The sequence below is a fragment of the Gluconobacter sp. ESL1110 genome (assembly GCF_058107395.1).
Genome location: NZ_JBYLUK010000007.1, coordinates 56,584 through 171,926, shown reverse-complemented (window position 1 = coordinate 171,926; position 115,343 = coordinate 56,584). Strand labels below are relative to the sequence as shown.

90 protein-coding genes, 1 tRNA gene and 1 other RNA gene (2 of these 92 only partly in view) are annotated in these 115,343 nt (G+C 56.9%); 60 read left to right on the top strand and 32 right to left on the bottom strand.

Annotation, left to right across the window (positions count from 1 at the left end; all coding sequences use genetic code 11):
* The 3 genes in view from AC3B6F_RS04840 to AC3B6F_RS04830 are tightly spaced (at most 8 nt apart) and all read left to right on the top strand, a layout consistent with a single transcriptional unit that may run on beyond the window.
* Positions 1–154 carry the 3' portion of a hypothetical protein gene (locus AC3B6F_RS04840; RefSeq protein ID WP_489823558.1) on the top strand. Its footprint begins 116 nt before the window's first position, so 154 of the gene's 270 nt are visible here — the last part of the coding sequence; its start codon lies beyond the left edge, outside the window; it ends in the stop codon at positions 152–154.
* A gap of 8 nt (positions 155–162) precedes the next feature.
* The gene (locus AC3B6F_RS04835) at positions 163–459 is read left to right on the top strand and encodes a hypothetical protein (protein WP_489823557.1); all 297 of its coding nucleotides are present in this window, start codon (positions 163–165) and stop codon (positions 457–459) included.
* Complete coding sequence (locus AC3B6F_RS04830; RefSeq protein WP_489823556.1) at positions 456–1,997, top strand: PepSY-associated TM helix domain-containing protein; 1,542 nt, start codon at positions 456–458, stop codon at positions 1,995–1,997. Before AC3B6F_RS04835 ends, AC3B6F_RS04830 begins: the two co-directional genes overlap by 4 nt.
* Here AC3B6F_RS04830 and AC3B6F_RS04825 read toward each other — a convergent pair.
* Together AC3B6F_RS04825 and queF are read right to left on the bottom strand one after the other, a co-directional pair.
* A complete protein-coding gene (locus tag AC3B6F_RS04825; protein ID WP_489823555.1) occupies positions 1,987–2,802 on the bottom strand; it encodes an AAC(3) family N-acetyltransferase in 816 nt (271 codons plus the stop codon). The two genes, AC3B6F_RS04830 and AC3B6F_RS04825, sit on opposite strands and share 11 nt — an antisense overlap.
* A 3-nt stretch (positions 2,803–2,805) precedes the next feature.
* Complete coding sequence (queF, locus tag AC3B6F_RS04820; protein WP_015072627.1) at positions 2,806–3,294, bottom strand: preQ(1) synthase; 489 nt, start codon at positions 3,292–3,294, stop codon at positions 2,806–2,808.
* Between the two features lie 171 nt (positions 3,295–3,465).
* On the opposite strand from queF, the gene typA reads away from it, so the two are divergent.
* The 5 genes from typA (at position 3,466) to AC3B6F_RS04795 (ending at position 12,469) form a co-directional block, all read left to right on the top strand.
* A complete protein-coding gene (gene typA / locus AC3B6F_RS04815; protein WP_282860192.1) occupies positions 3,466–5,286 on the top strand; it encodes a translational GTPase TypA in 1,821 nt (606 codons plus the stop codon).
* A gap of 270 nt (positions 5,287–5,556) precedes the next feature.
* Positions 5,557–5,841, top strand: a complete 285-nt coding sequence (locus AC3B6F_RS04810; protein ID WP_489823554.1) for a hypothetical protein — start codon at positions 5,557–5,559, stop codon at positions 5,839–5,841.
* Between the two features lie 616 nt (positions 5,842–6,457).
* On the top strand, positions 6,458–8,908 hold the full coding sequence (locus AC3B6F_RS04805) for a TonB-dependent receptor plug domain-containing protein (RefSeq protein WP_426067372.1): 2,451 nt from the start codon (positions 6,458–6,460) through the stop codon (positions 8,906–8,908).
* A 123-nt stretch (positions 8,909–9,031) separates the two neighbouring features.
* Positions 9,032–10,201, top strand: coding sequence for an aminotransferase class I/II-fold pyridoxal phosphate-dependent enzyme (locus AC3B6F_RS04800; RefSeq protein ID WP_489823553.1), 1,170 nt, complete (start codon positions 9,032–9,034; stop codon positions 10,199–10,201).
* Positions 10,202–11,389: 1,188 nt separating this feature from the next.
* The gene (locus tag AC3B6F_RS04795; protein WP_489823012.1) at positions 11,390–12,469 is read left to right on the top strand and encodes an IS5 family transposase; all 1,080 of its coding nucleotides are present in this window, start codon (positions 11,390–11,392) and stop codon (positions 12,467–12,469) included.
* Positions 12,470–12,733: 264 nt separating this feature from the next.
* On the opposite strand, the gene AC3B6F_RS04790 is transcribed toward AC3B6F_RS04795, so the two are convergent.
* Positions 12,734–13,987 carry a D-amino acid dehydrogenase gene (locus AC3B6F_RS04790; RefSeq protein ID WP_099180839.1) on the bottom strand — a complete coding sequence of 418 codons (1,254 nt, stop codon included), beginning with the start codon at positions 13,985–13,987 and terminating at the stop codon, positions 12,734–12,736.
* A 96-nt stretch (positions 13,988–14,083) separates the two neighbouring features.
* Positions 14,084–15,106, bottom strand: a complete 1,023-nt coding sequence (locus tag AC3B6F_RS04785) for an NAD(P)/FAD-dependent oxidoreductase (RefSeq protein ID WP_489823552.1) — start codon at positions 15,104–15,106, stop codon at positions 14,084–14,086.
* Between the two features lie 46 nt (positions 15,107–15,152).
* Here AC3B6F_RS04785 and AC3B6F_RS04780 point away from each other — a divergent pair, with 46 nt between their 5' ends.
* The gene (locus AC3B6F_RS04780; RefSeq protein ID WP_489823551.1) at positions 15,153–16,229 is read left to right on the top strand and encodes a glycosyltransferase family 4 protein; all 1,077 of its coding nucleotides are present in this window, start codon (positions 15,153–15,155) and stop codon (positions 16,227–16,229) included.
* Here the strand turns inward: AC3B6F_RS04780 and AC3B6F_RS04775 are convergent.
* On the bottom strand, positions 16,226–21,451 hold the full coding sequence (locus tag AC3B6F_RS04775; protein ID WP_489823550.1) for a Hint domain-containing protein: 5,226 nt from the start codon (positions 21,449–21,451) through the stop codon (positions 16,226–16,228). The genes AC3B6F_RS04780 and AC3B6F_RS04775 overlap by 4 nt on opposite strands.
* Positions 21,452–21,692: 241 nt before the next feature.
* Here AC3B6F_RS04775 and tsaE point away from each other — a divergent pair, with 241 nt between their 5' ends.
* The 6 genes from tsaE to AC3B6F_RS04745 all read left to right on the top strand — a co-directional run bounded on the left by tsaE (position 21,693) and on the right by AC3B6F_RS04745 (position 31,208).
* Positions 21,693–22,142 carry a tRNA (adenosine(37)-N6)-threonylcarbamoyltransferase complex ATPase subunit type 1 TsaE gene (gene tsaE, locus AC3B6F_RS04770; protein ID WP_489823549.1) on the top strand — a complete coding sequence of 150 codons (450 nt, stop codon included), beginning with the start codon at positions 21,693–21,695 and terminating at the stop codon, positions 22,140–22,142.
* A complete protein-coding gene (gene addB / locus AC3B6F_RS04765; protein ID WP_489823548.1) occupies positions 22,139–25,174 on the top strand; it encodes a double-strand break repair protein AddB in 3,036 nt (1,011 codons plus the stop codon). Before tsaE ends, addB begins: the two co-directional genes overlap by 4 nt.
* Entirely contained in the window at positions 25,171–28,728 is a 3,558-nt protein-coding gene (addA, locus tag AC3B6F_RS04760; RefSeq protein WP_489823547.1) for a double-strand break repair helicase AddA, read from the top strand. The genes addB and addA overlap by 4 nt, the downstream gene beginning before the upstream one ends.
* Positions 28,729–28,811: 83 nt before the next feature.
* A complete protein-coding gene (gene trxA / locus AC3B6F_RS04755) occupies positions 28,812–29,138 on the top strand; it encodes a thioredoxin TrxA (protein ID WP_010503828.1) in 327 nt (108 codons plus the stop codon).
* 86 nt (positions 29,139–29,224) lie between these two features.
* Positions 29,225–30,430 (top strand): ribonuclease D, encoded by a 1,206-nt coding sequence (gene rnd / locus AC3B6F_RS04750; RefSeq protein WP_415515006.1) that lies wholly within the window; start codon positions 29,225–29,227, stop codon positions 30,428–30,430.
* Positions 30,431–30,563: 133 nt separating this feature from the next.
* On the top strand, positions 30,564–31,208 hold the full coding sequence (locus AC3B6F_RS04745; RefSeq protein WP_489823546.1) for a GcrA family cell cycle regulator: 645 nt from the start codon (positions 30,564–30,566) through the stop codon (positions 31,206–31,208).
* Positions 31,209–31,245: 37 nt separating this feature from the next.
* Here AC3B6F_RS04745 and AC3B6F_RS04740 read toward each other — a convergent pair whose 3' ends face one another.
* From AC3B6F_RS04740 to AC3B6F_RS04720, 5 genes are all read right to left on the bottom strand, one after another.
* The gene (locus AC3B6F_RS04740; protein WP_175266185.1) at positions 31,246–31,584 is read right to left on the bottom strand and encodes an energy transducer TonB; all 339 of its coding nucleotides are present in this window, start codon (positions 31,582–31,584) and stop codon (positions 31,246–31,248) included.
* A gap of 233 nt (positions 31,585–31,817) precedes the next feature.
* Positions 31,818–33,446: an efflux transporter outer membrane subunit gene (locus AC3B6F_RS04735; protein WP_489823545.1), complete on the bottom strand. Its 1,629-nt coding sequence runs from the start codon at positions 33,444–33,446 to the stop codon at positions 31,818–31,820.
* 2 nt (positions 33,447–33,448) lie between these two features.
* Positions 33,449–34,627, bottom strand: a complete 1,179-nt coding sequence (locus AC3B6F_RS04730) for an efflux RND transporter periplasmic adaptor subunit (protein ID WP_489823544.1) — start codon at positions 34,625–34,627, stop codon at positions 33,449–33,451.
* Positions 34,627–37,800 carry an efflux RND transporter permease subunit gene (locus AC3B6F_RS04725; RefSeq protein ID WP_489823543.1) on the bottom strand — a complete coding sequence of 1,058 codons (3,174 nt, stop codon included), beginning with the start codon at positions 37,798–37,800 and terminating at the stop codon, positions 34,627–34,629. The genes AC3B6F_RS04730 and AC3B6F_RS04725 overlap by 1 nt, the downstream gene beginning before the upstream one ends.
* A 298-nt stretch (positions 37,801–38,098) precedes the next feature.
* Positions 38,099–38,782, bottom strand: a complete 684-nt coding sequence (locus AC3B6F_RS04720) for a bactofilin family protein (protein WP_415573040.1) — start codon at positions 38,780–38,782, stop codon at positions 38,099–38,101.
* A gap of 293 nt (positions 38,783–39,075) precedes the next feature.
* On the opposite strand from AC3B6F_RS04720, the gene AC3B6F_RS04715 reads away from it, so the two are divergent.
* Complete coding sequence (locus AC3B6F_RS04715; protein WP_489823542.1) at positions 39,076–40,056, top strand: adenosine kinase; 981 nt, start codon at positions 39,076–39,078, stop codon at positions 40,054–40,056.
* A gap of 52 nt (positions 40,057–40,108) precedes the next feature.
* Here AC3B6F_RS04715 and AC3B6F_RS04710 read toward each other — a convergent pair whose 3' ends face one another.
* The 5 genes from AC3B6F_RS04710 to AC3B6F_RS04690 all read right to left on the bottom strand — a co-directional run bounded on the left by AC3B6F_RS04710 (position 40,109) and on the right by AC3B6F_RS04690 (position 45,290).
* Positions 40,109–40,909 carry a c-type cytochrome gene (locus tag AC3B6F_RS04710; RefSeq protein ID WP_489823541.1) on the bottom strand — a complete coding sequence of 267 codons (801 nt, stop codon included), beginning with the start codon at positions 40,907–40,909 and terminating at the stop codon, positions 40,109–40,111.
* Positions 40,910–41,021: 112 nt separating this feature from the next.
* Complete coding sequence (hpnK, locus tag AC3B6F_RS04705; protein WP_489823540.1) at positions 41,022–41,846, bottom strand: hopanoid biosynthesis-associated protein HpnK; 825 nt, start codon at positions 41,844–41,846, stop codon at positions 41,022–41,024.
* Between the two features lie 96 nt (positions 41,847–41,942).
* Positions 41,943–43,367 (bottom strand): hopanoid biosynthesis associated radical SAM protein HpnJ, encoded by a 1,425-nt coding sequence (hpnJ, locus tag AC3B6F_RS04700; RefSeq protein ID WP_489823539.1) that lies wholly within the window; start codon positions 43,365–43,367, stop codon positions 41,943–41,945.
* Positions 43,364–44,578 carry a bacteriohopanetetrol glucosamine biosynthesis glycosyltransferase HpnI gene (gene hpnI / locus AC3B6F_RS04695; RefSeq protein WP_489823538.1) on the bottom strand — a complete coding sequence of 405 codons (1,215 nt, stop codon included), beginning with the start codon at positions 44,576–44,578 and terminating at the stop codon, positions 43,364–43,366. Before hpnI ends, hpnJ begins: the two co-directional genes overlap by 4 nt.
* A 58-nt stretch (positions 44,579–44,636) precedes the next feature.
* Positions 44,637–45,290, bottom strand: coding sequence for an ABC transporter substrate-binding protein (locus AC3B6F_RS04690; RefSeq protein ID WP_062020919.1), 654 nt, complete (start codon positions 45,288–45,290; stop codon positions 44,637–44,639).
* 303 nt (positions 45,291–45,593) lie between these two features.
* Between AC3B6F_RS04690 and hpnH the strand changes: the two genes are divergently transcribed.
* Both hpnH and AC3B6F_RS04680 read left to right on the top strand, forming a co-directional pair.
* Positions 45,594–46,790: an adenosyl-hopene transferase HpnH gene (hpnH, locus tag AC3B6F_RS04685; protein WP_010503805.1), complete on the top strand. Its 1,197-nt coding sequence runs from the start codon at positions 45,594–45,596 to the stop codon at positions 46,788–46,790.
* A 143-nt stretch (positions 46,791–46,933) separates the two neighbouring features.
* The gene (locus tag AC3B6F_RS04680) at positions 46,934–48,226 is read left to right on the top strand and encodes a hemolysin family protein (RefSeq protein ID WP_023944681.1); all 1,293 of its coding nucleotides are present in this window, start codon (positions 46,934–46,936) and stop codon (positions 48,224–48,226) included.
* A 10-nt stretch (positions 48,227–48,236) separates the two neighbouring features.
* Here the strand turns inward: AC3B6F_RS04680 and AC3B6F_RS04675 are convergent, their stop codons facing one another.
* Genes AC3B6F_RS04675 through AC3B6F_RS04665 form a run of 3 tightly spaced genes read right to left on the bottom strand, consistent with a single transcriptional unit; the run spans position 48,237 to position 50,067 of the window.
* Positions 48,237–48,641 carry a hypothetical protein gene (locus AC3B6F_RS04675; protein WP_061930230.1) on the bottom strand — a complete coding sequence of 135 codons (405 nt, stop codon included), beginning with the start codon at positions 48,639–48,641 and terminating at the stop codon, positions 48,237–48,239.
* Complete coding sequence (locus tag AC3B6F_RS04670; protein ID WP_023944683.1) at positions 48,638–48,937, bottom strand: rod-binding protein; 300 nt, start codon at positions 48,935–48,937, stop codon at positions 48,638–48,640. Before AC3B6F_RS04670 ends, AC3B6F_RS04675 begins: the two co-directional genes overlap by 4 nt.
* Positions 48,937–50,067, bottom strand: coding sequence for a flagellar basal body P-ring protein FlgI (locus tag AC3B6F_RS04665; RefSeq protein WP_062020926.1), 1,131 nt, complete (start codon positions 50,065–50,067; stop codon positions 48,937–48,939). Before AC3B6F_RS04665 ends, AC3B6F_RS04670 begins: the two co-directional genes overlap by 1 nt.
* A 230-nt stretch (positions 50,068–50,297) precedes the next feature.
* Between AC3B6F_RS04665 and dksA the strand changes: the two genes are divergently transcribed.
* Complete coding sequence (gene dksA / locus AC3B6F_RS04660; RefSeq protein ID WP_026017597.1) at positions 50,298–50,711, top strand: RNA polymerase-binding protein DksA; 414 nt, start codon at positions 50,298–50,300, stop codon at positions 50,709–50,711.
* A gap of 54 nt (positions 50,712–50,765) precedes the next feature.
* Positions 50,766–50,840 (top strand) — tRNA-Thr (locus AC3B6F_RS04655).
* A 73-nt stretch (positions 50,841–50,913) separates the two neighbouring features.
* Here AC3B6F_RS04655 and AC3B6F_RS04650 read toward each other — a convergent pair.
* Entirely contained in the window at positions 50,914–51,567 is a 654-nt protein-coding gene (locus AC3B6F_RS04650) for a TetR/AcrR family transcriptional regulator (protein WP_489823537.1), read from the bottom strand.
* Positions 51,568–51,964: 397 nt separating this feature from the next.
* Between AC3B6F_RS04650 and AC3B6F_RS04645 the strand changes: the two genes are divergently transcribed.
* The 14 genes from AC3B6F_RS04645 to AC3B6F_RS04580 all read left to right on the top strand — a co-directional run bounded on the left by AC3B6F_RS04645 (position 51,965) and on the right by AC3B6F_RS04580 (position 68,735).
* Positions 51,965–53,503 (top strand): aldehyde dehydrogenase family protein, encoded by a 1,539-nt coding sequence (locus tag AC3B6F_RS04645; RefSeq protein WP_489823536.1) that lies wholly within the window; start codon positions 51,965–51,967, stop codon positions 53,501–53,503.
* Between the two features lies 1 nt (position 53,504).
* Entirely contained in the window at positions 53,505–55,097 is a 1,593-nt protein-coding gene (locus AC3B6F_RS04640; protein ID WP_489823535.1) for a GMC family oxidoreductase, read from the top strand.
* Positions 55,098–55,186: 89 nt separating this feature from the next.
* The gene (locus AC3B6F_RS04635; RefSeq protein ID WP_489823534.1) at positions 55,187–56,758 is read left to right on the top strand and encodes an acyl CoA:acetate/3-ketoacid CoA transferase; all 1,572 of its coding nucleotides are present in this window, start codon (positions 55,187–55,189) and stop codon (positions 56,756–56,758) included.
* Between the two features lie 44 nt (positions 56,759–56,802).
* Positions 56,803–58,062, top strand: a complete 1,260-nt coding sequence (locus AC3B6F_RS04630; RefSeq protein ID WP_489823533.1) for a glycerate kinase type-2 family protein — start codon at positions 56,803–56,805, stop codon at positions 58,060–58,062.
* A 160-nt stretch (positions 58,063–58,222) separates the two neighbouring features.
* Positions 58,223–59,365: an acyl-CoA dehydrogenase family protein gene (locus tag AC3B6F_RS04625; RefSeq protein WP_489823532.1), complete on the top strand. Its 1,143-nt coding sequence runs from the start codon at positions 58,223–58,225 to the stop codon at positions 59,363–59,365.
* On the top strand, positions 59,362–60,129 hold the full coding sequence (locus AC3B6F_RS04620) for a 3-ketoacyl-ACP reductase (protein ID WP_489823531.1): 768 nt from the start codon (positions 59,362–59,364) through the stop codon (positions 60,127–60,129). Before AC3B6F_RS04625 ends, AC3B6F_RS04620 begins: the two co-directional genes overlap by 4 nt.
* A 9-nt stretch (positions 60,130–60,138) precedes the next feature.
* Positions 60,139–61,287 (top strand): dihydrodipicolinate synthase family protein, encoded by a 1,149-nt coding sequence (locus AC3B6F_RS04615; RefSeq protein ID WP_489823530.1) that lies wholly within the window; start codon positions 60,139–60,141, stop codon positions 61,285–61,287.
* A 2-nt stretch (positions 61,288–61,289) separates the two neighbouring features.
* Entirely contained in the window at positions 61,290–62,147 is an 858-nt protein-coding gene (locus AC3B6F_RS04610; RefSeq protein WP_489823529.1) for a sugar phosphate isomerase/epimerase family protein, read from the top strand.
* Positions 62,148–62,163: 16 nt separating this feature from the next.
* Positions 62,164–62,925, top strand: a complete 762-nt coding sequence (locus tag AC3B6F_RS04605) for an electron transfer flavoprotein subunit beta/FixA family protein (protein ID WP_489823528.1) — start codon at positions 62,164–62,166, stop codon at positions 62,923–62,925.
* Complete coding sequence (locus tag AC3B6F_RS04600; RefSeq protein ID WP_489823527.1) at positions 62,925–63,851, top strand: electron transfer flavoprotein subunit alpha/FixB family protein; 927 nt, start codon at positions 62,925–62,927, stop codon at positions 63,849–63,851. The genes AC3B6F_RS04605 and AC3B6F_RS04600 overlap by 1 nt, the downstream gene beginning before the upstream one ends.
* A gap of 34 nt (positions 63,852–63,885) precedes the next feature.
* A complete protein-coding gene (locus AC3B6F_RS04595) occupies positions 63,886–65,538 on the top strand; it encodes an electron transfer flavoprotein-ubiquinone oxidoreductase (RefSeq protein ID WP_489823526.1) in 1,653 nt (550 codons plus the stop codon).
* Positions 65,539–65,662: 124 nt separating this feature from the next.
* Positions 65,663–67,060 carry a sugar porter family MFS transporter gene (locus AC3B6F_RS04590; protein WP_489823525.1) on the top strand — a complete coding sequence of 466 codons (1,398 nt, stop codon included), beginning with the start codon at positions 65,663–65,665 and terminating at the stop codon, positions 67,058–67,060.
* 117 nt (positions 67,061–67,177) lie between these two features.
* Positions 67,178–68,197: a type I glyceraldehyde-3-phosphate dehydrogenase gene (gap, locus tag AC3B6F_RS04585; RefSeq protein ID WP_489823524.1), complete on the top strand. Its 1,020-nt coding sequence runs from the start codon at positions 67,178–67,180 to the stop codon at positions 68,195–68,197.
* A 73-nt stretch (positions 68,198–68,270) separates the two neighbouring features.
* Positions 68,271–68,735 (top strand): DUF3465 domain-containing protein, encoded by a 465-nt coding sequence (locus AC3B6F_RS04580; RefSeq protein WP_489823523.1) that lies wholly within the window; start codon positions 68,271–68,273, stop codon positions 68,733–68,735.
* Between the two features lie 49 nt (positions 68,736–68,784).
* Here the strand turns inward: AC3B6F_RS04580 and clpA are convergent, their stop codons facing one another.
* Together clpA and clpS are read right to left on the bottom strand one after the other, a co-directional pair.
* The gene (gene clpA, locus AC3B6F_RS04575) at positions 68,785–71,094 is read right to left on the bottom strand and encodes an ATP-dependent Clp protease ATP-binding subunit ClpA (RefSeq protein ID WP_062019072.1); all 2,310 of its coding nucleotides are present in this window, start codon (positions 71,092–71,094) and stop codon (positions 68,785–68,787) included.
* A gap of 126 nt (positions 71,095–71,220) precedes the next feature.
* Positions 71,221–71,649, bottom strand: coding sequence for an ATP-dependent Clp protease adapter ClpS (gene clpS / locus AC3B6F_RS04570; protein ID WP_415573109.1), 429 nt, complete (start codon positions 71,647–71,649; stop codon positions 71,221–71,223).
* A 248-nt stretch (positions 71,650–71,897) separates the two neighbouring features.
* On the opposite strand from clpS, the gene AC3B6F_RS04565 reads away from it, so the two are divergent.
* The 8 genes from AC3B6F_RS04565 to AC3B6F_RS04530 all read left to right on the top strand — a co-directional run bounded on the left by AC3B6F_RS04565 (position 71,898) and on the right by AC3B6F_RS04530 (position 79,597).
* Positions 71,898–72,953, top strand: coding sequence for a D-alanyl-D-alanine carboxypeptidase family protein (locus AC3B6F_RS04565; protein ID WP_489823522.1), 1,056 nt, complete (start codon positions 71,898–71,900; stop codon positions 72,951–72,953).
* A gap of 86 nt (positions 72,954–73,039) precedes the next feature.
* Positions 73,040–73,843 carry a type I methionyl aminopeptidase gene (map, locus tag AC3B6F_RS04560; protein ID WP_489823521.1) on the top strand — a complete coding sequence of 268 codons (804 nt, stop codon included), beginning with the start codon at positions 73,040–73,042 and terminating at the stop codon, positions 73,841–73,843.
* Entirely contained in the window at positions 73,840–75,639 is a 1,800-nt protein-coding gene (gene ggt / locus AC3B6F_RS04555; protein WP_489823520.1) for a gamma-glutamyltransferase, read from the top strand. The genes map and ggt overlap by 4 nt, the downstream gene beginning before the upstream one ends.
* Before the next feature lie 45 nt (positions 75,640–75,684).
* An RNA gene (ffs, locus tag AC3B6F_RS04550) (signal recognition particle sRNA small type) lies at positions 75,685–75,781 on the top strand.
* Between the two features lie 100 nt (positions 75,782–75,881).
* Positions 75,882–77,915, top strand: a complete 2,034-nt coding sequence (locus tag AC3B6F_RS04545; protein ID WP_489823519.1) for a DNA polymerase III subunit gamma/tau — start codon at positions 75,882–75,884, stop codon at positions 77,913–77,915.
* Positions 77,912–78,235 carry a YbaB/EbfC family nucleoid-associated protein gene (locus AC3B6F_RS04540; RefSeq protein WP_010500689.1) on the top strand — a complete coding sequence of 108 codons (324 nt, stop codon included), beginning with the start codon at positions 77,912–77,914 and terminating at the stop codon, positions 78,233–78,235. The genes AC3B6F_RS04545 and AC3B6F_RS04540 overlap by 4 nt, the downstream gene beginning before the upstream one ends.
* Positions 78,236–78,263: 28 nt before the next feature.
* Complete coding sequence (gene recR / locus AC3B6F_RS04535) at positions 78,264–78,857, top strand: recombination mediator RecR (protein WP_489823986.1); 594 nt, start codon at positions 78,264–78,266, stop codon at positions 78,855–78,857.
* Positions 78,854–79,597 carry an SDR family oxidoreductase gene (locus AC3B6F_RS04530; protein WP_489823518.1) on the top strand — a complete coding sequence of 248 codons (744 nt, stop codon included), beginning with the start codon at positions 78,854–78,856 and terminating at the stop codon, positions 79,595–79,597. Before recR ends, AC3B6F_RS04530 begins: the two co-directional genes overlap by 4 nt.
* 2 nt (positions 79,598–79,599) lie before the next feature.
* Here the strand turns inward: AC3B6F_RS04530 and AC3B6F_RS04525 are convergent, their stop codons facing one another.
* The gene (locus AC3B6F_RS04525) at positions 79,600–80,205 is read right to left on the bottom strand and encodes a chorismate--pyruvate lyase family protein (RefSeq protein ID WP_253783309.1); all 606 of its coding nucleotides are present in this window, start codon (positions 80,203–80,205) and stop codon (positions 79,600–79,602) included.
* Positions 80,141–80,473 (bottom strand): FYDLN acid domain-containing protein, encoded by a 333-nt coding sequence (locus AC3B6F_RS04520; protein ID WP_010500698.1) that lies wholly within the window; start codon positions 80,471–80,473, stop codon positions 80,141–80,143. The genes AC3B6F_RS04525 and AC3B6F_RS04520 overlap by 65 nt, the downstream gene beginning before the upstream one ends.
* 150 nt (positions 80,474–80,623) lie before the next feature.
* On the opposite strand from AC3B6F_RS04520, the gene aroA reads away from it, so the two are divergent.
* The 3 genes from aroA to rpsA all read left to right on the top strand — a co-directional run bounded on the left by aroA (position 80,624) and on the right by rpsA (position 84,546).
* The gene (gene aroA, locus AC3B6F_RS04515) at positions 80,624–81,949 is read left to right on the top strand and encodes a 3-phosphoshikimate 1-carboxyvinyltransferase (protein ID WP_489823985.1); all 1,326 of its coding nucleotides are present in this window, start codon (positions 80,624–80,626) and stop codon (positions 81,947–81,949) included.
* Entirely contained in the window at positions 81,946–82,584 is a 639-nt protein-coding gene (gene cmk, locus AC3B6F_RS04510) for a (d)CMP kinase (protein ID WP_489823517.1), read from the top strand. Before aroA ends, cmk begins: the two co-directional genes overlap by 4 nt.
* Before the next feature lie 252 nt (positions 82,585–82,836).
* Positions 82,837–84,546, top strand: a complete 1,710-nt coding sequence (gene rpsA, locus AC3B6F_RS04505; RefSeq protein WP_282857110.1) for a 30S ribosomal protein S1 — start codon at positions 82,837–82,839, stop codon at positions 84,544–84,546.
* A 468-nt stretch (positions 84,547–85,014) separates the two neighbouring features.
* Here the strand turns inward: rpsA and AC3B6F_RS04500 are convergent, their stop codons facing one another.
* Positions 85,015–86,094: an IS5 family transposase gene (locus tag AC3B6F_RS04500; RefSeq protein WP_489823012.1), complete on the bottom strand. Its 1,080-nt coding sequence runs from the start codon at positions 86,092–86,094 to the stop codon at positions 85,015–85,017.
* Positions 86,095–86,193: 99 nt separating this feature from the next.
* Between AC3B6F_RS04500 and AC3B6F_RS04495 the strand changes: the two genes are divergently transcribed.
* The 5 genes from AC3B6F_RS04495 to AC3B6F_RS04475 all read left to right on the top strand — a co-directional run bounded on the left by AC3B6F_RS04495 (position 86,194) and on the right by AC3B6F_RS04475 (position 94,505).
* Positions 86,194–89,427 (top strand): glycosyltransferase family protein, encoded by a 3,234-nt coding sequence (locus tag AC3B6F_RS04495; protein WP_489823516.1) that lies wholly within the window; start codon positions 86,194–86,196, stop codon positions 89,425–89,427.
* A 19-nt stretch (positions 89,428–89,446) separates the two neighbouring features.
* A complete protein-coding gene (locus AC3B6F_RS04490) occupies positions 89,447–92,428 on the top strand; it encodes a glycosyltransferase (RefSeq protein ID WP_489823515.1) in 2,982 nt (993 codons plus the stop codon).
* Between the two features lie 48 nt (positions 92,429–92,476).
* Positions 92,477–93,496: a CgeB family protein gene (locus AC3B6F_RS04485; RefSeq protein WP_010500711.1), complete on the top strand. Its 1,020-nt coding sequence runs from the start codon at positions 92,477–92,479 to the stop codon at positions 93,494–93,496.
* A 76-nt stretch (positions 93,497–93,572) separates the two neighbouring features.
* Positions 93,573–93,902 carry a hypothetical protein gene (locus AC3B6F_RS04480; RefSeq protein ID WP_010500712.1) on the top strand — a complete coding sequence of 110 codons (330 nt, stop codon included), beginning with the start codon at positions 93,573–93,575 and terminating at the stop codon, positions 93,900–93,902.
* A 120-nt stretch (positions 93,903–94,022) separates the two neighbouring features.
* On the top strand, positions 94,023–94,505 hold the full coding sequence (locus tag AC3B6F_RS04475) for a hypothetical protein (protein WP_282857116.1): 483 nt from the start codon (positions 94,023–94,025) through the stop codon (positions 94,503–94,505).
* A gap of 100 nt (positions 94,506–94,605) precedes the next feature.
* Here AC3B6F_RS04475 and AC3B6F_RS04470 read toward each other — a convergent pair whose 3' ends face one another.
* A complete protein-coding gene (locus tag AC3B6F_RS04470) occupies positions 94,606–97,305 on the bottom strand; it encodes a M16 family metallopeptidase (protein ID WP_489823514.1) in 2,700 nt (899 codons plus the stop codon).
* 145 nt (positions 97,306–97,450) lie between these two features.
* On the opposite strand from AC3B6F_RS04470, the gene AC3B6F_RS04465 reads away from it, so the two are divergent.
* Positions 97,451–97,984 (top strand): hypothetical protein, encoded by a 534-nt coding sequence (locus AC3B6F_RS04465; RefSeq protein WP_023944721.1) that lies wholly within the window; start codon positions 97,451–97,453, stop codon positions 97,982–97,984.
* 12 nt (positions 97,985–97,996) lie between these two features.
* Positions 97,997–99,025, top strand: coding sequence for a glycosyltransferase (locus AC3B6F_RS04460; protein ID WP_489823513.1), 1,029 nt, complete (start codon positions 97,997–97,999; stop codon positions 99,023–99,025).
* A 6-nt stretch (positions 99,026–99,031) separates the two neighbouring features.
* On the opposite strand, the gene AC3B6F_RS04455 is transcribed toward AC3B6F_RS04460, so the two are convergent.
* Entirely contained in the window at positions 99,032–99,625 is a 594-nt protein-coding gene (locus AC3B6F_RS04455; RefSeq protein WP_023944723.1) for a DUF4339 domain-containing protein, read from the bottom strand.
* 131 nt (positions 99,626–99,756) lie between these two features.
* On the opposite strand from AC3B6F_RS04455, the gene AC3B6F_RS04450 reads away from it, so the two are divergent.
* The 3 genes from AC3B6F_RS04450 to AC3B6F_RS04440 all read left to right on the top strand — a co-directional run bounded on the left by AC3B6F_RS04450 (position 99,757) and on the right by AC3B6F_RS04440 (position 102,418).
* Positions 99,757–100,146 carry an MliC family protein gene (locus AC3B6F_RS04450; protein ID WP_489823512.1) on the top strand — a complete coding sequence of 130 codons (390 nt, stop codon included), beginning with the start codon at positions 99,757–99,759 and terminating at the stop codon, positions 100,144–100,146.
* 79 nt (positions 100,147–100,225) lie between these two features.
* Positions 100,226–101,281 (top strand): adenosine deaminase, encoded by a 1,056-nt coding sequence (add, locus tag AC3B6F_RS04445; RefSeq protein WP_489823511.1) that lies wholly within the window; start codon positions 100,226–100,228, stop codon positions 101,279–101,281.
* A gap of 210 nt (positions 101,282–101,491) precedes the next feature.
* A complete protein-coding gene (locus AC3B6F_RS04440) occupies positions 101,492–102,418 on the top strand; it encodes a lysophospholipid acyltransferase family protein (protein ID WP_489823510.1) in 927 nt (308 codons plus the stop codon).
* A 39-nt stretch (positions 102,419–102,457) separates the two neighbouring features.
* Here AC3B6F_RS04440 and AC3B6F_RS04435 read toward each other — a convergent pair whose 3' ends face one another.
* The 3 genes from AC3B6F_RS04435 to AC3B6F_RS04425 form a co-directional block, all read right to left on the bottom strand.
* Positions 102,458–103,636 carry a nucleoside hydrolase gene (locus tag AC3B6F_RS04435; protein WP_489823509.1) on the bottom strand — a complete coding sequence of 393 codons (1,179 nt, stop codon included), beginning with the start codon at positions 103,634–103,636 and terminating at the stop codon, positions 102,458–102,460.
* Positions 103,637–103,775: 139 nt separating this feature from the next.
* Positions 103,776–104,867 carry a glycosyltransferase family 61 protein gene (locus AC3B6F_RS04430; RefSeq protein ID WP_489823508.1) on the bottom strand — a complete coding sequence of 364 codons (1,092 nt, stop codon included), beginning with the start codon at positions 104,865–104,867 and terminating at the stop codon, positions 103,776–103,778.
* Positions 104,868–104,950: 83 nt separating this feature from the next.
* Positions 104,951–105,427 (bottom strand): Lrp/AsnC family transcriptional regulator, encoded by a 477-nt coding sequence (locus AC3B6F_RS04425; RefSeq protein ID WP_489823507.1) that lies wholly within the window; start codon positions 105,425–105,427, stop codon positions 104,951–104,953.
* Between the two features lie 143 nt (positions 105,428–105,570).
* On the opposite strand from AC3B6F_RS04425, the gene AC3B6F_RS04420 reads away from it, so the two are divergent.
* Complete coding sequence (locus AC3B6F_RS04420; protein ID WP_023944730.1) at positions 105,571–106,587, top strand: 1-aminocyclopropane-1-carboxylate deaminase; 1,017 nt, start codon at positions 105,571–105,573, stop codon at positions 106,585–106,587.
* A 70-nt stretch (positions 106,588–106,657) separates the two neighbouring features.
* On the opposite strand, the gene AC3B6F_RS04415 is transcribed toward AC3B6F_RS04420, so the two are convergent.
* The 3 genes from AC3B6F_RS04415 to AC3B6F_RS04405 are packed head-to-tail and all read right to left on the bottom strand — an operon-like array spanning position 106,658 to position 110,800.
* Positions 106,658–108,970, bottom strand: a complete 2,313-nt coding sequence (locus tag AC3B6F_RS04415) for a xanthine dehydrogenase family protein molybdopterin-binding subunit (RefSeq protein WP_489823506.1) — start codon at positions 108,968–108,970, stop codon at positions 106,658–106,660.
* A complete protein-coding gene (locus tag AC3B6F_RS04410; protein WP_211567729.1) occupies positions 108,963–109,439 on the bottom strand; it encodes a (2Fe-2S)-binding protein in 477 nt (158 codons plus the stop codon). Before AC3B6F_RS04410 ends, AC3B6F_RS04415 begins: the two co-directional genes overlap by 8 nt.
* A 26-nt stretch (positions 109,440–109,465) precedes the next feature.
* Positions 109,466–110,800 carry a c-type cytochrome gene (locus tag AC3B6F_RS04405; protein ID WP_489823505.1) on the bottom strand — a complete coding sequence of 445 codons (1,335 nt, stop codon included), beginning with the start codon at positions 110,798–110,800 and terminating at the stop codon, positions 109,466–109,468.
* Positions 110,801–111,227: 427 nt separating this feature from the next.
* Between AC3B6F_RS04405 and AC3B6F_RS04400 the strand changes: the two genes are divergently transcribed.
* The 4 genes from AC3B6F_RS04400 to AC3B6F_RS04385 all read left to right on the top strand — a co-directional run.
* The gene (locus AC3B6F_RS04400) at positions 111,228–112,250 is read left to right on the top strand and encodes a FecCD family ABC transporter permease (protein WP_489823504.1); all 1,023 of its coding nucleotides are present in this window, start codon (positions 111,228–111,230) and stop codon (positions 112,248–112,250) included.
* Positions 112,247–113,029: an ABC transporter ATP-binding protein gene (locus AC3B6F_RS04395; protein ID WP_489823503.1), complete on the top strand. Its 783-nt coding sequence runs from the start codon at positions 112,247–112,249 to the stop codon at positions 113,027–113,029. Before AC3B6F_RS04400 ends, AC3B6F_RS04395 begins: the two co-directional genes overlap by 4 nt.
* Positions 113,026–113,982, top strand: coding sequence for an ABC transporter substrate-binding protein (locus tag AC3B6F_RS04390; RefSeq protein WP_489823502.1), 957 nt, complete (start codon positions 113,026–113,028; stop codon positions 113,980–113,982). Before AC3B6F_RS04395 ends, AC3B6F_RS04390 begins: the two co-directional genes overlap by 4 nt.
* 84 nt (positions 113,983–114,066) lie before the next feature.
* Positions 114,067–115,343, top strand: the 5' portion of a protein-coding gene (locus tag AC3B6F_RS04385) for a beta-N-acetylhexosaminidase (protein WP_489823501.1). It continues 871 nt past the right edge of the window; 1,277 of the gene's 2,148 nt are visible here — the first part of the coding sequence; the start codon lies at positions 114,067–114,069; its stop codon lies beyond the right edge, outside the window.

The window sequence follows — 115,343 nt, the reverse complement described above, 5'->3', positions numbered from 1 at the left end:
GGGAGGAGGGTGTCTCTTTCTGGCAGCCATGGTGATGGCTCAGGAACAGCATGTTCTGTCCGCCTGCCTGACTGTGAGTGCGCTTCTGATGCTGAGTAGCGCGCTGCTGCCATTTCTGATCGCTGTTTACAGAAGTCAGGGGCGCCTCCTGTGAAGACTGGCGTGCAACAGAAGCCTCTGGACGGCACGGGCTGGTTCGGAAAAGTTATGGCAGGGCTCGTGTTGGGGGCTGCATTGACCAGTGGGTTGCTAGGGGTCCTGGGTCTGCTCTTTCACGCTGATGCCCAGTTTAAAACCGTCACATCGCAGCTTCTGCGCTGGTTTCCGGGGCCAGTCTGGGGGCTTCTGGTGGCGTTTTCATTCCTGTTCCGCTCCCCTCGGCAGGCATGGCTTGTTCTGGCTCTGCTGAACGGAAGCATGTGGGCGCTGTTCTTTCTTTTGCAGGGCCTCATGGCATGAAGATACGCGGCGATATCATCCGGCTTTACCGGAACGTCCATAGCTGGGCGGGCATCACAGCGGGGCTGTTTCTGTTCATTGCGTTCTATGCCGGTGGCATGACGATGTTTGAACTGCCGCTGGAAAACTGGGCATCCCAAACATCAAAACTTCCTGCCCCCGTTCCTGTCCAGAGCCTGTCAGAGCTGGTGCAGAAGGCGCAGGCTTCTGACCCGTCCATGGCAACTGCTTACACGCTGGTGCTGCATCCCGACGCTGCCAGCCCCTCCAGTCTCATGTGGACGACGTCTTTTGAAAAGGAGTACGGTCCGGCACGGACCATTTATGCGGGACTTGCTCCGGATGGTAGCCTTGTCACCCGGGCGCGCACGCCTTCCCAGGCTATGTATTTTCTCAATATCCTCCATCAGCGTATTGGCCTGCCCCTGAACCGGGAATATGGACGGCTCGTCATGGGCATTGTGGCGCTTCTGTATGCAGTGGCCCTGGTGTCCGGCACGATTGTTCTGCTGCCGTCTCTGGTCCGTAATCTTTTCGCCCTGCGAATGACTGAGAGCCTGCGTCGGGTCTGGCTCGATTTTCACACGCTTCTTGGGGTTTGCTCGCTCCCGTTTCATATCGTGATGGCAGCTTCCGCTGCGGGGTTCGCGTTTCAGCAGCCGATTATGGCGCTGGAAAAAACTCTGTTCCTTCCCGTCGCAGTTCATCAGTCAGCGAAAGGTCGTGTCCACTCCGATCATGGCTCACAACTCCCGCTGGAGCCGATGGCTATTGTAGAGGCTTTTAACAGGCAGGCTCCGGATCTTGAGCCTAATGCACTAGTTTATTCCAGCCGGGGAGGAAAACCTTCCCTGAGAGTTATGGTGCAGAGTAAGGCACAGATCGTGCGTCGACCGGAGGGAGGATACGCAGATATGAATCCTTACACCGGTCGTCTGATCGCAACAGATTTTCTTCCCAACCATCAGACATCGGCATTCCAGGCCCTGACGTTGATTTACGCGCTGCATTTCGGGACTTACGGAGGGTGGCTGGTCCGCTGGACTTACGCTGTTCTGGGTTTTGGAGGTGCGTTTCTGTTTTATTCTGGAAACCAGCTCTGGCTTTCAGCGCGTCGACGGCGAGAGCGTTCTGAAGGTCTGACCGCAGACAGTTTCGGAACACGGTGTCTGTCAGTGCTGACAGCGGGCTGTATGATCGGGTGTGTCAGCGGAATTTCTGCCGTACTGGCCGCTATGCCTTTCCTTCCCGAAGGTGGCCATTACCAGACTGTGGAAGCGCTGTTTTATGCAGTGCTTATGGTCTGTCTGCTGGTCGCGATGTGGTTGGGCGGTACGCGCAGTATCGGGCCGCTACTGTGTCTTGCAGGTACTCTGACACTCCTGATCCCGATCACAGACATGGCGCGTTCCCTGACGTCTGGATCAGTGCTGCATCCGGGGTTGGAGAGTGTGACGCTGCTCTATGGGATTGCCCTGATGGTTCTTGCGCTTAAAAAGCGGCCGCGTCAGATCATGGGGGCCGCCCTTACGGCGTAAGAGCGCGTTCACGCCATGACTGTACGGCGATTCTGACAGCCTGATCGATTGGAAAAAGGCGAGCAGACGCGGCCCCGACATGGCCATGGCGCAGCATTGGGTGTCCGTCCAGTTTCGCGCCCAGAGCCGGGAAGCGGTCTACATCTGTGTGTGGCATTCGGAAACGGACCCATTTGCGTTCACCCTCCACCAGAATGGCCGTTGCGTCCTCGAAAGTCGGTCCTTGTGGATCGACCAGACGTTCTGCCAGATGAAGTGCCGTACAGGTTTCCCAGCCTGTCCCGATCATCAGAACGGATGCGCCAACCTGTTTCAGGGCAGCGAGAGGGGATATGACGCCAAATGGATCTTCAAGGGGCTGGCTGGAGAGGATTTCTGCTGCAAGGGGGCCGTGAGCGCTGAAAGAAACCTGCGGATGCAGGCTCCGGCGTGTGCCCGGCCAGGTGCGGAACATTTCTGCCACGGTCCCTACGCCGCGTGTGGGCGTGAGGCGCGGATCGAACGCTGGCATGCTTGCCCGGATGGTGTCCCACCAGGTCTGAGGGACTGATGGCTCGCACCATCCGGCAGGATCACTGAGTTCCGAGGACTGGGCCGGCATGACAATCGTGCCTTCCGGCCCTACAGCCTGAAACAGGGCTTCGATCACGGTTCTGGCCCCGCCGCACACCCAGCCGATCCGGCTCATGGTGGTATGGACCAGAACAGTCATGCCGGGCTCAAGGCCCAGCCGTCTGAAATCGACCGTAAGGCGTGCCTGAGTGACAGGACCGCCCGACCGGGCAATGGCAGCCGCTTCCGTCATGCCTCAGCCGCGGCCCCGGTAGCCCGGAACATCCTGCGATGGAATCCACACGCCTGCTGGTGGCTCGCCCGTTTGCCAGAACACGTCGATCGGGATGCCGCCACGTGGATACCAGTAGGCACCAATTCGCAGCCATTCCGGATCAAGCAGCTCGACCAGACGCTCTGCGATGGCGACTGAGCAGTCTTCGTGGAACGCACCATGATTGCGGAAGCTGGTGAGGTACAGCTTGAGGGATTTGCTTTCCACGATCCATTTGCTCGGGATGTAGTCAATCACGAGATGCGCGAAATCCGGCTGGCCTGTGACCGGGCAGAGAGACGTGAATTCCGGTGCCGTGAAACGGACAACATATTTGCGGCCCTGATGCGGGGAGGGGACGCGCTCCAGAACGGCTTCTTCAGGGCAGCTCGCAGCAGGCGTATTGCGGCCAAGCTGGCTCAGGGCATCGGTTCCCGGGGCAGAAGGCCCGGTTGGTGTTGTGTCGGACATGATGGAGTCTACTCGCGAAAAGACAGTGTTTTTTGATGATTTGGACCAGCTTCCGTCCATGCTCAAGTCGTGATTTATGCGAAAAGACTGCGACAGAGTTTGCATATTCGCGGGATTCGGTGCAGAAGACGGCGCAAATTCTTATCTTCGATGCACCGTCTGGAAGACCACATGGAAATCCGTAACATCGCCATCATCGCGCACGTCGATCATGGCAAAACCACGCTGGTTGATGCGCTCCTCAAGCAGTCCGGCTCTTTCCGCGAGAACCAGCACGTTGCTGATCGCGCGATGGACAGCAATGACCTCGAACGCGAGCGTGGCATCACCATTCTCGCCAAGTGCACGTCCGTTGTCTGGAAAGAGACGCGCATCAACATCATCGACACCCCGGGCCATGCTGACTTCGGTGGCGAAGTCGAGCGTATCCTGAGCATGGTGGATGGCGCGATCATCCTCGTTGACGCCGCTGAAGGCGCTCTGCCGCAGACGAAGTTCGTTCTGGGCAAGGCTCTGGCCCGCGGTATCCGTCCGATCGTGGTCGTGAACAAGATCGACCGTAGCGATGCGCGTCCGGACGAAGTGCACGAAGAAATCTTCGATCTGTTCGCCTCCCTCGGCGCTGACGAGCATCAGCTCGACTTCCCGATGCTGTATGCTTCCGGCCGTCAGGGCTGGGCAGATCTGGAACTGGACGGACCGAAGAAGGACCTGTCCCCACTGTTCGATCTGGTTCTGCGCCACGTTCCGACGCCAAACGTCGACAAGGATGCGCCTTTCGGCATGGTTGCCACCATTCTCGAGAGCGACAACTTCCTTGGCCGTATCCTGACGGGTCGTATCGACCAGGGTCGTGCAAAGGTGAACATGCCGGTTCGCGTGCTGCGTCCGGACGGAACGATTGTTGAAAGCGGTCGTCTGACGAAGCTGCTGTCCTTCCGTGGTCTGGACCGCGTGCCGGTTGATGAAGCCGAAGCCGGTGACATCGTGGCCGTGGCTGGTCTGTCCGAAGCGACGATTCCTGACACGATCGCTGATCCGTCCATCAGCGAGCCGCTGCCGTCCCGCCCGGTTGATCCGCCGACCCTTTCCATGACCTTCCGTATTAACGATGGTCCGCTGGGTGGCCGTGAAGGCAAGAAGGTGACGTCCCGTCAGATCCGTGACCGTCTCTTCAAGGAAACCGAAGGCAACGTGGCCATTAAGGTTACGGAAAGCCCGGAAAGCGAAGCCTTTGAAGTTGCCGGCCGTGGTGAACTTCAGCTTGGCGTTCTGATTGAAACGATGCGTCGTGAAGGCTTCGAGCTGACGATCGGTCGTCCGCGCGTTCTGTTCCGTGAAAACGAAGAGACCGGCGAGCGTGAAGAGCCGTTCGAAGAAGTTCTGGTCGACGTGGACGAGCCGTATTCCGGCGTTGTCGTCGAGAAGATGTCCCTGCGTAAGGGTGTGATGCAGGACATGCGTCCGTCCGGTGGTGGCAAGGTCCGTCTGACGTTCCTGATCCCGTCCCGTGGCCTGATCGGCTATCATGGCGAGTTCCTGACCGACACGCGCGGCACGGGCCTCATGAACCGTCTGTTCGATGGTTATCACCCATATGTCGGCACGATCGAAGGTCGCCGTAACGGCTCCCTGATCTCCGCTGAAGATGGCCAGACGACGCAGTACGCCCTGTTCTCCCTGCAGGACCGTGGCACGATGTTCGTGGACGCTGGCGAGAAGATTTACACAGGCATGATCCTGGGTGAGCATTCCCGCGAGAACGATCTGGACATCAATGCCGTCCGTGAAAAGAAGCTGACCAACATGCGTGCTTCCGGCAAGGATGAAGCCCTGCTTCTGACGCCGCCGCGCCGTATGAGCCTTGAGCAGGCCATCGCCTACATCGAAGACGATGAACTGGTTGAAGTGACGCCGTCCGCCATTCGTATCCGTAAGCGTTACCTGGATCCGAACGAGCGTAAGCGCGCCTCCAAGAGCCGCGAAGCCTGATCTTTCTTTTCAGGAAAAGCATGAAGAGCGCGCATCGGGTTTCCGGTGCGCGTTTTTTTTGTTCGAGAGTCGTAGGAAAGAAGTCAGGAAGTCCTGATCGAGACTTTGGCGGAATTGAGGCGTCTTTACGAAGACAAGCCGCTATTACCCTGAAATTTCAAAAAGTTAATGCACGACGAATACGTTGTCTGGTGCTAGTTTCGAAGCATGGCCACTTCGGTTTTTCTGACACGTGGTCCGTTTTTCAGTTTTCTGGAGCTTCGTTCTCAGATGCGCCTTTTCAACCGTTCCCTTATCGCTGCCGTTTCCGCTTTGGCCCTGACGGCTGCGCCGGCTTTCGCTGATCCTGCCGCTCCGGCAGAAACCACCACGGCCCCGACGGCTGCGGCTCCTGCTGCAACGCCAGCTGCTGCTCCTGCCGCCACGGATGCTGCAACGGCTACGGACACGACGAGCAAGAAGAAGCACCACCACAAGAAGAAGCATCACAAACACCACAAGAAGGCTGCTACTGAGACGTCTGCTCCGACGGACGCTGAAGCACCATCCAACTGATTTCGGGATGCTGAACGGTCGTCGTAAGGCTACCGTTGAAGGAAATGGGGTCCGCTTTCGAGCGGGCCCTTTTTTTTGTTGAGTGCATTTTGAGGTTGTGAAACGACGGAAAAGTCTTCTCCAAAGACCATCAGAGGTATTCAGAGCGACAGTTTCTTTTCCGGTAGTTTCTCAGATTTGTAATGCTCCTTTGATTTTAAAGGTACAGCCATTGTTCTGGTAGGTCATCCCTGATGAGATAAAGAATTTTGAGAAACTGCGGGTATGACAGTCATAAAATTAGACAGTCTCCTACAACATGAAATTTCTCTGAAAATTTGGAGTTTAAATCCGTATTGCGAAGGTAATATTTTATATTATAATATATATTATTAATAAAAATCGTATTTATTTTATAAGTTTGGGTTAATTTTCAAATTATACAATATAAAATCCCGATAAGATTTTGTATTTTGTGAATGGTATTCTGTAGGATTGTTTGAATTTCATCAATTCAAATTATTTCTAAAACTTGTTATAATTCAGAAAAATTATGTCATAAATAAACGTCCCCATGAGATTTCTGGAGTGTATCATGCGGAGACATAAGTATTATTTTCCTTTTATTTTTGGTGGGTTGATCGTTTTTAACCTTCAAAATGAAGCTTTTTCGCAATCTGCTCTTGCTGATGCGCATCTGTCTCATCGACCGGACAGAACTAAAGAGAAAAAAACGAAGACTACTCATTCGACACTCATCGGGCACTTGGCTAGCGAGTCAGGTCAGCGATTAGCCAATCACCCAGTTGCGAAAACGGATGAAAATTTCATCGTGACGGGGACGCATGCCAGCAACCGGCGTGCAAGAGACAGTACATCGCCGATTGACGTTATTTCCGCAGCTACCCTTCGTCGTACGGGGCAAATCAATCTGACAGATGCACTTGCGCGTACCAATCCCGCTGTTTCGATTCAGACGATGGGCTGGGATGCTGGCGGCCTTGTGTCATCAATACGCCTGCGTGGATTAAATCCAAACGATACACTTGTTCTCGTGGATGGAAAAAGACGTCATTACACAGGCGATGTTTACGAAGATGGTGGTGCGCAGTCAGGTTCGACACCAGTTGATCTGAACATGATTCCGTCAAACATGATCGATCATATCGAAATCCTTCGGGATGGTGCTGCCGCACAATATGGTTCTGATGCGGTAGCGGGCGTCGTCAATATTATCACTAAGAAAACTGGAAAAGGCCTGAACATCACCGGTCAGACCGGCGCTAATGCCTATAACGGAGATGGTTGGCAGTATCAGCTCGGAATCGATGGCGGCTTTCATTTCGGCGATGATGGTTATGTTCACATCAGTGGACAGGAATACCACACTGATCACATGGTCACGGGCGGTGTGGATGATCGTACGGGAAAATACGATAATCCAAGTGAAAGCACGCCTGAGGAAACACGGGAAAACCTAGGCATTACGTTCGGAAAGACCTTGAGGGAAGGTATTGCCGGCTATGGACTGATCACCTATGCGCATCGTCATGCTGAAGCCTTGGAACAATATCGTCTTCCGACTGTAGCTCCGGCACTCTACCCTTGGGGCTTTACTCCTACCGAAACGATCGAAGAAAATGATTATGCTGCAACTCTGGGTCTGAAAGGTGACAATTTTTTAGGGTTTGCCTGGGATGTCAGCACTGTTTATGGCGCGGATGAAGACAATATCGGTAACAAAAATACCGCCAATACCGGTTTGCTTTCTGCATCCGGTTTCACCCCGACCAGTATTCACATCAGTAGCTACCGAATGGCTCAGTGGACCAACAATGTTGATCTAAAGCGCAATTTCAAAATTGCCAATGCCATTCCTGTCACCTTCGCTTTCGGTGGAGAACACCGGTTGGAGAGCTATCACATTGAGCAGGGTGAACCCGCATCGTACCTTTATGGCGGCTCACAGGCGATTGTTGGACTGATGCCTGAAAATGCCGGATCATGGTCGCGTGATGTCTATGCGGCTTATGCAGATGCGGACTTTCACCCTCTCCCGCACTGGGATCTCGATTTTGCGGGCCGTTTTGAGCATTATACTGATGTCGGTAATACTGAAAACGGTAAGATCGCCACCCGTTATGACATCAGCAGACGTCTTGCCCTGAGAGCTACAATCAGCAACGGCTTCCGCGCGCCCACTTTGGCAGAAGAGCATTTCAGTTCGCTCAACGTCTCTGCAACAGGAGCGAGTGGGCAACTTGCCTCCAATTCTAATGCTGCCCATCTTCTGGGAGCCTCCAACCTGAAGCCTGAACGCTCGACAAATGTCAGTGGTGGCCTGGTGACGGAGCCATTTCCTGGCTTACACGTCACTGTAGATGTGTATCAGATCAATATCCGTGACCGCATCATCAACGGTGGCAATTACAATGGTCTCGCGGCAATCAACGCCATTGAGGCGACGGGTGCGACGCTTCCCGAAATTTCAAACCTGAATGGCGTAACCGCAAACTATTATTCGAATGGTGCCAGTACGCGAACTCAGGGGCTGGATTTGAATGCGGATTATCTTCTGCATCTGCACCGCTATGGTAATCTGAATTTGTCGCTTGGACTGGACCTAAACCGGACCCGGCTTCACCATCTATCCTATGATCTGAACCATAATCCGATTCTGAACGCTCAGGGAATCAGTTACCTGACCACGGCTTCTCCCCGTAGCAAGATAATTCTGGATGCGTTTTGGACGATCGGATCCTGGGACATCAATATCCGACAGACACGATATGGCGAGACGAAAGATAATCTGAGCTATGCAGACTCTGCACCAGAGGCTCTGCGATATTCAAATAAAGTCTTTTATGAATTCAAGAACACGCCAGCTTGGCTGACAGATTTGGAAGTTGGATACCGTCTTTCATCCCGGTGGCATGTGGCTGTTGGTGCGAACAACCTTTTTAACGTGCGTCCACGCAAGGTTCCTCTTGAGAACGCGTATCTCGGAACAGACAATTATGATCTGAATTCGTCAGGAATTCCCATGACAGGAGGATACTATTATGGGCGCATAAATTTTAATCTATGATTTGCATTTTTAATTAAAAATATATCAATTTACTTATTATTTACATTAATTGGCATCAGTAATCGAAGATGTGTTTTCTGGTGCCTGTCATGTTGACATAACCTGAAATGAACTGGATTTCCTATGGGAGACACACTGACACCTGAAATACGCGCCGAGGCTCTGGCGCGGGGTTACAGTCGTCGGCAATTCGGAAGGATTGCTGGTGTTCTGAGCATGAGCAGCGCCTTTGCCCGGTTTGTTTCCGCGGCCCATGCGTCAGGTCCTTCGGAGGCCGTTAGGATTTCTGAGCCGGTTCGGATTGGCGCAAATGAATGCTGGACCGGGCCGTTTCCCGAGACACAAGAAAGCGCGCTTGCAGCTTTTGCCCATGGTAATCGATACGAGCCCTCTAACTTGCGCGCGACGCTTATCGCTACGGTAGCGGAGCAAGAACGCATCCCTGTGGAGTACGTGAGGCCCTGGCAAGGGTCCATGGACCCGTTAATGCGAGCGATTGTGACATTCTGCGCTCCGCAACGTGGATTGGTTACGGTTGATCCGACGTTCGAGGCTGCATGGCGTACCGCTCAATGGCTGGGTGTCAGGCAATCTCGTGTGCCGCTTTTGCCGCATAACGATTATGCTACAGACGTGCGTGCGCTTCTGAAGGCTGATCCGAATGCGGGGCTCTATTATGTCTGTACCCCAAACAATCCGACCGGTACGATCACTCCACTGGAAGACATTGTCTGGCTGGCTGATAATAAGCCCAAGGATGCAGTTATTCTGGTAGATGAAGCGTATATTCATTTTTCAAGAGCCGAGAGCGCTATCTCTCTTGTCACGCATCGAAAAGACATTGTTGTCCTGCGGACTTTCTCCAAACTGTTTGGTATGGCGGGCTTGCGCCTTGGGTTGAGCTTTGCTCACCCTGACCTGCATCGTCGCATGCTGCGTTATGACGGGGAAGCAGCCAGCCAGCTCATCAATGTTGTTGCTTTGGCTACAGGAAACGCAAGCCTGCGCTTGCACACTCAGATCGAACAACGCCGTTCAGAGTTGATCGCGAACCGCGAATACACGCTCGGACAATTGAAGCGCAGAAACATTTATTATCTTCCCGGAAGCGAAGCGAACATGATTATGGTGGACTGGGGAAAAAATGCTGCCAGCCTTCAAAAAGCGATCGCAGGCCAAGGGGTGGAGATTGGACGAAGTTGGCCGATCTGGCCTAACCGTTCACGTGTCACAATTGGGTCGCGGCGGGATATGGAACGGTTTATTCAAGCTATTGATGTCGTTACTGGATAGGCTGCGATTGTTCCATAAGATCAACACTTTATCTAAAATGATCGTAGTCTATTGGTGGCGACGATTTCACCGCATCATGCCCGTAAATCCTGCTTGCGTATAAACAACAAGACGCGCCCAAGGTGGAGACCTCAATTTTTTGGTTTTGAGAAATTCCACTTTTCCTGTTCTGATGAGATGATGGATCAGGAGGCGGATGAGTTGCTTCGATGTTGAGATCTCTGTCCTTTCCAAGCAGGTTGGGCGGTCAATTTAAAGCGTTTTGGTTTGATCTGAAGAAAGCTAGAGGGCGAGAAGGCCTGTTGAGTGGACATTCTTCTTCGGCTTTTCAGAGCTATAACCTGTTGGCTCAGTAGATTGCATTTTAATATATGGAGTTGATCTGCTCGAAGGTTTGTGAGGTCTTGAATGACAGAACGGCTTCATAAATGTTTGCAATGAGCATGATGCAGTCCGTCTTTCTTGATGGCAAAATGATCTGTGGCCGTGGCTGCCAAAAGAGGGAGATACAGTGGACGCCACAGGGATCGTGAGGCGCTTAGCCCCTCACGCTGTCGCTCGGTCCGGCATATGAGCTGCCGCCCACTTATGCCCTGCTTGACGACCTGTGTCGTCTGTGACCGAGGGTATGCCTTTACAAATTTCGCGTATATCTCTGGAACTTGGGATCTTCTTACCATCCGGTTGAGGACGAATGATCCAGAAGTCGCTTGTTCCAAGTGGGCTTACAGACGCCGAAATCTGATCGAAAATCTGTGGGCGGGGCTCAAGAAATGGCGAGCTGTCGCAATCCGATACGAGAAGAGAGTCGCATAACCCTTCCTGTCGTCATTCTCATCGCCGCTAAAGCAGCATATATCAAGCCTTGAATTTAGATTGATACAGAGCAGTATTTTTTAGCGTTTTTATGTAAAAAACCGGAGCGGAATGTTTCTATTATTGTTTTTAATTCGCAACAAATAACCTTATAAAAACTAACATTCATCACGCTCAAAATCGGGCAGTGACGTTTTACTCAACAGCGTTTTTGGTTGTTTCATATTTTTAAATTATGACGAAAGGCCTCAAAATTGGCATTATGGGAAACACATTGTGAGGATTGACAAAATGGAGGGTTCGAAAAACTCTCTGTTTTTGATGCTTTCTATGTGATTCCCTTTCTTTGGTTTTGGTTGAGGGAATGCCGCTATGAAACAGCTTGGTTTCTTTGATGTTGAAGAGCGGCTTGCCCGTTTGAGCGGGCTTGGCGATCAGCTCGAAGCGTTCTCCCGGACAGTGGATTTTGAAGTGTTCCGCCCTGATCTGGAGCAGGCTTTGGCCTATTCAGACGGCAGTAAAGGCGGGCGTCCGCCGTTTGATCCGGTACTGATGTTCAAGATCCTGGTGATCCAGACGCTGAACAATTTGTCTGATGAACGGACGGAATATCTGATCAACGACCGCCTCTCTTTCATGCGCTTTTTAGGTCTGAGGCTGTCGGACCGTGTGCCTGATGCCAAAACGGTCTGGCTGTTCCGTGAACGCCTGACCCAGGCGGGGGCCATTGAAAGACTGTTTGACCGGTTTGACGCGACCCTGCGGAACGCGGGCTATCTGCCGATGTCGGGCCAGATCCTGGATGCAACATTGGTAGCCGCTCCAAAGCAGCGCAATACGAACGCTGAGAAAGCCGACCTCCGGGCAGGACGTACCCCCGAAGACTGGCAGGACAAGCCGGCAAAGCTGTCGCATAAGGATCGTCATGCACGATGGACACTGAAGTTCACGAAGGCGAAGCGTCAGGATGACGGGACGATCCCCACAACGGATCTGGCCATTCCGTTCTTTGGCTACAAGTCCCATGTCTCCATCGACAGGAAGTTCCGGTTCATCCGGAAATGGAAGACGACAGATGCCGCCGCCAGTGATGGTGCGCGATTGCGAGAAGGGCTGTTGGATAACACCAATACGGCCTCAAGCGTCTGGGCAGACACGGCGTATCGCTCCAAAGCCAATGAAGACTTCATGGAAAAGCAGGGATTTGTTTCGAAGGTTCACAGAAAAAAACCGCATCTCAAACCGATGCCCCGGCATATCCAGAGATCCAATGCAGGAAAGTCTGTGATCCGATCTCGTGTCGAGCATGTCTTTGCCGATCAGAAATCGCAGACGGGACTGTTCATCCGAACTGTCGGTATCACCCGGGCCACCATGAGGATCGGACTGGCCAATATTGTCTACAACATGCGCCGCTTTCTCTTCCTCGAACGATTGAGCGCGAGCGCGTAGTCATCCAGCGGGAAACAGCACTCGATCTGCTCAAAACGCAAACAGAAAACGCCCCAAAGAACCGTCAATCAAATCGCCAAAACCCAGAAATCACGGGCCAAGCACATCAATTGATGGTTCTTCGATCCCTCCACCTGAACGGATTGACGGACGGAAAGATGGACTGCCTGTGGCCACTTTTTCCAAGAACTGTAGCCGTCATATTCCGATACCAGTTCTGGGTCTGTCCGATCAGGAGATTCTCCTGACCGGGCAGACAAAGCTTTACAGATAACGGTCCAGAGACAGATCAAGAGACGGAATAGCAGTCTGGCGGCCAGAAATTTGGTCTGCCACGATCTGACCGGAGCCTGCAGCCATCGTCCAGCCGAGCGTGCCATGCCCCGTGTTGAGCCACAGGTTGTCGTAGCGCGGTGCTGGGCCGACGATGGGTGTGCCGTCGGGGGTGCAGGGACGCAGGCCTGTCCAGTAGCGTGCAGCAGAGAGGTCGCCGCCGCCATACATTTCGTTGAAGGACAGTTCCAGCGTTTCACGACGGTCCGGGCTAAGACGCAGGCTAAAGCCCGTCAGTTCAGCCGTGCCGCCAATGCGGATACGGTCCCCGAGGCGCGTGATGGCAACCTTGTAGGTTTCGTCATTGACCGTCGAAACCGGTGCACGGCTCTCGTCCGTAATCGGCATGGTGAGGGAGTAGCCCTTCACCGGATAGATCGGCAGACGCAACTCAAGCGGCTTCATCAGGCGAGGCGAGTAGCTTCCCAGTGCGAGAACATAAGCGTCCGCCTTAAGGCGACCTGCACTCGTGCGGATGCTCAGGATGGAATCGCTGGTGGCTTCAATGGCTTCGATGTTCGTGCCAAGGCGGAACTTCACGCCTTTCTGCTCGGCCATGGCGGCGAGGCGGCGTGTGAAGAGATGGGCATCACCCGTCTGGTCACCCGGAAGACGCAGGCCGCCGCGCAGGCGATGGCGGGCATGAGCCAGACCTGGCTCATGAGCGATGATTTCATCGACGTTCAGAAGCTGATGGTCGATGCCGCTTTCGGCCAGAAGACGCATGTCTTCGGCAGCATGTTCGACCTGTGCATCCGTCCGGAAAAGCTGGATCAGACCTTTCTGGTCGCCGTCATAGGTAATGCCGGTTTCGTCGCGCAGGGCGTCGATCTTGTCGCGGGCATATTCCGCGATCCGGAGCATACGGCTTTTGTTGATATCGTAGGCTTTTTCCGAACAGTTCGCGAGCAGTTCGCCCATGAAGCGGAACATGGCGGTATCAAAGCGTGGACGGATGATGAGCGGGCTGTGCTTGCTCATCATCCACTTTGCGACCTTGAACGGCAGACCCGGCATGGCCCATGGCGTTGAGTAGCCAGGAGACACCTGACCGGCATTGGCGAAGGATGTTTCGAGCCCTACGCCTGGTTGCCGGTCAATGACTTCAACCTCATGGCCTTCCTGAGCGAGGTACCAGGCCGTTGTGACGCCGATGACACCGGCGCCCATGACGATGATTTTCATGACAGTTCTGCTGCTTTCCGATTGGTAGAAAACCGTTTTTTCGATTTGGTACCGATCAGATCAGCACCAGCGGAAACGGTTGTCTACCCCCGGTTTTCAGCCCGGAACGCCCTTGCTGGTGGAATATTCGAAGTGCAGGGCTGTATCCGGATGAACTATGGCGTGGATGGCATGAACTGCCATTGCGCCTTCCGAAAATCCCTGAAGAATTAATTTAAGCTTGCCGGGATAGGTGGCCACGTCGCCGATGGCAAAAATACCGGGCGTGCTGCTTTCCAGCGTGGCTGGCGTGACAGGTACCGTGTTGCGGTGCGTATCCAGTCCCCACAGGGCGATCGGGCCGAGATCGGTGGACAGACCATAGAATGGCAGGAGCGTATCGGCTTCCAGATGGCGGGAGTCGCCAGCGAGTGTGGTGACTTCAACGGCGGAAAGCTGTCCGTCCGTGCCGTGCAGGGCATGAAGCTGGTAGGGAACGACCTTCTCGATGCGTCCGGCGGCAATCTGCTCTTCGATGCGGGAGAGCGTTTCCGGCGCGCCGCGGAAGCGGTCACGGCGGTGCAGAAGATAGATCTTCTCGGTCACTTCGGAGAGGGACAGGGCCCAGTCGAGCGCAGAATCGCCACCACCGGCGACCACGATTGTCTTGCCCGCGAAATCAGCACGCTTCTTGACGTAATACTGAACGGCACCCGTCCGCTCGTAAGCTTCCAGTCCATCCAGCGGCGGACGGTTCGGGCCGAACGCTCCTGCACCAGCCGCGATGATGACAGCCTTGGCTTTTACCGTGTCGCCACGCGCTGTTGTCAGCGTAAAGTCTCCACGATGGCCCGTCAGGGTTTCCACGCGGGAGCCGAGCAGACGCGGAACGTCGAACGGGGCAATCTGTTTGTCCAGAGCGTCAATCAGTGCGCCCCCTTCAATGGAAGGGTGAGCCGGAATGTCGTAGATCGGCTTTTCCGGATAGAGGGCCGCACACTGGCCGCCAATGCTGTCGAGAGCGTCAATCAGAACGCAGCTCAGTTTGAGCATTCCGCATTCAAACGCTGCGAAGAGGGCGGTCGGACCGGCGCCAACAATTGCGACGTCGGTGGAGAGGGTTTGAGGTGAAATCGTCATATCTGTTTCTTAGGCGTTTTGAGTTGAATGGGGTAGACCATCCCGCATGCGGTGCGCCTTTGTCATCCAACATATTAATGCAACAGGCGGAACCGAGCGCTCTGCCTGTGCGGTGATGAACGGGCTTGTTCAGCGGGATGTGACGGTTCATCTGCTGGAACTGGTGGGAAACGGCCCGCCCGTCTTTCCGCTGGATGACAGAATTCCCGTAAAATCCCTGTTTGAAAAGCCGGTAAAAATTTTCAATTCCTGGCCACGGATTGTCGGGAGACTGGTGCGCTATCTGAGGCGTCACCGTATCGACACACTGATTGTCGTGGAAGCCACACATGCTCTCTATGGCGTTGTAGCAGCCCGTCTGGCCAGATGTCGCTGCATCGTCTGGGAGCACTTCAATTTCAACATTACGTTGGGACGTCGCAAACGGGTCTGGGGGCGGCGGATTGCGGCCAGATGGGCTGACGATGTTGTTGTTCTGACGGCTCGGGACAGGGTGCTTTGGCAGGCGGGGCGGGACGTTCGGGCTTCTTTGACCGTCATTTCCAATATGGCGCCTCCTGTCTGGCAGACACCTTATGATGAGACATCCCGAACCGTTCTGACGGTAGGCCGGCTGACGTCACAGAAGGGGTATGACCTGTTGTTGGTGGCGTGGGCGAAGGTGGAAGCGGATCCCCGCAGCGCAGACTGGTCTCTGCTGATCCGTGGAGACGGCCCGGACCGGGATCTTTTGCTTCAGGCCGTGCAGGGATTATCGCGCGTGACGCTGGCTCCGGCCACGCATCAGATTGAAGCGGAGTATCGGCAGGCTGGACTGTATGTCTGTTCCTCCCGCTATGAAGGGCTTCCGATGGTTCTGTTGGAAGCGGCGTCTGCCGGTCTGCCGGTTGTGTCATTCGACTGTGAAACCGGGCCGGCTGAAATTGTGGAAGACGGCGTGAATGGGATTTTGGTTCAGTCGGGCGACGTTCCCGCGTTAGCCGAGGCACTTCTGTCCTTGATGGAGCAGACAGAAAAACGGCGGACCATGTCTGCCATGACCCGCCGCAAAGCATTGGAGTTTCAGGAAGAGACAGTCATGGCCCGATGGATGGACCTGCTGTCTCTTCCTTGTGGTGTTTAGCCTGCCGCGCGAAGGGCAGCTTTCTGGTCCAGCGCGCTGTTCAGTGCTGCCATCACGGCCTCTTCGGAGAACATTGCCTGTGTGTAGTCCCGTCCTGCGTTTGTAACGTCTGACAGGTCTTCGGCGGTGTGCAGTGCGACGATCTGGCGAGCCAGATCGTCTGCTGTTGTCTGTACGAGCGGCTGAAGGTTCTTCGGAAGGGTCAGGCCTTCGGCTGCAACGGGTGTCATGATGCAGGGAACGCCTGCGGACAGGCTTTCCAGAACTTTACCCTTGATGCCTGCACCGAAACGCAGCGGTGCAACGCTCAGGCGTGCCTGACCGAGAACGCTGCCCAGATCCTGCACATGCCCCAGAACGCGGACACGGTCGCTGGCCAGAGCATGGATGCTGTCTGGCATCTCTGCGCCTACGAGGTTGCAGGTGATGGTCGGGTCCATGGCCCAGACGGCTGGCATGATGTCCTGAACCAGCCAGCGGGCGGCATCACCGTTCGGCGCATGGGCGTAATTGCCGACGAACAGTACGCCAGTGCGGTTTGTGGCCTCGGAAGTGGTCTGCGACACAGCCCAGGGCACGACATACACATTCGCCTGAGGCAGATCCTTGCGAAGCTGTGCGGCTTCGGTCTGGGAATGCGTCAGCACGGCATCGGCCTGAAGAGCGGCGCGATATTCTGCGATCCGAACCTGATTGGCCTTGGCCATCAGTTCGGGCCGTCCCTGAATGGCGGCCTGACGGGCCAGACGCAGGAAGTGCAGGTCCGCCACGCTATACAGCACGCGGGCCTTGGTCTGGTTGTGACGGACAAGCGCCATGTAGCGCGTGGCGACGTCTTCCCGGTGCAGATACACAACGTCGAAGCTGTCTTTCTGGCGGGAGAGTGCATCCTCGACAGATGCGAAGACCGGTGCGCCCTGAACAGTCACGGTCGGGAGGGTTTCCAGACGTGTGATCAGGGTCATCTGGTCCGCTGCAATGAAGCAGACGTCGTATCCCAGACCTTCCAGTGCAGCCATGTGAGACAGAATGGCCTGCGATCCTGCGTCCCGCTTTGCATCCGGACGCAGGCTATCGATCACCAGAGCACGTTTGCGCTGCGGTGCGCTGGCAGTTTTCATACCACGGCGACGGCGGGTGACGTTGAGCGCCTGATCCGTCAGGCCGCTGATGGCCTGCGCCCGGGACTGGCGGAGTTTCTCGACCTGACCCAGCAGGAAGGACAGAACCTGATCGCCAGCCTGCTCGTCAGCGGCTGCTTCGACGGCGCGGGCGACGGTCTGCTCCATATCTGCGTCGAACATGCCGACGGCTTCCAGAACCTGCGGCGCGCCGAGAAGGGCGCCATCGCTTTCACGACGCACTTCCAGAACATGGCGTGTCAGGGGGGAGAGGCCACCTGGCAGGATAACATCAAACCCGCAGAGCAAAGGACGGCCCGTTTTTGCGACATCCGGGCGTCGACCATTGGCCAGAACGGAGGCCAGAACCACACCGTTATCCACGATCTGAAGCGTTACGGGGTCTTCAGAAGCTGCTGGGTTCGTGACCCAGCCGGAGATGCGGTTGCGGGTGGCGATGTCGATACAGCCGTCCAGAAGTTCGACCGGAGCAGACGCTACGATGGCCAGTGGGGCTTTCTGTTCCTTCTGGTCCATCATCCACGGCGTGTTACCGAGGGCCGCACCATCCGTGACGCGGCGGACTTCGAGAACATGACGCTCCAGCGGAGACAGCCCACCCGGAATGTCGAACCGGAAGCCACAGGCTGCGCCAACATCCGGGCGAGCCTTGTCCGCCAGGATTTCGCCCAGCACCACACCGTTGTCGACAATCTGAAGACGGACAGGCTTCACGCTTCCTGTAACGTGTGCCCAGCCTTCGATACGGCTGTGCGTTGCGACGTCCACATAGCCTTCCAGATCGTTCATTGCCACGCGGGTTTCAGAAGACAGGGCGTTCAGACGGCTACGGACGGCGGCCAGAAGGGCGCCTTCCTCAACGCGCGGGGCGCAATACTGAGCCGGAACCGACTCTGCATTCGGGTAGAGCACGCTGTAGTCGGCGGCGTTGTGGAACATGCCGCGCGAGTTGTCGTCCACGAAGGTTTCAGACTCTGCGCTGTTCGCAAAGATGACGTCGTGGCTTTCCAGTTCAATGTGGAAGTACGCGACTTCATCCATGCGCTCGGCCTGCACGATGCTGGTGCCGTTCACGAGCGACAGAGCCGGGATCAGCACGCCGTCCAGATACATGGCATGGAGCGGGGAGACGGACAGGTCCTGTTCAGGAAGGTCCCTGCCGAGCGATCCCTTACGGAAGGTGACTGGCAGGATATCGCGGTTGCCATTGGCGAACGTGCCGGAATAGCTGCGGTGGCCGATCCAGTGGATGGGGCGCAGGCCGTTCGAGCGCGTCTGGATCAGGTCACCAACTTCAAGCTGTTCGACCGGAATATCACCGCGTTCCGTGCGGATCAGTGTGCCGCGGCAGTAGCAGGGTGTGCCTTCTGTCAGAAGGAGCGTGCCGCCGGTGCTGTCAGATTGAAGCGTGAAGAAGTCGGCGGCGTAATCGCTGTCGAGGGCAATCGTATAAGTGTCGGTGCCGTTGGAGATTTCCAGCGTGGAGGGATCGGTCAGGGTTGCCGTCGCGCTGTTGGACCAGGCAAGTTCCGGGAGGTCCACTTTTGCGCCGCTGGCGAGGCGGATGTTCTGGGTCGTACTGCCAGCATAAAGCGCAAGCTGGCTTCCATCTCCAACGCTGATGTTCGAAGCCGTACTGCCGCTGTGGACGGCTGCGGTCTGGCTGTTTGTCAGGGCGACGTCAGACAGGGCAGCACCATTTGTGGCGCTGTAATCCGTCATTTCCAGCAGGGTTAGGGAAGGGTCGTGGTCGGATTCTGCGTCAAGTTGTCCCGTATTGATATGGAGCGTCTGGAACTGGCCTGCATTGGCAAATCCGTCCGTGCCGATCGTGTGATCGAGGGACTGGGCGTTGCCTTCATAGATGTAGGTGTAGCGGTTACTCTCGTCTTCCTTGGTTTCCATGTCGGTCAGGCCGGCGTTGGCATAGACCTTGTTGGCGTCGCTCCACGCTACGTCGTTGAAGTCACCAAGGATACCGATCTTCGCGGTTGGGTCGCTGGAAAGCTGGTTCTGGACGTAGTTGGTGATGTACTGAGCCTGAGCGATACGGTTGTTGACCGTGCTGGTCGTGCCGCCGTGGTTCACTGGGGGCTGGGTTGCACCGTACAGCTCCGAACTTCCGGCTTGCGAGGACAGATGCACGTTGATGAGCGTGACGTCCTTGCCGTTGAACTCGAACGTGCCAACCAGTGGAAGGCGGGTGTTTTTGAACGTTCCGCTCAGTTCTTCGCTGCCGATCGTGGTGACGGGTTCCTTCAGCGTGACGCGGTCCGCATTGTAGAGGAACACGCTGCGGATGTTGCCGCCGGACACACCGCCCTGCGTGCCGTTCGCCGGATCGACCTGTGCCCAGGAATAGGTTGGACCGCCTGCGTCGGCGATGGCCTTGACCAGCGCGGCAAGGTTCTGTTCCGCGCTGACAGTGCCGTCATTCGTGATGCCGCTGTCGTCCTGGATTTCCTGAATGGCCAGAACGTCAGGATTGTCGAGATTTTGCACAATGATCTTGGCGACCTGTGCCAGACGGTCCGCGTTGGCCGGATCAAGGGCGTTGAAATTCTCGATGTTGTAGTCACTGACGAGAAGGTTCTGCTCGTCTTTGTGGAAGCTCGTGACCGGCTTTTCCGTCTCGGTATGAATGACCGTGACCTGTGTGGTCGGGATCAGTTCATAGACGCCATTGTAGTAGGTCAGGACACCCGTGATATCCTCGAGCTTGTCTCCGACTTCAGCGCTGATGGCGGAACCAGGTGTGACGCCGCTGTCATAGTAGATCTCGACGCGCTGGGTATTGATGCTGCTCTCAGTGCTCTGGAGTGCACCGGTTGGCGTCAGGAGGCCATTTCCGTTGTCTGGCACGACCCAGGTGGCGTTGGACGCTGTGGCACCGGTCGCTACAACATCATGCAGTGTGATGACCTGCCCGATGAGGCTGCGATAGAAGTCCAGAGCGTTGGTGTCAGGGTTGATGGTGGCCGTGCTCTTGTTGAGGTCGATCGCCTGTTCAAGATCGCCAAGATAGGAGGCTGCGGGAACGGTCAGACCGCCTTGGCCAATCACGGTCGGGGAAATCGCCGTGTAGGCTGCGCCTGTGTCTGTGTAGGAGACCAGATTGAGTTCCGGCAGTGTCAGGGATTTGCTCCATGACGTACCGGAATAATTCGTCACTGTGCCGGTGACGGAAACGGTCGTGCCAACAGTTGGCAATGTGGCATTCTTGCCAGCGTACACAAACAGGCCGGTACTCCCGACGCTGCTTGTGTCTTTGCTGGACTGCTGGATCCAGAACCCGATGCTGCCGTTTGTATCAACGGCCGTCACGACGCCTGTGGTTGTGACGCTGCTGCCCGCGACGGGGCTGTAATAACCGTTTCCGTTGATCTGCTGGATGGTCAGGGCTGTCGGAGTTGTGGTGCCGGTATCGGTGCCTGAACCTGAACCTGATCCCGTATCCGATCCTGACCCTGAGGAGCTGTCATCCGAGCCGGAAGAGCCGCCGCTGGTGGTTCCGTCGTTTGCGGCTCCTGGAGTAACCAGAATGGTTCCGGCAGCAGCAGTGGTACCATATCCCGAAATTCCGGCCAGAGACGGGTCATCCGCGGTCCAGTCAGATGCGCTGTCTGTGTCAGTGCCGTCGGGGATGCGGGATGCGCCAGCGATCAATTTGCCAGTCAGGACCGGAGCGTTCGCATAGGTCGGATCGCCACTGCCTCCGTCCGAGACGGCGATCGTGTCACCGATTTCAGACCATGGGGTGGACGTGAACGTGCCAGTATTGGCGGTATCGAGATCGTCTCCGACCTTGCCGGTAAAGTCCTTGACCAGAAGAACAGTCTGCGTGCCGTTCTGCAAAGCATTCTTCTGGTAAGGGGTAACCCAGTAGCCAGAGCTGTTTGTTGTCCCGAGCTGGAAAACGTTATCGATCTTGCCCGCAACGCTGCCGTCACCGTCGACAACAATGAGTGACCATTCTCTATAATCTGTGTTTGCGTCCCCTTTGACTTCAATGAATTCTTTCGGATCTCCGGAAGCACTTGGGTTGAACATGAATTCATTGATGAGAAGCGTGGATGACATTTTATGAATACCTTCTGGAAAAGGGGTATTGTTGGAGTGTTACTAAAAAGTTAAAATTTATTTCTGTCGTTTTGTAATAAAGAGTCAATAAATTTTGTTGTTGTTTTACCAATAATCATAAAACGTTCATTTTGTTTCGTTTTGTGTCTTATCTCTCTGAGTGAAGTGCGCAAATCCGCAGTGTCGAAAGTTGAATGGCTGACGCTTGCTGGATGGCAGCGGGGGAGCCAGAGTAGGCGGCATGCAGATACGCCTTCCTGACCAGACCTCGACCGAACATCTTGCCGCCCAACTTGCAGCGCTTTGCGCGCCAGGCGATTGCATTGCCCTGTCAGGCGGTCTTGGGGCTGGGAAAAGCACCTTCGCGCGGGCATTTCTGCGGGTGCTGGCCCATGACCCAAAGATGGAAGTTCCAAGCCCGAGTTTTGCGCTGGTTCAGCCTTACGACACCTTCGCCGGGCCGGTTTTCCACTATGATCTATGGCGGCTGGATGGGCCGGATGCGCTGTATGAACTGGCCTGGGATGAAGCCTGCGAAGGCATCATGCTGGTGGAATGGCCAGAGCGCGCTGAAGATCTCCTGCCTGCGAATGCCCTGCACCTGACGCTGACGTCTGGCGCGACAGAAGACGAACGTTTTGCAGAGCTGACCGGCTGGCCCGACGAACGCCTGAGCGGGATTGCGCTATGACCGTTGTTACGATTGCGGGCACCGAGCCGTTTCTGGATCGGGTCGCTCATGAATGGCTGAAGCATGACCCCGCTGCTGGAACGGACGGTCCGGGGCTGCTGCTCGTGCCGAGCCGTCGTGCCGGGCGTGCGTTGATGGAAGCGTTCCTGCGCGTGCTGGACGGACAGGCCTCTCTTTTGCCGCGCATCGTTGCGATCAATGACGTGGATGAAGAGGCGTTGGCGTCAATCGGGATTGATGTCTCGCTGCCTCCGGCGGTCGAACCGCAGAGGCGGCTTGCCGTGCTGTCCATGCTGATTCTGCAAACGCCCATTGTCAGTGTCGGGGTGGACAAGACCAAGGGTATCGATCGGGCATGGCCGCTGGCCAAGGCGCTGGCAGATCTGATGGATGAGGCCGAGCGCAGTGGGGTCGAGCTGGCGGCAAGTTTGCCAGAAGCCGTGGAAGAACGCTTTTCAGAACACTGGCAGCAGACGCTGAAATTTCTGGAAATTGTTACGAAGATCTGGCCGAAATGGCTGGAGGAAGAAGGTCTGTCGAACCCCGTTGCCCGTCAGGTCGCCCGTCTGAAAGCGCAGGCGGCGGCGTGGCAGCATGTCCCACCCCATACGCCTGTTTGGGCGGTCGGGTTCGCGGATGGGTCCGCAGCGGTTTCAGATGTGCTGGCGGCGGTAGCGACATTACCGGCCGGGCTGGTGATCCTGCCGGGTGTTGATCTGGACCTTCCTCAGGCGATGTGGGACGCGCTGCCCTCCTCGCATCCACAGGCGGGTCTCAAGGAAATTCTTACGGATCTGGGGCTGACACGCGACGATCTGACGGATTGGGACGGTGGCAGGGATCGGGCCAGAGAGCGCCTGATGCGTGGCGTCATGCTGCCGGAACAGGGGATTACGGCCTGGGGGCGGGATCTGAACCCGCGTAATATTTCAGGCCTGTCTCTGCTGCCTGCACAGGATCAGCAGCAGGAAGCGCAGTCCATCGCATTGATCCTTAGAAATGTGGTGTCGGTACCCGGGCAGACCTGTGCGCTTGTGACGCCAGATCGCAGTCTTGCTCAGCGCGTTGGGACCGAGCTTTTGCGGTTCGGGATTCATGCTGATGACAGTGCCGGTGAGCCTCTGGCGCAGACGCCAGCCGCTGTGTTCTTGCGCCTGATCGCCACGGCAGCCGAGGCGCAGCTTTCCCCGGTGGCTCTGCTTTCCGTTCTGAAGCACCCTTTGGCGTCGCTTGGACGAACACCGGGTCACTGTCACGCCTCGGCCCGTCGGCTGGAGCGTCTGTTGCTGCGTGGACCTGCTCCTGCACCCGGTATCGCAGGTCTTAAAGCGGCGCTTGAGGCCTATATTCAGAACCAGCGTGATCCGGACAATGGGGCAAGCGCGGATGCTCCTGATGAGCCGGAAAGTCCAGCCGCGTTTATCGCGCGGATTGAAGCCGCTTTCGAGCCTTTGCTTGGCCTGCCCGGAGCCGTTCCGCTTCCCGAATTGCTGGAAGCCCTGATCCGTACAGCAGAAGCTCTGGCCGCCACTGAAACAGAACTGACCGCAGAGCCCGAAGAAGGACTGCATCCGGGCGGGCGTCTCTGGATGGGGGATGATGGTGAAGCGCTATCCCGTCACTTGGCTGCTTTAATCCAACATACCGGCATCCTGCCTCCCCAAAGGCTGGCACATCTGGATTCCTTTCTGAACACGTCCATGGCCGGGCAGATGCTGACGGGTCTGCGCGCGCATCGGGGCGGTGTGGAACTGGCGCATCCGCGTGTCACCATTCTCGGTGTGCTCGAAGCGCGTCTGTTGGCGTTCGATGTAGTTGTTCTGGGTGGATTGAACGAAACGGTCTGGCCACCTGCAACTGATCCGGGGCCGTGGCTGAGCCGCCCGATGCGGACGCGTGTTGGTCTACCGTCTCCCGAACGTCAGATCGGGATCAGCGCTCATGATTTCGTTTCAACGGCTTTGGCTGCTGGGGAGGTTGTGTTCTCCAGTTCCGCCCGACGGGATGGTGCACCGGGTGTGCCCGCCCGCTGGATGGTGCGGATGGAGGCGTTTCTGGGGGGACGTGGGCAGAAACTGCCTGTGCATCCCGCGCTCGAATGGCAAAAGGCGATGGATCAGCCGCTGGATGGCGCGAAAACCGTGGCTCCTCCAGAGCCAAAGCCTCCAGTGGCACTTCGCCCACGGCGTCTGAGCATCACGGAAATCGAGACGTGGATGCAGGACCCGTATGCCATTTACGCCAAGCATGTTCTGAAGCTGAAGGCGCTCAAGCCGCTTGAGGAAGGCGCGGAACACGCGGATTTTGGCATGATCGTGCATGAAGCCATGGATCGCGTTCTCAAAGCCTACCCGGATCGCTGGCCGCAGAACGTGGCCGCATCCCTGAAGCGCGCATTCGCAGAAGAACTGGCCAAGGCCAATATGCGACCTGCGCTGGTCAGTTGGTGGAGCCCAAGGCTGGAGCGTATTGCGGACTGGGTTGCCGTACAGGAGCGGACCCGCCGGGAACAGGAACATGCCGTCGCGCGGCATATGGAAGTGTCTGCGTCGTTCAAAATCGAAGCGGCCCGCGCACCGTTCGAACTGCGCGGTCGGGCAGACCGCATTGATGTTGATGAAGACGGCAAGGCGACGATCTTCGATTACAAGACCGGTTCCCCGCCTACTGGCAAAGCCGTGGAAGGTGGCTGGTCCGTTCAGCTTGTTCTGGAAGGGGCATTGCTGGCCAAGGGCGCTTTTGAAGGTGTTCCGGCGGCTGAAACGAAACAGCTTCTGTACTGGCATCTGACTGGCGGGGATGATCCGGGGAAAGAAAGCGAAGTTCCAAGTCGGAAATCCAGCCTTGATGCGGCGGCCCTGATTGGTGAGGCCATGGAAAAACTACGCGGCCTCATTGATGAGTATGACCAGCCCGATCAACCCTATCGCTCCCAGCCCTGGGCCGGACATGTGCCACGCTACACGGATTACGCCCAGTTGGCACGGGTGGATGAATGGCGCGCGGCTTATGCGGAAGGAGACGACGCATGAGCGAGACCCGCAACCGCGCTGATGTCATTGCTGAAGCCGATCGCACCCAGCTTGCTGCGTCTGACCCGATGGCGTCCGTTTTCGTGTCCGCGTCTGCCGGATCGGGCAAGACCAAGCTGCTGATTGATCGTCTGCTTCGTCTGATGTTGCCGCTGGAAGTAGAAGCAGATGATGGGTCGATTGTGTTGGCAGAAGGGGCAAACCCGTCTCGCATCCTGTGCCTGACCTACACCAAGGCCGCCGCCGCGGAGATGGCCAATCGTCTCCAGTCCCGGCTTGGCGAATGGGTATCGCTCCCGGATGAGCGTCTGGGCGGGGAACTTGAGAAACTGCGTGTTCCCAACACGGACGAGACGCGTCGTGCAGCCCGTGCGCTGTTCCTGAAGGTTCTGGACCTGCCGGGCGGCCTGCGGATCGAAACGATCCATGCGTTCTGTCAGTCTCTGCTACGGCGTTTCCCGCTGGAAGCCTCCGTTGATCCGCATTTCACCCTGATGGAAGACACGGATACGACGCTGGCTCTGCGTGAGGCGATGGAAGACGAACTCGCCAAGGCTCCGAAAATCGTGGCGGAAGTGGCGGGAACCATCGGGATCGACCGGTTCTTCCAGCGGATACGCGCCCTGAACATGGAAGAAAGCCGGGTTCGTCCCCTGCTGGAGCGTTGGCAGATCCTGCCGGATGCTGTGTTGAGTGCCTATCGGAGCGCTCTGAAGGCAGGGCAGGAGGCCGCGTCTGATCTGGAAGGATTGATCTGTAAGCCTCGCAAGGAAGCGGAATTGCGGGCCGGACTTCAGGCGGCGCTCGGCGTTGTCACGGCCGCTGCGAAGCCAACTGTGGAGCAGATGCTTCTGTGGCTTGGGACACAGTTGGAAGACCGTTCGGCATCCGTCTGGAGCAAATGTCTGCTGACGGACAAGGGCACCGTGCGGCAGATGAACCGCATCATCAGCAAGAAAGCACAGGACGCCGTTCCTGAGATCGTGCCGCTGCTGGAAGAGGAAGGCCAGCGCCTGCTGGACCTGACCGAGAGCATCAAACGCGCCGTGCTTCTTTCTCTGAACCGCGCCCTCCTGTCTCTTGCCGCACCGATGCTGTCTAGCTTCCGCGAGGGCAAGGCCGCGCGTGGACTGGTGGATTACAACGATCTCATTCAGGAAACGCGAAACCTGCTGGAAGATCCGGGTGCGGCCTGGGTGCTCTACAAGCTGGATGGCGGTATCGACCATCTGTTGCTGGATGAGGTGCAGGATAATTCCGGGCTTCAATGGGAAATTGCCGGGGCTCTGACATCCGAGTTCTTTTCCGGTGAGGGCGCATGGGAGCAGGGACCAAGACCCCGCACCGTGTTCGCGGTCGGTGACTACAAACAGTCCATTTATGGTTTTCAGGGCGCTGATCCTGAGCAGTTCCATAGCTGGAGAGCCGAGTTTGCGCGCCGGGTTCAGAATGCGGGCCTGCCGTGGCGTGACCCGGATCTGAACGTCTCGTTCCGCTCCGTCACGCCTGTTCTGTCTTTCGTGGATGCGGTCTTTTCCCAGCCGAATGCAGCCCATGGTCTGCTGGAACGGGGGCAGGAGACACTGCTTCCTCATGTATCCGCACGTCCGGGGCAGGGTGGACGCGTTGAACTCTGGCCTCTCGTTCCGGTGCTGGAGGGCGAGGACGATGATGAAGGTCTGACGCCCTGGCAGGCACCGAAAGCCAATACCGGCCAGCGCAGTGCGCCCCAGCGTTTGGCTGAGGCCCTTGCCGGGTGGATTGATCAACAGATTGGCCGGTCACCGCAGCCGGGACAGGCGCCGTTGAAAGCCGGCGATGTTCTGATTCTCGTGCCGCGCCGGTCTTCCTTCCTGCGGTCTTTGATCCGCGCGCTGAAGTCGCGGAACGTGCCAGTGGCGACACTAGTGCGCGTTGGTCTGACGCAGCAGGTGGCCGTTCGCGATCTCATGACGCTCTGTGCGGCACTGCTTTTGCCCCAAGACGATCTGACATTGGCAGCAGTTCTGACCTCACCCCTCGGTGGACTGAGCGATGATTCCCTGATGGCGCTGGCGACAAAAGACGGTCGCGCCCACGCCCTTGGCCCGAAAGGCCAGCCGCTCTGGACTGTTCTGCGGGAACGTCATCGGGAGCGTGCGGAGTGGCAGGCGGCATGGACCATGCTGTCCGCGCTTTATGCACGCGTGGATTATGCCACACCGTATCGCTTACTGGCCGAAGCGCTTGGTCCGCATGGTGGGCGCACAAGACTGCTGCGTCGTCTTGGGCCGGAAGCGGCTGAACCGGTGGACGAATTGCTGACGGCTGCACTGCGCTACGAAGGGCTGCATCCTCCGTCGCTTCAGGGTTTTCTGCATTGGCTGGAAGCCAGCGAAATTACCAGCAAGCGTGAAGCGGAAAGCGAGACCGGGGCTGTCCGCGTCATGACTGTGCATGGATCGAAGGGCTTGCAGGCCCGTCTGGTCGTGATGCCGGATACGTTGTCCCGTGCGCCAGCCAGTGGGGACTTCCTGTGGGAAGAAGTCGCCGGGCTGGACCTTCCGATCTGGGTGCCGAAGAAAGATGCTGGCACGGATGTCACGACAGCTTTGTCTGCCCGGGATGCGGAGAAGGCGCGGGCGGAAAACAACCGTCTGCTCTACGTCGCCCTGACGCGCGCCAGTGACTGGCTGGTGATCTGCGGAGCCTCTACGAAGCGTCAGCCGGACGATACAAGCTGGTATCGTCAGTGTCAGGCCGGGTTCGAAACGCTCGCCAATGCCTCGTCCGAACCGCTGGGACTGGGTTGGGACGGAGACCGTCTGGTTCTGGAAGAAGAGCGGAGCGTGGCTCCTGCACCAGACGCCACCCCACGCGCTGCCACACCTGCGCTGGAACTCCCTGCCTGGCTCGGTCGTGCGCCCGACTGGCGAGCGGACGTTGCCCCGATGGAAGACGTCATGACGCGCCCTCTGGCCCCAAGTCGGCCGGATGGCGCGGAGTTCGGCGAAGTGCCTGCTGCGCGGTCCCCGCTGGAACTTCTGGCGGGCAGGCCAAAGCCTGTCCGGGAACAGGCCATGCGGCGTGGCACGATGATCCATCGCCTGCTTCAGCTTCTGCCGGAAACGCCTTCCGAAGAGCGGCTGGCGCTTGCAACCCGCTGGCTTTCCAGACCTGCACTTGGGCTGACAGAGAACGAGGTCGGGCGTCTGACAGATCAGGTCATGGGCGTCCTGCATCATCCAGATCTTGCACCTCTGTTTCAGGCCGGCAGCAGGGCCGAGCAGCCAATTTCTGGCATCAGTGAAGGGCGCGTGGTTCTGGGGCAGGTGGACCGCCTGTGGATCGGGGACGGAGAAATCTGGATCTGCGACTACAAAACGAACCGTACTCCGCCGAGTCGCGTCGAACGGACACCGGTGGCCTATGTGAGACAGATGGCGGCCTATCGGGCCGTTCTCCAGCAACTCCACCCTGATTTTGCCATTCACTGTTCGCTGGTCTGGACGGAGGGACCGTCCGTTATGGTTCTTCCTGATGCGCTTCTGGATCGTGTACTGGAGGAGTCTTGATTTAATGGGCAGGCTCTTGCAGACCTGACCAGAGAAGCCGATATCGGTTTACAGAAACACGTTTCATCACAAGGAACACGTCCATGAGCGCAAATACGGTTGCCGTTACGGATAGCAGCTTTGAAACAGACGTCCTGAAGTCTGACGGCCCGGTTCTGGTCGACTTCTGGGCAGAATGGTGCGGTCCGTGCAAGATGATTGCCCCGGCGCTTGAGGAAATCGGCGCGGAATATCAGGGCCGCCTGAAGGTCGCGAAGGTCAACATCGACTCCAACCCGGAAGCCCCGACGCAGTACGGCGTCCGTAGCATCCCGACGCTGATCGTCTTCAAGGACGGTAAGCCGGTTGCACAGCAGATGGGTGCGATGCCGAAGAGCCAGCTCAAGGCCTGGATCGACAAGTCCATTTGATCTGACGGCTGCCCGCTGTTCACTGTCCTTCATTCGAGGGCAGTGGGGGCGTGGTCAGAGGCGATTCCTTTGTGTAGGATTGGGCCATGCGTCCGAAAGCCTCTGATTTTCCGTCCCCCGTCATCGTAACCTCCAGCGAGGAGGTTGCACGGCTCTGCAACAAGCTGAAGCAGGAGCCGTTCGTTACCATCGATACGGAATTCGTTCGGGAAAAGACTTATTGGCCCGAGCTCTGCCTTGTGCAACTTGCTGGCGCCGAAGACGTCGCCGTCATCGATACGCTGGCGCCGGGCATTGATCTGGCTCCGCTGGGCGAACTTCTCGATGAGCCCGGATGCATCAAGGTGTTCCATGCCGCACGGCAGGATCTTGAAATCTTCCTTCATATTTTTGACCGGCTTCCGCAGTCCCTGTTTGATACGCAGGTTGCAGCGATGGTGGCCGGATTTGGCGATCAGGTCGGTTATGACAGCCTGGTGGGTGCCATCACGGGGCAGGCTATCGACAAGGCGCATCGTTTCAGTGACTGGTCAGCCCGGCCACTGACGAAGGCCCAGATCGCCTACGCAGCAGCAGACGTGACGCATCTTCGCACGGTGTATCTCGCACTTCGCAAGCAGCTTGAGGACGAAGGTCGTCTGCGCTGGGCCGATGCAGAACAGGCTGTTCTGACATCTGAAGAGACCTTCCGTCCTGATCCGCGCCGCCTGTGGGAAAAGCTCAAGGCCCGCACGAACAATCGCAGGATGCTCGGTATTTTGCGGGAAATCGTAGCATGGCGTGAGCAGGAAGCGCAGAACGCGGATATTCCCCGTCAGCGCGTTATCCGGGATGAAAGTCTGCTCGAAATTGCGGCCATTAAACCGAACAGCATCGAGGGGCTGGCCCGCGTTCGGGGCGTGACCCGCGGTTTTGCGGAAGGCAAGATGGGGCAGGGGCTTCTCGAGGCTGTCCGTATTGGTGAGAGCCTTCCGGATGCAGATCTGCCGAAGCCTCCGTCCAAATCAGATCGTATCCGTCCGTCGGCCGCGCTTGTGGCACTGCTGCGTGTTCTTCAAACGGCCAAATGTGAGCAACATAAGGTTGCTCCGCGTCTTGTGGCCTCGTCTGACGATCTGGATCGGATTGCAGTCGGTGAGACAGAGGTCGAGGCGCTCAAGGGATGGCGCCGGGAAGTTTTCGGACTGGATGCGCAGGCGCTGGTCCGTGGTGAGATTGCACTCGCCGTTGTAAAAGGCTGTGTTGAACTTCAGCGGGTTGCCCCAGAAGGTGAGCCCGTCGAAGTAGAATAAGCGCCCTTCGACGTTTGGATGACTTTCTGGTAAGGAACGTCAGCCACACTATCCCGACCCTGTGATCGGGGTTGGGCAGGGTAACAGGATAGTGGGCCAGACAGGCCCGGATGCGGGACAGAGGAACCGGTATATGGACTGGACGGACGAGACGATCGCCAGACTTCGGGAGCTGTGGAGTCAGGGACTTTCGACCGCTGAAATCGGCCGCCAGCTTTCCATCACGAAGAATGCTGTTGTTGGCAAGGCCCATCGCCTTGGGCTGCCACCGCGCCCATCTCCGATCCGTAACCGCAAGGTGAAAGACGGAGAAACACCGTCCACGGAAACGCCACGCCGCAAGCCACCGACCCGTAAGGCTCCCGCTCCAAAAGTTGAGGCTCCAGCCGATCTTTTTGTAGAGAAGGCTGAAGCCAAACCGGCTCCGGCCAAAGTGGAAGCTGCCAAGCCTGCTGCCGCTCCCAAGCCGTCTCCGGCTATGGAAAGCATCATGGCTTCTCCGCCGCCGCGTCCCGCAGCCAAGGTTGAAGCGGCTGCCCGTCCTGCTCCCGTGGCCCCTGAGTCGCGTGTTGCACCGCCTGTGCGTCCGGCTCCCCCGCCACGTTTCACAGCGAGTATTGATCGTCCGGCCCGTCGCGGACCGTCGTGCTGCTGGCCGATCGGTGATCCGGGAACACCGGGGTTTCATTTTTGTGGAGCAACGCCGCTGCCTGGGAAACCCTACTGCGCGGAACATGCCGCCATTGCTTATGTGAAGATCCGGGATCGCCGGGACTAATACAGAAAAAGCCGCCTTCAGAGGCGGCTTTTTTGTTTCATTTCACACGAAAATTGATGTGCAGCGTATAATGGTCGTCCTTCACCGGATGACCATTCTGGAGTGCCGGATTGAAAATGGCATGTTCCACGAAAACAAGGGCAGTCTGGTTGAATTCCATGTAGCGCCCATCCGTAATGTGGCATCCATGTGCATGCCCGGTCGGATCGACCTGACATGTCAGTGAAACCCGGTCCTGAATCTGTCGCAGGAGCAGGTTTTTGGGGTACTTCATTGCAGGCGTCAAAGCCCGATTGATTGAGGCCCGGCGGTTTGCGCGACTATCGTTCTGGTGATGGAAATACCAAAAGCCGCCCAGTACTTGCGTGAGGCACACGCAAGCCAGTCCGCAAACAGTCCACGAAGATCTGCTCCAGTCTCGTCGTGAAGGGCTGGCATCGTCTGGCAAAGGTTCAGGGGCGGGAAGTGGATGGTCCATCTGATCCTGCACGCTGGAGTGATCAGGAAAGTATGGGAGGCTGTTCTGGTCTCTGCAAAGGGTTTTCTGAAAAATTGGGCTGTCAGGTTATCAAAAAAGCCGGTTTTCTGATGAGAAACCGGCCTTTGTACTTAGTGCATCGAGTTTGAGAGGCTGCCCATGGGTAGGGCGGGCAGCGTGTTGCCGTGACCCAGTCCGGGGGTATCAGGAGCAGAAGCGTTCAGGTTTTCAAACTGCTCCGGGTGCTGGGACGCATTAACGTCACCAACCGGTTTGGGGTGATGCAGATTGTCGTATTGCAGAGGCTCCACGGAGAGTGTCTGATCCATCGTTGGAAGGTTGCGTGTTGACCATCCGCCACCAAGGCTGCGGATCAGGTCCACATCCGCCGTGTAAAGACGGGTCGCGATTTCAACCTGATGAATCCGGCTCTCCAGCGTGTTTTCCTGGCTGAAAATGGCTTCCAGATAGGTGCCAACACCGCCCTGATAGAGCGTCATGGTCATGTTCTGGGTGTCCAGATTGGCTTTGACAGCCCGTTCCAGCGCCTCGTTTTCTTTTGAAAGACGCTCGGTGCGGGACAGGCCATCTTCCACTTCGCGGAAGGCTGACAGAACTTTCACACGATATTCGTCCCGCGTTTCCCGATACGCGGACCAGGTGCGCTGAAGCTCGGCTCGGCGCAAACCACCATCAAAAAGCGGCATGTCCAGACTTGCGCCATAGGTCCAAAGCGAGTTGGCCAGATTGGCAAGATCGAAGCCATTAGCCGCAAATCCACCGCCCACTTTAAGAGCGATATGCGGATAGAAAGCCGCGCGGGCGATCCCGATTTCCCGATTGGCCTGGGCCATTTCCCGTTCAGCCGACGCAATATCCGGGCGACGTTGCAACAGTTCGGAAGGAACAGAGGACGGAATATGCGGCTGGATGAAGCTGAACGTCTGGACCTGCGGAATATGGAACGTGGAGGGTGACGCATTGGTCAGCACCGCGATGGCATGTTCCGTGACCTGACGGGCAGCCTGAATATCAAGCTGGGCAGCCTGTGTCGTGTAAAGCTGCGCCTGTGCACGCGCCAGATCCAGACGGGGGGCCGCCTGATTCTGAACCTGATTTTCCGTAATGGTCACAGCGCGTTTGTAGAAGGAAATGGATTGCGCGTAGATCGCATCCTGTGCGTCATAGCCGCGCAGTTCAATATAATCGCGTGCCAGTTCGGCCTGTGTGCTCAGGCGCGCCATGGCAAAGTCTGCTGCGCGTTGCTGGGCAAACTGTTTCTGCGAGCGTACGCGGTTGCGGATGGACGACCAGAAATCCGGCTCCCAGGACAACAGGCCACCGTATTCCTCTTCCGTCTGCGTCAGGGTTGCCCCATTCCGGAACAGACGATCGGCAGACTGTTTGTTGTCAGACGCACCTGCTTCCAGACTGGCATGAGGAAGAAGTTCCGAGCGCGCTGCGGCTACGAGAGCACGAGCCTGAATGAAGCGTTCGGCAGCAGCCTGAATGTCACCGTTATCCGCAGTGGCACGGTCTTCAAGCTCGTTCAGAAGCGGGTCCTGAAGCATCGTCCACCAGTTTTCCGGCAGGACAGTATCTGCCGGGGTGGCAAGCGCAAATGGCGCCTGCCCGTGCCAGGTTGCCGGAACGACAAAGTTCGGAGCTTTGTAAGCTGGTGCCAGATCACAGGCGGACAGCCCCAATAGAGACAGGGCCGAACCGCAGGCGAGTGAGAGGCGGCGAAGGATAGGAGTCATTATCAGTCCTTTCCAAAGCCGGACTGGTTGTAGCCGCGCTGACCGTCCACGACATTGACCTTGTCACCTTCCAGCACATCGGCTGGCGGGTTGGAAATGATGCGGTCCGCCGGTGAGATGCCGGTCTGGATCTCGGTCGAGGTGTCTGCCATGCGACCGACCGTCACGTTCCGGTAATGCACGCGGTTGCTCTCATCCACGACAGCAACCTGCATCCCTTTTTCCTGGAAAACGAGCGCGCTTGTCGGGATTTCGTACAGATGGGCGTCTTCGTTGTGAGACTTCAGGGCAGCAGAGGCGAAGGTGCCGGGCCACAGGACTTCGTCCTTGTTCTCAAGCGTGAACTCGGCAACGGCGGTGCGGGTGTTGGGGTCAAAGCCGCGTGACGTCGTCAGATATTTGGCTTCGAAGGTGCGGCCACGATACTGCGGGACGCTGATGGTTGCCGTCAGATCAGGTTGCAGAACATAGGAGAAGGTTTCCGGCACGGAGACGAACAGACGCAGCTTCTGCACATCCGCCACCGTGAAGAGTTCGGATGCGCCACCGGTTGAGTTCAGTCCGCCGCCACCATTGTTAACGTAATCGCCGACGTTGATGTTACGCGCGGTCACAACGCCATCGAACGGAGCCACGATGGTCTTGAACTTCTCAAGAGCTTCGAAGTGATCGACGTTGCGCTGTGCGGCATCGACTTCTGCATGGGCGGACTGTTCGTTCGCGTTGGAAACCGAGACGGACTGCCCCGAGACGGACTGGGACCGCCCCATGGCGCGCCAGCGCTCTGCCGTGACGGTAGCGAGGTGGTACTTCGCCATCACGGAATCCAGATCCGCCTTGGCCTGTGCATACTGTGCATCAAGGGCGGGGGCATTGATCTCAGCCAGAGCATCACCGGCTTTTACATGTGCGCCGTAGTCCTTGTACCACATCTTCACGTAGCCGGAGACCTGCGGATAGATCGGTGCCTGATACCAGGCGTCAATCGTGCCGGGCAGCGTCAGGGCGACCTTTTCCGGGGACTGCTTGGGAGTGATGACGGCAACGTTCGGGATCGCGCCGGCTTCGGTGTCAGCCTTCAGTTCCGTTGCCGCATGGGTTTTTTCAACAACGATGAAGCCCACGTAAAGCGCGAGAACGCAGCTTCCCGCAATGGCGAAGATTTTCGGAGAGCTGGCCATTAGACAGTTTCCTTCTGACGCGAGGAACGGTTGTGGAGGATGGCGTAAACGCAGGGGACAAAGAGGAGGGTCGAGATCGTCGCGACCAGCAGGCCGCCGATGACGGCCTTGCCAAGCGGTGCGTTCGTGGAGTTCGAAATCGCCATCGGGATCATGCCGACAATCATGGCGAGGGCCGTCATGAGCACCGGACGGATACGGCCAAAGCCGGCTTCCAGCGCGGCCTTGAGGGCATCACCATGGATTTCAAGTCGTTCACGGGCGAACGAAACTACGAGGATAGAGTTGGCGGTGGCCGTTCCCATGCACATGATGGCGCCGGTGAGGGCCGGAACCGACAGACGTGTGCCCGTCAGGAACAGAGCCCAGGCAATGCCGCCCAGAGCACCCGGCAGAGCCGTGATGATGATGAACGGGTCAAGCCAGGACTGAAAATTCACGACGATCAACAGATAGATCAGCACCACGGAGATGCAGAGGCCGAAGACAAGCTGGGAATAGGCACCATGCATGGTGGTGGCCTGTCCATGGACGTCGATTTCAGCCGAGCGCGGGACGTTATGTGCGTCGTTCGCCAGGACTTTCTTCACGCCGTCCAGAACGGAGCCCATGTCCGTGCCTTCGACGTTCACATAGATGTCCATCTCGGACATCGAGTTGTAGTGAGAAACTTCGCCCGGTGTCCCAGCGGCCACCACATCGGCAACAGCACCGAGAAGCTGTGGGTCGATGTTCTCGGGATTCCCTTCACCTTTATCCACAGGAATGGTCAGAAGATCGCTCAGATGCGTCATCTGGTCCTGTGACGTGTAGAGGTTCAGCGGGAATGTGACGTTGTCTTCCGGGTCCAGCCAGAACTGCGGGTCCACTACGGCGGAGCCTGACAGGGTGTAGAGTTCGTTCTGGGCGATGTCCTGTTCCGTCACGCCGGTCGCCTGACCGAAGGTGCGGTTGCCGTTCACCATCAGGGTTGGCGTGGACATGGTCTGCTGGATGGTCACATCCGCAGCACCCGGAACCTGACGGATCTTGCCGATGACGTGACGCGCATAGTCGTAGTTCTGCATGGCATCCGGACCGGAAATCTGAATGTCGATCGGAGCGGAAGATCCGAAGTTCAGAATTTTCTGGGTCAGATCAGCAGGCTGGAAGGTGAAGACGGTGCCAGGGAAGCGCTGTGACAGATCCTTGCGGAGCAGCTTGCGATAATCCCAGACAGGCGAGGCTTCGTTCTTCAGAGCAATCGTCAGGTCGCAGTCCTGCGTTCCGACGCTGGGTGTCGGCATGAAGGCCTGGTTGTGCGGGCCTTCTGGCAGGCCGCAATCCGAGATGATGCTTTCAACCTTGCCGGGCAGATCCTGATGGATGCGATCATCCACAAGAGCTGCAATCCGGCCCGCAACTTCGATACGCGTGCCCAGAGGTGCACGCATGTGCATCTGAAGGGTCCCGGATTTGACTTCCGGGAAGAAGTCACGGCCCGCGAAGGCATAGAGTCCTGTTGAGGCGATGGAAATCAGCAGGAAGATGCCAACGAACGCGCCACGGCGGCCGATGCAGCGTTCCAGAAGCGTGCCATAGCCATCACGGAAGCGGTTGAAGCGGGCTTCGAAACCTGCCTGGAAGCGTCCGAAGAAGCCTTTCGGTTCCGGGTGGCCGTGATCGGTTTCACCGTGCGCGCCATGATGAACCTGCCCGGCCAGAAGATACTTGGCCATGGTGGGCACAAGCGTACGGGACAGGATGAAGGACGCGATCATCGCGAAGATGATGGCTTCTGCCATCGGCATGAACAGGTAGCCCGACACGCCGTCCAGCTCGAAGAGCGGCAGCCAGACAATGCAGATGCAGGTTGTGGATACGAAGGTCGGGATGACGATCTGGTTGGCCGCATCAATGATGGCGAGTTCCAGATCTTTGCCCATTTCAAGGTGGGTATCGATGTTCTCGATCATGACGGTAGCGTCATCCACGAGAATGCCGACAGCCAGCGCGAGACCACCCAGTGTCATCACGTTGATGGACTGACCTGCCCATCCCAGCCCGATGAGCGCACACAGAATGGCCAGTGGGATGGAGGTTGCGATGATGACGGTCGAACGCCAGGAGCCGAGGAACAGCAGGACCACAATACCGGTCAGGAACGCGGCGGTGATCATTTCCTGCACGACGTCTTTGATCTGGTCTTTCACCATCACAGAGGCGTCTTCGAGGATCGAGACATGCACATCAGGCGGCAGGATTCTGCGCAGACGCGGGAGGAGCGCCTTGGTCGCGGCTACAACGTCCAGAGTGGAGGCCGTGCCACCTTTCTGGGTAATGACTTCCACGGCCTGACGGCCCTTCACCAGCACCAGGTTCGTTTGAGGGTGACCGCCACGATAGACGTCCGCCACGTCCCGCACATAGATGACTGCATTGCCAACCCGTTTGACCGGGATATTGGCGATGTCTTCCATGCTCTGCGGGGCGGCGTTGGTCTGCACCATCCAGTCGGTCGCGTCGATCTTCTGGTCACCGGCGGGCAGAACGATGTTCTGCTTGCGCAGGGCAGCCTGCACGTCCGCAGCAGCCAGATGATGAGCCCGGAGTTCCGCCTGGTTCATGGAGACCATGACAAAACTGTCCATGCCACCATTCGGGTGAGCCACGACGGCACCCGGAACAGTTGCGAGCAGTGGACGAACCGTAATTACGCCGAGTTTGAACAGATCTGAAGGTGTCTGTTTGTCAGACGTAATCTGCAGGGCAATGACGGGGACCTGAGACGGGTTCAGGGCCATGATCATTGGCGCTGGCACCATCGGCGGAAGGCCAAGAAGCACCGTTTGGGAAATTGCTGTCACTTCTGCTTCGGCGTCCCCGATGGGCGTGCCGGGCTGGAAGTAGATGTCTACAATCGAACGACCATAATAGGAGTTGGACTCCATATGCTCGATATTCTGGACTGTCGTCGTGACAGCCAGCTCGAAGTTGTAGGTAATACGGCCAGCAAATTCCTGTGGCAGAAGACCTGGATAGGTCCAGACCGCTGCGACGACCGGAATCTTGATGTTGGGGAATACGTCCGTTGGCGTCCTGAGGATCGAGAGGATGCCAAGCATCACAATCAGAATCGACAGGACGACGAACGTTAAGGGTCGTCTTAGCGCGGTGACAACAATGGCATTCATTGGTTGGCGCGTCCTGATGCGGTTTAGGTAGATGCGCCGATATACACATTATGTTGTAGAACTGGATTTAAACTCCCATTTAATACAGAGATTTAATTAAATGCAGTTTTAATATGTTGTTTTCTGTTTAGAATTCTGTGTATTTTTTAATGAATATATATTTATTAAAAACAATTTTATTGTTTTTCGGAAAGGAATGTTCTGGATTTTTACTTCTTCTTATTGGGGACATGAAAAAGCCCGCCCCTCGCAATGAGGAACGGGTTTTTCAGAACCGTCAGATAAAAGCGGAGAAGGATTAGCCTTCAGCCTTTTCCTCTGTCACTTCCGGGGCTGTCTTTGCAGGCTCCGCGATCGGGAGACGCGGTGCGGCGCCATCCGTAATCATTTCGAGCTGGCCTGTGATCTGGCCACCGTCTTCAACCTGCAGGCGACGGCACTTTGCCTTACCAATCAGACGGCCGCTGCCACGGATTGTGAGGCTGCCATTGACGGTCAGGGTGCCGTCAATCGTGCCAGCCACTTCCGCATCTTCAACTTCAATTGCGCCGCGGAAAACGCCGCCCTGTGCAACAACGACTTCAGCCGCTTGGATCATGCTGGACTCGACAGTCCCTTCAACGACCAGACGCTCGGCATCCTGAACCGAACCCTGAACGCTGATGCCGCGGCCAACGACCAGCGTGCGACGCTCTGGGCCCGTCTGGCGCGGAGCGCCCGGTACACCTGCTGCACCCGGACGAGGTGCTGCGGCCGGCGTTGCGCCCGGCAGATTGTTCGGGGATGGCGGTGCCGGGAAAGGGGTACGACCCATGGAGGCGGGGTCCTTCTGCTGATTGGGCTGGGGGCTGGCGGTTCCGGATCCGGACGCAGGAGTGGTCTGGCTGGAAGCATCCGGCCGGCTGGGAAAGATGGGCTGCCCGGCGAGCTGACTGGTCTCGGCAGGCTTTGCGTCTTCTTCCGGTTTGCGTCTTCTGAACAAGGAAACCCCGCTACGGATCTGGAAAAAACAATGACTCTGTCTCGGTCGCCCTCTGGCAGCCCTGCGAATGCAGACGCGATCAGGAGCGGCCTCTGACAAGGCTTACACGGTCACGCCCCGGACGGACAACCCGCGCTTTCAGCTAAATGTCATAATCTGACATGCACTCAACAGCAGAGGGGGCCATCCGGGGTGTTGGCGTGCCCTAAGAGGGCCCCTATGATCGTGTTGATTTCATGGCGCAGATGGCGTCCTGAACGATTTTCTGCCTTTTTGTGAACTCTGGAGCCTTGATGTCCGCCCCCAAGCACGACCTTCTCTGCATCGGTAACGCCATTGTCGATGTTCTTGCTTCCGTTGATCCGACGGTTATTGCCGATCTCGGTGCCACTCCCGGCAGCATGACCCTGATTGACGCGGCAACGGCACAGGCCATTGAAAACCGGATTGCTGTCGAGCGTGTGGCTGGTGGTGGTTCCGGCGCCAACACGGCTGTGGTTGCGGCACGCATGGGCGCAAAAGTGTCTTATCTCGGCAAGGTTGCTGAAGATCAGGCCGGAACCCATTTTGCACAGGATATCCGCGATCAGGGCCTGACTTTTCCGTCCCAGCCGCTGGCTGCGTCTGAAGACATTCCGACCGCGCGGTGTATTGTTCTCGTAACGCCCGACGGGCAGCGCACCATGTTCACCTATCTCGGGGCCTGCACGGAATTTACACCGGCAGACGTGCATGAAGACACGGTTGCGGATGCCGCCATCACCTACATGGAAGGTTATCTGTACGACAAGCCGCACGCGCAGGCTGCTTTCGAGCATGCCGCTACGCTGGCGCGAAAGGCTGGTCGTAAGGTTGCACTGACTCTGTCAGACACGTTCTGTGTCGGTCGTCATCACGCGGCTTTCCGTGGTCTTGTCGCCGGTCACGTCGATATTCTCTTTGCCAACGAAGCCGAGCTTCTGGCGTTGTACGAAACGACGGATTTTGAGGACGCTCTCCGGCAGGTTACCGCAGAAACCCAGCTCGCTGTCGTCACGCGGAGTGAAAAGGGTGCTGTCGTCATCAGCAAGGGCGAGCGTCACGATGTTCCGACGACGCCGGTCAAGGTTGTGGATACGACGGGTGCTGGTGACGCGTTTGCCGCGGGTTTCCTCGCAGGTCTGAGCAAGAAGCATGATCTTGTGACGTGTGCGAAGCTCGGCAATCAGGCGGCCGGCGCGATCATCACGCGTTTTGGCGCGCGCCCTCAGGAAGATTTTGCCCTGCGCGCCTGATTGGCCACGATCCGGGAGCGTCCTTCTCCCGGATCACTTTGTTGCTGATGTGTCAGAGATGTTTCTGGGCAAGGCCAGACTGGCCAACCTCCTGAAGATAGGCCCAGAGAGCGTCGAGCTCGGTTTCCGAAATTGTACTTTCGGGGAATGCTTCCATATGCTCGCTCGGCCATTTCCGAACCTGTTTCGGGTTGCGGACGATGGCGCGTAGTCCCTTGGGTGTAATGTACTCCGTAACCGGAACAGGGCGCCCAAGGTCCGGGCCCATCGTGCCCTCACCAACGCCCATCAATTGATGGCAGGGCAGGCAGTTTTCTGCAAAGACAACTTGCCCCTGCGCTGCTGCAGGATTGGTCGCAGGAGGTAATTCATTGCTGGATGAGGGGGAAATGGCCGCAAGCTGATCGACCCACTGTTCCTGCTTGATGATACCAACGTCTTCTCCCGTCCAGACCAGAGCAAAAGGCCCCAGATCGTGGCCATGCGGATGGCGCTTCGGCCATTCCTTGTCCTCGATGGCGATCCACGCCGTGACGTGATGCTTGCGGGCCTGCTCAAAGACGCTGCGGGGAATCTCCGCCGTAAAAAGGTCCGTGGCCTGAAAAGCCAGTGCATCCTCCTGATGAATCAGAGCAGAAAGTGGAATTGCGGGGACGTCTGGGCCGAGAGGCTGTTTGATGTGGGAAAGATCGAGTCTCTGGATTTCCGGGCGGTGCAGAAGCTCTTCGACGCTGAACTTGTGAACAGTCTCGCCATCCTTGACGCTGAGAACCGAGGTAGGGTCAGCCCAGGCGGGCGATGCTATCAGGCCTGCAAGAACCAGAAGGCGCCTGAAAAGGTGTCGTCCGTTCATGTTTGATGCCACGCGTCAAAATCTCCCGCCCATTCAGAGGTTTATTTCTCCAGTATCATAATGATATCGCAACATGGCGGGTAAACAGCAAAAAAGGTCTCAGTCCGATGTCTTAAAGGTCCGACCAGCCGATCTGGCGCACGCTCTCCCGTGTGAAAGCATCCCGAACCCCGGAATCAAGAAGGGCTGCCAGTTCTCCTTCCTGATCGTAGGTGGGCATGAAGCGGTGCATCATGGCGTTTTGGGCTGTGGCAGGGTGGAAATAGATCTCGCTGACACCGTCCGGCAATTTCGGGATTAGGGAGCGGATGCGGTCCGGCGTCATATGGCCAGACCAGCGTAGCCCGAAGCACCAGTCATTTGTCTTGAGACCCGCCTTTCGGATCTGATGACGAAGCACGCCGATCCACCGACGCAGGGCACGATCACTGAATCTGTCTTTGGCACCCACTGGCTCAGGCGGCTCAAAAGGGGAGCGAACGGCTCTGAGGCCGTGACTGAGGCCTGACTCGATCAGGAAGCGTCCTACAGTGGGGTGTAGATGCATATGCTTGTGTGCGTTCGCATGATCCAGCGGAAGGCCTGTCCGGGCAAAAACGCGGTACTGCGCTTCGATTTCACGGCGGATGGCGCTTCGGGCATGGGGACTGAAGAAATATTCGACACCCAGTCGAAGCTGATCGCTACCAAACCAGCCCTGTTCGTCCGTAATGGCCGGAAGGTCGAGTACGGATTTCCCTTCGATCGCGACAACATGCAGTCCTACCCGCAGATCGGGCATGGACTTGGCTCTACGGATCGCGTCAGCCGCGGCATCTCCGGCCACCATCAGGCTTGCCGTCGAAAGAACACCTTTGCGATGCGCAGCCTCGATGGCTTCGTTGACTTCCAGGCTCATGCCGAAATCATCGGCGGAAACAATAGCGCGACGGGTCATGATGACGTTCCGGAACAGGGGGCAAAAGTCATGAAAAAAGGGGCATGGCCGCCAAGCCATGCCCCTTCCGAGAAAACGAGGCCGTCAGGAACGGTCTCAGGCTGCGTGACGGTCCTTGAGGAACTGGAAGAATTCCACACCCTCGCGCAGACGGCGCTTCATCATCTGCGGGCTGCGGATCATCTCGTTCAGGATGGAAGCGATCTTGGAACCGCGGAAATAGAACTTCCGGTAGAACTCCTCGACGCTTTCAAAGATTTCCGTGTGCGACAGGTGCGGGTAATGCAGGGGGGCGATCTGCACGCCGTTCTCGTCGATCAGCTCCGCGGCATCAACGTTCAGCCAGCCATTTTCAGTCGCTTCCTTGTGCAGGGCCGTGCCCGGATAAGGAGCCGCCAGGGAAACCTGTAGCGTGTGTGGGTTGATTTCCTTGGCGAAGGCGATGGTTTCCTGAATGGTTTCCTTCGTTTCGCCCGGCAGACCAACAATGAACGTGCCGTGGATCTTGATGCCCAGCTTATGGCAGTTCTTCGTGAACTCCTTGGCGACTTCGACGCGCATGCCCTTCTTGATGTTGTGAAGGATCTGTTGGTTGCCGCTCTCATAGCCCACGAGAAGCAAACGCAGGCCGTTTTCCTTCATGACCTTCAGGGTCTCGTAAGGAACGTTCGCCTTGGCATTGCAGGACCAGGTGACGCCCAGCTTGCCCATCTCGCGGGCAATGGCTTCTGCGCGGGGCAGGTCGTCCGTGAAGGTATCATCATCGAACATGAATTCCTGCACTTCCGGGAAGTACTGCTTGGCGAGACGGATCTCGGCAGCAACATGTTCCGGGCTGCGCGTGCGGTAGCGATGGCCACCAACCGTCTGCGGCCACAGGCAGAACGTGCAGCGGGATTTGCAGCCACGGCCTGTGTAGATGGAAATGTACGGGTGCTTCAGGTAGCCGATGAAGTAGTCGTTGATGTTCAGGTCACGCTTGTAGACTTCCGTCACGAACGGAAGGCTGTCCATGTCCTCGATCATCGCGCGGTCCTTATTCGCGATGATCTCCCCCTCGGCATTGCGCCAGGTGATACCGTCCACTTCTGCAAGTGGTTTGCCTTCAGCGATTTCCTTGATCGTGAAGTCGAACTCGTTGCGGGCCACGAAGTCGATCGGGCCACCCTGCTTCATGCTTTCTTCCGGCTGAACGGCAACTTTGGCGCCGACCATGCCGATCATGATCTTCGGGTTGGCGTCCTTGATCATCTGCGCCACGCGCACGTCGGATGCAAAGGACGGCGTAGATGTGTGCATGATCACGAGGTCGCGGTTCTTTACGTCCTCAAGAATCGGGTCCATGCCCATTTTCGCCGGAGGAGCGTCAATCAGGCGGGAGCCGGGCACCAGAGCAGCAGGCTGCGCCAGCCATGTCGGAAACCAGAAGGACTTGATTTCACGCTTGGCCTGATAACGGGAGCCTGCACCACCATCGAAGCCGTCGAAGGAAGGAGGCTGGAGAAAAAGGGTTCTCATCATGATCGGACACTCCTGTGGGTGGTGGCGCCAGACTGGAACGCTGTGGCGCTCGCCGAAGATTTGCGTTTTCTTCGAGCGATATGGACCGTTCTGCCGCGCCATGCAACGCGTGACCCTCTGGCACTGCCCACCATGATGGCTGCGGAAAGCCAGTCACGAACAGCAAGAAAGGGAATTGCGGCAGGGAGAGGACACTCTGTCGCACGGTCGATAATCCGACTTCCAAGGGCGCGAATGGCCCATGTCAGCCCTAGCAGCAGCCAGGTCCACCATGTGTTGGGACGAAAGAGAACGGCTGTGACGGCCCAGAACAGCGGAAGCTGAATCGAGGACAGGCCATAGCCGACAGGTTCGACATTCTTGACGGTTCTACCCCAGCGCAGCTCGTGAGAGAGCAGTTCGCTCAGGGTGTGCTCGCCAACAGTCGTATGGGTGAGAGACGGAGCAATGGCGATAGTCTCGCCCCTTTGACGGACAAGCTGGCCAAGCTCGGCATCGTCTGCCACGTGATCAACCAGTGCTTCAAGTCCGCCAATTTCGGTCAGGGTTTGGCGTGTCAGAGCCATGGTAGCGCCGAGACAGTCCTGACGACCCAGCAGGCGTGACATCATTACGCCTGGCAGGAAATTATGGTTGATCTGGCAGGCCCCGAGTTGCTGAACCAGTGTTCCAGCTGCCGTGCGTCCTGCATAAAGAGTTGTCACCAGACCTGTTTCTGGCTTCTCGAGACTTTCGACAACATGCTTCAGATAGGTCGGGGCACAATGAATGTCAGAGTCTGAAATGACCAGAACGTCATGCTGCGCCTCATCGTACATATTGATGAGATTGCTGATTTTCCGGTTGGGACCGTGTTCCGCAGCATTGACGACGATGCTGACAGGGATCTGAGGGTAGACCTGACGCAGGTTTTCAACGACGGCAAGAGCTGTATCCGATGGATCATGAACACCGAACACGATCTGGAAAGCGGGATAATCCTGCTGAAAGACGCTTTCCAGCGCGTCTTTCAGTAAGGGCTCATTACCGTGTAAGGGCTTGAGAACCGTAACGGATGGCCACTGCCTGTCAGACAGGCGAACAGACTCGTCTGCCCGGCGTTCCCGGCTCCGAAAACGCGCAAGAAGCAGAGCACCTGTCAGGGCCTGTATGTTGCCAGCTATTGAAACAAGACTGCAAAGGCCAGCGGCAATGGAGAGAGGAGAAGGCACGGCGGTCTCTTATCTCCCCTGCATATCAACAGGGAAGAACGGTCCTGCCTGGTTGGCGTCAGTCATGCAGGAACTGTGTTGTTTTCTGGTCGAGCATATCTGCAAGTCCCTTGGCGCCCCCCTTTGACAGGGTGCCACCGAAGTCGGCGCGCTGGGCTGCAACCTGACTGATGTGGGCATCAAGCAGGATATCCGTGACGCGCCAGCCGGAGGCACCGCTGGTCATGATGTAATCAATGGGTGTGCCATTGTCTGCGCTGGCACCAATCGTTGTATCTACAATCTGGCCGCCTGTAGGGTTGGAGCGGGTTTGCGGCTTGATGACGAAAACCGCATTGCTGCCCGGTTTGAAAGACGATGCATATCGCGCGATTGTGAACTGACGGAAGGAACCCAGCAGGCGCGAGCGGTCATCCGGACTTAGATTGTTGTACCGAATACCCACCGAGCGACGCAGGATAGCTTCGAGGTCGAAGGCCCGATCAATGGCCGGGGCAATCATTGTCGCACGCTGCTGAGCTGTCTTTCCCGTCGTCTGGGCGGATTTCAGCGCGTCATAAAGACCCTGGATTGGGGCAATGGCGGAAGCCGTATTCGGGGCTTCTGCCGCGGCAGTCTGAGCGTGTGCTGCTGTCACAGGGGGAACTGCCAGAAGGCAGGCCGTGAGAAGGGACAGAGTCGCTGTCTGAGCAAATCGGGAATTCATGGTCATGCTTTCGTCCTCTGAGACGTTTTGTGCAAGAGGTCATGCTCCTGCTGCACGGTAACAACCGCCAGATGCATAAATCGTTCTGTGATCGAATGGCCACATCACTACATAGAATTGCAACCAACGACATTGAGGCCCACATGACAATGAGGCTATAGCCAGTCAATCAAGAGTCCGACGCGCCCTTCCGGTGCCGGTTATCCCAGACCGACATTGCCAGGGCCTTCCGGGCCTCATTCAGATGTGTAAGGCCTCCGGCGTGCTGTCATGGCGCATTTTCCCGGAAGCCAAAACCAGAGGATTATAATGGCCGTTCCTTTGATGCAGGCTGTCCGAGTCGGGCGGTACGTTGTCAAGCAGCACCTCACGGGCCGCAAGCGATATCCGCTGGTCCTGATGCTCGAACCGCTGTTCCGCTGCAACCTCGCATGCGCGGGTTGTGGTAAGATCGACTACCCGGCACAGATCCTGAACCAGCGTATGAGCCTTCAGGAATGCCTGGATGCCGATACGGAAGCAGGTGCACCAGTCATTGCCGTTGCAGGTGGCGAACCCCTTCTGCACAAGGAAATGCCGCAGATCATCAAGGGTCTGATTGCGCGCAAGAAGTACGTCTATCTCTGCACAAACGGTCTTCTCCTTGAGAAGAAGCTCGATGATTACGAGCCTTCCCACTTCTTCTCCTGGGACGTGCATCTGGACGGCGACAAGCTGATGCATGACTCGTCCGTCTGTCAGGATGGCGTGTTTGAGAAGGCAACGGCAGCAATCCGGGCCGCCAAAGCTCGCGGCTTCCGCGTCTCCATCAACTGCACAGTGTTCGATGGCGCTGTTCCTGAGCGTCTGGCTGCATTCTTTGATGAAGTCATGGCGCTTGGCGTTGACGGCATCATGACCGCTCCGGGATATGCTTACGAGCGCGCTCCGGACCAGGCACACTTCCTCAACCGTCAGAAGACAAAGCAGCTTTTCCGTGACGTTTTCCGTCTGGGTAAGGGCAAGAAGTGGCGCTTTACGCAGTCGCCACTGTTCCTGAACTTCCTGGCTGGCAACGAGAACTACCACTGCACGCCATGGGGCAAACCACTCCGCACCGTGTTTGGCTGGCAGCGTCCGTGCTATCTGTTGGGTGAAGGCTATGCCAAGACCTTCAAGGAGCTGATGGACGATACCGAGTGGGATAAGTATGGCACTGGTGCATATGAGAAATGCGCTGACTGCATGGTTCACTCCGGCTACGAATCCACAGCCGTCATGGATGCCGTCCGTCGTCCCTGGCACATCGCCAAGGTCGCCCTGTTCGGACCTGAAACCGAAAAGCCGATGGTCCCGGAAATCTCGCTCGCCAATCAGCGTCCAGCCGAATACGGCTATGAGGCTCAGGTAGCGCAGCAGATGGAAAAGATCTCGACAGGTGGAAAGCCTGCCCGTGGGCCTCGTGTACGCGTCAACGGTCGTGCAGCGGCCAATTCTGTTCCAGCGGCTGCGGATGCCGCTGACTAAATCAGTTTTTTCTGATCATGACAGACACAAAAACCGGCCTTCAGGGGCCGGTTTTTTTGTGTCCCGCTCATTAGTCGCATGAATATCATGGTGTCCGGCATCAGTCCTGACTATCATCACGGTCTCATTACTCTGGCCGGATCATGTTGACCCCCATTTTTGTTATTTGCCTGCTCATTCTCCTGAATGCTGTTTTTGCCATGGGAGAGCTGGCCCTTATTTCAGCCAAACGTCCAAGGCTGGAAGTTCTTGCAAAGCAGGGCGTACGCGGAGCCCCGGCAGCGTTAAGACTTGCGGATGATCCGCACGCTTTCCTTCCAACGGTCCAGATCGGCATGACGCTGGTCTCCATTCTGGAAGGAACATTCGGCGGCAGCCAGATCGAAGCCAATATCCGGGATTGGATTGCAACCGTCCCGACGCTTCATCCTTTTGCGGGTGAACTCTCGATCGTGTTGGTCGTCGCGACCATTACTTTTGCCATGCTGGTCTTTGGCGAACTCGTGCCCAAGCAGATTGCTCTTCAGCAACCTGAGCTGATCGCGTCCCGTCTGTCCTGGCTGCTTGTCGTGGTCGCTCGTGTGGCTCAGCCCGTTGTTTGGTTGCTGAGTGGGACGTCTTCACTTGTGCTGCGTCTTTTGCGCGTCGGTCCATTGACTCGTGCGGCTGTGACGGAAGAAGAACTACGCGCCGTACTGGCAGAAGGCGCCCGTGCAGGCGTTCTGGAAACAGATGAGCAGGCCATGATCGAGCGTCTGCTCCGATTGGCTGATCGTCCTGTTCGCGCCATCATGACGCCGCGTAACGAGCTGTTCTGGGTTGATCGTCACGCGGATCAGGAAACCCTGGTGCGTAAGCTCAGACAGTCTTCCTATGCCCGGATCGTGGTGTGCGAAGGGGATGTCGATCATCCGGTGGGCGTTATCCTTGCCAAGGACATCATGGACCGCCTGCTTCTGGGGATGTCTGTTTCCATTGAAGCCGCGTTGCGTGAACCACCGGTTATTCCAGACAGTCTGAGCGCACAGGATATGATCGAGCGCATGCGTGGTGTGAACCTCGGCATTACGTTCGTGCTGGATGAATATGGCTCGTTTGAAGGGATCGTTACGCCGTCAGACGTGTTCGAGGCAATCGTCGGCGAAGAAAAGGCGGAAGGTGGTTCTTCGGAACTTCAGGCTGCTGAAGGAAGCGATGAATACGTGTTTGACGGGTTCATGCCAGCAGATGAGTTACGGTCTCGCCTGGACCTGCCTGAGCTTCCGGGAGGAGGTAGTTATCACACGCTTGGCGGTGTGATTCTGGCCTTGCTGAGACGTGTACCGGCCAAGGGGGACAAGGTGGCTTTCGAAGGATGGTTGTTCGAAGTCATGGATATGGAGCGCCGCCGTGTCGCAAAAGTTAAGGTCAGTCGCCAGGTGCTTGCAGAAAACTGACTTTTGCGCGTTAGGCGCGGCTGACGAAAAGTGAATGACGTTTCGAGGGTTTATCGGCATAACTTCCCATGCTGCCGTAGCCCTGTGGAGATTCCGAAGGGAGAGGGTCGGTGAGCAGCTCGATCAGACGCTTCTGCGTTTTGATGGCGCGCTGAAGCAGATCCCCGTTCTGTTTGCTCAGGTTCAACATTGTTTCCAGAAGTATGCGATGTTCGGGAGAAATGGCCGTCTCGGCAAACACGCACATATCCTGAGATGAGGCAGCTTCAATAGCGTCTCCCAAAGCCGAGGCAGCACTTTTTTTGTCCGATGTCAGGAGTAGGGCTTCAGGAATACGGCCTTGGGACAGGCAGGCATTCTCCGCTTCCAGAATGGAGACGAGTTTTTCCATGGCCGAAATGATAAGCATGCTCATTTCTGTTCCTGCATAGCCAGCATCTGACGATTGATGGCATCCGTCAGGCCGATGCCGCCATTGTTTTCCATCTGTTTGGCGATCTGTTCCACCATCATGGGCCGAAACTGCTTTTCACCTGCTCCACCGCTGAACATGTTCTGACTGTCATCATCTGTCTGGAACATGGGTTGAAGCATCTGATTAATGGTCATGGATTCGAAGTCCTGAGCCGCTTTCATGGTCTTTGCAGTGTCAGGGGCGGTGTTGTGCAAGGCGTAACCCTGTGTGGACGTTGGGATAGATGAAACGGTCATCAACGCATCTCCAGTTCTGCCTGCAGGGCGCCATCAGCCTTGATGGCCTGCAGAATACTGATCATGTCACGTGGTCCTACTCCCAAGGCATTTAGCCCTGAGACCAGTTCTCGGAGTGTCGCTCCGCCCTGCATGACGGCCAGATGATTGTTCTTGCCAGTGTCGACCTTCACGTTCGTTCGAGGAACCACGGCAGTCTGCCCATTGGAAAATGGTCCAGGTTGTGAAACCTGAGGGGTTTCCGTGATCTGAACGGTCAGGTTTCCCTGTGCCACGGCGACCGTACTGATGCGCACGTCTGCGCCCATGATGATGGTCCCGCTCGCCTCATCCACAATGACTTTCGCTGGATTGTCCGGCGTTACCAAAAGGTCTCCGATACGCGAAAGGGTCGAAACGGGGTCATGTGTGCTGAGATCCAGCAGGACGGTGCGCGGATCCTGGACAACAGCAATTGGCCCTAATGCACGATTGATAACGGCAGCTATTCTGCTTGCTGTTGTCAGATCAGGATTGCGTAAACTGAGATGCAGATTCTGCCGATGACTCAGATCGAAAGGGACTTCGCGTTCCACGACCGCACCATTGGCAATATGACCACTGGTCGGCACATTGCGTGTGATGGATGCTGCGGCTCCACGAGCACTGAACGCATTGGTTGCCAGGCTACCTTGAGCAACAGCGTACACTTCTCCATCTGCTGCCATGAGAGGCGTGACAAGAAGGGTGCCGCCCGTCAGAGACGAGGAGTCGCCTGCTGCGGATACCGTGACATCAATCCGGTTTCCGCCATGGGCAAAAGCTGGAAGGTCGGCAGTGACCATGACCGCCGCCACATCATGCGTTTGAAGCTGGGTTTCCTGATCCCTGATGTTCACGCCCAGACGGTTGAGCATTGAAATCAAGGTTTCTCGTGTGAAAATTGAATTTGTAAGCCTGTCTCCGGTGCCGTTGAGGCCAACGACCAGTCCGTAGCCGATAAGCTGGTTGGTTCGTACGCCCTCCATGTCTGTGATGTCCTTGATGCGAACGGTGGCCGCTAGCGTCATGCTGGGCATAAGCAAAGCAAAGGCACACAAAAGCGCAGTCAATCGCCGGGTACAGGAGAGAAGAAGGGAGAGAAAAGGCATGAAAGTTCAGTGAAATCCTGACGGGTAGAGCTGCCTCAAACAGCCTTCGGCCCTCAGAATGGCGCGGGATCGTAAAGAAACCCCTAACATGAGCGCAGAATTCTGCGCTTGGCGCGAAAGCTGAAAAGGATCTTCGGGGTTGGCGAAACGGCCTGCGATGGCTATAAGCCGCGCGTTATCGCCTACGGCTCTCGATCGGACGTTGGCGGACTAGCAGGGATTGGATGCGCATGATTACGCTGCCGCCGGATTATACCCCTTCCGACGAAGAAGAATTCATGAACCCCCTTCAGGTGGAGTACTTCAGGCAGAAGCTTCTGCGCTGGCGTGCTGACCTGTTGAAGGAAGCTGACGGAACGCTCGCCAGCCTTTCAGAAGGTGGTATTCATGAATCCGATATTACCGACCGTGCCAGTGTTGAGACGGATCGTGCTTTTGAGCTGCGAACGCGTGACCGCGCCCGCAAGCTGATTTCCAAGATCAATATGGCCCTTCAGCGTGTTGAAGACGGGAGCTACGGGTTCTGCGAAGAAACAGGCGAGCCAATTGGTCTCAAGCGTCTGGAAGCCCGCCCGATTGCAACGCTTTCCATCGATGCCCAGGAACGTCATGAACGTATGGAAAAGGTGCATCGCGACGATTAAGGGGGTTGCACTGGGCGCGCTGAGAGGATACGAAGCGCGCCAAGGCAACGGAATGCTGCTGTAGCTCAGTGGTAGAGCACTCCCTTGGTAAGGGAGAGGTCGCGAGTTCAATCCTCGCCAGCAGCACCAGCTAAATCTCCCGATATAAATTATCTTGCCCTTAGAGTGATCTGGGCCAAGTAGTATGACCCTCGATCGTCTGTCACAGGCAGACGATGCGTAGGATCGTGTCGATATTGAAGCGGATGCGCTCTGCCTGTGCAGATTCGGACATCAGATCCCGTTCAAAAATAATAGAACCGGTATATTGGTTGGTGAAGTAGTAGTAGCTCACCGCTGCAATGGTGATGTTAAGCTGTACCGGGTCAATTCCGGAGCGAAAAATCCCTTCAGCGACGCCGCGTTTGAGAATGGTATCGACGAGTCCTACAAAACGACGACTGACGATCTTGATGGGTTCGGATGTTTTGAGATGACGGGCCTGAGCCAGATTTTCGCTGTTTACCAATGAAATGAATTCTGGATTCTGGATGTAATAATTCCAGGTAAAGCGGACGAGTCTTTCAAGCGCTTCTCGTGGATCCAGGCTGTCCAGTTCCAGTTTTTTTTCGGATTCTCGAATATCGAAATAGGCGTTTTCCAGGACTGTCTGGAAGAGCTTCTCCTTGCTTTCAAAGTAATGATAAATCATGCGTTTGTTGGCATTGGCCTCCAGTGCAATCGCATCGACACGCGCGCCTTCAAGCCCATTGCGTGCAAATTCTTTTTTAGCGGCATCAAGAATACGGCCCTTGGTTGCTTCGGCATCCCGGATACGAGGGCGGGAGGGCTGTGTGTCGGAGGGCTGTGCACTCAACGGGGTGTCTCGCTTTTTCTGGAACGGACCGGAAGTTTTCCCGCTTTATGGCGAGAAATGACCAATCGTCAAAACATCACACAAAATATCACATTAAAAAGAGATTTTAATATCACTATAACGTGATTTATGAGATTTTCTGTTTCGCGCTACCAAAGTAACCAATCGGTGCAGAGGGGCATTTTCCGTCGAGGAAACGAGAAGGAGAAGTTTCTAAGGGTAAGATTGAGGGAACATTCCAAGCTGCGCTGCTTTCTTTTGAAGAGGCGTTCCGGAATGTCATCAGTCAATAGAATGCCCCTTTTGAAGCCGTTGGTGTGAATGTGGTCTGGTCAAAATCTTTAGCGATAAAGATTCAAGTGCCGACCCGCTCTTCACGCAGGAAACTGAAACGGCGATGTGCCTGCACAGCCGCCAGAAAGACAGGGAGAAGCCGTCCATGAACAAGATGGCGCAGAAACTGGCTCCATCCGGAGTTGCTCGTGACTTTGGGTTCTTCATCGATGGTGAGTGGCGCCACGGACGTGAAATGTTCGAGCGCAAGTCTCCCAGTCATGATGTTATTGTCACACGGATTGCTCGCTGCACGGAAGATGATCTGAATGATGCGGTAGCCGCGGCGCGGTGTGCATTTGAAAACGGAACATGGGCTGGTCTGGCAAGTTCGGAACGCAGCGCGATTCTGTTGAAAACGGCCGAGCTTCTCAAGCAGCGTCGCGATGATATCGCCTTCTGGGAAGTGCTCGAGAACGGCAAGCCGATTTCTCAGGCCAAGGCCGAGATCGACAACTGTATTTCCTGTTTCGAGATGGCTGCCGGTGCCGCGCGTCTTCTGCACGGCGACAGCTTCAACAATCTGGGCGAGAGCCTGTTCGGAATGGTTCTGCGCGAGCCCGTGGGTGTCGTTGGCCTCATCACGCCCTGGAACTTCCCGTTCATGATTCTGTGTGAGCGCGTGCCGTTCATTCTGGCATCGGGCTGCACGGTCGTCGTGAAGCCAGCGGAAGTGACCAGTGCCACCACGCTGATGCTCGCCGATATTCTGACGGAAGCGGGCCTGCCAAAGGGCGTCTATAACGTCGTAACCGGCACGGGCAAAAGCGTTGGTCAGGCCCTGACGCAGCATCCGGATGTGGATATGCTGTCCTTCACTGGCTCCACGGGTGTTGGCCGGTCCTGCATTCATGCCTCTGCGGACAGCAATCTCAAGAAGCTTGGCCTGGAACTTGGTGGCAAGAACCCGATCGTCGTCTTTGCCGACAGCGATCTGGAAGATGCGGCCGATGCCGTGGCGTTCGGGATCAGCTTCAACACCGGGCAGTGCTGCGTTTCGTCCAGCCGTTTGATCGTTGAAGACTCCGTGGCCGACAAGTTTGAGAAGCTTGTGGTTGCCAAGATGGAAAAGATCCGCGTGGGCGACCCGTTCGACCCGGAAACGCAGATTGGCGCCATTACGACGGATGCTCAGAACAAGACCATTCTTGATTACATCGAGAAGGGTAAGGCCGAAGGCGCGCGTGTTCTTTGTGGCGGTAACAAGGTCGATCTGGGCCGTGGGCAGTACATCGCGCCGACGCTCTTCACGAACGTAAAGCCGGATATGTCCATTGCGACGGACGAGATCTTTGGTCCGGTGCTGTCGGTCTTCCGGTTCAGCACTCTTGAGGAAGCGATCTCCCTAGCCAATGACACGGTTTATGGGCTGGCGGCATCTGTCTGGACGAAGGATATCAGCAAGGCGCTGAAGGTGACGCGCAAGGTTCAGGCCGGGCGCTTCTGGGTCAATACGATCATGGCTGGTGGCCCCGAGATGCCGCTGGGTGGTTTCAAGCAGTCCGGTTGGGGCCGTGAAGCGGGCATGTATGGGGTGGAAGAATACACCCAGATCAAGTCCGTTCACGTCGATCTCGGTAAACGGACGCACTGGATCTCCTGATATGACTGGTTTCGATTACGTTATCGTTGGTGGCGGTTCGGCAGGATGTGTTCTTGCTGCCCGTCTCTCCCGAAACCCGGCGGTGCGCGTCTGCCTGATCGAAGCAGGTAAACGTGATACCAATCCACTCATTCACATGCCGGTTGGTTTTGCGAAAATGACGACAGGTCCCCTGACATGGGGGCTTGTCACCACGCCGCAGGAACATGCCAATAACCGCCAGATTCCGTATGTGCAGGCACGCGTTCTGGGTGGTGGGTCCTCCATCAATGCCGAGGTCTTCACGCGAGGTCATCCGTCCGATTTCGATCGGTGGGAAGAGGAAGGTGCGGACGGCTGGGGATTCAAAAACATCCAGAAGTACTTCATTCGCTCTGAAGGAAATTCCATTCTTGCCGGGTCATGGCACGGAACGGATGGTCCACTCGGCGTGTCGAACCTGGATTGCCCGAACCCCGTCAGCTGCGCCTTCGTGCAAAGCTGTCAGGAAATCGGGATTCCTTATAACCCGGACTTTAACGGTTCAGTTCAGCAGGGTGCTGGCATTTACCAGCTCACGGTTCGCAACAACCGTCGCTGCTCTACAGCCGTTGGCTATCTGCGCCCGGCTATGAAGCGGAAGAACCTGACGGTCATTACGGGCGCGATGGTCCTGAAGATTGTCTTTGAAGGCAAGCGGGCTGTTGGCGTGCAGTATGTGGCCGACAAGCAGGTTCGTATTGCGCGAGCGGATCAGGAGGTGTTGGTGACGTCCGGTGCAATCGGAACACCAAAGCTGATGATGCTGTCTGGTGTTGGTCCGGCTGCACATCTGAAAGAACACGGAATTCCCGTTGTTCATGATCTGCCGGGTGTGGGTCAGAACCTGCAGGACCACTTTGGTGTCGATATCGTCGCTGAACTGAAAGGCCATGACAGTTTTGACAAGTACAACCAGTTCAAGTGGATGATGTGGGCTGGCCTGCAGTACTCGCTGTTTAATAGTGGCCCTGTGACGTCCAACGTCGTGGAAGGCGGAGCTTTCTGGTACGGCGATCCGGCTGCAAGTTGCCCTGATCTTCAGTTCCACTTTCTGGCGGGAGCGGGTGCGGAAGCGGGTGTGGCCTCGGTGTCGAAAGGAATGTCCGGCATCACACTCAACAGCTATACGCTTCGTCCGAAAGCACGTGGGTCTGTCACGTTGCGTTCGTCTGACCCTCGGGAAGCGCCGATTGTGGACCCGAACTTCCTTGGACATCCGGATGACCTGCGGACGACGGCAGAAGGCGTTCGCCTGAGCTACGAAATGTTCGGAAGTCATTCGCTCCAGAAATACATCGGCAAGGTCTGCCTGCCAGAAGGTGGTGGCCGTACGATCAAGGCTTATGAGGACTATGCCCGTCAGCAGGGGCGTACGTCTTACCATCCCACCTGCACCTGCAAGATGGGACGGGACGAAATGGCCGTTGTTGACCCGCGGCTGCATGTGCATGGACTGGAAGGTCTTCGGATTTGTGACAGTTCGATCATGCCTTCTCTGATCGGGTCTAACACGAATGCGACAACCGTTATGATCGGCGAGCGGGCTGCGGATTTCATTCTGGGGAATGCCTGAAGCCGATGTTTTTCAGGCGTCTCCTCGCAGAACGCATATTTCAGACAACTATAAGTAACTAACAAGATGGTTATAGCGGATTGAGAGCAATGACCAAGACCAGAACCGCAGCAGAAGCCGTCAGTCTCATCAAGGACGGAGCCACCATCGCAATCAACGCTTCGTCTGGCCTGCTGTGCCCCGATGATGTTCTTAAGGCTCTCGGCGAGCGCTTTGAAAAAGAAGCCGTACCGAAAAACCTCACGACCATTCATCCGATTGCAACGGGCGACATGTTCGGAACCAAGGGCGTGGATCACATCGCGCAGCCCGGTATGATCCGGAAGATCATTGGTGGGTCTTATCCGTCTGGTCCGAGCAATGCGGAGCCGCCGCTCATCTGGCAGCGCATTCTGGCCGAGGACGTTGCCGCCTATAATCTTCCGTCTGGCGTCATTTTCGACATGCTGCGGGAGGGGGCAGCCCTGCGCCCCGGCGTGTTGACGAAAGTTGGTCTCGATACGTTTGTGGACCCGAAGCGGGAAGGTGGTGCGATGAATGACTCTGCACGCACCAACCCCATCGTGCGCCACATGGATTTCGAGGGTGAAGACTGGTTGTATTTCCCTGCGCTCAAGCCAGACGTTGCCATCATTCGCGCTTCAACAGCGGACGAAAATGGCAATCTGACGTTCGAGCAGGAAGGCGCCACGCTGGGGGCCATGGAAATGGCTCTGGCGGCTCATAACAATGGTGGACTGGTCATCGCGCAGGTTCGCCGCGTGGCAGAACAGGGCACGCTGAAGCCGCATGATGTCAAAGTCCCAGGTATTCTTGTGGATGTTGTTGTGGAAGCCCCGGATCAGTTGCAGACGACTGCTACGCCTTATGATCCAGTGATTTCCGGCGAAATTTTTCGGCCTCTGTCGTCGTTCGCCATTCCGGATTTCAATCCGGGCAAGGTGATTGCGCGACGTGTGGCGCAGGAGTTGAAGGATGGCTGGGCGGTCAATATCGGCTTCGGGATTTCCGCCAATGTCCCGCGGATTCTTTTGGAAGAAGGCCTGCATGGCAGCGTGACATGGGTCATCGAACAGGGACCGGTGGGCGGCGTTCCGCTACTGGATTTCAAGTTCGGCTGCGCCAGTAACGCCGAGGCCTTCGTCGCTTCTCCCCATCAGTTCAGCTACTTTCAGGCGGGCGGTTTTGACTGCTCCCTGCTGTCTTTCCTTGAGATCGGGGCTGATGGATCGGTCAACGTCAGCCGCCTTGCTGCCACGCCGCATCGTACGGCAGGGGCTGGCGGGTTCGTGGATATTACGGCACGGGCCAAGCGCATTATCTTCTCGGGCAATTTCAATGCTGGCGCCAAGATGCACATTGAGGATGGCCGGCTTGTGATTGATCGGGAGGGCAAGATTTCCAAGATTGTGCCGGAGGTGGATCAGGTCAGCTTCTCTGGTCGCAGAGCAACCGAAACAGGGCAGGATGTCACCTATGTGACGGAACGCTGTGTTCTCAAGCTTCTGAACGGCGAACTGACGGTCACGGAAATCGCTCCAGGCATCGATCTTCAGAAAGATGTGCTCGATCAGGCGTCTACTCCGCTGAAGGTTTCTCCTGAACTGAAGGAAATGGATGCCGTTCTGTTCAGGGATGCCGTGATGGGGCTTACGCTCTGAACACGCAGCGCCGTCTTTTCCGTGAGTGGAGTCTGAAAGAAGCCATGACAGTCGATGATCGCAGTTTTCTGACGGGTCTGTTCAACGCTGCCATTACGGCTGCTGATGCAGATCTCGTGCTGGCTGCCAACCTGCCGGAACGCCCGAAAGGCAAGACGGTCGTGGTGGGGGCGGGCAAGGGCGCAGCCCAACTCGCCGCTGCTTTCGAACGCGTGTGGGATGGTCCGTTGGAAGGTGTTGTCGTCACCCGTTATGGCTATGGCTACCCTACAGAACAGATCCGCGTTCTGGAGGCTTCCCATCCGGTTCCGGATGAAGCCGGTCTGGCTGCAACGGCGGCTCTGTTTGAGGCCGTGCGTGGATTAGGTCCGGATGATCTGGTTGTCGCTCTGATCTGTGGGGGTGGGTCAGCTTTGCTGCCGTGCCCGCCAGAAGGGTTCACGCTGGAAGACGAGGTAGAACTCAGCCGGGTTCTTCTGTCATCTGGCGCCCCCATTTCTGTCATGAACACCATCCGCAAGCAGTTTTCGGGTATCAAGGGTGGCCGTCTGGCTGCTGCGGCAGCACCTGCGAAAGTGGTGTCACTCGTGGTTTCGGATGTTCCGTTCGATGATCCGGCGCAGGTCGCGTCTGGTCCGACGGTTCCGGATACAAAAACGCGCGAAGATGCTCGCCACATGGCCAAAGCCTGGAAGCTGACTTTGCCGTCTAAGGTTCAGGCATGGCTCGATGGGGAACTCGGGTACGCACCCCGCCCGGAAGATCCGGCGTTTGACGGAAATGAAGTCCGGATCGTGGCGTCGGCTCATTTGTCTCTGGAGGCAGCTGCAGCGGCGTCGCGGAATCTTGGAATTCCAGCCGTTATCCTGTCCGATGCGATTGAGGGGGAGGCACGGGACGTTGGCAAGGTTCACGCGGCGATTGCCCGTGAGGTCAGTATCCGCAATCAGCCTTTTCAGAAGCCGGTCGTCATCCTGTCGGGTGGCGAAACAACGGTGACCCTGCGCGGGCGTGGACGCGGCGGACGCAATACGGAGTTTCTCCTGTCCTTTGCGCTCGCGGCTGAAGGCCTGCCTGTTTCCGCGCTCGCAGCGGATACGGATGGCATTGACGGGTCTGAGGATAATGCCGGGGCCTTTGCAGATGGGGAAAGCATGGGGCGGCTACGGGAACGCGGGATTAACCCGTCCGTCCTGCTGGTGGAAAACGATGCCTATACTGCTTTTGAGGCTTTGGATGATCTGTTTGTTCCAGGTCCTACGGGAACAAACGTCAATGATTTTCGCGCTATTCTGCTGAGGTAGAAAAAGATGGCGAAGTAAAAACTGTTATTGAACGAGAACGAATTCATTCTGGTTATTATGACGATCAAGTTCTTTTGATTTCATAACGCAGAATGGCCTTGAAAACAGATCAGTCAACATACTAACTAACTGGTTAGTTACAAATTAAGGGAATCGGGTTATGTTTCTCAATGAAATTCAGGAGCAGGTTCGCGAGACCACACGGGCCTTCGTGGATGAAGTCATCCGCCCTGCTGCTGAGGCCCTCGACCGTGAAGAGCGTTTTCCGGCCGAAATCTATGAAGAGATGGGCCGTCTGGGCCTGTTCGGTATTGCTGTTCCGGAAGAACTTGGCGGGCCTGGCTTCGATACCCTGACCTATGCCGTCGTGATGGAAGAACTGTCCCGTGGCTACGCCAGCGTTGCCGATCAGTGTGGCCTGGTGGAACTGATTTCCACGCTGCTGGTGCGCCACGGTACGGATGAGCAAAAGGCTCTTCTGCCCGATATTCTCTCCATGAAGCGCAAAGTCGCGTACTGCATCACCGAGCCGGAAGCTGGCACGGATGTCTCCGGTATTCGCACGACTGCAGAACGGGATGGCGACGGCTGGGTCCTGAATGGCGGCAAGATCTGGATCCATAATGCTCCAGTCGCAGATCTTGGGTTCGTTCTGGCCCGCACCGACAAGGAAGCGGGCAACCGTGGCATGTCCATCTTCATCGTGGATCTGCATGCCGAAGGTGTTGAGCGTGGACCGAAGGAACACAAGATGGGCCAGCGCGCCAGCCAGGTCGGCGCGCTTGATTTCAACAATGTGCGCCTGAGATCCAATGCCCTTCTGGGCGAGATGAACCGTGGCTTCCACATGATGATGAGCGTGCTGGACAAGGGACGCGTGGGTATCGCAGCGCTCGCCGTTGGCATTGCACAGGCTGGTCTTGAAGCCGCTGTGGACTATGCCGGAACCCGCAAGCAGTTCGGCAAGCATATCTCTGAGTTCCAGGGCGTTCAGTGGCTTCTGGCCGATATGGCCAAGGACATCGAAGCGGCTCGCCTGCTGGTCCATTCCGCTGCGGTGAAGATCGACAACGGGCAGGACGCCACACGTTCCTGTTCCATGGCGAAGTGCTTTGCTGGTGACATGGCGGTGGCTCGCACCGCCGATGCTGTGCAGGTTTTTGGTGGTTCCGGGTACATCCGTGGCTTCGAAGTTGAGCGCCTGTATCGCGATGCCAAGATCACGCAGATCTACGAAGGTACGAACCAGATTCAGCGCATGATCATCGCGCGTGAACTGCTCAAGAAGGGCGCCCGTGCATGAAACAGGTCGCTCTCGTCACCGGCTCCTCACGCGGGATTGGCCTCGCCGCCGCTGAAGCGCTCGCTAAAGAGGGATTTTCTTTAGCGGTCAATGGACCGGTTGATGATGAAGAACTGCGTGCAGCCGTTGCCCGTCTGGAAGGACTGGGCGCAAAGGTTGCGGCCGCCCCGTTCGACGTCTCCGACATCAGCGCCCATGAGGATGTTCTGGCGCAGATTGAAGACGAACTCGGCCCGTTGACGACGCTGGTGAACAATGCGGGTGTCGGCGTCCTCCAGCGGGGTGACCTGCTGGAGGTGTCCGAAGCAAGCTGGGACCGGTGCCTGACGATCAACGCGAAAGCGGTGTTCTTCCTGTCGCAGGCTTTCGCAAAGCGGCTTCTGGGCCGGGAACGGTCAGCGGATGCGTTCCATTCGATCGTCAATGTCACATCGTCGAACGCGACCGCTGTGGCGGTGCAGCGGTCTGAATACTGTGCGTCAAAGGCTGCGGCGGCCATGGTGTCCAAGGCTCTGGCCGTGCGTCTCGGGATCGAGAATATCGCGGTTTATGACGTTCAGCCCGGCCTGATCGCCACGGATATGACGGCTGCCGTAATCCAGCACTACCGCCAGCGCGCGGAAGAGGGGCTGACCCTGCTTCCCCGTGTTGGAGAGCCCTCGGACATGGGGCGCATCATTGCGGCCCTTGCCACCGGGAAACTGCCTTACACCACAGGCCAGGTCATTTCGGCGGATGCCGGAATGCTTGTGCCGCGCTTCTGAGAAACGGTTATGAAGATCATCCTGCCCGACGAAACCGGCCGGAAGATGGACTACCATCTGATCGGTACTCCTGTTCCTCGCAGTGCCCTTCCTGCCAATCCGGCCCGGATCGTCTATTCGGCGGCCCATGTCGTCGCTGATCCGTTTACGGATAATGCACCGTCTGGCCGTGCCACGATTGACTGGAAGAAGACGCTTGAGTTCCGTCGCTACCTCGTCGGCATGGGCCTCGGTATTGCGGAAGCGATGGATACGGCCCAGCGCGGCATGGGTCTGGACTGGCCCGGTGCGCTGGATCTGATCCGTCGCACCAAGGCTGAACTGCCCGATGCAATGGTCGTGAACGGCGCGGGGACAGATCATCTGGACCCGAAGGATGCACGCTCCGTCGATCATGTGCTTGCAGCTTATCTGGAACAGGTCGAGGCGATCCAGAAGGTTGGCGCACGCGTCATCCTGATGGCCAGTCGAGCCCTCGTCCGTGTGGCGTCCAGTGCCGAGGACTATAAGCGGGTTTACCGCGAGGTGCTTTCCGCCTGTGATGAGCCTGTCGTTCTGCACTGGTTGGGCAAGGATTTCGATCCGGCTCTGGCTGGCTACTGGGGCACGGATGATTTCAATGAGGCCCTGGAAACAGTCCTGAGCATCATTGAAGAAAACGTCTCGAAGGTGGACGGCATCAAGATTTCCCTTCTCGACAAGGAGAAGGAAATCATCATGCGTCGTCGGCTGCCCAAGGGCGTGCGAATGTATACGGGTGATGATTTCAATTACCCCGAACTGATCGCCGGGGATGAGCAGGACTACAGCCATGCGCTTCTCGGCATTTTTGATCCGATCGCGCCGCTGGCGGCTCGTGGTGTAAAACTGCTGGGTGAAGGCGATGTGAAAGGCTTTCACGCTGCGCTCGACCCGACCGTTCCTCTGGCCCGCGTGATCTTTCAGGCGCCCACGCAGTACTACAAGACGGGCGTGGTGTTTCTGGCCTGGCTGAACGGATTTCAGGATCACTTCATCATGCTGAATGGTGCGCAGTCCATGCGCTCCATTCAGCATTTCACGGAGATCTTCCGTCTCGCTGATGGCTGCGGCCTGCTGCGGAACCCCGATCTGGCCGTGCACCGGATGAAGTCGCTTCTGGCGATGTACGGGGCCTGATCATGCGGGACTTCCGTCACGATCATTCGGCTCTCGCCCTCAATACCGCAACGCTTGGCCATAATGTGCCGGGCGTTGGGGCAGGGTGGTCACCGGAACAGACGATCGACGCCTGTGCCGAACGCGGCATTGGCGGGATCGTGTTCTGGCGGCGGGAGATCGAAGATAGGGCTGCGGAAATCGGAGACCGGGCGCGTCAGGCTGGGGTGAAGGTTGTCGGCCTGTGCCGGACGCCCTTTCTGGTCGGTCCGCTGGGCCTTCAGACAGAAGAGGCGATCCTGTCGGATTTCCGTCGGTCCATCGACCAGACGGCCGCACTCGGGACCGATGTTCTGACCATCGTTGTCGGTGGTGTGGAAACCGGCACGAAAGGCGTGACGCGCAGTCTGGACATCGTGGCGGACCGTATGGCGAAGGCCATTCCCTATGCTGAAGCCTGTGGCGTGAAACTCGCGCTGGAACCTCTGCATCCGGCTTATGCCGGAGACCGCTCCTGCCTCACGACCACCCGTGACGCCCTGGATCTCTGCGACCTTCTGGCGTCGGAGAGCCTGGGCGTTGCGATCGATATCTACCATGTGTGGTGGGACACGGACCTGCCACGCCAGCTCGCTCGTGCGGGAAACCGCATTCTGGGTTTTCACCTATGTGACTGGCTTGTTCCCACAACCGACATCCTGCTTGACCGCGGGATGATGGGGGACGGCGTTGCAGACCTGCGGGGGATCCGCAGGGAGGTGGAAGCCGCCGGGTATTCCGGTTTCTGCGAGGTGGAAATCTTTTCCGCGAATAACTGGTGGAAGCGCCACCCGGCTGACGTGCTGGACACGATGGTCGAACGCTTCCGCACTGTCTGCTGACCCGTCGGAGGGCATCATGAAGATCCTCGTCCCTGTCAAACGTGTCGTCGATTACAACGTCCGCATCCGCGTAAAGGGTGACGGATCTGGGGTCGAGCTTGCGAACGTCAAGATGTCGGTCAATCCGTTTGACGAAATTGCCATCGAAGAAGCTGTCCGTCTCAAGGAAAAAGGCATCGCCACGGAAGTGGTTGCTGTCTCCATCGGTGTGCCGCAGGCGAAAGAAACACTGCGCACTGTGCTCGCCATGAGCGCGGACCGCGCCATTTTTGTCGAAGCCACGACGGATGTGAACGTAGATATCGAGCCTCTCGCCGTCGCCAAGCTGTTGGCGAAGGTGATTGAGGATGAGAAACCAAACCTCGTCATCGCGGGCAAGCAGGCCATCGACAACGACATGAACGCGACCGGCCAGATGCTCGCCGCCCTCCTGGGGTGGGGTCAGGCCACGTTCGCGTCGTCCGTCGAGATTGAGGGCGACAGCGCAACCGTCAGCCGTGAGGTTGATGGTGGCCTTCAGACCATCCGCGTGAAGCTGCCTGCCATCATCACGTCGGATCTGCGCCTGAACGAGCCGCGCTATGTCGCTCTGCCCAACATCATGAAGGCCAAGAAGAAGCCGCTTGAAGAACGCAAGGCGTCTGATCTTGGTGTGGATATTGCGCCGCGCCTGAAGGTCATCCGCACGGCTGAACCGCCTCAGCGTCAGGCTGGTGTGAAGGTCGGTTCCGTCGATGAGCTGGTTTCGAAACTCAAGACTGAAGCAGGAGTGATCTGATGTCTGTTCTGCTGCTTGCTGAAGTGGCCAATGGCCACCTCGTTACCGATACCGTTGCCAAGGCCCTGTCCGCCGTCAAGGCGCTGGGCGATGTGACGGTTCTCGTCGCGACCCAGAACGGAGCGGATGCTGCCGCTGAAGCTGCGAAGCTTGAGGGTGTGTCCAAAGTCCTGCTGGCGGATGATGCGTCTCTGGCTCATGAACTGGCTGAACCTGTCGCCGCTCTCATCGTGTCTCTGGCGTCCGGCTATAGCCATATCGCTGCGGGCTCGACGGCGTTCTCCAAGAACGTTCTGCCCCGCGTTGCGGCTCTGCTGGATGTCATGGTCCTGTCAGACGTAACGGCCGTGAAGGATGCTGAGACGTTCGATCGTCCGGTCTATGCCGGCAATGCGATCCAGACGGTGCAGTCCTCCGATCCGGTGAAGGTTTTCACCATTCGTACTGCGGCCTTCTCGGCTGTTGGCGAAGGTGGGTCTGCCAGTGTGGAAAATGTGTCCGTTCCGGCTGATCCGGGGCTTTCGTTCTGGGTGGAAGACAAGGCAGTTGAGTCCGAGCGTCCTGAACTGACGGCTGCCAAGACCATCGTTTCAGGTGGTCGTGGCGTCGGATCGAAAGAGAACTTCGACACCATCGCTAAGCTTGCGGACAAGCTGAACGCTGCCATCGGTGCCAGCCGGGCTGCTGTGGATGCCGGATACGCGCCGAATGACTGGCAGGTCGGTCAGACGGGCAAGATCGTGGCGCCTGATCTGTATATCGCGGTCGGTATTTCCGGGGCGATCCAGCATCTGGCGGGCATGAAGGATTCCCGGGTGATCGTTGCCATCAACAAGGATGAAGATGCCCCGATTTTCCAGGTCGCGGATTACGGGCTGGTGGGAGACCTCTTCACCATCCTTCCCGAACTGACGGCAAAACTCTGACAGGCCCCGGCGGCCTGCAGGGAGGAGAAAGACCATGACTACGATCGAACGGGAAAGCATGGACTATGACGTTGTCATCGTCGGCGCTGGCCCTGCCGGTCTCTCCGCGGCGATCCGGCTCAAACAGAACGAGCCGGACCTCTCCGTGGTCGTACTGGATAAAGGGTCTGAAGTCGGGGCGCATATCCTGTCAGGCGCGGTCATTGATCCGTGCGCGCTGGATGTGCTGCTCTCTGACTGGCGGACCATGGATGCGCCCATTACCGTCCCGGTGAGGGAAGATAATTTCTTCCTGCTGACGGAAAAGAGCCAGATCCGCCTGCCGAACAGCATGATGCCAAAACTCATGGACAACCATGGGAATTACATCGTCTCGCTCGGGAATGTCTGTCGCTGGCTGGCACAGGTCGCAGAGGGCCTGGAGGTGGAAATCTTCCCCGGCATGGCAGCGAGCGAGATCGTTTATGACGAGCAGGGCCGCGTTGCGGGTGTCGTGGCTGGTGAGTTTGGCAAGAACCCGGACGGAACACCGGGCGATGCCTATGAACCGGGCATGGAACTGCGCGGGAAATACGTGTTCTTCGCGGAAGGCGCGCGGGGTTCACTGGCCCGTCAGTTAATGGATCGGTTCGCGCTTTCCGAAGGCAAAGACCCGCAGAAATTCGGGTTGGGCCTCAAGGAAATCTGGGAAATCGATCCCGCCAAGCATCATGAAGGCACGGTCACGCACACCATGGGCTGGCCGCTGAACAGCAAAGCCGGTGGCGGGTCCTTCATCTACCATCTCGACAACAATCAGGTCTGCGTTGGGTTTGTGGTCCATCTTGGCTATGAAAACCCGTATCTGGACCCGTATCGCGAGTTTCAGGAGTTCAAGCACCACCCGATGGTGGCCGAACTGCTGAAGGGCGGAAAGCGTGTGGCCTACGGGGCCCGCGCGCTTTCAGAAGGCGGCTGGCAGTCCATCCCCAAGGTAACCTTCCCGGGTGGTGTTCTGCTGGGGTGTTCCGCCGGGCTGGTGAATGTCCCGCGCATCAAGGGCAGCCATAACGCCATTTTCTCCGGCATCGCAGCAGCGGACGCGGCACGCTCCGCTCTGGCTGCGAGCAGGGCACAGGATGAACTGACGGCCTATGAAGACGAACTCCGTAATGGCCCTGTAGGCGCAGACCTCAAGCCTGTCCGGAACGTCAAACCGCTTTGGGAGCGTTTCGGGCTGATCGGTGGCGTCGCTCTTGGTGGCCTTGATATGTGGATGACCAGCCTGGTCGGGTATTCCCCGTTCCGGACCCTGCATCATGGCAAATCCGATGCCGCAGCAACGGGTCTGGCTTCGCAGTTCAAGCGGATCGACTATCGCAAACCGGATGGCGAACTGAGCTTCGACCGCACGACCAACGTGGCGTTCTCTTTCACCAACCATGAAGAACGCCAGCCGTGCCATCTGACCCTGCGTGATCCATCCATCCCGATAGCGGTCAATCTGCCGCTCTATGACGAGCCGGCCCAGCGATATTGCCCGGCGGGTGTCTATGAAGTGCTGCGCCCGGAAAATGAACAGCCACGCTTTCAGATTAATTTCCAGAACTGCGTGCACTGTAAAACGTGTGACATCAAAGATCCGAGTCAGGATATCGTCTGGACAACACCGCAGGGCGGGGATGGCCCAAACTATCCGAACATGTAAATATCAAATAAAATAGAAAGAAAAACATTCTCTTTTATTTGATTTTACCTGAGATAATAACTCTAGAACATGAATAGTTAAAGGTTGTTCCCATAACGGGAACCTGAAGAAGAGGAACAAGGCAATGAGTGGCATCGACCTTTCGGCATCGCCGCCAGTGTCCCTGAATGGTAAAAGTGTTCTGACCGCAATCCTGGCTGCGGTCGCGGGGCTGATGTTTGGCCTCGATCTCGGTGTAATTTCAGGCGCCTTGAAATTCATCGGTCAGGAATTCAACGTGACGGATTTTGGCAAAGAATGCATCGTCTCGGCCATGATGGTCGGGGCGGCGCTGGGCGCAGTTTCCGGCGGGCGGCTCTCTTTCCTCTTCGGCCGTAAGCGACTGTTGCTGTCTTCCGCTTTCCTGTTCGTTCTGGGTTCGCTGCTCTGCGCGCTGGCCACATCCGTCACGTTTCTCATCATCGGACGGATGGTGCTTGGCGTGTCTGTTGGTATCGCCAGCTTTACCGCTCCACTTTACATCTCCGAGATCGCCCATCAGCACTACCGCGGGTCTCTGATCTCGGTTTACCAGCTCATGATCACGGTCGGGATTTTCGTAGCGTTTATCTCCGATGCGCTGCTGGCGTATTCCGGTTCCTGGCGTTGGATGCTCGGAATCGTTGCCATCCCCGGCGTCGTGTTTTTGCTGGGTGTGCTTCTGCTGCCGGACAGTCCGCGCTGGCTGGTTCTGCGCGGACGCAAGGACGAGGCCTTCACGGTCCTGCATCAGCTCCGTGGCCATGAAGGGGAAGCACGCTCGGAAATTGCAGACATTGAGGAGCAGCTTGCCCAGATTGAAGGCGGCTACGGTCTCTTCAAGGCCAATGCCAATTTCCGCCGTTCAGTGTTTCTCGGGGTTCTGCTTCAGACCATGCAGCAGTTCACCGGCATTATCGTGGTCATGTACTACGCCCCGCGCATCTTCGAAGTCGCAGGTTTCGGCGATAACGCAGCCATGTGGGGTACGGCGATTGTCGGACTGGTCAACGTGCTCTCCACGTTCATCGCCATCGGCTTCGTGGACAAATGGGGCCGCCGTCCGATGCTCATTGCCGGCTTCATTATCATGACGATCGGCATGTTTACGGTTGGCACGCTTCTCTATTTCGGAACGGGTGACAGCGAACTGGCCCGCTATGGTGCTGTCGTGATGCTGCTGGCCTTCATCGTGGGCTTTGCGTTCTCTGCCGGACCGCTGGTGTGGATCCTGTGTTCGGAAGTGCAGCCCATCAAGGGCCGTGACTTCGGTATCGCCTGCTCGACTTTTACGAACTGGATCACAAACATGATTGTTGGTCTGACGTTCCTGACGCTGTTGAACACGATCGGCAATGCTCAGACCTTCTGGATGTATGCCGCTTTCAATGCGTTCTTCATCTACCTGACCCTGAAATTCGTGCCTGAAACGCGTGGTGTCAGCCTCGAACAGATCGAGCGGAACCTCATGGCTGGCAAGCCGCTCAACCGGATCGGCCTGTGAACCTCGGCTCTGACACCCTTTCTGGCAAGACTGTCCCGGCGCTCTCACGCCTGCCGGGACAAACCGCCGTCGTGGACTCGTCCCGGGAGCGGTTTCCCCTGACGGAGACCCAAGACAATGACAGTAAAGATCGCCATTAACGGTTTCGGCCGTATTGGCAGGCTGGCCCTTCGCAGCATCGTTGAAACAGGACGGCAGGACGTTATGCCGGTCGGAATCAATGGGCCTGGATCAGTCGAAGACAAGGTGCATATGCTGATTTATGACAGCGTGCATGGCCGGATGCCGGGTGAGGTGCAGCTTGAGGGCGACATGCTCACAATCACCCATAACGGCAGAACTTACGGTCCTATCCGTGTCTCTTCCGAGCGTGACCCTTCAAAGGTTCCGTTCGAGGGCGTGGATGTGGCCCTTGAATGTTCAGGTCTTTTTACGACGAAGGAAAAGGCAGGGCTTCTTCTGGATGCCGGTGCCCGCAAGGTTCTGATTTCCGCGCCGGGAACGGATGTTGATGCCACCATTGTATATGGTGTGAATAATGACATGCTGAAGCCGGAAATGACGGTCATTTCCAACGCCTCCTGCACGACCAACTGCCTTGCTCCGCTTGTGAAAGTGCTGGACGACAATTTCGGCATCGAATGCGGCTACATGGTCACGATCCACTCCTATACCGGAGACCAGCAGATCGTGGACCGTCGCCATCGGGATCTGCGGCGGGCACGTTCCGCCGCCCTGAACATGGTTCCCACTTCGACTGGGGCCGCCAAGGCCATCGGACTGGTGCTGCCCCATCTGAAAGGTCGGCTGGACGGAACCTCTATCCGTGTTCCAACGCCGAATGTCTCGCTGGTGTCGCTCGACTTCCTGTCCCGCAATCCGCCTGAGACACCAAAGGATGTGAACCGCGTCATGCAGGAAGCGGCCAAGGGGGCTCTGAAAGGCGTGCTGGCCTATAGCGATGCGCCTCTGGTCAGCAGCGATTTCAACCACTCGCCCGCGTCGTCCAATTTCGATGCAACACAGACGGCGATCATGGAATGCGGACGGATGGTGCGCGTGTGTGCTTGGTATGACAACGAATGGGGTTTCTCGAACCGCATGATCGACACGTCCGTCCTGTTTGGGACGATGTAAGTCAGGTGGCTATTTGTTTCAGAGTATGGAACGGAGCATAAAAGCACTTTCCTGAACGGAGGGTGCTTTTTCCATGATGTCCCGTCTGAAACTTCTGGCGCTAATGGCCTGCCTTGGCGCGCCGCTTGGGGCTTCTGCCCAGAGCGTGGCCTCCATGCCCGCAACCTGCGACAACGCGAAATTCCTGAACGACCAGCAGACTTTCGAACAACGCGGCGCCACCCGGACGGACCTTCCGGAACATATCTGCGGGCGTGTCATTGCGGTGGCACAGCGGGCGCAAAGAACACGCAGCGGCTGGCATGGCTATTTCTACGTCGATGTCGGACAGGGCGTTTCCATCCGGATCGTCTCCGGGCTGGATGAGATGAGCGCCCCTCAGTGGCCGTGGGTCCAGAAGGGTGACACCGTTGAGGTGCAGGGCCGGTATTATTACGACAGCCTGCGCAAGCAGGGCATCGACTGGACGCATCATGGCACAAGTCGCAAATGGCCCTGGGCCGGGTATGTGACCGTCAACGGACATCGCTACGAATAAAAAAAGCCCCGGAGGATCATCCTCCGGGGCTTTTTCCTGACAAGACGACTTAGTTCGTCGCTTCGTCTTTTTTCTCGGCGTCTTCGTTCTTGAGCTCCGAGCCTTCGATGATCTCGAAGTCCAGCGCGTCGTTTTTCAAACCGATCTTCACAGCGCCACCCTTTGCCAGCCGGCCGAAGAGCAGTTCTTCCGCCAGAGGCTTCTTGATGTGCTCCTGAATGACACGACCCAGAGGGCGTGCACCATACAGGCGATCGTAACCCTTCTCGGCCAGCCATTCCTTGGCGGCAGAGGAGATTTCGATCGTGACGTGACGGTCGGCCAACTGGGCTTCAAGCTGGAGAATAAACTTCTCCACCACGCGGCCCACGGTCTCCGGCGTCAGATTGGCGAACGGAATGACCGCATCCAGACGGTTCCGGAACTCAGGGGTGAAGGTGCGCTTGATCGCCTCTTCATCCTCGCCCGAACGACTGGTGCGACCAAAGCCGATCGCTTCCTTGGACAGATCCGCCGCGCCGGCATTCGTGGTCATGATCAGGATCACGTTGCGGAAATCGACGGTCTTGCCGTTGTGATCCGTCAGACGACCATGATCCATGACCTGAAGCAGGACGTTGTAAAGGTCCGGATGGGCCTTTTCGATTTCGTCCAGCAGCAGGACGGCGTGGGGATGCTGGTCAATCGCATCCGTCAGCAGTCCGCCCTGATCAAACCCGACATAGCCCGGAGGTGCACCGATCAGACGGGAGATCGAATGACGCTCCATGTATTCGGACATGTCGAACCGGATCAGCTCAATGCCCAGAGACGAGGCAAGTTGCTTGGCCACTTCCGTTTTGCCGACACCCGTGGGGCCGGAGAACAGGTAGTTGCCAATCGGCTTCTCCATATCGCGCAGACCGGCGCGGGACAGCTTGATCGCTGCGGCAAGCGCATCAATCGCCTTGTCCTGACCGAACACCATGTTCCGCAGATCCCGCTCCAGATGGCGCAGGGTCTCACGGTCATCTGCCGTGACAGCCTTGGGCGGAATACGCGCAATCTTGGCGATGGCGTCTTCCACGTCTTTCAGCGTGACGGTCTTGCGGCGCTTGTTCTCAGGAACCAGCATCCGCGCCGCACCGACCTCATCAATCACGTCGATGGCCTTGTCCGGCAGCTTGCGGTCATGCACGTAACGGGCTGCCAGTTCGACGGCGCCACGCAGGGCCTCGTCGGTATAGCGAACCTTATGGTGCTTCTCGTAGCTGCCCTTCAGGCCCCGCAGGATCTTGATGGCATCCTCAATGGATGGTTCCGGCACGTCGATCTTCTGGAAGCGCCGTACCAGAGCACGGTCCTTCTCGAAGTGCTGCCGGAACTCCTTGTACGTCGTGGACCCGATGCAGCGCAGCGTGCCAGCCGCCAGAGCCGGTTTTAGAAGGTTGGACGCATCCATTGCTCCGCCCGACGTTGCACCCGCACCAATAACGGTGTGGATTTCGTCGATGAACAGGATTGCACCCGGCGTCTGGTCAAGTTCCGTCACAACGGCCTTGAGGCGTTCCTCAAAGTCACCGCGATAGCGCGTACCAGCCAGAAGCGAACCCATGTCGAGGGAGAAAATCGTGCTGTCCTGCAGGACTTCAGGTACGTCCTTCTCAACGATGCGCTTGGCCAGACCTTCTGCAATAGCCGTCTTGCCCACACCCGGATCACCCACATAAAGTGGGTTGTTCTTTGTGCGGCGGCACAGGATCTGGATCGTGCGTTCAATTTCCTGATCGCGACCAATCAGCGGATCGATCCGTCCTTCGCGGGCACGATCGTTCAGATTGACGCAATAGGTCGCCAGTGCACCGTCCTTGGCCGTTTCCTTGCGCTCTTCGCGTTCGGACGTGTCCTTGGACGCAGCAGCAGGTTTGCGGCCTGCACCCCGGTCCGGAGCTTTGGCAATTCCATGAGAAATGAAGTTCACGGCGTCGAGTCGCGTCATGTCCTGCAATTGCAGGAAGTACACGGCATGGCTTTCACGCTCGGCAAAGAGCGCAACCAGTACGTTCGCGCCCGTGACTTCGTCGCGGCCTGTGCTCTGCACATGAATGGCCGCACGCTGGATCACGCGCTGGAAAGCCGCCGTGGGTTTGGGTTCTGTCGGGCGATCTGACGCTAGCCCCGCCAGATCCTTGTCCAGGAAATCGGTCAGGTCGGAGCGCAGCTTCTCAAGGTCGATTCCGCATGCGCGGAAAACCGTCAGTGCGTCGGCATCTTCTGTCAGAGCCAGCAGCAGATGTTCGAGGGTGGCATATTCATGACGCCGATCCCCCGCGAATGTCAGGGCGCGGTGGAGCGTCTGTTCGAGCGTACGGGACAGCATAGGGTGGCGCTCCTCTCGACCTCTCGTGGAAGAGGTATCTTGTCGTGGTGCAACACGTAACGCCAGTCAGAAACGCAGGATTGAACAAGAAATTGTCCGGTGCCTGCATTCCTTAGGGCAGGAAAGTCAGTCTTTTTCGATCGTACACTGAAGCGGATGCTGGTTCTGGCGTGCCAGATCCATAACCTGAGCCACCTTGCTTTCCGCAACCTCGTAGGTAAAGACGCCGCAGACGCCGACCCCTCGCTGATGCACCTGCAACATGACGGCTGTCGCTTCTTCCCGGTTCATGGAGAAAAAGCGCTCCAGCACATGCACGACGAACTCCATTGGCGTGTAGTCGTCATTCAGCATCAGTACCTTGTACATGGACGGCTTGCGCGTCCGTGTCCGAGGACGAACGACAACGCTGAGTCCCAGATCTTCGTCATCGGGAAGGCGTGGCCCCGTGGGTTCTTTGGGGTCCGACGGTCCTGGCCCCATTACGGTCGATCCGTAAATGGATTCGGCTTGCAGACTGGCGGTAGCGGGTGAAAGAAAATCGTAAGAAGACATGACTGGTATGATATGGGACGCTTCCCCCGACTTGAGAAGGGGGTAAGAAGCAGTACATTTCGTGAATATTGCCATGTTCCTGACATGATCTGGTCGGCTTTGCGTCATGCTTACGAAAAATTAAGCAAACTCCCGCAAACCCTGTGGACGGGCGCTTTTTGTTGCGCCTAATGTAATGGGATTACAGGCTGCTTCAAAGCGGTCTGACTGTCCCCGGCGATAATGTTCTATTCAGAGGCTGCCATAGAATGCGTTCTCCTTTCCGCAAGGCCCTCCTGTTATGTGCACTGACGGCAGTAGGTATGGGGTCCGCCCGCGCGCAATATGCCGGGCATGTTTCCAGCTTCGTGATGGATGCCCGAACCGGAGCCGTCCTCTCGCAGTCCGATGCGGAGTTGCAGCGCTATCCGGCGTCTCTGACCAAGCTCATGACGCTGTATCTCACTTTCCGCGCCCTTGAAGCGCACCAGATTACGCTGGATCAGGAAGTTCCGGTCTCCATTCATGCTTCCATGCAGGCGCCTTCGAAGCTGGGGCTTGTACCGGGAACACGTCTGACGGTTGAGCAGGGCATTCTTGCTCTGGTTACGAAATCCGCCAATGACGCCGCCTGCGCTCTGGGTGAGTTTCTGGGCGGTGGTGACGAAGTGCGCTTCGCCCAGCTCATGACACAGCAAGCCCGCGCTCTGGGCATGATCAACACGACGTTCCGCAATGCGTCTGGTCTGCCAGATCCGGATCAGGTGACAACGGCGCATGATCTTGCCCTTCTGGCACAGCATCTGATCAATGATTTCCCGCAGTATTATCACTATTTCGGCGTGCCTTCCTTCTACTTCCATCGTCATCTTGTGCCGAACCATGATCCGATGCTGAAGATCTATGCAGGCGCTGACGGGATGAAGACAGGCTACACGGATGCGGCTGGCCATAATCTCGTGACGTCCGCTATTCGTGGGAATGTCCGGCTGATTGGTGTGGTGCTGGGGTCGTCGTCCAATGGGCGCCGCTCTATGGAAATGGCGTCCATTCTGGATGATGCCTTCGCTTCTGAAGGTGTGGCACCGCAGCCTCTGATGCATCCGGTCGCACCACGGACGATGATGATTGCTTCCGCCCGCCACGGTGGTCGCTTTGCGCATAGCCGCACGCTGGTTGCGTCCAATCGTCCGATGGAAGTGGCGGATGCCCCGACCGGGCCTCGCCGCTTCGGTCGTATTACCCGGCGGGGAGCATCGGTCCGTATGGTCAGTGCGCATCATGTCGCGACCCATCACAAGGCGGGTCGTCACCCGCGAGGCTGAAAAACTCGTCTCCCTGCCTTGCGGTCAAGGCAGGACAGTCGCATTTTGTCCCGACCTGTAGAAAGATTGAGGATCGGGCGGCAGACATGGGTGATAATTCGCGTGGGATTGTTCTTTACAACAGTGAAGACTTCAAACATCTGAGAAAAGTCGGGCAACTGGCCTCAGAAACGCTGGATATGATCACGGAGCATGTTCAGCCGGGTGTCACGACGGAAGAACTGAACCGGATTATTCATGAGTTCACTCTGGCTCATGGCGCGATCCCGGCTCCCCTGAACTACCATGGCTTTCCGAAAGCCTGCTGCATTTCCATCAACCATGTCGTCTGTCACGGTATTCCAGGGGACAAAAAGCTTTCCAACGGCGATATCGTCAATATCGATGTGACGTCCATTCTGGACGGCTGGTACGGCGACAACTCTCGTATGTACATCGTCGGAAAAGCCCCGAAAAAAGCCGAGAAGCTGGTTGAAGTGACCTATGAATCCCTGATGCTGGGGATTGAGCAGGTCAAACCGGGCAATACGCTTGGCGATGTCGGCCATGCAATTCAGGTTCATGCTGAAAAGAACCGCTTCTCCATCGTGCGTGATTTCTGCGGTCATGGCATCGGGCGAGACTTTCACGCTGCTCCGAACGTCCTGCATTATGGAAAACCGGGGCAGGGCGTGAAGCTGGTGCCGGGAATGGTCTTCACGATCGAACCGATGCTCAATATCGGCAAGCCCGAAGTCAAAGTACTGGATGATGGCTGGACAGCCGTTACGCGTGACCGCACACTCTCCGCTCAGTTTGAGCATATGGTTGGGGTGACGGAAGACGGTTGCGAAATCTTCACCCTCTCCCCGAAAGGTTACAACAAGCCCCCTTACGGAGCTGGCGCATGAAAAAAATCTTTGCCCTGATTGTTGCAGGTCTGACAGGGGGCACAGCGCTGGCTGCTCCCGCAACGACCACTCTGAGTTCTGCTCACGATCCGCTGGCTTTCGGCCCGGATCATATGTCTCCAGGCGTGCTGGTGTCAGGTAAGCACGGCATGGTGGTCTCAGCGCAGCATCTTGCATCGGAAGCCGGGGCGCAGATTCTTGCACAGGGCGGTAACGCCATCGATGCGGCTGTTGCCGTGGGTTATGCGCTGGCAGTTGTCTATCCGGCGGCGGGAAATATTGGTGGCGGCGGTTTCATGACCATTCGCCTGAAATCCGGTCAGACGGTTTTCGTGGATTTCCGCGAACACGCGCCGGGTGCCGCAACCGCCACCATGTATCAGGATGCTTCCGGCAAGGTTATTCCGGGTCTGTCCATGGAAGGCTGGAAAGCCGTTGCGGTTCCGGGGACGGTGGCTGGACTGGATACGATTCTGCAAAAATGGGGGCATCTGTCGCGTGAGAAGGTCATGGCGCCTGCCATTGCTCTGGCGCGCGATGGCTTCATTTTGAAGGAAGGGGACGTGCAGCTTCTGAACACGTCCACGAAGTATTTTCATCAGGACCCGTATGCGCGGCCGATTTTCCTGCGTCCGGATGGATCGTCTTTTGAACCGGGGGACCGACTGGTTCAGAAAAATCTCGCCAATTCTCTGGAACTGGTCGCCAAGAATGGGCCGAAGGCTTTCTATGACGGGCCGATTTCCGCTGAGATCGTACGCGCCAGTAAAGAAGGCGGTGGTCTTCTGGAAGCCGCTGACTTCACAAACTACCATATCCGTTTCATGGACCCGATCCGCTGCACCTATCGGGGCTACACGATCGATACGGCCCCTCCGCCCAGTGGTGGTGGTGTAGCGCTCTGCGAAATCCTGAACATTCTGTCCGGCTATGACATGCACGCGCTGGGCCTGCACACGGCGGCGTCTGCGCAGCGTGAAATCGAAGCCATGCGTCATGCCTATTCAGACCGGCGTGACCTTGGCGATCCGGCTTTCGTCAAAAATCCGATCGAACATCTGAATGATCCCGCTTACGCCGCGCAGGTGCGGGCTGGTATTCCGCTGGATCATGCGCTGCCTTCCAACACGCTGCGTGCAGGCGAAGCACTCCCGGTCAAGGCCGCAGAAGCCGCGCCGGATACGCAGGAAAAGCATGAGACGACCCAGTTCTCTGTTCTGGACAAAAGTGGTATGGCGGTTTCGGCCACTTATACCCTCAATGGCTGGTTCGGCTCGGGTGTGATGGGTGGCAACACCGGCATCTGGCTCAATGACGAAATGGATGATTTCTCGTCCAAGCCGGGTGCACCGAACATGTTCGGAATTGTTGGCTCTGAAGCCAATGCCATTGCTCCGGGCAAGACACCGCTGTCCTCCATGTCTCCGTCGATTGTCTCGAAGGACGGCAAGGTTGTTATGGTGATTGGCAGCCCCGGTGGCTCCCGTATCCCAACGATTACGCTTTCTGCCATTCTGGGCGTGCTCGATTACGGGCTGGACATCAGACAGGCTGTGGATCTGCCTCGAATCCACGAACAGTGGGAGCCTTCTGCTGTAGAACTGGAGCCGGGTGCCCTGACGGATGATGTGATGAATGCGCTAAAATCCGAAGGATATGCGCTGTCTCTGCATCGCCCATGGGGAGTAGCTGAGGGCATTCTGGCCGATCGTCCGAGCCTGTCTGCTCACGAAACTGGTCTGATCTACGGTGCTGCTGATCCGCGTCATGCGGGTGGTGAAGCCGCGGGTGAATGATAGGGGGTTGTCAGACACCCCCATCTCCGTGTTAGGAGAGCGCCGGGAGGTCGGCTTTGGACGGATACCTTGCCAACCCGGTCAGGTCCGGAAGGAAGCAGCCGCAGTGAGTTTTATCCGGGTTAAATGTCCGGCCTCCTACCAAGTGCAGCCTGTGGGCGCGACAGGTTCTCTGTTCTGCGCCCCGGCACAAGGCCGACAGAGAGCGGTCTTCACATCCCGCTCTGACGGTTTCCAGTTTCATGACTGACGATAACGACAATCTTCCCCTGCCGCCTGAAAGCGGTGGTGGCTTTTTCGGTGATGCGCCTGCGGAACCTGTTCCGGTTCCTGCGCTCCCGGAAAACAACACACCTTATCGCGTTCTTGCCCGCAAATATCGGCCTCAGACTTTTGAAGATCTGATCGGTCAGGACTCGCTGGTCCGTATCCTGCGGCGCGCGTTCGAACTAAAGCGTGTGGCGCATGCCTTCATGCTGACGGGCGTTCGCGGTGTGGGTAAGACCACGACAGCTCGTATTATTGCACGTGCCCTGAACTGCGTTGGCCCGGACGGGAAGGGCGGCCCAACGGCTGAACCCTGTGGCGTTTGCGCGAACTGCACCGCCATTCTTGCGGACCGCCATCCCGACGTGCTGGAAATGGATGCGGCCTCCCGCACTGGCGTTGATGACGTCCGTGAGATCATCGAGGCCACACGTTTCCGCCCGATGCAGGCGCGCATGAAAGTCTTCATCATTGATGAAGTGCACATGCTGTCCCGCAATGCATTCAATGCGCTTCTGAAAACGCTCGAAGAACCGCCGCCGCAGGTTACGTTCATTTTCGCGACGACAGAACTGCGGAAGGTGCCGGTCACGGTTCTGTCCCGCTGTCAGCGCTTTGACCTGCGCCGTGTGCCGCAATCTCTGTTGATCGAACATTTTGGCCGTATCGCGCAGAAGGAAGGCGCAAGCCTGTCTGACGATGCTCTGGCCCTGATTGCCCGTGCTGCTGATGGGTCCGTTCGTGACGGCCTTTCGCTGCTGGATCAGGCGATTGCCCAGGGTGCCAGCGATGCGGATGCCGTGTCAGACATGCTTGGGCTGGCGGATCGCGGACTGGTCTTTGACCTGCTTGAAGCTCTTATGGCTGGCAAAGCGGCAACGGCTCTGGATCTGACGGATCAGGCTTATGCAAGAGGCGCTGATCTGGGCGTCCTTCTGGCGGATCTGCTGGATCTTCTGCATCTCGTATCCCGCCTCAAGGCTATGCCATCCCTGCGCGAAGGCCGGGATCTGCCGGAAGCGGAGCGGACGCGGGGTGGCATGCTTGCCGATCGTTTGTCCACGAGTGTTCTGGGACGCGCGTGGCAAATCCTGCTCAAAGGCGTTGGAGAGGTTGAGGCCGCGCCTGACCGGCGACAGGCGGCGGAAATGGTACTGATCCGTCTGTGCCATGCCAGCCTGCTGCCGACGCCGGACCGTCTGATCCGCCAGTTGACGGAAGGCGGTGTCGATCTCTCGCTTCCGTCTGGTCCGTCTGGTCCGTCTGGTCCGTCTGGTCCGTCTGGTCCGTCTGGTCCGTCTGGTCCGTCTGGTCCGTCTAGTCCGTCTGGGGGATCTACGAACGTCGGATCTTCAGCTGGCAGCGTAAATATTCAGGCTCATGCCTCGCAGCAGCTTTCCGCGTCTACGGATCAAGGCGGCCCGAGAGCGCATGTTCGCCTTGTCGCCAATGGTGGCGAGATTATTGAAGCTGGCTACGCTGAAGTCGAGCCAGAGCAACCCACGGAACCCGAACCCCTGACGCCTCCGCGCACATGGCGCGAAATGGTGGCCCTGACATGGGACAAGGTTCCCCAGCTTCATGGAACGCTTCGCAATGCGGTGCATCTCGTGCGGTTCTCCCCGCCAGATGTTCAGATTCGCCTTGAAGATGCCCAGACCAAAGCCGACAGGCTTCTCCAAAGTTTTCTGGAAGAGCATTTTCCCGGTCAGTGGCGCATCAGCCTCTCAACAGCTGAGGGTGAGCCGACGCTTGACGAGCAGGGAGCCGAGGTTGTGCAGCTCAACCGGGCCGCGGTTGAAGCTCATCCACTGGTCAAAGCTATTCTTGACGCTTTTCCCGGTGCGAAAATTGGCGATGTGCAGGATCATTCCCTTGATGAATACGGTCTACCACCCGAAATAACCGCACCATTGACGGAGGATTCTCCTCCCGACCTGGAATTCGCGCCCCTCGATGCCGATTTCCTTGATGAAGACGATCTACTGAAAGACCAGGAGCCGTTATGAAGAACCTTGCCGGACTGATGAAGCAGGCCAGCCAGATGCAGTCCAAGATGGAAGAAGCCCAGAAAAATCTGGCCAATCTGACGGTGGATGGCTCGGCGGGTGCAGGTCTCGTGACGCTTCAGCTCACGGGTAAGGGCGAAATGCGCAGCCTGAAGATCGATCCGAAGCTGGCTGATCCGAACGAAATGGAAATGCTTCAGGATCTGATCGTTGCTGCTTATACGGACGCCAAGAACAAGGCAGAAGCAGCCAGTTCTGCGGCCATGCGCGATGTGACAGGTGGTCTGGACCTGCCCCCTGGCCTGAAGCTGCCGTTCTGATCCTTTTTCCTGCGGACGTGACGCCATGATGATCAGCAATGACATCGAACAGCTGATTTCCATGCTGTCCCGTCTGCCGGGACTTGGTCCTCGGTCGGCGAGACGGGCTGCTCTCAGCCTGCTGCGCCAGCCAGAGGCGCGGATGTTGCCTCTGGCGCATCTTATGGAACGCGCCGCGACCAGTGTGAGAACCTGCACTCTGTGCGGGAATCTGGATACAGTCGATCCCTGCCATATCTGCACGGATGCTCACCGTGATCGCGGTCTGGTCTGCGTTGTCGAGACTGTTGGCGATCTCTGGGCCCTTGAGCGGGCGGGGGTGCATCGAGGTGTCTATCAGGTGCTCGGTGGCACACTTTCTGCGCTTGCAGGACTTGGTCCGGATGACCTGAATGTCGCGTCTTTGCTGGATCGTATTGCCGAAGGTGGTGTCAGGGAGGTCATTCTGGCCCTTGGCGCGACTGTTGAGGGTGCAACGACCGCGCACTGGTTGCAGGAAAAGCTGGCTCTCACAGGTGTGACGGTCAGCCGTGTCGGGCATGGTGTTCCAATGGGGGGAGCGCTGGATGTGCTGGATGATGGCACGCTCGCAGCGGCCCTGATCGCACGGCGCGCTTTATGATTTCTCCGCGTGTTCCTCGTACGGCGCTTGTGACGGGGGGAGCCAGACGCATTGGCCGTGCATTGGTCGAAATGCTGGTGGAGCAGGGCTTTAGGGTTGCCATCCACTACCGTGAGAGCGAGGCAGATGCTCAGGAGCTTCTCGATCAGCTTGGCGGTTGCGGTTGTCTTCTGAAAGCGGATCTGGCCTGCGAAAAAGATGTTGATGCCCTTTTTACCAAAGCCACGGAAAAGCTGGGGCCAATTGGTGTTCTCATCAACAATGCTTCGGCTTTCACGCGAGATGAGATCGGGACGACGACCCGGGAAAGCTGGGATCAGCACATTGAACCCAATCTAAGAGCGCCATTTGTGCTGTCTCAGGCTATGGCACAGTCTCTGCCGGAAGATGCGGAAGGACTGATTCTGAACATGCTGGATCAGCGTGTCTGGAACCTGACACCACATTTCGTCAGCTATACCGTGTCTAAAGCTGGTCTGTGGACCCTGACACAGACGCTGGCGCTCGCGCTGGCCCCCCGGATTCGCGTCAATGCGATTGGCCCCGGACCTGTTCTGCCGGCTGTAGGGCAGTCACAGGAGCATTTTGACCGAATGTGCGCCGGAACGCCCCTGAAGCGCGGTGCCTTGCCTGAAGAGATCGCTCAGGCCGCTCTGGCCCTGTTTTCGCTCCCGTCCGTGACTGGCCAGATGCTGGCGATGGACGGTGGTCAGCACCTCAACTGGTCACCCGCCCGATAAATTCAGGGCTGGGGCTTCAGAGCTGCGGGAAGATAATCTTCCACAACCAGAGAAATGGGTGCGTTGTCGGACGCACGCCGGAGTATGGCCCGGTTTTCCAGAACGATTCCCGACGATGCGTCCGGAAAATGCGATTCGAGTCGCTGTCTGTGGAAATGTGTCTCGGTCACAGCCTTCCCGAAAGGTGTGTCTGTCGTCTCAAGAATATGGTTCATTTCAGCCGTCAGACGTTCTGGCACATACCAGTTCCAGGCGTCTGACAGGGCGACATCGCCGCATAGAAGCTGGACGTGCCGGGTCCGCACCTGATCTGCCGTTTTGACGTCCAAAAGCAGAAGAACGTCCGGAGAGGGCTGTTCACGGGCTGGAAGGCGCACCACCCGGATGGGAAGAGCGCAGTGTTCCTGAAGGACTGCCGTTGCGCTGGGATGATGGTCCAGCCGGTCTTTCAATGCACGAACGGCTGCGCCATCCGGGGACGAAACGTCCCCCGGACCGGCGCAGCCGCTCAATGCTGCTGCAAAGGAAAGAGCACGGACAACCTTAGTTGTCGTCGCGGTCGTCCTTGTCAGTCGTGACTTCGATGTCGTTCGAAAGATCATCGTCATCGTCCAGATCATCATCAGGTGCCATGACATCGTCATCGGCATCATCATCCGTGTCCAGATCGACGTCGACATCATCTTCGTTCTCGTCAGGCTGAGCCTTCGGATCCTTCTCTTCCGGCAGCGGGCCTTCGCTCCGCTTCAGACGGCCGATGTCGTTCGGCTGGGTGGTGCCACACTTGGGGCACACTGTAGGGACGCGGTTCAGGTCATAGAAGCGGGCGCCGCACTCAACGCACGTCCGTTTTAGACCGAGTTCGGGTTTTGCCATGTTATGCAAGCCTGCCAATGCCTCGGATAAGGAACGCGGCCATGCCAGCTTGTTTCCGTCATGTCAAACATGAAGTGTCTTAAAAACTGCATGAGCGCACCCTTTTGTAGGTGATTGACAGGCAGGAATGACCCTCGCATGAACAGGGGCATGCAAGCGCGACCTTTGACAGTTTCCGCGTCCCCGAAGGGACTTTCCGGCCGCACCCGTGTTCCGGGTGACAAATCCATCAGCCACCGTTCGCTGATGCTGGCCTCTCTCGCACATGGCCGTACGCATGTTTACGGTCTTCTGGAGGGCGAGGACGTTCTGCGGACTGCAGACGCCATGCGCGCTCTGGGTGCGACCATCATCCGCGACGGTGCCGTCTGGACGATTGACGGTCGGGGCGTCGGGGAACTGACCGAGCCAGCCGACGTGCTGGATATGGGAAATTCCGGAACGGCCGCGCGCCTCCTGTCCGGTATTCTGTCGTCCCATAAAATGAACAGTGTCATGACCGGGGATGCTTCCCTCCGCTCCCGTCCAATGCGTCGCGTCATGGATCCCCTGTCCAAAAACGGTTCCGAATTTCTGGCCCGTGAGGGGGGACGCCTTCCGATGGCTGTCCGCGGTGACGGTCAGGCCAAACCGCTGGAATATCGTTTGCCGGTTGCTTCGGCACAGGTGAAATCCGCCGTTCTGCTGGCTGGTCTGAATGCTGTCGGCAAGACAGTTGTGGAAGAACCGGTCGCGACCCGTGATCACACCGAAAACATGCTGCGTCACTTTGGTGTCGAGGTTGATGTTTCCGTTCTTGATGCCGGTGGACGTCGAATCGAACTGACTGGTCCGGTGAAGCTGACGGCTCGTGACGTGACAGTGCCGGGCGATCCGTCCTCTTCCGCTTTCCCGCTGGTGGCTGCACTGCTGGTTCCCGGGTCCGATCTGCTGATCGAGAACGTGGGCCTTAATCCCCTGCGGACAGGTCTGTTCACGACACTGCTCGAAATGGGCGCTGACCTGACGATTGAGAACGAGCGCGTTGAAGGTGGCGAGCCTGTTGGTGATCTTCGCGTTCGTCACAGCAAGCTCAAGGGTGTGGACGTGCCGCCCGAGCGTGCTCCTTCGATGATTGATGAATATCCCGTTCTGGCAGTGGCCTGTGCCTTTGCAGAAGGATCGTCCCGTCTACGTGGTCTGGAAGAACTGCGCGTAAAGGAAAGCGACCGTCTGGCTGCCACGGTTTCCTTGCTGAACGTCAATGGCGCAGAAACGGAAGTCGTGGGTGATGATCTGATCGTTCAGGGTTTCAAGGGATCTCTGGGGGGGGGCACCGTGACGACGCACATGGATCACCGTCTGGCCATGAGCGGCATCGTGTTCGGTCTGGCCGCGCAGAAGCCGGTTCATATCGACGATACGGCTTTTATCGAAACCAGCTTTCCCGGCTTTGTTGACCTGATGAACGCATTGGGTGCGGATATCCGGGCATGAGCCGTCCGCTCGTCATTGCCGTGGATGGGCCAGCCGCAGCTGGGAAGGGGACGCTGGCCAAGGCGCTCGCAGCCAAGCTGGGGCTGCCCTATCTGGATACCGGGTTGCTGTACCGTGCTGTCGCGCGTCGGATGGTAAATGCGGGTCTGGACCCGGCGGGAGATGCGTCTGCCCAGGCGCAGGCACTCCAGCCGGAAGATCTGGCCCGAACGGATCTCCGTGTTCCGGAAATCGACCGGGGGGCCTCTCTGGTGGCGGCCCAGCCTGCGGTTCGTGCAGCCCTGCTGGACCGGCAGCGTGTGTTTGCCACGCAGACTGGCGCTGTTGTGGACGGCCGAGACATCGGAACGGTCGTTTTTCCCGACGCAGACGTGAAGTTTTTCATCACGGCTTCTCCCAGAACACGTGCCCTGCGTCGCCACCATCAGGTTCATGGCGAGGCTCCTCTGGCCAAAGCTGAACTTGAAGCGGCTGTTGCCGAGATTGTCGCGCGAGACTCGCGGGATTCTTCGCGGGATACGGCACCCCTTGTACAGGCTGCGGATGCTGTTCTGATTGAGACGGACGACCTCTCCGCAGAACAAGTGCTTGAAAAAGCCTGCGAAGAAGTCTCACGCCGACAGGTGCGCTCCTGATTGCTCGCAGAGAGCGATCAAACACCCGTTTTTTTATTGACAGAGCGCCTGCTGAGGGTGTTTTTGCGGGCTAGCACTGTGTCCGTAATGGGCACGGTGTCGTCTGTCGCGCGTATTTGCGTGCAGGCTTAACCTAACGGACCCGTCCTGACCTCTGATGGCAGCGGGGAGTCGTCACGACAGATCCTGATCCGCGTGGCGCAGACGTGGATGATCGGTTTTAGGCCGAAAATCCGGGAATATTGTATTTACATGGCTTCAGCCAACCAGACCCCTGCCGATCACGGCATGGAAGATTTTGCAGCCCTTCTCGAAGAGACCCTGGGCCGCGACACCGGTTTTGACGGCTCCGTCGTCACCGGTCGCGTGATCCGTCTGACAGACGAATTCGCTATCGTTGATGTCGGTCTCAAGAGCGAAGGCCGCGTTTCCCTTAAGGAATTCGGCCCGCCGGGTGTTGCTCCGGACGTAAAGCCGGGCGACGTTGTCGAGCTGTATGTCGAGCGTTACGAAGACCGTGACGGTTCCATCGTTCTGTCCCGCGAGAAGGCTCGCCGCGAAGAAGCATGGACCGCTCTGGAGCGTGCATTCGGCAACAACCAGCGCGTCAACGGCACGATCTATGGTCGCGTCAAGGGTGGCTTCACGGTTGATCTGGGCGGCGCAATGGCGTTCCTTCCGGGCAGCCAGGTTGACATCCGTCCGGTTCGTGACGTCGGCCCGCTGATGGGTCAGCCGCAGCCGTTCCAGATCCTGAAGATGGATCGCGCACGTGGCAACATCGTTGTGTCCCGTCGTGCCGTTCTTGAAGAGACCCGTGCAGAACAGCGCTCCGAGCTGATCCAGGGCCTGAAGGAAGGCATGATCCTTGACGGCGTGGTCAAGAACATCACCGATTACGGTGCGTTCGTTGACCTCGGCGGCGTTGACGGCCTCCTGCATGTCACGGACATCGCATGGAAGCGCATCAACCACCCGTCCGAAGCTCTGCAGATCGGTCAGCCGGTTCGCGTGCAGGTCATCCGCTTCAACCCGGACACGCAGCGTATCTCCCTCGGCATGAAGCAGCTTGAAGCTGATCCGTGGGAAAATGTTGCACTCAAGTACCCGGCAAATGCCCGTTTCACGGGTCGCGTCACGAACATCACCGACTACGGCGCATTCGTCGAGCTGGAGCCGGGCGTCGAAGGTCTGGTGCACGTTTCCGAAATGTCCTGGACGAAGAAGAACGTCCATCCAGGCAAGATCGTCGCTACTTCCCAGGAAGTCGACGTCATGGTTCTGGACGTGGACAGCTCCAAGCGTCGTATTTCCCTTGGTCTCAAGCAGGTTCAGCGCAACCCTTGGGAGCAGTTCGAAGAAGAGCACAAGGTTGGCTCTGTCATCGAAGGCGAAATCCGCAACATCACCGAGTTCGGTCTGTTCATCGGCCTCTCCGCAGACATCGACGGCATGGTTCACATGTCCGACCTGTCCTGGGACGAAGCTGGCGAAGCAGCCATGGCGAACTACGAGAAGGGTCAGGTCGTCAAGGCCAAGGTCCTCGACGTGGATCCTGAGAAGGAGCGTATCTCCCTGGGCATCAAGCAGCTTCAGGAAGATCCGGCAGCCGACACGCTTGCTCGCGTTCAGAAGGGTGCAGTTGTTACCTGCGTCGTGACAGCAGTCCAGACGAACGGTATCGAAGTGAAGGTCGACGATCTGCTGACCGGCTTCATCCGTCGTGCGGAACTGGCTCGTGACAAGGCTGAGCAGCGCCCAGAGCGCTTTGCAGTCGGCGAAAAGGTTGATGCGAAGATCGTGTCCGTTGACCGTGCAGCTCGCAAGCTTGCCCTGACGATCCGTGGCCGTGAGGTCGAGGAAGATAAGGCCGCCATCAGCGAGTACGGTTCTTCTGACTCGGGCGCATCCCTGGGTGATATCCTGGGTGCGGCAATTCGTCGTCGCAGCACGGACGTCTAAGGTTGTAAAAATCTTACAGAATTATTCTGTGACGGTTTTAAGAAAGAGCCGCGAAAGCGGCTCTTTTTTTATGCCTGTATTCCAAAAACCTCTTTTTTCTTTGGGGGTTTTGTTACTGTAAACCTTCGGGTAAGGATTATTGTATCGTGATGGCGATAGTCTTTTACGACTTGTTGCCAAAGTAGCGGACTGTTCGGCTCTGGATGGGAGTGGGTGTCAGGCACCCAGAAGATTGATGGCGGTTATTTACAATACGAATTATACCCACAATCCTAATTCCTATCTAACGCTGGCGGTTGAACGGGCCGCCAAATCGTTGTTCGGAAAAGATCAGGTGGAGGGATCGAAGAACCATCAATTGATGTGCTTGGCCCGTGATTTCTGGGTTTTGGCGATTTGATTGACGGTTCTTTGGGGCGTTTTCTGTTTGCGTTTTGAGCAGATCGAGTGCTGTTTCCCGCTGGATGACTACGCGCTCGCGCTCAATCGTTCGAGGAAGAGAAAGCGGCGCATGTTGTAGACAATATTGGCCAGTCCGATCCTCATGGTGGCCCGGGTGATACCGACAGTTCGGATGAACAGTCCCGTCTGCGATTTCTGATCGGCAAAGACATGCTCGACACGAGATCGGATCACAGACTTTCCTGCATTGGATCTCTGGATATGCCGGGGCATCGGTTTGAGATGCGGTTTTTTTCTGTGAACCTTCGAAACAAATCCCTGCTTTTCCATGAAGTCTTCATTGGCTTTGGAGCGATACGCCGTGTCTGCCCAGACGCTTGAGGCCGTATTGGTGTTATCCAACAGCCCTTCTCGCAATCGCGCACCATCACTGGCGGCGGCATCTGTCGTCTTCCATTTCCGGATGAACCGGAACTTCCTGTCGATGGAGACATGGGACTTGTAGCCAAAGAACGGAATGGCCAGATCCGTTGTGGGGATCGTCCCGTCATCCTGACGCTTCGCCTTCGTGAACTTCAGTGTCCATCGTGCATGACGATCCTTATGCGACAGCTTTGCCGGCTTGTCCTGCCAGTCTTCGGGGGTACGTCCTGCCCGGAGGTCGGCTTTCTCAGCGTTCGTATTGCGCTGCTTTGGAGCGGCTACCAATGTTGCATCCAGGATCTGGCCCGACATCGGCAGATAGCCCGCGTTCCGCAGGGTCGCGTCAAACCGGTCAAACAGTCTTTCAATGGCCCCCGCCTGGGTCAGGCGTTCACGGAACAGCCAGACCGTTTTGGCATCAGGCACACGGTCCGACAGCCTCAGACCTAAAAAGCGCATGAAAGAGAGGCGGTCGTTGATCAGATATTCCGTCCGTTCATCAGACAAATTGTTCAGCGTCTGGATCACCAGGATCTTGAACATCAGTACCGGATCAAACGGCGGACGCCCGCCTTTACTGCCGTCTGAATAGGCCAAAGCCTGCTCCAGATCAGGGCGGAACACTTCAAAATCCACTGTCCGGGAGAACGCTTCGAGCTGATCGCCAAGCCCGCTCAAACGGGCAAGCCGCTCTTCAACATCAAAGAAACCAAGCTGTTTCATAGCGGCATTCCCTCAACCAAAACCAAAGAAAGGGAATCACATAGAAAGCATCAAAAACAGAGAGTTTTTCGAACCCTCCAGGTTGTCGTTGCCGATAACATGTCTTTGGCAGGTATTGCTGCCTCAGGCGAACATGATGTTCTGATTTGCCTGGATGCCCAACGCATCAATCTGGCTCTGATCCGCCGCGTTCGTCCGGCTTTCAAGACCCTGATCCTTTGGACGTTCGAAGATCCGTTCATGCGTGACTTCAATGTCGAGAATGCCGGTCTTTTCGACTACGTCTTTACGAATGATCCCTCCTGTGCCGAATATTATCACGGCAAAGGACATTACCTGCCGTTGGCCGCCAGTACGTCTATTCATGAGCGGAAAGTGCTGCCGGCTAATGAGTTGGAATATGATATTTTCTTTGCCGGTACGATGTGGCCGAATCGTGTGCAGACACTGCGCCGCGTTATCGCTGCTTTTCCTGATGCAAAGCTGAAGCTGGTTTGTCCCGGTAACGAATATCTTCCGCCACTTCCTGCTGACCTTGCAGCGCTCGCGATTCAGCGCCCCATCAGCCATGAAGCTTTCATTGATTTTGCAAATGTCAGCGCCGTCACTCTGACGATGTTCCGCGACTATGCAAGTCACGGTGATGTCAGCCAGGCGACGGCTCCAGGGCCGCGCTTCTTTGAACTTGGTCTTGCTGGAACTGCGCAGGTTGTTGAAGCTCCTGAGAGCATGGCCAGCGAGTATTTTGATACGGTTGAGGGGATCAGTCTCGCCCGTGATCCGGACAGCGTCGTGGATGCGATTGCCCGTATTCTGGGCAACAAGAGCACGCGTCGTAAAGCGGCCCTGGCTGCCCAGAAATCCGTTCTGGCGCACCATCTCTACGAGCATCGTCTCGAGAAAATGCGTGAAATTACGGGAGCAGACTTCGGTCGCCGCAAGGTATCGGATGTTGCACCAGTGGAACGTCGTCGTCGTCTTCGCATCCTCATGTGCACACACTCGACCATTCATGAGCAGGCATGGGGTGGAGTTGAAGTTTATCAGCAGGCTTTGTGTTCTCTGCTTGGGCGTGAGATCGAGTTTTTCTACTGGCTGCGTCGTGGCACATTCTGTCGTCTTACAACGGCGAGCGGTCAGGAATTGGAGCGTTTTGACGTGCCCGAGGTCGGCTGGCAGGACGCAATGTGTGATGGGCCGGAGGAAATGGCCTTTTCTAGCGTTATCAGTCAGTACAACATGGACATCGTGCACTTTCAGCACCTGGGCCATCACGCTCTGTCCCTGCCCATTATTGCCAAGGCGAATGGTGCAGGCGTTGTCTTCTCAGCACATGATTTCTGGTTGGTTTCTGCCCGCTATAACCTGCTGAACCATGAGCTGCGTTACGTAGAGGACGAGGTTCGTTCGGTTCTTGCGGCCGATATTACGCTGAAGGCTTCTGAAAATGTCGAGCATGGTGGAGAGCAGACGCGGCGTGCGTTTGTCGCCAAGATGCTGCGGTCAGTGGATGCGATCATGTTCGGGACACAGCATTCCCGTGACCTGACGCATGAAATTTACCCGATCCTCGATGAGAAGATCAGCCTGATTACAGGTATTCCCAGCCCCGAAAATACAGTTCCTGTAAAGCCGAAGACGTATGAGCCGCTGGGTGAAAAGCCGCTCAATATTGCCATTGTCGGAAACTTCCTGCGGACAAAGGGAGCGGATACGATCCTAAGCCTGATCGAGATCGCGCATCCGGATCATTTTGTTTTCCACATCTTTGGCTATGTCCATCCGGAATATGAAGCGGTTCTGAATGCCAGCCGACGTTCTAATGTGAAGCTTTATGGCCGCTACGACATGGGCGATATTGAAGCCCTGAAGAAGGCGGATGTTGCCCTTAATCTTTCGATCTGGCCCGAAACCTATTGCATCTCTCTCTCTGAAGCTTGGCAGAACGGTCTAATCCCCATTGTGACGGATGTGGGAGCTCTGGGCGATCGCGTTGAAGACGGCGTCAATGGTTTCAAGGTTCCCATTAACCGTCCCAGCATGGTTCTTGAGCGTCTTGAACTGCTGCGGTCTTCTGAGCCGCTGCGCAAGGCGATCATGGCCAATATCGGTCCGCATCTCTGGACACATGCTCGCGAATATGCGGATGGGCTTCTGGCCCTTTATCAGGATGTTGCTCCGCGTCGGCCGATGGGTGTGTCCGATCTTCGCTTGGATGCAGGTCAGGTTCATCTTCTGCCGCATCCGTCATGGCGTCATCAGGCTCCGCCGCGTCATATTTTCGATCCGCCGACCACGCGCGACCTGTCGGTCGAGCTTCCGCTTCCAGTGTCTGACTGGTTCTCAATTCAGGGCGCGGAATGCTACATCGATGACATCTGCCATCATGTTTTTGCGACCAACGAAGACGAAGACTTCAAGGGCTCGAACGAATTCCACATTCGCGGCTGCTTCCTGATCCCGAGCGTAAGCACGGCAGGGCGTATGCTTACAGTTCTGATCGGAGAAGATGCAGACAGTCCGTTGATTTTCCTCGAGTGTGAACGGGAAATTCGTGGTGATATCGTTGAGATGTTTAACGACGCCCCGCGTCGTTCGGGCTTTTCCGGAAAGGCTGCTCTTCGCGGCAAGTGGTGTGAGGGGCGTTTCAGGGTCGGACTGGTCAATGTTATCAATGGCCAGGCAGCGTTCCAGCTAACGCCCATTCAGATTGAAGTCGAAGGCGGCAAGATAGAAACGATCCAGCGTTCGGCTCCTGCTAATGATGTTATCCTGGCGGACTTCAATCGTATTTCTCATAGCGACGGCTTGATGCGTGGCATCAAGTTGGCGGCATTCCAGAAGGGTAAGCTCCATCCCTACGGCAGTGGGTTGCTGGAGTGCTTTATCGACGAATTCACGGGTGTGGTTGGCGAGCCTGCAAATGCGGTTGAGGCTTACGAGACTATCGTTATTCGCGGATGGGCTTTCCTGAAGAGTCTCTCGCGTGCCGGTCAGATGTATGTCGGGCTGGTGTGCCCCGAAAAAGACGATCTGGTTCTGTTCGGTATGGAGCGCGTTGCGCGTCAGGACGTCTCTAAAGTTCATCGGGATGCTCCGCTTTGCGCCGGTTTCTCTGGAGTTCTGAATCCGCTCCATGGTTATGCCCGTCCATTGGATGGTGTTTACCGCGTGGCTCTGATCAATGTGGCAGGTGATGTCTTCGGGACGCATCTGACCGATATGGTGGTGACGTTCGATGGAGGCCGCATTGTCTCTACGGGTCGTGAAGGTCTGACGCTTGAGCAATCCGAACGGGTAGATGCCCTGCTGAATGAGAAAGCCATAGCCTGAAGCAGGAGCGTTATCCCTGATGTCTGATCCAGTCCCTGAGCAGCCCCTGGCTGCTCATCAGCCTCGTTGGCGGGCGTTTGATGAGCAGTGGTATCTGCTGCGTTATCCGGAAGTCAGGGACTGGATGCATGAAGAAGGACATCGGGATCTTTATGCGTTTTATCTGGAGACTGGCCAGCGTTACGGCCACTCTCCCAATCGCTATTTTGATGAAATCTGGTATCGGGAAGCCTATCCGGATGTGCGCCGTGACCTGATCCAGGAAAAGTGGCAGTCAGGATTTGAGCACTATTGTGCTGAAGGCTTTCGTCAAAACTCCCCGCACTGGCTGTTTGACGAAAGCGGTTATCTGCGTCGCTATCCTGAGCTCACCCGTCGGTTTCTGGATGAGCAGGGCTTTGTAAATGGCTACGATCATTATCTCGAAGTTGGCGAGGCTCGTTACTATCGGGGGCATCCGTTTTTCGACGATGAATTGTGCCGCAGACTTGCTTTGCGTTTCCCCGACTATTTTGACAGTAGCATCGGGCTGTTCGCGTCCTGGCTGAGCCTTCCGTCCAGCATCGCGGATGCAGGCCGAGTGTCATGGTATTTTGATCCCGTCTGGTATCTGGACCGATATCCGGATGTGCGCCGTGAGATTGCTGATGGTCGTTATAGCAGCGCATTGCATCATTATCTAACGAATGAGACAGCGCGTCGTTTCGACCCGCAGGAACTGTTCTCTGAAGAGTATTATGCAGCGTCTCATCCGGACGTCGTGGCCTGTATTGATCTGGGGTCTTTCAGAAATGGCTATGAGCATTTCCTGCGCTTTGGCGCCCATGAAGGACGTGTTCCCAAAGAAGGTATAGACCTGCTGGCGCATATGAATCGGCCTCAGGTGCGTAACGATGTCCGCAATCATGTTTATGATAGCGCCTTTGCCCATCTTGTTGCGGCGAGAACGGGCGATGTGCAGCGGGCAGCGTTGGCCGAGACGCCTGATATAGACGAAAATCATTCCCGGCAGGTTTTTGAACGGGAAGCTGAAGCGCTCTTGCCCGCTTTTGCCCGGCACCCGCTTGATTTCACGGTTACTGGCGTACCGGAAGTCAGTGTCATTGTGGTTGTTTACAATCGATTAGCTCTGACAATGCAGGCGCTGTCGTCACTGAGAGCCAATTATGCAGGTGCGATCCAGCTGATTGTTGTCGATTCAGGATCGCACGACCAGACGCGACGTCTGGGAGAACTGGTGCGCGGGGCCAAAATCCTGCGCTTCAGATATAATATCGGGTATCTTGAAGGGTGCAACGCGGCTTTGGCCGAGGTTGAGGCACCCTTCGTTCTGTATCTGAACAATGATCTGCGCCTGTATCCCTGCAGCATTGCCCATGCTCTGGAGCGGCTTCGGTTTGATGAAGGTGTCGGGGCGGTTGGGGCGAAACTGATCCGGACGAACATGCGGTTGCAGGAGGCAGGGTCTATCATCTGGCGTGATGGGTCCACCTATGGGTATCGGCGTGAGGCTAATCCCAATCTGCCGGAAGCCAATTTCGTTCGTGATGTGGATTATGTTTCGGCCGCATTCCTGATGATCCGTTCTTCCCTGCTGAGACGTCTGGGCGGATACGATCTGCGGTATCGGCCGGCTTATTTCGAAGATACGGATCTTTGTGTCCGGATTCTCAAGATGGGTCTCCGGATTGTCTATGATCCGAATGTGGTCGTGGAACATCTGGAGTATGGCAGTTCCGGTTCTGCCGGATCACAGACCCTGATGCACGCCAATCTGCGTATCTTTGCCAAAGCGCATCAGGATTTCCTGAGGCATCAACAGCCTGCTCATATCCGGAATGCCGTTCAGGCTCGTGAACGTCGATCGGACCGGAAGCATATTCTGTTTGTTGAAGACAGATTGCCGCTTCGTCGTCTGGGGTCGGGATATGTGCGCTCCAATGATGTTGTTCGTGAAATGGCGGCCCTCGGGTATCAGGTGACGGTTTTTCCGATGCTGCCGAGAGATCAGAGTGAACTCGAGCTTTTCGGGGACTTCCCTGAGACGGTCGAACTGATCGCAGATCAGCATTTGTCCACATTTCCGGACTTCATTCAGGCGCGTGCCGGGTATTATGATCTTGTCTGGGTTGGGCGAACGCATAACATGGCGCGGTTGCTCCCGATCATGAATGAAGCCAGCCGTTACCTTCCGATGGGTGGAGCTGTGCTCGATACGGAAGTGATCTCTACGCCAAGAACTCTGGAACGCATCAAGGTTCTGGATCTGCCACAACCCAAGGTGGATTTCGATGAGATGCTGCGGCGTGAACTGGAGTGTGCTCATTACTGCCAGCAGATTGTCGCTGTGACGGAGCATGATGCGTCTCTGGTGCGTCGGGCAGGCTATGAGAATGTTTCGGTTCTGGGACATGAGATGCGCATTCGTCCTACGGCAGCGCCTTTTGAGACCAGAAGAGATATTCTGTTCCTTGGGGCGCTCCATGACGAAGGGGCGCCTAACCATGACAGTCTGGAATGGTTTGTCGGAGAGGTTCTGCCATTTCTGGACGAGGTGCTGCCGGAAGATGTTCGCTTCACAATCGCAGGATTCATTCATCCGTCTGTCGATGTGAGTGTCTTTGCAAGGCATCCGCGCGTGGATATTGTGGGGGCTGTGCATGATCTGGCACCGCTCTTCAATAGGCATCGTGTCTTTGTGGCGCCAACACGGTTTGCCGGCGGATTGCCATTCAAGGTGCAGGAGGCTGCGGCTTTTGGAGTTCCGATGGTGGTCACGTCTCTTCTGGCCAGCCAGGTGGGATGGAAAGATGACGAGGAGCTTCTTTCGGCTGCTGCTGATGATGCCGAAGGGTTTGCGTCTCATGTTGCCCGTCTCTATCAGGACAGCGCACTCTGGGCGCGTTTGAGAGACGGGGCACTGAAGGCGGTAGAACGGGATTGCGCTCCTGCACGATTCCGGCAGGATCTGTCTTCGATCCTGCAGGCCTGCATTGCGTAAAAGGGCCGGGTGGCCGGATCATGAGAGTGTAAGGAAACAGGTGAGGCTATGACCACAGAAGTGAAAGAACATGCCGCTGCAACAGAGCGGAACGTGTCTGGCCTGACCGGACGTGTTCTGGTGTGTAGTGGTGGCCGCTATGAGAGCCAGGCCAACGCGCAGATCCGTGAGTCTATCATGGACGGTTGGGCGGAGTGCTTTGGCGAAGAAAACGTAACGGCTGTCCATATTTCTGCCGCTGCGGCGTCCGTTAAAATCCTGAAGCCTACGATCGTGTTTGCTATCGGCTCTTACCTGCCAGAAAGCACCTATTTCGGCGAAGTGTGCCGGGAAGCCAAAAAGATCGGCGCCGTGACGGTTTTCTGGGCCACCGAAGACCCCTACGAACAGGATGCGAACTATCGCATTGCTGATGACTTTGACGTCGTGTTTTCCTGTGATCGCTGGGGACACAACTTCTATCAGCGTGACCGGGTGTTCCATCTGCCGCTCGCCGCAAGCCCGAAGCTGCACTACATGCCGATCGAGGAAAACGTCGAAAAAACGATCGACGTTCTGTTCTGTGGTGTGGCGTTCACCAGCCGTAAGGATATCGTTCGGAACCTGCTGCCGGTTCTCCGCAATCTGAATATCAAGATTGTTGGTCCAGGCTGGGGTGAGCTTGGTATTGGCTTTTCTGACGCGCGTATTGAGAAGTCCCAGCTCGTGGAACTGTATCGTCGCTCGAAGATTGTTCTTAATCTTGGTCGGTCGCTGCATTTCGAGAACAAGCGTTTTGTGATTGCGCCTTCCACGCCGGGTCCGCGGACCTTTGAAGCGGCTCTGGCAGGCGCGTTTCAGGTCTTTCACGAGGATACGCATGAAATCCGTCGCTATTTCAATGCGGATGAAATCCCTGTCTTTTCCAATCGGATCGACTTTGAAAATCTGATTGAAAAGTATCTGGGGGATGATGAAGCGCGTCTGGCCATGACCCGCAAGGCTCAGGCGCGGACACAGGCCGAGCATCTTTACAGCCATCGGATCAAGCAGGCCTTGGCTGTGCTTCAGTCAGAGGGACTTCTCTGACCTTGGGTGTTACTGAGAGGGTGATTATGGAAAGCCGGGCTTCTGTCCGGCTTTTTCTTTTTGAAGGTGTGTAGGGGTGCAAACTGTCTGGCTTACGGTTTTGTTGATTGTGGCGGCGTTTCTGGAAGTCGGAGGTGATGCTCTTGTGCGATCAGGGTTGCATACGGCTGGGTTGGGGCGGTTAGGATATATTGCCGCCGGAGGAGCCGTGCTTTTGGCTTATGGTCTGACCGTCAATCTGCCTGACTGGGATTTCGGACGCCTGATGGGGGTGTATGTTGCGCTGTTCTTTGTGGCCGCCCAGATCGTCGCCTATTTTGCCTTTGGCCAGACACTGACGCTTCCGGTTTGTGTTGGGGGCACATTGATTGTTCTGGGTGGAGCCGTGATGACGGTTTGGCGTTAAGACATCCTCTTTGTCTCAAAACTGTTGCTTGAAATGTATTGTTGTAAAATAGAATTGTGACGTAATGTTTTCATAAAGATCCTGACGGATCTGAATGTCGTTGGGAGCTTTGCGTAGAAAATGCCACCGCATATATTTAAGAGGACCTTTTACAGCCTTACTTTTCTTGCTCTTGCCGGTTGTGTCCACACAACTGCGGCTGTGGTGAATGTACCCCAAGCGTCTCAGGCGCCAAGGCGGGTTGTTGTTCCTGCCGCCTCTAATTATTACAGCCTTACGGACAGGATCGTAAAAAAGAACAGCGATGTTATTATTGCATCCTGGAAATCGGTGAATGTTGACTGCACCACAAACCCTTATCAGGTCTTGCAGATCAAGAAACAGCCTCTTCATGGCACGGCGTATCTCGCTGATTATTCTGTTTTTCCGCAATTCGTAGAGAACAATCCACGTTCTCGTTGCAATAAAACCAAAGTTATGGCGAAAGCTCTGCACTACCGTGCGAGTACTGATTATACAGGATTTGATCTCGTTCTTGTGGATGCTGGTGGCCCGACAGGAGAGGTACGCAATATGGCGTTCCGTATAAAAATCATCGAATGAATTTTTAAGACTTGGGTGCGGCTCAAGATCGAGTGGTGAAAAACAGCATTGAAATATCAAGGTTCAGTAAAGGTGCCGGGAAAGCCCGGCACCTTTATTTTTACTTAGGCTGAGGTCCCAGAACGATCTGGGCCAGATCATCCGGACGCACCCATTTGCTGAAAGCAGCCTGCACCTGAGCGGGCGTCATGTCATAGATGGCCTTGGCGGCCTCGGCTGGTGAGTTCAGGGGAAGGCCAAGATCAATCAGGTCCAGATAGCTTCCGGCCAAGGCACCGAAGCTTGCGCGCGCCATGGGTTGACGGCGGAGCAGAGAGGCTTTGGCCAGATCGAGGCTCTCCTGTGAGACCGGCTGTGTCCGCATGTCCTGCACATCCTTGACGGCCAGCACACGCGCTTTGCTGACCTTGTCCGGGTCCGCGCCGAAGCTGATGCCGAACGAACTGCGGGTGCGGGAATAGCTGAAGCTGCTGCCGGCTCCATAGACGTATCCGGTGCGAACGCGCAGATCCTGCATCAGGCGTGAAGAGAAGCCATTCCCAAGGATTTCGTTGCCGACAGCCAGAGCATGACGATCCGGATTTGTGACGTCCATTCCAACCGTTTCGACCAGCTTCACGTCATCCTGAGAGCGCCCCGGATCAGAGACAACGGCCTGAGAGGCTTTGCTGAGTGGAATGGAAGGGAGATCCACAACCGGGGCTGGGCCCGTGGCTTTCCAGCCGCCAAAAGCTTTCTCGATCTGATTTTTGGCGTCTTCTGGCGTGATGTCACCGACGACGACAATTGTGGTCAGGTCCGGGCGGTAAGTGGCCGTGTAATAGGACTTCACATCGTCGAGCGTGATTTTGCTCAACGTGGCGGGCGTGGCTTCCCGGAGGGTTGGGTCATTGGCGGGGACAAGCGCGTGACGTGTGGCGCGGCCAAAGCGGTAGGCCGGCGACTGAAGCTCGCCAGCGCGCGCCTGAATGGCCTCCATTTGCGTGACGTGGAACGCTTTTTCTGGGAAGGCCGGAGAGAGCTCATGCTCGGCCAGCAGGGAAAGACCCGCACTGAAATTCTGCGTCAACGTGCTGAGACTGAAACTGGGACCAGCGTTTTCGTCCGCGGAAATTTCGTCCAGCGCACTGGCGAGAGCCAGCCGGTCATGATGCGTGCTGCCATAGAGGAACATGTCCGCCGTCAGTCCGGCGACCCCCTCTTTCCCGGCAGGCTGTTGCAGAGAGGGGTTCTGCCGGATTGAACCAACCAGTTCGATTGTGTGGCTGACATGTTCTGGCTGGACCAGAAGATGGAGACCATTCGGGAGCGTATAGGCCGTTGGGAGCGGGGCTGCAGTCGGGATGCTCAGGCGGGCAAGAGCTTCGGTGGCCCATCCCGGAAGAGAAACCTTCCCGGAAGGAGGGGTGTTGAAGGATTCCGCGCCGCCATATCCTTTGCCGCCAATCGCCTTGCCTTTTTCGCTGGGCGTCAGGGTTGCGCTGATGGCGTGTTGCGGGTCCAGCAGGGCTTTGGCGAGATCATCCACCTGCGCCTTGGTGACGTTGCGGAAGGCCGCAATCATGTCATCAGGGCTGTTCAGATGCTGAATGGCGACGGCCTGCGACCAGTTTTCGGCCAGTTCGGAAATGCTGTTGGCGTTGAATTCCAGCGCTGCGATTTCCTTGCGCCGTGCCGCTTCGATCAGTTCTGCCGGAACGCCATTTTTGCGGAATCCTTCCATGAGAGACGCAAGCGTATGACGAAGTTCGTCAGGGTTTGCGCCTTTGGGGAAACCGGCATAGGCCACGGCCAGACCCGCCTGTGCGTCCGGATCATACATGAAGCCTGCATCCAGGGCCTTGCCGTCCGGGACCAGCCCAAAGAGAGCACCGCGCTGGCTGGCGATGGCATCGGCCAGAAGGGTAACGGCGGCATAGTTCGGATCACGCTGTCCCGGCATCCGCCAAGCCATGGTGACAAGTCCGATCGGGAGATCGGTATCCAGTGCAAGAGACTGGGCTTTGGCAGGCGTGGGAGTGACTGTTGGGCGTTCCGGGAGTTTGGCGGAAGGGATGTCGCCAAATGCAGCCTGCACTTTCTTCAGTGTTTCCTGTGCATCGACATCGCCGGTGATGACGAGAATGGCGTTGTTCGGAGCATACCAGCTTTCGTAAAACTGCTTGAGCAGGGGCGCTGTGGTGGCATCGAAGGACGGACGCGTTCCCAGAGCGTCATGCTCATAGGGGGTCCCTGCATACAGGGCGGCTCTGACCTGCGAGAGGTAGCGATAGATCGGGCTGGAAAGATCGCGCGAGACTTCCTGCTCAATGGCACCGCGCTCATGCGCCCATTCTTTTTCGGTAATGTTCAGGCCGCGCATCCGGCCTGCTTCGATCCGTAGAAGAACATCCAGATCAGCCGCCGGTGCCTTAAAATAATACTGTGTGACGTCAGATGTGGTGTCTGCATTGTCGTTGTTGCCAAGCTGGGCGCTGATGGTTGAAAGCTGATCGCGCGACAGGCTTTGCGATCCATTGAACATCATGTGCTCAAGGGCGTGCGCGGTACCTGGAAAGCCTTTGGGCGCATTGACGGAGCCAACTTCGTAATTGAGCATCGTCTGAACAACGGGGGCCAGCGTATCCCGCACGATCACGACCCGAAGGCCATTGGGCAGTGTCGCCCGTGTAACGGCTGCCGGTGCCGCGGTGCTGGCCTGTGGAACTGCGGGGGCGGCCTGTGCGGTCGCCAGCAGGGGCGGTGCCAGCATGGACGCTGCAAGCAGTGTCAGACGGGTCAGGCGGGGGAAACCGGGCATAGGATGTTAACTTCCTGCGGGTAAAATGGTCTGCCAGACAGTAAATCGACTGTCGGGGATGCTGTCTACGGGAGCAGGATTGCCGAAGGATGAATAAAAAATCATGTGACGTGCTCAATCGGTCGCCGCTAAGAATGGAAGTATTATGACGTCTTCCAATTTTATCGTTCGCTGTGATGACTGGCTGATTGATCGCGTGTTCCAGCCGATTGCAAACCGGCTGCCTGCTGGTCTGTCTGCTGTTCAGCTTGGACTGAGCTTCCAGCTTGGGTCCCTGATGCTGAATGGTGCCGCCCTGCTACTGCCGATCGTGCTGTTCGGTGTCACGCTGGGCGGGCTGGTGGATACGGCGCTGATCTGGTTCATGAATCTGGCCTTCTTTCTGGGGATGAAGAAAACGATCCCACTGATCCGGCCTGGCATGATGAACCCGTTGCGACCGATGATGCTCAGTATGCGCATGATCGCGATTGCGTTTCTGATTTATCAGCTTTTTCGTGGGCTGGACGGGATTGGTATCGGCTGGATTTTATCCCAGCTTATGACACTGTCTCAGCTGACATTCGTGATGGGGCTGTACTTTGTGTCTTGTCAGCCTCAACCGCCCCGTCAGCGGATGTCTTCCCGCACTGGACCAATCATTGAAGGCGTCTGGTCTACGGGGGGGCGAATCAACTGATTGGGAAAGACGGTGAAAATTCTTCATTGTCTTTCAACGCGGGAATTTGCCGGGACCGAGCGCCATGTCGCTGAACTGACGGCAATTCAGGCCCGTTCCCATGAGGTGACGCTGCTGCTGGAAAGCCGCACGACTGACTTCAGAACGGGCGGCGATATTGCACGTCATATCTACCCGGCTGTTCGGATTATCCGGGCGGACTGGCGAGGATATCTGGGGTGTCTGGCCAGACTGATGCAGGTCGGTTCCTTCGATGTTGTTCATACGCATCTGGGGCAGGCATCCATTCGGGCCGGGGCTCTGAAAAAAGTCGGAATAGGCGGTAGGATGCCGGTCATTGGCACGCTGCATAACGTCTATCGCTGGCGCAGTTATGGCGCGCATGATGGTTTGATCTGTATTGCGCGCTGGCAGCAGGACAGTTTGCCCAAGCGATGGGCCAACCGAAATGCGCTGATTTCGAACTGGACTGTTCCCTGCGCCAAGATTGAACAGGAAGGTCCAGCTCTTCGAAAGAAATTTCGGCAGCACCACGGAATTCCGCAGGACGCTTTTGTTATCTGTGCGATGGGGCGGCTGGTTCCGGAAAAGCGGTTTGATCTGTTGGTGCAGGCATGGAAGCAGACTGATCTTGCGGCGGAGACTTATCTGGTTCTGATTGGTGATGGGCCAGAGCGGGCGTGTCTTGAACGGGGACATACCGTGCAGGATCGTATTATTTTTGCGGGCTACCGAGGGGATGCTCCGGCCGTATTTGCCGCATTTGATGGCTTTGTTCTGCCTTCAGGTCGCGAGCCATTCGGGTTGGTTCTGCTGGAAGCCATGGCGGCCGGTTTGCCAGTTTGTGCTACGGCGGCTGGAGGCGCTTTGGATATTCTGGAGCATGATCCGGCTTCGCTCGTCACGCCGAATAATGTGGAAGCCTTATCCGCTGGGCTGAAGCGTCTCCGGCAGCAGCCCAGACGGGTCTGGGATCTGTCTTCCTACGATCTGGCGGAGCAGGCTCGGAAGACAGAACAGTTTTACCAGCGGTTTCTCTGAGCAGACTTATAATTCGTAGTGGCGAGAGACGTAGCTGGAGACATTTCCGGGGTGACGCACCATGTCCCAGCTTTCCGAGAATGATGGAACGAACTGGAACAGGAACACCAGCATAGACAGGAAGAACAGCAGCATTCCGCGCCCCACGAACCGGATGCGTCTCCAGAAATACAGGGGCGGGATCAGAATCCAGAATGGTGAGCCGGGGCGGAAGCCGGCGGCCATCAGGGCGCGACGGTCTGCCAGCATGGACGTAAAGATGATGGCAAAGCTGAGAATGACAGCGATGATCCCCGACTGCCGGTCAGGCATCCCGCCGATCCAGGCCAGTGCGTTGACGATCATGCTACTGACAAACGGACCGAAAATACTCAGCCATGCCCAGCGATTGGAAACCCGGCTGGCGGGCAGTGCAGGGGGGACCCCAGCAGGCTGAGGGGGCCAGAAGGAGCAGCTTCCCGCTGGTTGCCATTCCGCCCCGAAGGCTTCTGTCCAGCAGAGAGTGGAATGTTCGATCATTCCTGTTGTTGCCAGAGTGCGCATGTCCTCTTCGGAGACCGGGCCTTTGCGGCTACCGTGTTCTTCGTAAAACCAGCTCACAATCCATCCTTGCTCGGGAAAGGTGTCATCATCCTGGCAGGATGGGCGCTTAATCTGACTGAAAGATGCGTCTCAGGCAATGGCAGAGGCGTTACCCTCTCATGGAGGATCAAATGATGAAGAAATGTTCGATGAGTGTGTTGTCTGTTCTCTGCCTGGCCACTGGCCTGGCTCAGGCTGCTCCGACAGGCAGCCTAAAGATCCCTCTGCCTTCAGGAGTGAAGGTGGATCGTCAGACGGCAGTCTATACCTGCAGTGCGCGGGACGAAAACGCGAAAGACCTTCTGGCTGCGCTTCCTAAAAATCCTATGACCGCACAGTATCTCAACGCTGGTGACATCAGTCTGGCTGTTCTGCAGATTCGTGGGCAGACACAGGTCTTTTCCAATGTCATTGCGGCGGATGGCGCAAAATATACGGCGGCTCAGTATGTCTGGTGGAGCAAAGGCAATGAGGTGCTCTTTTCGAGTGCTATGGACGACAAGGCACTTGTGACCTGCCACGCCACCACAAAACGGTAAGACTGTATCGGAATCGTTTTAATTTTCCAGCAGACATGCATGATGGTTTTCTGTCTTCGGTTGATGAGGAAAACGCATCATGTCTGCTGTCTCCATGCAGGAGTTTCTGGAAAAGCTGCCCAAGGCTGAACTTCATGTTCATCTGGAAGGGACTTTGGAGGCAGATCTGAAGATCAGGCTTGCAGAACGTAACAACCACCCTTTGAAGTCCAGCACTGCGGAAGACATCCGGCAGGGCTATGTCTACCATGACCTGCCGTCTTTTCTTGCGCTGTATTATGAAGGGGTGGAACTTCTCCAGACCGAGCAGGACTTTCATGATCTCTGCTACGCTTATCTGGCGAAAGTGGCGCAACAGAACGTACTCTACACCGAGATGTTCTTTGACCCGCAACTGCATATTCGCCGTGGGTTAGATTTCGGGACTGTTATCCGCGGCTTCAATGCCGCGCAGGAAGACGCTGAACGCGATTTCGGCATCCGGTCCAATCTTATATTGTGTTTCATCCGGGAGATGAGTGCGGAATCTGCTGATAAAACCTTCACGCAGGCGCTCCCTTATCTGGAGCGGCCTGACCGTAGCCGCATCATTGGTGTGGGTTTGGACTCTGATGAGAAGGGCAATCCTCCTGCAAAATTTGCGAAGACCTTTGCCCGCGCAAAAGCAATGGGGCTCCACCTGACCATGCATTGCGATCTCGATCAGGAGAACACGCATGAGCACATCCGGCAGGCGCTCCAGGACCTTGGGAGCGAGCGTCTGGACCACGGGCTGAATGTGCTGGAAAAGACTGAACTGATTACCATGGCACGCGAAAAAGGCGTGACGTTTACGCTTTGCCCGTCCCCGAATGACGTCATCCGTCCCGGTCGGTCCCGTCAGGATATTCGGGATATGATGGCGGCAGGTCTGAAAATTACCATCAATTCCGACGACCCGGGCTATATGCAAAGTGTGTATATGACGGAAAGCCTCGCCAAGGCGCAGGCCGCTGCTGATCTGACACCGGAAGAACTCGTTCAGATTAGCAGAAATGCTTTTGAGGCAGCCTGGATCTCCGATGCAGAGCGCGAGACGTATCTGGCGGCTCTTCAGGATTTTGCGCAAACATACCGGGTTGGAGGTCCGGCCTGACGAAGACGTTGATCCTTCCTGTGGCTTCAAGGTGTGGGGGCAGGAAGGATCTTTTAAAAGTAATTTCAGGAATAATTTCATATTCTTAAAAATAAATTATGTTTTTATATGTCTGAATTGTTTCTTGATAAGTATATTTCAGGTATATCCGTATTCTTTAGATACAAATCATAAATTGATTATCTTTTTTTCTATGGCGATGATCTGCCTATGGCTTTTATCGTCCCGGCTCTGCACCGTCTTTCTTATCACCTGCAATCCGCCGCGCTGGGGAGTGTGATCGGCATCCTGCGCGGTGTCGGTCCAAAGCGTGCGTCTGACGCCGGCGGCTGGCTAATGCGCAGGGTGGGGATGAAACTCTCCGCTACCCGTATCGCCGATCAGAACCTGCAACAGGCTCTTCCTGGTCTCGCCGCGGATGCACGACAGCAGATCATTCGGGATGTCTGGACCAATCTGGGAAGAAACGTCACGGAACTGCCTCATCTGGCGTCGTTTGCGCGCAGTGAGGTTGGACCGGGTTGGGAAATCGAGGGCGAAGAGCATCTTGTTGCTCTTCAGGCTCAAGGAGCACAGGCTCTTTTCTTTTCCGGTCATCTGGGAAACTGGGAACTGATCCTGCCGATCGCGACCAGCCTGGGTATGCCGGTTGCTGGTTTTTATCGGGCTTCGTCCAATCTGGCTGTTGAAAGCGCGACGCAAAAAATGCGCCAGAAGGCCCTTGGCTCGACTGGTACAATGTTTCCTAAAGGCCCCAAGGGGGCCCGGCAGGCTCTGACCCATTTACAGAATGGCGGATCACTGGGTTTCCTGGTGGATCAGAAGATGAATGACGGGCTCGCTATTCCGTTTTTGGGGCGTGACGCGATGACGGCTCCGGCTGTGGCGCAACTTGCTCTACGTTTCAACCTTCCCATCATTCCCGTGTACATTGTTCGTCTGGGAGAAGGGCGGTTCCGTATGGTGTGTGAAGCACCGTTACAGGCTGCGCGCACGGGCGATCGTCATGCGGATATCCGGTCTATTTGTGTTGCCATGAACGAGACGCTTGAGCGTTGGGTCCGTGAGCGACCCGGAGCATGGCTCTGGCTGCATCGGCGGTGGCCAAAAGAACCAATGCCCCTGCCTGCAGTATGAAAAAAGCCCCGCGACGATGTGTAGCGGGGCTTTGATGTTTCAGGGCAGAGGACGGCCGCTGACGGGAGCCTGTGGGCTGCCAATCAGATCAAGGATCTGCTTCTCAAGTTTCGGAACGTTAACGCGTAAAACGACCTCGTTCTTGCGTTCACCCAGACCCGGCTCATAACCCGGCGTCCATGACACAACGTCACCGTAGCCCGGACCGAACTGGCTGTTCACATCGACGAACAGATCCTGCTTCTCCGTGATGATGCTCGGGTCCAGCCAGACGGATGCTGCAATCTCATCCCAGAGCGGGAACCCACTCAGATGCCATTTCATGACATGCCCGATGGGCGTGCCGGTTGCTTCCAGCTTCTTCAGAAATTCCGGCGTCAGTTCGGTATCTGTTGAAGGGTCGGCCGGAACCATCACGATGTGCTTCCACGGCGCACGAAGGGCCGCACTCGCGCTTTCCGGGTCCAGACGGAAATTAAATTCACGCCGAGGACTGTTCAGGAATTCGCGCGCGAACTGATGCGCCACAACGCCGGGCCGTGTCTGGCGCGGGTTCAGGCCACCGCCCATGTAGACGAGTTCTTTCGCGAGCCCGGCGAATTCCGGATCGAGCGTCTGCGCCAGTGCAATATTGGTCATTGGCCCCGTTGCGATGATGCTGACCTGCCCTGGATACTGGTGGACCATGCGAATCAGGAAATCAGCCGCACGCTCGTTTTCCGGCTTCTTGACCGGGTTGCCATAAGGCAGATCCGGCACAACGTCGGGGCCATGATAATAGGGGAGAGGCTGCTCGGTTTTCTCGACCCATTTCTTCATCCAGACGCCCTTCCAGATCAACTTGCCATAAAGGGCTTCCCAGCGATCTGTGAGTTTTTCGGAGTTCAGGAACGGGTATGTCGCGCCGGGAACGACAGGGATGTCTGCCCTGCCTGCCACTTCCACGCCACGAAGCGCATCATTCGTCGCTTCTTTCTGCCAGACGTCTCCCGTGACGGTCGTGATGCCAAGCACGCGCACGTTGGGGGCCTTGAGGATCATCCACTGTGCAATGCTGAAACCGTCATCGTCAAAAATGACGAGGCGCGGATCAGCCTTGGCCTGCGTTGCTCCGGCGAGAAAAGTGCCAACGGCCAGGCTGAGAGCCAGGGTTTTGCAAAACTGTTTGCGTATCTTTGTGAAACGTTCCGCTTTGCGGACGATTGAAAGGAGAGGCATGGGAGACTGTGTCCATGGCTGTTGGCAGAGAACCGCGAGACCATACCTTAATGAAAGGGTTTGAACATCGCGAACCAGCCGTTCGCAGCTTTTTGGAATAATTATATTTCAGGACGGCGGGTACGCGTTTTGCGAATGCTTACGGAATGAGAGCGTCAATTTTCTGGAGGAAAGCCTGAAGATCTTCTTCAGAACATCCAATCAGGAACTCGTTTTTTTCGGGGGTGGGCCACGCGCAGCCTTTGGTCACATAAACATTCTGATGGCTCATCAGATACCCGATGTTCAACTGAACGGCGTTCCAGAAGCCAAGACATCCGACGACAGTGTCAGGACCTGAAAACAGCGTGCTGTGCATGCCTGACCCATGTTCCCCAATAACCGCTGCTGCGTCGGAAAAAATTTCGATCTGCTCTTCAATGGAGAGCTTTTCGGGGTGGATAATTTCATAGTCGCGTTCTGCCGCCATGGATTCAAAAGCTGCACGGTTGGGGAATGGCCGATTGCCATGTGAGAAGTCTGCCCGGGACACCAGAATCTTGCGGGATTTCTTTTCAGTACTGATGTTCGGTTTCAGGGAATTGTAAAAATCCCTGACGAAACTGTGGAAGGAAAATTCTCCCGTGTAGCAGTACGATGGAAGAATGGCCTCTCTGCACAGAACGATATCGGAGCCGGGATTATATCCGATGATATTGTCTTTGTTGACGCCGCACGCCAGAGCCAGAAAGCGGTAAATCCATTCGGGTGATGAATGCGGAAGAAGAATTTTCAGGTCTGCAAAATGCTCTCCCTTCACGGCTTTTACGACACCGAACCGGGGTAGATAATCAATCAGCCAGTGCCCCCAGATCTCAAAAGAAATCCCATCGGCGACAATGACTGGCTCTTCTATAATGATCTTATTTTTGGAAGACTGTGAAAAATAGTCTTCTTCAGGCGGAATTGTACGTTGATTGTCCTGCCCTGTGGCACAGTCATAGACCAGATGCGTGCTGAGAATTGTACTGCCCGGGCGCGTCACAATAAGGTCTTTGACGGTATAAAAACCAACGGGGTTAAGGTCTTCGGTCGGTTTTTTCCAATGGTGCTCGTGAACCCACCCCCGATGATCCGTCAGTTCCCAGATTTTGAAGGGTCCAACGGATTTTTCGGCTGGCCTGCATTCCTGAAAGTCTGAAATCCCGCAATCGGCAGTTTTCGTTCCTTGGGACAGATCGGAAAATCTCATGACGTCAGGACCTTTGATTTTACTGTATCGCGAACAATAGAATTCTTTCCGGATCTCTTCCAGACGTTGGAATATTTTGAGCTTTAGAAAGCCAATGGTGCGTTGTCTTTCACTTCCTTGATAACGAAAAATGTCCTGGCCTGACGAACGCCGGGGAAAGCGATCAGCTTTTCGGCATGAAGGCGGTTGAAATCCGCTATGTCATCCACGCGGATCTTGAGAAGATAATCAAAATCGCCCGCTACCAGATGACAGTCCAGCACCATGGGCATGTTTTTCACAGCGGCTTCCAGCTCTGCAAAACTCTCTGGCGTGGACCGGTCCAGCACGACGCCGACTAGCGCAATGGTGCCAAGCCCGACCTTCACCGGATCAATTTCCGCTCGAACACCGCGGATATAGCCCTCCTGAAACAGGCGCTGCGTCCTGCGATGGCAGGTCGCGGCACTGACATTCACGTGCTCCGCGAGTTCGGCATTGGACATGCGACCGTTTCCCTGCAGAAGCTGAAGAATCCTGCGGTCAATGGCATCGAAATCAGAGGAGGAAGACTCTTTCATAAAGATCCTAAAAATTGACAATATCTTCGATAAAAATCGATATTGATGAGTTTTCAGAAGAAAATATAGATCAAATTAGAAAGCACCTTCCGAAGAAAATTCATTACGCCTCATGGCCTGTCATTCTTTCAAGGGCACAGACCATGAAGCTGGAAAAATTCGAGCGTTATCCCCTGACATTCGGCAAGACCGCCATCGAGCATCTGCCACGGCTAAGTGAAGCGTTGGGTGGCAAGGTGCAGATCTACGCCAAGCGTGAAGACTGTAATTCCGGCATGGCGCTGGGCGGGAACAAACTTCGCAAGCTGGAATATATCGTGCCGGACATTCTAGCCTCTGGTGCGGATACGCTGGTCTCTATTGGGGGTGTGCAGTCCAACCATACCCGCATGGTCGCAGCGACAGCCGCCAAACTAGGCATGAAATGCGTCGTCGTGCAGGAGAAATGGGTCCCGCATTATGACGCTGTTTATGACCGTGTCGGCAATATCCTCATGACGCGCCTCATGGGGGCTGAGTCCCGCATTGTTGAAGATGGCTTTGACATCGGCATCCGCCAGAGCTGGGAAGATGCGATTCAGTCCGTGAAGGATTCTGGCGGAAAGCCCTATGCCATTCCAGCCGGTGCATCCGTTCATCAATATGGTGGCGTCGGTTACGCTGCTTTTGCGGAAGAAGTTGCGGAGCAGGAAAAAGAACTCGGTTTCACGTTCGATTACATTATCGTCTGTGTCGTGACGGGGTCGACGCAGGCGGGAATGATCGTCGGGTTCGCTGCGCAGGATCGTGCGGATCGGGTCATCGGTATTGATGCTTCCGGAACGCCGGAGCAGACGCGCGAGCAGGTGCGGGAGATTGTGGATCGTACGGCGGATCTGGTGGAACTCGGGCGGACAGTGCGAGACGATGAGATCGTGATCCTCGAAGATTACGCCTATCCCGCCTATGGCGTCCCCTCCGAAGAAACGAACGAAGCCATCCGGCTGGCTGCCCGCACGGAAGCCATGATGACCGACCCTGTTTATGAGGGGAAATCCATGCAGGGCCTGATTGACCTGACCAAGAAAGGGTATTTCCCGGACGGGTCAAAGGTTCTGTACGTTCATCTGGGCGGCGCACCGGCCCTGAACGGCTACAGCTATTATTACCGCAACGGCTGATGCAGCCATAAAAAACGCCGCGTCCCGGGTGGGGCGCGGCGTTCCTGTTTTCCGACGATAGGGCCGGGTTTTAGCTGTTGTGCCCGTTCAGTTCACGCAGCACGTCCGCCGGACGCATCGGAAGGTGACGCAGACGCACACCCACGGCATTGAACACGGCATTGCCGATGGCGGGAGCCACAACCGTCACACCCGGTTCACCAAGGCCCGTAGGCTTCTCGGTGTTCTGGACGAACTCGATGTCCATCTCCGGCACGTCTGGAAGACGGACCGGCGTGTAGGTGTTGAGGTTGCTGTCCTTGATCGTGCCATTGACGATCTCGGTGCCTTCAAACAGAGCCATGCTCAGACCCCACAGAGCCGCACCCTCGGTCTGAGCCAGTGCGCCGCCCGGATCAACGATCGTGCCGGCATCCAGGACCAGCCAGAGCTTCTGACAGGTAATCACGCCGGTCTTCCGATCAACGTGAACCTGAGCCGCACCAGCCGTCCAGGTCGGCATACCGCGTTCCTGACCGAAGCTGGTCGCGATGCCGATGGCCGTGTCTGCCGGAAGCTGCGTCTTGCCGTAGTTGATCTTCTCGGCAAGGCGCTGAAGAGCAGCAGCCTGACGCTTTGCACCGCCTACGGCATTTGGAGAGTCGCCTGCGTTACGACCTGTGCCCGTGAACATGGACAGGCGGAACTCCAGCGGGTCCTGCTTCGTCTGGTGAGCCAGTTCGTCAAGGAAGGACTCAAGAGCCCATGGCGTCCAGCCTGCAGATACGGAACGGAGCCAGCCCGGACGGAAGGTCTTGTTGGCCAGATCGTTCGTGATGGCGCGAACGCGGGTCGGACCGGTTTCGTACCAGTGATCCGCACCGGCAATGGCGAACTGATCGTAAGACTTGCCGTCTTCGCCCTTTGCCATGAAAGCAGGGGCCATGATGAGTGTTGGCCAGCCTGCGGTCGCGGCATAGTCCATCGCCGTGATCTTCTTCTGGTCTGCGTCGAGGGCGACGCGGATCGTCTGAAGGGACGGGGAGCGGATGGAGTCAAACGCCATGTCGTCAGAGCGCGTCAGGATCAGCTTGACGGGTGCGCCACCAATCTCTTTGGACGCCAGCGCCGCCGGGATCGAGTAGTCGCCATTCAGACGACGACCAAATCCGCCACCGAGCAGATAGGTCCGCATGACGATCTGCTCTTCCGGCACCTGAAGCGCCTTGGAAAGCTGCGGCAGAACAAGGGACTGCCACTGGTTGCCGGTATGGATTTCCCACATGCCGTCAACATGACGGGCCACGGCATTGACCGGCTCAAGCTGGTAATGCGCAACTGAGGCACAGGTATAGCTGCGCTCGAAGCTGTGTGCCGGATGAGCCAGAGCTTCATCCACGCCCTTGTCGTTGAAGACGCGCGCCCCTGTGCTCGAGTCTGCAATCAGCTTGCGACCGTGTTCAATAATGTCTGCTTCCGAGACATTGATCGTCGGGCCGGGATTCCACTGAACCTTCAGAACGTCCGCAGCCTTGATGGCGGCCGGATAGGTTTTGGCCAGAGCCACAACCCAGCCCGGAACGATACCGGACGGATCATCCAGAACAACATAGCGCAGGAAGCCAGGGATCTTCTTGGCTTCGCTGTCATCAACGGACTGCACCTTCGCGGCATAACGTGTCGGTGGCATCTTGGGGCGGCCATAGACCATCCCTTCGAGCTTCACGTCGATGCCGTAGATAGCCTTGCCGGTCGTTTTGTCTGGAATGTCCAGAGCGGGGACTGGCTTGCTGATCAGGCGGCGTTCGCTGGCAGGCTTGAGTGGCAGCTTGGCCATCTCGTCAGCCGTGAAGCTGCGCGTCGGCTTGGCTTTCGAGACGATCTCGCCGTAGGAAACGCTCTTGCCGCCAGCCGTGACCGTGCTGTTGCGGGCAACGCATTTGTCTGGCGTGGTGCCGAGCAGCTTTGCGCCTTCTTCCAGCATGATCGTGCGGGCAGCGGCGCCGGCCTGACGGAACGTGTCCCACGTATCCCAGACAGACCAGGAGCCACCGGTCACGAACTTGCCAGCCCATTTCGGGGCGGTGTCCACTTCCGTGATCTTGATGTGATCCCAGTCGGCTTCCATTTCGTCCGCAATGATACGGGCGAGGGCGGTTCCGACGTGCTGACCCATCTCGGCACGGACGACATTGACATTGATGGAGCCGTCCGGCGCGATGGCACACCACATGTTCGGCTCGAATGCGGCTTCTGGCGGCATGGCGGACGGATAGGTCTGGGACGCTTCGGCCTGACGGGCGAAGCCAAACATCAGACCAGCCCCGGCGGCCGTCATCAGGAAGCTGCGGCGTGAGAGGCGGGCTTTGTCCGACTTGCGGGCAATCTGCTCGATTTTAGCCATTGTTGGCGCCTCCCTGCTGTGCGGCAGCCGCTTCCTTAATGGCCTTGCGAATGCGGATATAGGTCATGCAGCGGCAAAGGCTGCCCCCCATGACACCGTCAATCTCGGCATCCGTTGGGTTCGGGTAGTCTTTCAGAAGGCTCGCAGCCTGCATGATCTGGCCGGACTGGCAGTAGCCGCACTGTGGCACCTGCTGGTCACGCCAGGCGACCTGCACGACGTGATTACCTTCCGGGTCGAGACCTTCAATCGTTGTGATCGAAGCACCTTCGACGGAAGACAGGGCCGTAATGCAGGAGCGCGTGGCGCGCCCACCCACATGCACGGTGCAGGCACCGCATTCACCGATACCGCAACCGAACTTGGTGCCGGTCAGGTTCAGTTCGTCACGCAGGACCCACAGCAGGGGTGTATCATCCGGTGCATCGACCGAAACGGGTTGTCCGTTGAGTTCAAATTTCGTCGTCATCTTCGTGTTTCCCTGTCCTGCCCGGATCAGTGCGAGGCGTTAACGGGCGGTGCGGACAGTGTGGCGCGGGCAGCCGCGGCCTTCTTTTCCAGATCCGTCCAGGGGGGGAGGGTGGTGCGTGTGCGGCGCAGATACGCGGCAATGCGGGCCATGTCATGGTCCGAAAGGGCCGTGTAGAAGCTTGGCATGGCGATGTTGTCCTGACCTTCGGCAGCGCCGATGCCATGCAACATCACTTGGAAGAGATTGTTCGGCTCATCCAGCCACAGCGCATTGTTCAGAGCCAGTTCAGGGCGACCGGAAACCGGCTTCGGGCCGGAATTGTAATGGCAGGCGCCACAGGCACCCTGATAGAGACGGGCATCCGCATCGAGCGTCTGCGGACCGACCAGATCCTTGCCAGACATCTGCATGGCACGGGCAATCGCAGCTTCATCGCCATGAGCACGCTGATCAGCTTTGGCGATGTCAGCATAATAATGAGCAATGGCGTGCACGTCTTCTTCCGGAATTTTGGACAGGAAGCGATGCGGCACGGGAGACATCGGGCCAGCCGCAGAACCGTGCAGCGGGGCTACGCCGAAGCGCAGGTACTGGAAGAATTCATCTTCCGTCCAGACAACCGGCGTTGGGTTGTGGTCGTTCAGCGGCGGCGCGATCCAGCCATCAATGACGGCACCGTCATAGGCATGGCTCGTCTTTTCCGCACCGAGAAGGTTACGTGGCGTATGGCAGGCGCCGCAATGGGCATTGCCTTCAGCCAGATAGGCGCCGCGGTTCCACTGTGCATCATGCTTCGGGTCGTTCTGGTAGCGACCCGGCGTGAAGAACAGGAGCTTCCAGAAACCCTGACCGATCAGACGGATGTTGATCGGGAAGGGGACCGTGTTGTCACGCGGTTTCAGATGCACGGCCGGACGGGTCATCAGATACGCATACAGGTCCGAGACGTCCTGATCGTTGACTTTCGTGAAGTGGTCGAACGGGAAGGCCGGATAAAGCTGCGAGCCATCGCGGGCGATGCCCTTGTTCATGGCGCGCTTGAACGCTTCCAGAGACCAGTTGCCGATACCCCATTCCGGGTCAGGCGTGATGTTGGATGAGAAGATGTCACCGAACGGGGTAGCCATCTTGAAGTCACCAGCCAGTTCGGGGCCGGGCTTGCCATCCACGCGGGTGTGACACTCCGCGCAGTATCCACCAGCCGCAACGATTTCGCCACGCTTGATGGCGTCTGCGGAAAAGGACGATGCGGAAGGGGGCGAGATGGGGGAAATTGCCGGATACCACGCATAAGCGAGGAACCCGAGACCGCCCACCGCACCGAGGCCCACAATACTGGCGGCTATCCGTTTGAGCATTCTTGTACTGTCCCGGCACTGTTTTCAGAACTGCCGTCCACGTTGTGACGGATGATTGCCCCTCAATATGGCACGCGCCACAGAAATGGAAGATTGAGATAACTCAAAATTCATCTGGATTGATGTTGTCATGCAGTTTTCATGGAGGAGGGGCTTCAATGTCACACATATTCAAAAATCTTTCAGTCAAATCGATGTAGGGATGCGTCAATATTCAGATTTATAAATAGGTATTTTATTGGTCCTATATGGTTCCATCACTGTCTAGGCACTCTGAAAAAACGATTCGGTCTGAATGAATATTCTGTCACTGAGTGCCAAAAAGAAGATATGTTTCAATTCAGGCTGAGAGTCCTGTCGCAGGGAGAGGAGGCCAGTCCAGTTTCCGATCCCCCCTGACAAGGGGTAGAATGGGGAGATATCTCGCGTGAAAGGGCGCCTCATTTCCATTCGTCCGGCCTTTATTCGCAGTCTTTCGATCGCAGTGCTTGTTCTGGCAGTCCTGTTGGGCTTGTGCTGGGGACGGTATCCCCTGTCTCCTTCACGTGTGGCGGTCGTTCTCGGCAGACTGCTGCATGTGTGCGGCGGGTCTGACCCCATTGCAGATGCTGTTATCTGGCAGGTGCGCCTTCCGCGTGTTTTGGCCGGACTACTGGTTGGGAGTGCTTTGTCCTGCGGTGGGGCGACGTTTCAGGCCGTTCTGCGAAATCCGCTCGTCTCGCCGGATATTCTTGGTGTTCTGAGTGGATCAGCATTTGGGGCTGCTCTGGTGATCGTGATGGGTGGTTCGCCCGTTCTGATCCAGCTTGGGGCATTCTGTGGTGGCCTGGCAGCGGTGAGTGCCGGTCTCTCCATTTCCCGCTTGTTGCCGCAAGGCGGACTTCTGACACTGTTAATGGGCGGCTTGATTGCCAATGCAGTCTTCACCGCTCTGCTGTCCCTTGTGAAATATACGGCTGATCCGATGGATCAGTTGCCCGCTGTCGTGAACTGGCTTCTGGGCACGTTGTCCCAGACGGGCTGGACGGAACTCTCCTGGCTGACAGTGCCGGTTCTTGCTCTGGTCACGGTCCTGATTCTTTTGTCTCCGTTGCTGGATGTTCTGTCTCTGGGGGATGACGAGGCTCGAAGTCTTGGTGTGTCTGTTCAGGTCATGCGCCCGGTGATCATCCTGCTGGCAACGCTGGTCTGTGCCATGACGATTTCCATGGCGGGGATTATCGGCTGGGTTGGACTTCTGGTGCCGCATGTGGCGCGGATGCTGGCAGGGGCGGAGCATCGGAACATGATGCCGGTCTGCGCGCTTCTTGGAGCCGCAGGGCTTATTCTGGCCGATACTGTTGCCCGCTCCCTGACCTCGGGAGAAGTGCCGCTCGGGATCATGACTGAGCTTTTTGGCGCTCTGGCTTTTGTGCTGGTGCTGCGACGCCTGCGGGGAGAGGGCGTATGACGGAGGTGTTCCTGTCCTGTGAGGCTGTCACGTTGAAGCGTCTCGGACGCCCGGCTGTGCTTGACGGAATTACGCTGACGTTTCGTCGTGGAGAGCTGGTTGGACTGCTGGGCCTGAATGGGGCAGGGAAAAGTACGCTTCTGCGTATTCTGATGGGATTGCTGAAGCCGACATCCGGTACGGTTCATCTGGAGGGGCGTCTGCTGCCGTCTTTTCGTTCAACGGATGTGGCGCGGCGACTGGCGTATGTGCCGCAGGCCCATGCGGCGGTTTTTCCCTACACGGTGCGGCGGATGGTTGAGCTTGGACGTGTTCCGTATCACGGCATTGCCGGACGGTTGGGGCCAGACGATCAGCGGAAAGTCGATGCTGCGCTGGAGCGGCTGGGCCTGTGTGCCTTGGCGGATCGACCGGTGACGGAGCTGTCTGGCGGAGAACGGCAGCGCGTTGTTCTGGCACGGGCTTTGGCGCAGGAAGCCGTCGGGCTGCTGCTTGATGAGCCGATGACAGGTCTGGATTATGGTCATCAGGTCAGGTTGATGGGATTGCTGGCAGAGTTGGCGTCAGAGGGACATCTCGTTTTTCTGACATCGCATCGGCCGGAAGAGTTTTTTTCGTCTGGAAGTCGCGCGCTTGTTCTGGATGGGGGCCATATCGTTGCAGATGGTCCGCCTGAGCAGATTGTGACGGCAGAACGGATGTCCCGCCTTTACGGTGTGCCGCTGGCGCAGATCGATCATGCCGGGAAACGGTTTTTCCACCATGAGGAGAATACATGATGACACTGTCTCGACTGTTCGGGGGGCTTCTGAGCCTCTCCCTCATGGCGACAACAGCTTACGCGTCACCCCCGACACGGATTGTGGAAGGATGGTACGCGCATAATGCGACGCTCATCATGTTGGGCGCGCAGGATCATATCGTGGCAACCGTAGCCAAGCCCTCGATCATGCCCTGGATGTTTAAACTGGTGCCGTCTCTGTCAAAGGCCCAACCCCTGGAGCCCGGCAATCTGAACGGTGAAGAGCTGCTGCGTCTTGATCCGGATCTGGTGTTCGTGACGGCATCCGGGCATTCGGCTGATGCGCTTGCAAAGGTGGGGCTGCATGTCGTGCCCGAAGGGTTTGATCGTTTCGTCGGTCTTCTGGAGTGTGTGGACGGAACGGCGACCCTGCTTCAGACGCCTCTGGCCACCAAGCGGGCGCAGGCTTATCGCGTTGCATTTCTGAAAGCAGTCTCGCAGGCTGCCACCAATCCGCAAGGCCCACGTGTTCTCCATATTGAATCGCTCAAACCGCTGCGTGTGGATGGCGATCAGAGCATCATAGACCAGTGGATCCGGTCTGCGGGGGGCCGGAATGCCGCTATTGGCGTTCATGGAAACAAGCAGCCGGTCTCAATCGAGCAGATCCTGTCCTGGAATCCGGACATTATTATAGTTGGTGCCAATGCGGGTGATCCGGCGCAGCTTGCCAGTGATGGCGTGTGGTCTCAGCTTGCAGCCGTGAAGGCGGGGCGTGTCTATCGCAATCCGGCCGGAATTTTTCCATGGGACCGGTATAGCCCTGAACTGCTTCTGCAGGTCGATTGGGCGCGGCAGATTGTTCAGACCGGCCATGTGGATGAGGCCGGAATGATCACGAAAATGCAGGACTTTTACCGCCAGTTCTATGGCATTACGCTACGGGCCGCGGATGCAAAACGGATGCTTGCGGCCCTGCCGCCGGAATGAAAACGGTAAAAAACACTCAAAAAGATTGCTGATTCGATCAGAATCGTTTCAGATATTGATTCGAAACTGCAAGGAAACTCTCGGATGACCCGGACCTCCTCTTTCCCTAACAGCTCTTTCTGGAAAAAAGCATGTCTGGGTGCTGTTCTTCTGGCTGGTACAGCCTTTGGTGGGATGGCGCAGGCAGCGCCCGTGCTGATGCCGGTCCCTCAGACTGTTTCAGCGTCCAATGGCGTCAGCGCTCTTCCGGGAGGCGTTCGGATCGTCTGGGATACGCAGGCTTCTCCGCTTCTGCAGCGTGCGGCAGCCCGCTTCACGACGCGTCTTGAGGCTCTCGCCGGGCCTGCTGGGCAGGGGAAACCTTATGTGCTGCATATCAGCGCAGGGCATGATCCCGCCTATCTCACCACGTCGACCAAAGAGCATTATGCTCTGACCACGTCAGCGGATGGAGCGCATCTTGAGGCCGATGGCCCGGCGGGTGTCGTTTATGGACTGGCGACGTTCCTTCAGCTTGTTCACAAGACGTCTGATGGTGCGGTCGTAGAGCGGTTGCATATTGATGATGCTCCCCGCTTTGCATGGCGTGGTTTGCTCCTGGATGTGTCCCGTCATTTTGCGTCGGTTGAAGCCGTTAAGCGCCAGCTTGATGCCATGGAGCTTCTGAAGCTCAATGTGCTGCACTGGCATCTGAATGACGGCACCGGCTTCCGCGTGGAGAGCCATGTTTTTCCGAAGCTGACCAGTGTTGGGTCTCACGGGCAGTATTATACGCAAGCTCAGATCCGGGACGTCGTGGCATATGCTGCGGATCGTGGCATCCACATTGTTCCTGAGTTTGATGTTCCCGGTCACGCGCTGGCTGTTCTGCAAGCTTACCCCGAACTGGCAGCCCAGCCGTTGCCGGACGTCAATGCCGTGGGTGAGAACCTGAACAACCCGGCCATGGATCCGACCAACCCCAAGACGCTGAAATTCATCCGCGCGCTCTATGCAGAAATGGAGACGCTCTTCCCGGATCATTATTTCCATTCGGGCGGTGACGAAGTTCTTGGCACGCAGTGGACGAATAATCCGAAGATCGCAGCTTACATGAAGGCGCACGGCTATGCGGATGCGCCAGCGCTTCAGGCCGCATTTACGGCGCAGGTTGAGAAGATCCTGTCCAGCCAGGGACGCGTCATGATGGGCTGGGATGAGGTCAGCGAAGCGCCCATCCCAAAGAATGTTGTTGTTGAGGGGTGGCGCGGCTCCAAATGGACGGGGTCTGCCACGCAGGCTGGTCATCCGGTCGTGGTGTCTTCCGGCTATTATCTGGATTTGCTGACGCCATCGCGCACGCATTATGCGGTTGATCCGTA

What these genes read in the sequence shown, in the direction of transcription:
- AC3B6F_RS04830 (WP_489823556.1), top strand. Translation starts at nt 456, where the DNA reads ATGAAGATACGCGGCGATATCATCCGGCTTTACCGGAACGTCCATAGC.
- AC3B6F_RS04825 (WP_489823555.1), bottom strand. Translation starts at nt 2,802, where the DNA reads ATGACGGAAGCGGCTGCCATTGCCCGGTCGGGCGGTCCTGTCACTCAG.
- queF (WP_015072627.1), bottom strand. Translation starts at nt 3,294, where the DNA reads ATGTCCGACACAACACCAACCGGGCCTTCTGCCCCGGGAACCGATGCC.
- typA (WP_282860192.1), top strand. Translation starts at nt 3,466, where the DNA reads ATGGAAATCCGTAACATCGCCATCATCGCGCACGTCGATCATGGCAAA.
- AC3B6F_RS04810 (WP_489823554.1), top strand. Translation starts at nt 5,557, where the DNA reads ATGCGCCTTTTCAACCGTTCCCTTATCGCTGCCGTTTCCGCTTTGGCC.
- AC3B6F_RS04800 (WP_489823553.1), top strand. Translation starts at nt 9,032, where the DNA reads ATGGGAGACACACTGACACCTGAAATACGCGCCGAGGCTCTGGCGCGG.
- AC3B6F_RS04795 (WP_489823012.1), top strand. Translation starts at nt 11,390, where the DNA reads ATGAAACAGCTTGGTTTCTTTGATGTTGAAGAGCGGCTTGCCCGTTTG.
- AC3B6F_RS04790 (WP_099180839.1), bottom strand. Translation starts at nt 13,987, where the DNA reads ATGAAAATCATCGTCATGGGCGCCGGTGTCATCGGCGTCACAACGGCC.
- AC3B6F_RS04785 (WP_489823552.1), bottom strand. Translation starts at nt 15,106, where the DNA reads ATGACGATTTCACCTCAAACCCTCTCCACCGACGTCGCAATTGTTGGC.
- AC3B6F_RS04780 (WP_489823551.1), top strand. Translation starts at nt 15,153, where the DNA reads ATGCGGTGCGCCTTTGTCATCCAACATATTAATGCAACAGGCGGAACC.
- AC3B6F_RS04775 (WP_489823550.1), bottom strand. Translation starts at nt 21,451, where the DNA reads ATGTCATCCACGCTTCTCATCAATGAATTCATGTTCAACCCAAGTGCT.
- tsaE (WP_489823549.1), top strand. Translation starts at nt 21,693, where the DNA reads ATGCAGATACGCCTTCCTGACCAGACCTCGACCGAACATCTTGCCGCC.
- addB (WP_489823548.1), top strand. Translation starts at nt 22,139, where the DNA reads ATGACCGTTGTTACGATTGCGGGCACCGAGCCGTTTCTGGATCGGGTC.
- addA (WP_489823547.1), top strand. Translation starts at nt 25,171, where the DNA reads ATGAGCGAGACCCGCAACCGCGCTGATGTCATTGCTGAAGCCGATCGC.
- trxA (WP_010503828.1), top strand. Translation starts at nt 28,812, where the DNA reads ATGAGCGCAAATACGGTTGCCGTTACGGATAGCAGCTTTGAAACAGAC.
- rnd (WP_415515006.1), top strand. Translation starts at nt 29,225, where the DNA reads ATGCGTCCGAAAGCCTCTGATTTTCCGTCCCCCGTCATCGTAACCTCC.
- AC3B6F_RS04745 (WP_489823546.1), top strand. Translation starts at nt 30,564, where the DNA reads ATGGACTGGACGGACGAGACGATCGCCAGACTTCGGGAGCTGTGGAGT.
- AC3B6F_RS04735 (WP_489823545.1), bottom strand. Translation starts at nt 33,446, where the DNA reads ATGACTCCTATCCTTCGCCGCCTCTCACTCGCCTGCGGTTCGGCCCTG.
- AC3B6F_RS04730 (WP_489823544.1), bottom strand. Translation starts at nt 34,627, where the DNA reads ATGGCCAGCTCTCCGAAAATCTTCGCCATTGCGGGAAGCTGCGTTCTC.
- AC3B6F_RS04725 (WP_489823543.1), bottom strand. Translation starts at nt 37,800, where the DNA reads ATGAATGCCATTGTTGTCACCGCGCTAAGACGACCCTTAACGTTCGTC.
- AC3B6F_RS04715 (WP_489823542.1), top strand. Translation starts at nt 39,076, where the DNA reads ATGTCCGCCCCCAAGCACGACCTTCTCTGCATCGGTAACGCCATTGTC.
- AC3B6F_RS04710 (WP_489823541.1), bottom strand. Translation starts at nt 40,909, where the DNA reads ATGAACGGACGACACCTTTTCAGGCGCCTTCTGGTTCTTGCAGGCCTG.
- hpnK (WP_489823540.1), bottom strand. Translation starts at nt 41,846, where the DNA reads ATGACCCGTCGCGCTATTGTTTCCGCCGATGATTTCGGCATGAGCCTG.
- hpnJ (WP_489823539.1), bottom strand. Translation starts at nt 43,367, where the DNA reads ATGATGAGAACCCTTTTTCTCCAGCCTCCTTCCTTCGACGGCTTCGAT.
- AC3B6F_RS04690 (WP_062020919.1), bottom strand. Translation starts at nt 45,290, where the DNA reads ATGACCATGAATTCCCGATTTGCTCAGACAGCGACTCTGTCCCTTCTC.
- hpnH (WP_010503805.1), top strand. Translation starts at nt 45,594, where the DNA reads ATGGCCGTTCCTTTGATGCAGGCTGTCCGAGTCGGGCGGTACGTTGTC.
- AC3B6F_RS04680 (WP_023944681.1), top strand. Translation starts at nt 46,934, where the DNA reads ATGTTGACCCCCATTTTTGTTATTTGCCTGCTCATTCTCCTGAATGCT.
- AC3B6F_RS04675 (WP_061930230.1), bottom strand. Translation starts at nt 48,641, where the DNA reads ATGAGCATGCTTATCATTTCGGCCATGGAAAAACTCGTCTCCATTCTG.
- AC3B6F_RS04670 (WP_023944683.1), bottom strand. Translation starts at nt 48,937, where the DNA reads ATGACCGTTTCATCTATCCCAACGTCCACACAGGGTTACGCCTTGCAC.
- AC3B6F_RS04665 (WP_062020926.1), bottom strand. Translation starts at nt 50,067, where the DNA reads ATGCCTTTTCTCTCCCTTCTTCTCTCCTGTACCCGGCGATTGACTGCG.
- dksA (WP_026017597.1), top strand. Translation starts at nt 50,298, where the DNA reads ATGATTACGCTGCCGCCGGATTATACCCCTTCCGACGAAGAAGAATTC.
- AC3B6F_RS04645 (WP_489823536.1), top strand. Translation starts at nt 51,965, where the DNA reads ATGTGCCTGCACAGCCGCCAGAAAGACAGGGAGAAGCCGTCCATGAAC.
- AC3B6F_RS04640 (WP_489823535.1), top strand. Translation starts at nt 53,505, where the DNA reads ATGACTGGTTTCGATTACGTTATCGTTGGTGGCGGTTCGGCAGGATGT.
- AC3B6F_RS04635 (WP_489823534.1), top strand. Translation starts at nt 55,187, where the DNA reads ATGACCAAGACCAGAACCGCAGCAGAAGCCGTCAGTCTCATCAAGGAC.
- AC3B6F_RS04630 (WP_489823533.1), top strand. Translation starts at nt 56,803, where the DNA reads ATGACAGTCGATGATCGCAGTTTTCTGACGGGTCTGTTCAACGCTGCC.
- AC3B6F_RS04625 (WP_489823532.1), top strand. Translation starts at nt 58,223, where the DNA reads ATGTTTCTCAATGAAATTCAGGAGCAGGTTCGCGAGACCACACGGGCC.
- AC3B6F_RS04620 (WP_489823531.1), top strand. Translation starts at nt 59,362, where the DNA reads ATGAAACAGGTCGCTCTCGTCACCGGCTCCTCACGCGGGATTGGCCTC.
- AC3B6F_RS04615 (WP_489823530.1), top strand. Translation starts at nt 60,139, where the DNA reads ATGAAGATCATCCTGCCCGACGAAACCGGCCGGAAGATGGACTACCAT.
- AC3B6F_RS04610 (WP_489823529.1), top strand. Translation starts at nt 61,290, where the DNA reads ATGCGGGACTTCCGTCACGATCATTCGGCTCTCGCCCTCAATACCGCA.
- AC3B6F_RS04605 (WP_489823528.1), top strand. Translation starts at nt 62,164, where the DNA reads ATGAAGATCCTCGTCCCTGTCAAACGTGTCGTCGATTACAACGTCCGC.
- AC3B6F_RS04600 (WP_489823527.1), top strand. Translation starts at nt 62,925, where the DNA reads ATGTCTGTTCTGCTGCTTGCTGAAGTGGCCAATGGCCACCTCGTTACC.
- AC3B6F_RS04595 (WP_489823526.1), top strand. Translation starts at nt 63,886, where the DNA reads ATGACTACGATCGAACGGGAAAGCATGGACTATGACGTTGTCATCGTC.
- AC3B6F_RS04590 (WP_489823525.1), top strand. Translation starts at nt 65,663, where the DNA reads ATGAGTGGCATCGACCTTTCGGCATCGCCGCCAGTGTCCCTGAATGGT.
- gap (WP_489823524.1), top strand. Translation starts at nt 67,178, where the DNA reads ATGACAGTAAAGATCGCCATTAACGGTTTCGGCCGTATTGGCAGGCTG.
- AC3B6F_RS04580 (WP_489823523.1), top strand. Translation starts at nt 68,271, where the DNA reads ATGATGTCCCGTCTGAAACTTCTGGCGCTAATGGCCTGCCTTGGCGCG.
- clpA (WP_062019072.1), bottom strand. Translation starts at nt 71,094, where the DNA reads ATGCTGTCCCGTACGCTCGAACAGACGCTCCACCGCGCCCTGACATTC.
- clpS (WP_415573109.1), bottom strand. Translation starts at nt 71,649, where the DNA reads ATGTCTTCTTACGATTTTCTTTCACCCGCTACCGCCAGTCTGCAAGCC.
- AC3B6F_RS04565 (WP_489823522.1), top strand. Translation starts at nt 71,898, where the DNA reads ATGCGTTCTCCTTTCCGCAAGGCCCTCCTGTTATGTGCACTGACGGCA.
- map (WP_489823521.1), top strand. Translation starts at nt 73,040, where the DNA reads ATGGGTGATAATTCGCGTGGGATTGTTCTTTACAACAGTGAAGACTTC.
- ggt (WP_489823520.1), top strand. Translation starts at nt 73,840, where the DNA reads ATGAAAAAAATCTTTGCCCTGATTGTTGCAGGTCTGACAGGGGGCACA.
- AC3B6F_RS04545 (WP_489823519.1), top strand. Translation starts at nt 75,882, where the DNA reads ATGACTGACGATAACGACAATCTTCCCCTGCCGCCTGAAAGCGGTGGT.
- AC3B6F_RS04540 (WP_010500689.1), top strand. Translation starts at nt 77,912, where the DNA reads ATGAAGAACCTTGCCGGACTGATGAAGCAGGCCAGCCAGATGCAGTCC.
- recR (WP_489823986.1), top strand. Translation starts at nt 78,264, where the DNA reads ATGATCAGCAATGACATCGAACAGCTGATTTCCATGCTGTCCCGTCTG.
- AC3B6F_RS04530 (WP_489823518.1), top strand. Translation starts at nt 78,854, where the DNA reads ATGATTTCTCCGCGTGTTCCTCGTACGGCGCTTGTGACGGGGGGAGCC.
- AC3B6F_RS04525 (WP_253783309.1), bottom strand. Translation starts at nt 80,205, where the DNA reads ATGACGATGATCTTTCGAACGACATCGAAGTCACGACTGACAAGGACG.
- AC3B6F_RS04520 (WP_010500698.1), bottom strand. Translation starts at nt 80,473, where the DNA reads ATGGCAAAACCCGAACTCGGTCTAAAACGGACGTGCGTTGAGTGCGGC.
- aroA (WP_489823985.1), top strand. Translation starts at nt 80,624, where the DNA reads ATGCAAGCGCGACCTTTGACAGTTTCCGCGTCCCCGAAGGGACTTTCC.
- cmk (WP_489823517.1), top strand. Translation starts at nt 81,946, where the DNA reads ATGAGCCGTCCGCTCGTCATTGCCGTGGATGGGCCAGCCGCAGCTGGG.
- rpsA (WP_282857110.1), top strand. Translation starts at nt 82,837, where the DNA reads ATGGCTTCAGCCAACCAGACCCCTGCCGATCACGGCATGGAAGATTTT.
- AC3B6F_RS04500 (WP_489823012.1), bottom strand. Translation starts at nt 86,094, where the DNA reads ATGAAACAGCTTGGTTTCTTTGATGTTGAAGAGCGGCTTGCCCGTTTG.
- AC3B6F_RS04495 (WP_489823516.1), top strand. Translation starts at nt 86,194, where the DNA reads ATGTCTTTGGCAGGTATTGCTGCCTCAGGCGAACATGATGTTCTGATT.
- AC3B6F_RS04490 (WP_489823515.1), top strand. Translation starts at nt 89,447, where the DNA reads ATGTCTGATCCAGTCCCTGAGCAGCCCCTGGCTGCTCATCAGCCTCGT.
- AC3B6F_RS04485 (WP_010500711.1), top strand. Translation starts at nt 92,477, where the DNA reads ATGACCACAGAAGTGAAAGAACATGCCGCTGCAACAGAGCGGAACGTG.
- AC3B6F_RS04475 (WP_282857116.1), top strand. Translation starts at nt 94,023, where the DNA reads ATGCCACCGCATATATTTAAGAGGACCTTTTACAGCCTTACTTTTCTT.
- AC3B6F_RS04470 (WP_489823514.1), bottom strand. Translation starts at nt 97,305, where the DNA reads ATGCCCGGTTTCCCCCGCCTGACCCGTCTGACACTGCTTGCAGCGTCC.
- AC3B6F_RS04465 (WP_023944721.1), top strand. Translation starts at nt 97,451, where the DNA reads ATGACGTCTTCCAATTTTATCGTTCGCTGTGATGACTGGCTGATTGAT.
- AC3B6F_RS04450 (WP_489823512.1), top strand. Translation starts at nt 99,757, where the DNA reads ATGAGTGTGTTGTCTGTTCTCTGCCTGGCCACTGGCCTGGCTCAGGCT.
- add (WP_489823511.1), top strand. Translation starts at nt 100,226, where the DNA reads ATGTCTGCTGTCTCCATGCAGGAGTTTCTGGAAAAGCTGCCCAAGGCT.
- AC3B6F_RS04440 (WP_489823510.1), top strand. Translation starts at nt 101,492, where the DNA reads ATGGCTTTTATCGTCCCGGCTCTGCACCGTCTTTCTTATCACCTGCAA.
- AC3B6F_RS04435 (WP_489823509.1), bottom strand. Translation starts at nt 103,636, where the DNA reads ATGCCTCTCCTTTCAATCGTCCGCAAAGCGGAACGTTTCACAAAGATA.
- AC3B6F_RS04430 (WP_489823508.1), bottom strand. Translation starts at nt 104,867, where the DNA reads ATGAGATTTTCCGATCTGTCCCAAGGAACGAAAACTGCCGATTGCGGG.
- AC3B6F_RS04425 (WP_489823507.1), bottom strand. Translation starts at nt 105,427, where the DNA reads ATGAAAGAGTCTTCCTCCTCTGATTTCGATGCCATTGACCGCAGGATT.
- AC3B6F_RS04420 (WP_023944730.1), top strand. Translation starts at nt 105,571, where the DNA reads ATGAAGCTGGAAAAATTCGAGCGTTATCCCCTGACATTCGGCAAGACC.
- AC3B6F_RS04415 (WP_489823506.1), bottom strand. Translation starts at nt 108,970, where the DNA reads ATGGCTAAAATCGAGCAGATTGCCCGCAAGTCGGACAAAGCCCGCCTC.
- AC3B6F_RS04410 (WP_211567729.1), bottom strand. Translation starts at nt 109,439, where the DNA reads ATGACGACGAAATTTGAACTCAACGGACAACCCGTTTCGGTCGATGCA.
- AC3B6F_RS04405 (WP_489823505.1), bottom strand. Translation starts at nt 110,800, where the DNA reads ATGCTCAAACGGATAGCCGCCAGTATTGTGGGCCTCGGTGCGGTGGGC.
- AC3B6F_RS04395 (WP_489823503.1), top strand. Translation starts at nt 112,247, where the DNA reads ATGACGGAGGTGTTCCTGTCCTGTGAGGCTGTCACGTTGAAGCGTCTC.
- AC3B6F_RS04390 (WP_489823502.1), top strand. Translation starts at nt 113,026, where the DNA reads ATGATGACACTGTCTCGACTGTTCGGGGGGCTTCTGAGCCTCTCCCTC.